Below are 115,343 nucleotides of genomic sequence, written 5' to 3'. Positions count from 1 at the left end.
TCGAGCAGCTCGGTCACGCGGTCGTGGGAGAACTCGTCGTTCGTGGCGAGGCTGACGACGACGGTGCGACCGAGCCGGCCCTGCTCCGCCAGGCGGCGGGCGGCGTCGGCGGCGTCGTTCATCGACCGACCCACGCTCGCGTCGATCACGGCCCCGCGCAGGTCCCGCTCGAGAGCGGCGGTCGAGGCGACCGTGACCGAGTCGCCGATCACCGTGACGTCCCGCCCGGCGCCCGCGGACCGTCCGACCGTCCCCGTCGGCTGCGCGTCGAGCACCTTCTGCCCCGACTCGATCTGCCGCTGCGCCTGCGTCGTGTTGGGTGCGTCGGTGACGCCGGCGACGGCGACGCTGCCGCTGCCGAGCACGGCGGCGACCGCGACGAGGGCCACCGGGAGCGCCTTCCGGCCCCGTCCCAGGGAGCGCCGGCCGAGGGCGCGCAGCGCGCCGCGCCAACCGAGCGTGAGGACGGGTCGCTCGACCCACCGGTAGCTCGCCTCGGCGGCGGCCACGGTCAGGACCACGACGATCACGGCCTGCGTGAGCATGGGCAGCGTCGGGTCGGCGTAGTGCAGCAGCACGAACACCGGCCAGTGCCACAGGTACAGCCCGTAGGAGCGGCGGCCGATCCACCGCAGCGGCGACACGGACAGCAGCCGGGAGAGGATGCCGGGACGCCGGGTCAGCAGGCCCTGCACGACACCGACGGTCAGCAGGGTCGCCAGCGCCAGGCCTCCCTGATAGGTGAGGTCGCTGCGCTCGGTGAGCGCGACGCCGCACGCCACGAGTCCGGCGAGGCTGAGCAGGCCGATGACGTGCCGCACGCGGGCCACGACCGGGGTGGCGGCGGCCGCGCGGGCCGCGTCGAGCGCGTGGGGGACCGCGAAGGCGAGCGTTGCCCCGGCCATCAGCCCGAAACTGTGGGTGTCGGTGCCGAAGTAGACGCGGGTGGCCTCCGAGCCGGGCACGTGCAGCGCTGCCATGCCGGCTGCTGACGCCACGGCCGCGAGGGCCGCCGCGGCGACGAGCACCCGGCGTCGCACCTTGAGCAGCAGCAGGGCGACGACGATCAACGGCCACGCCACGTAGAACTGCTCCTCGACGCTGAGGGACCAGAAGTGGGTGAGCAGCTGCGGGGAGGTCTGGGCGAAGTACGCCGAGTGGGACGTGATGCCGAGCCAGTTGCTCGTGTACGTCAACGCGCCGGTCAGCTGCCGCCCGAGCCCGACGAGAACGTCACCGCCGAGCAGGGCCGCGGCGGTCGTGGAGACGAAGAGGACCAGGAGCATGGCCGGCAGCAGGCGGCGGGCCCGGCGGAGCCAGAACGCCCCGAGGGCAATCCGCCCGGTGCCGCCGAACTCGACCAGCAGCAGCGAGGTGATGAGGAACCCGCTGAGCACGAAGAAGACGTCGACGCCGACCATGCCGCCGGGCATCCACTGCGGCAGCAAATGGTAGAGCATCACCAGGACGACGGCGAGAGCACGCAGGCCGTCGAGCCCGGGCAGGCTCGCGTGACGGGGCCGTGCCGACGCGGTCGGGGCGGCCGTGGGCGAGGGGACAGGCGACGTCGTTACCAAAACGAGATCGAGTCTATCGGTTCGCGCCCACGGCCGTTCGGCTCTGAGAGAAGAGCCACAGACCGGTCAGTCGGCCACGGCCTCTGCCTCCCGCACGTGGATCTCCTCGACCAGTTCCCGGTGCCGGGTGTCGGTCAGGGGGTAGAGGAACCACAGCACGAGCCCGGCGATGGCGAAGGCGATGGCCGGGTAGAGCGCCTGGATGCCCTTGATGCCGAGGGCGGCGCCCGCGGACTGCGCGACGTTGGGCACGTAGCCCACCAGGGTCAGGCCGAACCCGGCGAGACCGCCGGCGATCGACTGGGCGATCTTGCGGGAGAAGTTGAACATCGAGTAGGTGATGCCCTCCTGCCGCTGACCGTTCTTCCAGTGCCCGTAGTCGATCGAGTCGGAGATCATCGCCCAGGTCATGCCGTTCGGGATGGCGACGCCGATGAACGAGATGGCCAGCAGGATGGTGAAGGACCACGTCGTCGTGCCCGGCAGGAAGAAGTTCAGGCCGTCCGCCACGGCGGCGATGCCGAAGCCGAGGATCGCGGTGTTGCGCTTGCCGAAGCGCCGGGCGAGGGCCGGCATCGCCAGGATGCCGACGACCGAGGCGCCGATGGAGATGAAGTTGACGTAGGGCAGCACGCTCTTGTCGTTCAGGTAGTACTGCGTGAAGTACACGACCATGGCCGTCTTGACGTTGTACGCGCTGATCGAGAACACCGTCATGAGGATCATCACCAGCAGCGGCCGGTTGGTGCCGATCGCGCGGGCGAACTCGCGGGCGTTGAAGCGGCGTTCGGTGCGGATGACCGGCACGCGCTCGGACGTGTTGCGGAACGTCAGCCAGAAGGCGCCGACGCCGACGGCGGCGAGGATGCCGGCCGCGACGGGGTAGCCGATGCGCGGATCGCCGAAGGCGTCCGCGATCGGGACGAAGACGACGCCCGTGATCAGCAGCGCGCCGACGGACCCGGCCTGCCGCCACGACGCGAGCTGGCTGCGCTCCTGGGCGTCCTGGGTCAGCACCGACCCGAGGGAGCCGTAGGGCACGTTGGTGAAGGAGTAGAGCACGCCCCACAGCATGTAGGAGACGTACGCGAACGCCAGGTTCGCAGCCTGGGCGGCGCCGGGGGTGAGGAAGGTGAAGATCGTCAGCAGGGCCAGGACGATGCTCGAGTAGAACATGACGGGCCGGAAGCGCCCGTTGCGCCCGATCCGGCGGCGGTTGTCGATGAAGGATCCCGCGATGGGATCCATGAAGGCGTCGAAGATCTTCGTGAAGACGAAGACGCCTGCGGCGACCGAGCCGGGCAGGCCCGCGACGTCGGTGTAGAACTTCAGCAGGTAGGCCTGGCCGAGATCGAACATGAAGCCGTTGCCGAAGTCGCCGAGGCCGTAGGAGAACTTCTCCTTCAGCGTCAGGCGGATCCGGCCCACGGAGGCAGCGGCGATGCTGGACATGGTGCTCCTAGACAGGGGTGCGAGTGATCACGCGGAAAGCCGCCGGTAGGACTCCCGGGGCAGGGTGTAGGCGAGGTCGACCGCGGTCTGCGCGGCCTCGTCCTCCTCGAGGCGGTGCTCGGCGACGAGCCGCGCCAGATGACCCGCATCGATCCGCCGCGCCAGGTCGTGGCGGGCGGGGATCGAGGCGAACGCCCGGGTGTCGTCGACGAACCCGGACGTGTTGTAGAACCCGGTGGTCTCCATCGCGCTCTCCCGGAACCGGCGCATGCCCTCCGGGGAGTCGAGGAACCACCACGGAGCGCCGAGACGCACCGACGGGTAGGCGCCCGCGATGGGCGCGAGCTCCCGGCTGTAGGTCGTCTCGTCGATCGTGAAGAGGATGCAGCGGAACCGCGGCGAGAAGCCGAAGCACTGCAGCATCGGGCGCAGCGAGCGCGTCCACTCGACGTGCTCGGGGATGTCGAAGCCCCGGTCGTATCCGTGGGCGGCGAACACGTCGTCGTGGTGGTTGCGCAGCACGCCGGGGTGGATCTGCATGACGAGCCCGTCCTCGCTGGACATGCGGGCCATCTCGAAGAGCATCCCCGCGGCGAAGCGGCGCTCGTCCTCGGCGGTCGCCTCCCCCCGGAGGGCGGCCGCGTAGATCCGTTCGCCGTCCGCCGGCTCGAGCGGCGTGGTGTCGGCGTCGTCGTGCCCGTGGTCGGTGGCCAGGGCCCCGGCGGCGATGAACGCCTGCCGCCGGGACCGCAGCGCCTCGAGGTAGCCGGCCCAGGTGTCGGTGTCGACGCCGGCCAGGTCGCCCAGGGCCTGCGCGTCGGCGCGCCACGTGGGCCGGCGCAGGTAGACGACCGCGTCGGGGCGGAACGTCGGGATGATCCGCTCGCCGTAGCCCCGTTCGGCGAGGGCGGCGTGGTGGGCGAGGTCCGACGTCGCGGGGTCGGTCGTGCTGAGCACCTCGATGGCGAAGCGGTCGAGCAGGGCCAGCCGACGGAAGCCCGGCTCGGCGATGCGCGCGGAGATCCGGTCGAAGATCGCGTCGGCCGTCTCGGCGGCCGGAGCGACGTCGACGCCGAACACCTCGACGAGTTCGTACTCGAGCCAGTACCGCGACGGCGTGCCCCGGTACAGGTGCCAGTTCTCGCACAGCCGCCGGAAGATGGCGCGCGAGTCCGTCTCGACGGCCCCGCCGTCCTGGCGCGGGACGCCGAGCTCGGCGAGGGAGGCGCCCTGGGAGGCGAGCATCCGCGTGACGTAGTGGTCCGGCACCACGAGCAGCTGCGCGGGATCGGCGAACGGCTCGTCCGCGTCCAGCTCGGCGGCCTCGACGTGCCCGTGCATGCTCACGAGTGGCAGGTCGGCGGTGTGCTCGTGCAGGCGACGGGCGATGGCGCGCACCCCGGGGTCGGCTGGCAGGGCACGGTCGGGGTGCAGGGACAGGGGTCTGGTCATGCGGGGCAGCCTCGAAGCGCTCATCAGCCGGCTCGTGTCCTACGGCGTCTCGGTGCCCGGCGAGATGAGCGTCGTCGGCTTCGACGACATCTCGGTCGCCGGGATGCTGCACCCCGCCCTGACCACGGTGCACATGCCGATGGAGGAGGCCGGCCGGCAGGCCGTCAAGCGCCTCGTCCGTCTCATCACCGACGAGCCGGACGATCCCCACGTGCTGCCGACCCACCTCGTCGTGCGCTCGACCACGGGGCGCCCGGTCGCCTCATGATCGGCGCCACCCCGCTCACCCCCACCGTCCCTGGAGTTCCCGTGCCCCCGCACCACGACATCCCCGACGTCCTCGTGCTCGGCGAGATCCTCGTCGAGCTGACCTCCGCCGAGCCGCTCGCGCCCGGCGCCGGCCTGACGCTCGGCATCAGCGGTGACGCCCTCAACGTGGCCGCCGCCGCGGCGGCCGCCGCGGCGCGCACCCTGCTGGTGGCTCGCGTGCCGGACGACGAGCTCGGTGACGCCATCGTCCGGCGGTGCACCGAGCTCGGCATCGACACCTCCGCGCTCGTGCGCGGACCCGGCCAGCACGGCCTCTACCTCTCCCACAGCGACCCCGACGGCGAGCGCGAGTTCCTCTACGCGCGCCGCGCCAGCTTCGGCTCGACCGTCGCCCCGGAGGACCTGCCGGCGGAGGCGCTCGCGGGCGCCGGCGTCGTGACCGCCTCGGGCATCGCCTCCGCCGTCTCGGCGACCGCCGCCGCCACGGTCCGCGCCGCCGCCGAGGGCGCCCGTCGCTTCGTCTACGACCCGAACCTGCGGCCGCGGCTGACGACGGTCGAGCAGGCCCGCGCCCAGCTGCAGGCCCTCGCGCCGCACTGCGAGGTGGTCAAGCCGTCGTGGCCGACCGAGGTCACGCGCCTGCTGGGGTTGCCCGCCGGCGCCACGGAGGAGGACGCCCTGGCCGGGCTGCGCGCCCTCGGCGTCGCCGACGTCGTGCTCACCCGGGGCGCCCGCGGCGCCGTCGTCGCCGACGCGTCCGGGGTCACCGCGGTGCCGATCGTGCCCGCCCCCGTCGTGAAGGACCAGACCGGCGCGGGGGACAGCTTCACCGGCACCCTGTGCGCCCGGCTGGCCCTCGGCGACACCCTGCTCGAGGCCGTGCGCCTCGCCTCCGCCGCCGCGTCCCTGTCGGTCGGCGGCATCGGCGGCACCGGCCTCGTCCCCACCCTCACCCAGACCCGCGAGCACCTGAACCGGGCCGCTCGCATCGAGACCACACTCACGGAGGAAGCATCATGACCGGTCGGGTCCTCAGCCTCGGACGCGACGACGACGTCGTCATCGCCCTCGACGGTGCCGGCGCGGGGGAGACCGTCGACGTCGACGGTGCCGCACTGCCCGCGAACGGCGACATCCCGCGCGGGCACAAGATCGCGCTGCGCGACATCCCCGCCGGCGGTCTCGTGCACAAGTACGGGCACGTCATCGGGGAGGCGACCGCGGACATCCACCGCGGCGACCACGTGCACACCCACAACCTGGGGATGCCGGCCGACCCCACGGCGCTGGCCTCCAGCGACACCACGCACGCGGCGGCCGCCGTCCTGCCGCCGGACCTGCCCCGCACCTTCGCGGGAATCAGGCGCTCGGACGGCCGGATCGCCACGCGCAACTTCATCGCGGTGCTCTCGACGGTCAACTGCTCGGCCACGGTCGCCCAGCAGATCGCGCGGCGGTCCGAGATCCCGCTGGAGTCGTGGCGGGAGCGCGGCATCGACGGTGTCATCGCCCTGACCCACGGCACCGGCTGCGGCATGGCCGCGTCGGGCGAGGGCTGGGACGTACTGCGCCGGACGATGCGCGGCTACGCCGAGCACCCGAACATCGGCGGCGTCGTGGTCGTCGGGCTGGGCTGCGAGGTCAACGCCATCGCCGGGCTCATCGACCCCGCCGAGCTGCGCACCGACGTGCCCATCTCCTCGTACACGATCCAGGGCGTCGGCGGCACCCGCGCCGCGATCGACAACGGGGTCGAGGCGGTGCTCGCGATGGCCGAGCAGATCGCCGACGTCGAGCGCACCGAGGTGGGCGTCGAGAACCTCGTCCTCGGGATGCAGTGCGGCGGCAGCGACGCCCTCTCCGCGATCACCGCCAACCCGGCGCTCGGCGTCGTGAGCGACTGGCTCGTGGCTCAGGGGGCGATCAGCGTGCTGGGGGAGACCCCCGAGATCTACGGTGCCGAGCAGATGCTCGCCGACCGGGCCGTCTCCCCGGAGGTCGCCGCCCGCCTGCTCGAGCGCATCGCCTGGTGGGAGAAGTACGCCGAGCGGGAGGGCGCCACCCTGGACGGCAACCCGTCGCCCGGCAACAAGGAGGGCGGCATCTCGACCATCCTCGAGAAGTCGCTCGGCTCCGTGGCCAAGGGCGGCCACGCTCCGCTGACCGCCGTGCACGCGTACGCCGAGCGCACCGACGTGCCCGGCTTCGTGTTCATGGACTCCCCGGGATACGACCCGGTCTCCGCGACCGGCATGGTGGCCGGCGGCGCCAACCTGATCTGCTTCACGACCGGCCGCGGCTCCGCCTTCGGCTCGCGCCCCGCGCCGACCGTCAAGCTCGCCACCAACCGGGAGCTCGCGATCCGGATGGCCGGCGACATGGACGTCGACTGCTCCGGCGTCGTCGAGGAGGGCCGTCCGCTCGAGGACGTGGCCCGGGAGATCTACGCCGAGCTGCTCGCGGTCGCCTCCGGGAAGCAGAGCAAGAGCGAGGAGCTCGGGATGGGCGGCGAGGAGTTCGTGCCGTGGCAGATCGGGGCCGTGCTGTGACCGGTGAACGACCGACCGGTGCTCGCCTGAACGCTGCCGCGCTCGCGGGCCTGGCGCCGGGCGACGGCCTCGTCCTCCCGGACCCGGCGGCCCTGAACGCGTCCGTCGGCCTGGTGCACCTGGGCATCGGGGCGTTCCACCGGGCGCACCAGGCGCTCTACACCGAGGACGCCGCGACCGCGGCGGGCGATTCGACGTGGGGCATCTGCGGAGTGACGCAGCGCTCGGCCGGGGTCCGGGACCAGCTCGCCCCGCAGGACGGCCTGTACGGGGCGCTCGTGCGGGCGCCCGGCACCACCCGGCTGCGGATCACGGGCGCGGTGCGCGAGGTGCTCTTGCCGACCGACCAGGCCGCCGACGTCACCGCCCGCTTCGCCGACCCCGCCGTCCGCGTCGTCTCCCTGACCGTCACCGAGAAGGGCTACCGGCGTGCTCCGGACGGGTCGCTCGACCTCACCCACGCGGACGTCGCGGCCGACCTCGCCGGCGCCGGGGCGCCCCGATCCTCCGTCGGGCGGCTCGTGCGCGGACTGCAGGCGCGGATGCGCGCCGACGCCGGCCCCGTCACCGTGCTGTGCTGCGACAACCTGCCCGCCAACGGCCGCGTCCTGTCCCGACTCGTCGACGACTTCTGCGCGGCGCTGCCGACGCGGGAGGGCGACGAACTCGCGGCCTGGCTGGCGACCAGTGTGACGTTCCCGAGCTCGATGGTCGACCGCATCGTGCCCGCGACAACGCCCGAGGACGTGGCGGACGCGCGCGCGATCACCGGGCTCGAGGACCACGGGCTCGTCGTCACCGAGGACTTCGGCCAGTGGGTGATCGAGGACCGGTTCGCCGCCGCCCGCCCCGCCTGGGAGCGCGCCGGTGCCGAGTTCACCGCCGACGTCGAACCGTACGAGGCCATGAAGCTGCGGATCCTCAACGGATCGCACTCGACGCTCGCCTACCTCGGCGCGCTCGCCGGCCACGAGACGATCGCGCAGACCGTCGCCGACGACCGGCTGCGCGAGATCGCCGAGCACCTCGTCACCGAGGACGTCATCCCGACGCTGGCGCCCGCCGGGGACACCGACCTGCCCGCCTACGGGCGGCAGATCCTGCAGCGCTACACCAATCCCGGCCTGCGCCACCGGACCGTGCAGATCGCCATGGACGGATCGCAGAAGCTGCCGCAGCGGCTGCTCGGCACCGTGCGGGACCGGCTCGCCGCGCACGAGCACGCTCCATGGGCCACCCTCGGCGTCGCCGCCTGGATGGCGTACGTCGCCAGCGAACGGGACGCCGAAGGCCGGGAACTGCCGCTCGACGACCCGCTGGCCGACCGGCTCGGCGCCGTGCGGGGGAACACCGACCCCGCTGCCGTCGTCGACGACCTGCTCACCGTGCGCGAGGTCTTCGGCACCGACCTGCCCGACCACACCGTATGGCGCGACGACCTCGTCGCCGCCGTCGGCGACCTCCTGGCGGCCCCCGTCGCCGCCGGGGGAAGGACCACGCGATGACCGACATGCACACCCACTCCCACGCCGCGGACGACACCGCCGCGGACACTGTCGCCGACATCCGCGCCGTCGCGGCGCGCCTGGGCATCGTGCCCGTCATCGTGCTCGACTCCGTCGACGACGCGGTCCCGCTCGGCGAGGCGCTCGTGCGCGGCGGCCTGCCCGTGGCCGAGGTGACCTTCCGCACGGCCGCGGCGGAGGAGTCGCTGGCGCGGATGGCGCAGATCGACGGCCTGCTCGTCGGTGCGGGCACGTTGCGCACCCCCGAGCAGGTCGCGGCCGCGGCCCGCGCCGGTGCCCGGTTCGCCGTCACCCCGGGCCTCTCGCCCCGCATCGTCGACGCCTGCCGTAAGCACGGCCTGCCCCTGCTGCCCGGCGTCTCCAGCGCCACCGACATCCACGCCGCCACCGAGCTCGGCCTGAGCGTGCTCAAGTTCTTCCCCGCCCAGGCCTCCGGCGGGGCGCCGGCCATCGCGGCGCTGTCCGCCCCCTTCGGCGACGTCCGGTTCATGCCGACCGGCGGGGTGAGCCCCGACAACCTCGCCGACTACCTGCGCCTGCCCAGCGTCCTCGCCGCGGGCGGGTCCTGGATGGTCGCCCCCGACCTGATCCGAGCCGGCCGATGGGAGGAGATCGAGCGCCGCTGCCGGGACGCAGTCCGGCAGGCGGCGGACCTCCGCGCGCACTGACGCCGCGGACACCGTCCGGCTCTCTTGCCGGGCACCCTTTCCTGTCACGAGACGGAGACACGATGTCCACCATGTACTCCCCGCACCGTCCCCTCCGCCGGGTCCTCGCCGGCCTCGCGGGCGCCGCCCTGACGGCCGCGCTCGCGCCCGTCGCCGCGCTCCCCGCAAGCGCTGCCCCCGGCACCACACCGTCGCCGACGACGTCGACCACCACCTGCCTGCCCAGCTCCTGGGGCGCCCTCGGCGACGGGACCCACGACGACACCGTGCCGATCCAGCGGGCGATCGACGACTGCGCCGCTCGCGGCGGCGGCACCGTCCGGCTGACCGGACCCGACCGCACCTGGGTGACCGGGCCGATCCAGCTGCGCAGCCACATCACCCTGCAGATCGACACCGGCGCCACCCTCCGTGCCGTCGACGACCGATCCCGGTTCACCTGGGGATTCGTCGGGTACACCTTCAACCAGTCCGCGGCGGGCAACGCCGGCGTCTCCGAGGCGCTGATCTCCGGTCACGGCGTCACCGACGTCGCCATCACCGGCGGCGGCACCATCGACGGGCAGGGCAGCCAGCTGTGGTGGACCGAGGCCCAGCAGGCCAAGACGGACATCTCCCGCTACAAGTCGGCCCTGACGTTCGGGGCGCTCGCCGTCGCGATCCAGGCCGACCCCGGCCACCCCTCGGCGCTGCCGGCCTCGCGGTACGCCGCACTCGGCGCCATCCCGACGAGCAACGGGCTGCCCCGGCCCTGGGTCGTCGAGTTCTACGACGCCCAGCGGGTCTCCGTCTCGGACGCCACCGTGACCAACTGCTCGATGTGGTGCCTCGGCCTGCGCTACACGACCGACGCCGCCGTCACCGGGTACACGGTCCGCAACCCGTCGGACGCTCCCAACACCGACGGCGTCGACGTCGTCTCCTCCGACCGGGTGCGCCTGAGCCGGCTCGACATCGCCACCGGGGACGACGACGTCGCCATCAAGTCCGGATTCCCGGGCTTCCCGACCCCTGCCGTGCCGGCCACCGACATCAGCGTCACCGACTCGACGTTCGGCACCGGGCACGGGCTGAGCATCGGCAGCGAGGCCGACAACGGGGTGCTCGGCGTGCACGGTTCCCACCTGTCGTTCACCGGCACGGACAACGGGGTGCGCATCAAGTCCGGACGCGACCGCGGCAGCGACATCGGCGACATCGCCTTCGAGCACGTGCGGATGACCGACGTCGCGAGCCCCATCACCTTCACCGACTACTACACGGGCCTGCCGAAGCCCGGGGTGGACTCCGGCCAGCCGGTGACGGCGACGACGCCGCACATCCACGACGTCACCATGCGGGACCTGCAGGCGACCGGCGCACAGAAGTCGCAGCTGATCGGCCTGCCGGAGGCGCCACTGCAGCGCATCGACCTCTCCGGCGTCCTGCTGCAGGGCACGTCCCTGGAGCTGCGCAACGTCACCGGCGCCTTCCACGGCGTCCGGGTGCAGCCGGTCACGGGCAGTCCGTACGTCGTCGAGGAGGGGGTCGACGTCACCGGCCTGGGCGCTCCGTCCTGATCCCGGGCTGATGCGCAGCACGGCACGACGGGCCGGGCGGGATCGCCGATCCTGCCCGGCCCGTCGTCGTCCGGCGGCCGCCACCCCCGGCGCCATTCCCGGGCGTCGCCGTCGGAGGTCACCGAAGGACGCCCGTCGGGGCGCCGTCCAGCACGCTGGCCTAGGGTGGAGACCATGCCCGATTTCTCCGTTCCCACCCCGGACACCGCCGGTTCGGACACCGCCGGTTCGGACACCGCCGGTTCGAGCCCGCTCCGCGTGGCGGTGACCGGTGCGGGTGGGCGTATGGGCGCCGCCGCGGTCGACGCGATCGACGGCGCCCCCGACCTGGAGCTGGTGGCGGCCCTGGGCCGCGGCGACGCCCTCGAGGAGATCGTCCGCGCCCGTGCCGACGTGCTCGTCGACCTGACGGTGCCGGACAGCACCGAGGAGATCGTCCACTTCGCCGTCCGCAACGGCATCCATGCCGTCGTGGGCACCACGGGGTGGGACGAGTCGCGCCTGGCCGCGCTGCGCGACGCGCTGGCCGGCGCCCCCGGGATCGGCGTGCTCATCGCCCCCAACTTCGCGGTCGGCTCCGTGCTCGCCACCGCCTTCGCCGCGAAGGCGGCCCGGTTCTTCGAGTCGGTCGAGATCATCGAACTGCACCACCCGGACAAGGTCGACGCGCCGTCCGGCACGGCCGCCCGCACCGCGGCCCTCGTCGCCGAGGCCCGCCGTGCCGCGGGGACCGCGCCGAGCCCCGATGCGACCCATACCGGCGCTCCCGGTGCTCGCGGGGCCGACGTCGACGGGGTGCGCGTGCACAGCGTGCGCCTGCGCGGTCTCGTCGCCCACCAGGAGGTGCTGTTCGGCTCGGCGGGGGAGACCCTGACGATCCGGCACGACTCCCTGGACCGTGCCTCCTTCATGCCGGGGGTGCTGCTCGGCATCCGCTCCGTTCCCGCGGCGCCCGGCCTCACCCACGGCCTGGACGCCTTCCTCGGCCTGGACAAGGCGTGACGGGCCGCGAGCAGCTCGACCAGAAGGCTGCAGCGAAGGCCACGGCGCAGGCCACGCACGAGAAGGACACGGAAGGACCAGCGATGAGCGAGACGACCGGTCACGGCGCCCACGCCGAGGGCCCGGGCGCCGACACGGACGGGCGACGGCGGAGCCGGCGAGCGCTGAGCACCCGACACCTGATCGGTCTGGTGCTGCTCGTCATCGGCGCGCTGGTCTCGCCGTTCGACTTCTGGCTGGCGCTGATCTTCATCGCGCCGGCGTTCTTCTTCCTCGCCACCCGGGTGTGGGTCGCGGTCGTCGTGGCCCTGCTGGCCCTCTATCTCGTGCTCACCGCGCAACGCGGCTGGCTGCTGCTCGCCTCCGACGGGCTGCTCGCCAAGGGCCTCGGCGTCGCGCTGCTCCTGCTGCCGATCGTCGGCGCGTGGGTCCTGGCCCGTGAGATCGCGTTCGGCACGCGGGTCGAACGGATGGCCCGGATCCTCGAGCGGGAGGGCGGCCTGCCCGACGACGACCTGCCGCGCCGGCCGTCCGGCCGGGTCGTGCGTGCCGCCGCCGACGAGGCGTTCGAGCGGTACCGCGTCGAGGTGCAGGACGACCCGGACGACTGGCGTCGCTGGTTCCGGCTCGCCTGGGCCTACGACGCCGCGGGCGACCGCACCCGCGCCCGCCGCGCGATGCGGGACGCCATCCGCCGTCACGCCGAGGACCCGGACCACGAGGCCCGGACGACGCCTGCTCGGCCGGAGACCCCTGCTCGGCCGGCGGACACGGCACGCACCGAGGACACCGGCCCCGCGACGGAAGGACCCCTGCCGTGAGCGACCCCGACGCCGTCGATCCGACAGCCGGCGACACCACCGCCGCGGCCGACGCGACGGCCGACCCGCTCGGCCTGCTGCAGACCTGGTGGGACGAGGCCCGCGAGCGCGGGGACGGCATGCCCGACGCCATCAGCCTGGCCACCGTCACCCCCGAAGGCTCCCCGGCCAACCGCATCGTCATCGCCAAGCGCGTGGACGAGACCGGCGTCGTCTTCGTCACGTCCGGCACGAGCGACAAGGGTCGCGAGCTCGCGGCCCGCCCCGAGGCCGCCGCCGTCTTCCTCTGGCCGCAACCATTGCGGCAGGTGCGGGTCAGCGGGCCCGTCGAGGTGCTCGACGACGCCGACTCGGACGAACTCTTCGCGGTCCACGCCCCGCTGTCCCGGGCCGGCTTCGTCGCCTCCCGGCAGAGCGAGCCGATGGACCCGGCGGCCCTGGACCGGCTCTGGGAACGGATCCGGGACCTCGCCGAGGACCCGGACGCGCTCGAACGGCCCGCCCGGTGGCACGGCTACCGGATCGTGCCGACGGCGATCGAGTTCTGGTCCCAGGACGAGGAACGCACCCAGACGCGCGTGCAGGTCTACCGCGCCACCCCGGCCGACCCCTGGCAGCAGCGTCAGGTCCAGCCGTGACGGCGGCAGCGATCGCGCTGCCCCTGGCGAATCGTTCTCTGGCGACACGGCCCCTGACGAGCCTGCCGCTGACGAGCGAGGACGCCGTCGCCGGCGCCACGGGAGGCGTCTTCGGCGCGGTCTCCCGCTGGGTCATCGACGTGATGGGCCTGATCGGCGCGCCCGGTGCCGGCCTGGCGGTCTTCCTCGAGAACGTGTTCCCGCCCGTCCCGTCCGAGGTCGTCCTGCCGCTCGCCGGACTCGCGGCGGCCCAGGGCCGGTTCGGCGTCGTCGACGCCGTTCTCTGGACGACGGCCGGCTCGGTGCTCGGCGCCTACCTGCTCTACGCGATCGGCCGGGCGCTCGGCCACGACCGGATCACCCGGCTCGCGCGGAGGATCCCGCTGCTCGACGTCGAGGACGTGGACAGGGCGGTGAGCTGGTTCGACCGGCACGAGGACGCCGCCGTCCTCCTCGGCCGTCTCGTGCCCGGCGTCCGCAGCCTCATCTCCGTCCCCGCCGGGGTCGAGAGGATGCCGCCGCTGCGTTTCGGGGTGCTCACCCTGGCCGGCTCCGGTCTCTGGAACACGGTGTTCATCCTCGCCGGCTATCTGCTCGGGGACCACTGGGACGCGGTGCTGATCTGGGTCGATGCGGCGAAGTACGCGATCGTCGCCGGCGCCGCGGTGCTGCTGGTGGGATACCTCGTCGCCCGGGTGCGTCGACGCCGCTCCCGGGCCTGAGCCAGGACGCCCCTCCTGACCCGTGGGACGGCCGGTCCGGCAACGAGTCGGAAAGCGCCCGGAACCCGCCCGGCGACCGGCCCGTCGGGTGCGCGGGGGACCCCCGCAGCCGGTAACGTGGAGGCCATGCCCGACGCCTCCATCCCCTTCGGCCGCCTGCTGACCGCCATGGTCACGCCCTTCACCCCGGACGGGGAGGTGGACCTCGATGCCGCCGCGGCGCTGGCCGACAAGCTCGTGACCGACGGGTGCGACGGGCTCGTCGTCACCGGCACGACGGGGGAGACGTCGACGCTGACCGACGAGGAGAACCTCGCCATGTTCCGCGCCGTCAAGGACGCGGTGGGGGACCGAGCCAGCATCGTCGCCGGCACCGGCACCAACGACACGGCCCACTCGATCAATCTGTCCCGCCGCGCTGAGGAGGTCGGCGTCGACGGCCTGCTCATCGTCACGCCGTACTACAACAAGCCGAGCCAGACCGGCGTGCAGGCGCACTTCACGGCGATCGCCGACGCGGTCGGCCTGCCGATCATCGCCTACGACATCCCGGGCCGCTCGTCGATCCCGATCGCCCCGGAGACCATGCTCCGCCTCGCCGAGCACCCGCGCATCGTCGGCGTCAAGGACGCCAAGGCGGACTTCTCCGCCGCGACCCGCGTGCTGGCCGGGTCGGACCTGACCTTCTGGTCCGGTGACGACGGGCTAACCCTGCCGTGGATGGCGGTCGGCGCCGTCGGTGTCATCGGCGTCACCACCCACGTCGCGACCGCCCGCTTCCGGGCCCTGATCGACGCCGTCGTCGCCGGCGACCTGCCCGCCGCGCAGAAGATCGCCTACGAGCTCGAGCCCGTCATCCGGGCCACCATGACCCGCGTCCAGGGCGCCGTCGCCGCCAAGCAGATCCTCGCCTGGCAGGGCGTGCTCGCCCACGCCGGCGTGCGCCTGCCGCTGGTCGCCCCCACCGAGGGCGAGACCGCCCTCATCCGCGCCGATCTGGCCGAGGCCGGTTGGGAGTTGTCCGCATGAGCGATCCGACATTGGAACTGAAGGCGCCGCCCGCGCTGAAGCCGGGCACGATGCGGATCATCCCGCTCGGCGGCATCGGCGAGGTCGGCCGGAACATGACCGTCTTCGAACTCGACGGCAAGCTGCTCATCGTCGACTGCGGCGTGCTCTTCCCCGAGGAGCACCAGCCCGGCGTCGACCTGATCCTCCCGGACATCACGAGCATCCGGGACCGGCTCGACGACGTCGTCGCCGTCGTGCTCACGCACGGCCACGAGGACCACATCGGCGCCGTCCCCTACCTGCTGCGGCTGCGCAAGGACATCCCCCTGGTCGGCTCGCAGCTCACGCTGGCACTGATCGAGGCCAAGCTCGCCGAGCACCGGATCAAGCCCTACACGCTCGCCGTGACGGAGGGGCAGATCGAACAGCTGGGCCCGTTCGCCTGCGAGTTCGTCGCCGTCAACCACTCGATCCCCGACGCGCTCGCCGTGTTCATGCGCACCCGCGCCGGCAATGTGCTGCACACGGGCGACTTCAAGATGGACCAGTTGCCCCTCGACGGGCGGATCACCGACCTGCGCGCCTTCGCCCGGCTGGGCGAGGAGGGCGTCGACCTGTTCATGGTCGACTCCACGAACGCGGACGTGCCCGGCTTCATGTCCTCCGAGCGGGAGATCGGCCCCACCCTGGATCGGGTGATCGGGCAGGCCCGCAAGCGCGTCATCGTCGCCTCGTTCTCCTCGCACGTGCACCGCGTCCAGCAGGTGCTCGACGCCGCCCACGCGAACGGCCGGAAGGTCGCCTTCGTCGGCCGCTCGATGGTGCGGAACATGTCGATCGCCTCGCAGCTGGGCTACCTGCACATCCCCGAGGGCATCCTCGTGGACATGAAGCGGGTGGACGACTACCCGCAGGAAAAGATCGTCCTCATGTCCACCGGTTCGCAGGGTGAGCCGATGGCCGCCCTGTCCCGGATGGCCAACGGAGACCACCGGGTGCAGGTGGGCCGCGGCGACACCGTCATCCTCGCCTCCTCCCTCATCCCGGGCAACGAGAACGCCGTCTACCGGGTGATCAACGGGCTGATGAAGCTCGGTGCCGACGTCGTGCACAAGGGCAACGCGAAGGTGCACGTCTCCGGCCACGCCGCCGCGGGCGAACTGCTCTACTGCTACAACATCGTCCGGCCCCGCCAGGTGATGCCGGTGCACGGCGAGGTCCGGCACCTGATCGCCAACGGCAAGCTCGCCCAGGCCACCGGTCTGGCCGAGGAGGACGTGCTGCTCACGGACGACGGCTCGGTCATCGACATGACCGACGGCGTCGCCCGCGTGGTCGGCGGCATCGAGTGCGGCTTCATCTACGTGGACGGGACGACGGTCGGCGAGATCACCGACGACGACCTGAAGGACCGCCGCATCCTCGGCGACGAGGGCTTCATCTCGATCATCACCGTGGTCAACCGGCACAACGGCACCATCGTCTCCGGTCCGGAGATCCACGCCCGCGGGTTCGCCGAGGACGAGAAGGTGTTCGCCGAGATCATCCCGAAGATCAGCGAGGCGCTGCACGAGGCGGTGCAGTCCGGTCCGGGCAGCGCGCACAGCACGTACCAGCTGCAGCAGATCGTCCGCCGCGTCGTCGGCACGTGGGTGAACCGCCGGTACAAGCGGCGCCCGATGATCATCCCCGTCGTCCTCGAGGCCTGAGACTCCCGCCGGGTCCATGTCCGGCTCGGCCCGTCCGGGCTCGGCCGGATGTGGACGGCCAGGGTCTGATCCCGCCGGACGGGGCCACGTCGGTCCCGGCCTGACGGGGCCTCGGACGGTACCGTGGAAACATGGCGACCCGTACTTCCCCCGCCCCCGCCCGCCAGGGCAAGGGCAGCGCGTCGCGAGCATCCACCCGCTCCGGCGGCGGGACCGGCAGGTCCTCCGCCCGCTCGAGCGGTTCCTCGCGCGCCCCGCAGCCCGACGACCGGCCCTCCCTGCCGGTCCGCGCCGTCCGCGGCGCCTGGCTCGGACTCGCCCACGGCGTCGGCAACGCCGTCCGTGCCGTCGGTCACCGCGTCGAGGGCCTCGAGCCCGAGGACCGCCGTGACGGCCGCGCCCTGTTCTTCGTCCTCCTCGCCGGCCTCGTCGCGGCCGTCGAGTGGTGGTCCCTGTCCGGGTGGTTCGCGCGCGGCGTGCACGCCGTCGCCGCCGGCACCTTCGGCTCCATCGCCCTGATCCTGCCGTTCGTGCTCGTCATCCTCGGCCTGCGGCTGATGCGGGCCCCCACGGCCACGAGCGCCAACAACCGCGTGACCATCGGCCTGGCCGTGCTCACCGTCGCCTCCTGCGGCGTTGCCCACCTCGCCCTCGGCGCTCCCACCATCTCCGCCGGAGTCGACCAGCTCTGGGCCGCCGGCGGCATGATCGGCTTCCTGGCCGCCAGCCCGCTCAGCCAGATCATCACCCCGGCCGGGACCCTCGTCCTGCTGCTCGCCCTGGCCTTCGTGAGCCTGCTCATCATCACGGCCACCCCGTTCGGGAGGATCCCCGCCCGGCTGCGCGAGCTCTACGAACACCTGACCGGCCAGCAGCCGCGGGCCGCGGCCGACGAGCACGACCGCTCCTACCTGGACGAGCACTACCGCGGGGACGCTCCCGCGCCCCGGCGCGGGAAGAAGAAGCGGTTCGGCCGCAAGGACCGCGAGGACCAGCACACCGACCTGGACGGCTACGACGGCGACGAGGCCTTCGAGCGCGCTCTGCTCGACGACGAGGCGGACCCCGCCACCGCGGACATCCCGGCCGTGCCCGCCACGCCGCCGCAGCCGGCGGTGCAGTCCTCTCCGGCGGTACCGCCGGGGGTCCGCCGGCCCACCCGCGCCGAGCAGGCCGCCGCGAAGCTGCGCGCCGAGCAGGGGCTCGACTCCGACAGCCGGCCGACCGAGGCGCTGACCACCGTCCGGTCCACCCCGGTGGCCCCCCAGATGCCGCCCACCCCGATCCCGCAGCGCTCCGAGCAGCTGCAGCTCTCCGGCGACGTCACGTACACCCTCCCGGCCTCGGACGTCCTCACGCCGGGCACGCCGCCCAAGGAGCGGTCCGCCGCGAACGAGGCCGTCGTCGCCGCCCTGACCAAGGTGCTCACCGACTTCGGCGTCGACGCGGAGGTCACCGGGTTCTCCCGCGGCCCGACCGTCACCCGGTACGAGATCGAGCTCGGCTCCGGCACCAAGGTCGAGCGGGTCACCGCCCTGAGCAAGAACATCGCCTACGCGGTGGCCTCGGCGGACGTGCGCATCCTCTCACCCATCCCCGGCAAGTCCGCCATCGGCATCGAGATCCCGAACACCGACCGCGAGACCGTGTCGCTGGGCGACGTGCTCCGCTCGAACAACGCCCGCAAGACCGACCACCCGATGGTCATGGGCGTCGGCAAGGACGTCGAGGGCGGCTTCGTCGTCGCCAACCTCGCCCGCATGCCGCACCTGCTGGTCGCAGGCGCCACCGGCGCGGGCAAGTCCTCGTTCGTCAACTCGATGATCACGTCGATCCTCATGCGGGCCACGCCGGACGAGGTGCGGATGGTCATGGTCGACCCCAAGCGCGTCGAACTGACCGCCTACGAGGGCGTGCCGCACCTGATCACCCCGATCATCACCAACCCGAAGAAGGCGGCCGAGGCGCTGCAGTGGGTCGTCCGCGAGATGGACGCCCGCTACGACGACCTGTCCACCTACGGGTACAAGCACATCGACGACTTCAACAAGGCCGTCCGCAACGGCAAGGTGACCCCGCCGCCCGACTCCAAGCGGGTCATCAAGCCGTACCCGTACCTGCTGGTCATCGTCGACGAGCTCGCCGACCTCATGATGGTCGCCCCGCGCGACGTCGAGGACTCGATCGTGCGCATCACCCAGCTGGCCCGCGCCGCCGGCATCCACCTCGTGCTCGCCACCCAGCGGCCGTCGGTGGACGTCGTCACGGGCCTGATCAAGGCGAACGTGCCCTCCCGGATGGCGTTCGCCACCTCGTCCGTCACCGACTCCCGCGTCGTGCTGGACCAGGCCGGCGCGGAGAAGCTGATCGGTCAGGGCGACGCCCTGTTCCTGCCGATGGGCGCCTCCAAGCCGATGCGTGTCCAGGGCGCCTGGGTCACCGAGTCCGAGATCCACCAGGTCGTCGAGCACGTCAAGAGCCAGCTGCAGGCCGTCTACCGCGACGACGTCACCGTCCAGGCGGAGAAGAAGCAGATCGACGAGGAGATCGGCGACGACCTCGACCTGCTGCTCTCGGCCGCCGAGCTGGTCATCAACACCCAGTTCGGGTCGACGTCGATGCTCCAGCGCAAGCTCCGGGTCGGTTTCGCCAAGGCCGGGCGCCTGATGGACCTGCTCGAGTCCCGCGGGGTCGTCGGACCCTCCGACGGGCCGAAGTCGCGCGAGGTGCTGGTCAAGCCCGACGACCTCGGGGCGACCCTCGCCGCCATCCGCGGCGACGAGCCGCCGGCTCCGGCGGCCGCCGCCGGATCGTCTGCCGACCACGGCGGTGAATGGGGGAGCGACCTGGTCGAGGCCGACCTCGACGGGCGGACGCAGGCGATCGACTACCACGACGACGCCGACGGGGACGACTCCGAGGACGCCTGGAACCTGACCGGGCGCTGACGGCAGCACCGCCGGGTCCGGCCGACGGTAGCCTTGACGGATGAGCACCCCGGCACCGCACACCTCCCCGGTCTCCTCCTGGAACCTGCCGAACGTGCTGACCGGCATCCGCATCGTGCTGGTGCCCGTGTTCATCGTGCTGCTGGCCGCCGACGGGGGAGCCCACGGCCTGCTGCGCTGGCTCGCGGCCGCGCTGTTCGTCGTCGCGATCTACACGGACAAGCTCGACGGTGACATCGCGCGGTCACGCGGGCTCGTGACGAACTTCGGCAAGATCGCCGACCCCATCGCCGACAAGCTGCTCACCGGCTCCGCACTGGTGATGCTCTCGGTCCTCGGCGAGCTGTGGTGGTGGGTCACCATCGTCATCCTGGTCCGCGAGTGGGGGATCACGGCCCTGCGTTTCTGGGTCATCCGCTACGGCGTCATGGCGGCGTCTGCGGGCGGCAAGCTCAAGACGGTGCTGCAGGCCGCCGCGATCATCCTGCTGCTCATGCCGCTCGGCACCGTCCTCGGCTCCTGGGCCCTGTGGTTCGGCTGGATCGTGATGGCCGCGGCCCTCGTCGTCACCGTCGTCACGGGCGTCGCCTACGTGCGGGACGCCCTCCGGCTGCGCCGCGAGGGCACGCGTGCCTGAGGCCGCCGGGTCGCGGGTCGAGCCCGGCCGGGTGATCGCGGCCGCGGTCGAACGCGGCCTGACCGTCGCCACCGCCGAGTCCTTGACCGGCGGTGCCGTGTGCGCGGCCCTCGTCGACGTGCCCGGCGCCTCCGCCGCCGTGCGCGGCGGCGTCGTGTCCTACCACCGGGACGTCAAGGTCGCCCTGCTCGGCGTCGACCCCGGCCGGTTGGCCTCTCACGGCGCCGTCGACCCGGAGGTGGCGGCACAGATGGCCGCCGGCGCCCGCACGGCGACCGGCGCCGACGTCGCCGTCGCGACCACCGGCGTCGCGGGCCCCGAGCCGCACGACGGCCAACCGGTCGGCACCGTCTGGATCGGGGTGGCCACCCACGCCGGGGCGAGCGCCGCCCTCCACCAGTTCGCGGGGGACCGGGACGCGGTCCGGGTCGCCGCGCGCGACGCCGCGCTGGCCGCCCTCCTCGAGGCCGTCGAGACCGTCTGATCGGCGTCGTCCTCCTGCTGCGGTGACGGGCGTCCCGCGGTCGCTCAGTCGACCCCCAGCTTCGCGCCAGTGGGCCCACAGCCCGCGCCCCTACGCTGGGGAGAACCCGGTGACGACCGGAGACGGATGACGTGGCCCCGGCCGAGCCGGAACAAAACATGACGTCAGACGGTTGTGATCAGTGAACCGGCGTCGAAAGCCCCGGTAGCATGGGATCACCGCGAGGCTGCGGCAGCGCGGGGTCCACCCCGAACAGGAGTTGACGCACAGATGGTGAAGGAACCCGTAACCGTGAACGGCGTCGTCCGTTGGCGCGACGTGGGTCTGGCCGACGACACGAAACACGACCAGAAGGAGCGCACGATGGTGCTGTTGCGCCACGAGATCGGCGATGTGCTGCGCGATGTCCGTCAACGCCAGGGCCGGACGCTCCGCGAGGTCAGCCATGACGCCCGGGTGTCGCTCGGCTACCTCAGCGAGGTGGAGCGAGGCCAGAAGGAAGCCTCCTCGGAACTGCTGTCCTCCATCTGCTCGGCGCTCGACGTCCCGCTGTCCCTCCTCCTGCGCGAGGTCAGCGACCGGCTCGCCGTCGCCGACGGGGTGACGGTCCCGGACACGGTGCCGACGGATCTGTCCCGCGAGTTCGTCACGGAGATCCCCGACGAGGTGCCCGAACAGTTCCGTACGATGTACTCCGGGCGCGTCTGAGCCCGACCACCAGGGACGACGCACGCCGTCCACCACGTACCCCGATGGGGCTCGCCGGCCGTCCGGCGGGCCCCATCGTCGCGCCGGGACCCTCCCGGCGAGCTCTCGACAGGAACGACGATGCGCACCAGCCACTTCTGGCGACTGATGGACGACGAGTTCGGCGTCGCCTACTCCCGCGTGCTCGCCCGGGACCTCGTGCTGTCGCGCCTCGGCGGCCGCAGCGTCGTGGACGCCATCGACACAGGCGCCGACCCGCGCGAGGTGTGGCTCGCCGTGTGCGACGCGCAGGACGTGCCCGAGTCCCGCCGTCTCGGCCGGGACATCCCGCCGCGCCGCTGAGGCCGCGTCTGATGCGCCCGGCCCCGGCCCATCGATCGAGGGGCAACACGCCGCGCCGAACCTTCGAATATCTGTTCGGATCGCAGTAGGCTCGACGTCAGAACGAGCAACCCGGCGGCAGGGCCCCACGCAGTCCGCGCCGGTCGTGCGGTGGGCGCCGTCGAGTCGTTGTCCACAGGCAGAACGGCTCCGCTGCTTTTGTCGGTGCCGCCGCCTAGCGTTGCAGACGTCGGATCCGCACCGGGTCCGCACCAGTCCGAAACACCTGGCCTCCGCGGCCACGACCGAAGAGGTGGAACATGCCGGCACCAGCCGACCGCCAGAAGGCCCTCGAGACCGCCCTCGCCCAGATCGACAAGCAGTTCGGCAAGGGCTCGGTGATGCGCCTCGGTGACGAGACGCGCGCCCCCATCGAGACCATCTCGACCAGCTCCATCGCCATGGACGTGGCCCTCGGCATCGGCGGCCTGCCCCGTGGCCGCGTGGTCGAGATCTACGGCCCCGAGTCCTCCGGTAAGACGACCGTGGCCCTGCACGCGGTGGCCAACGCCCAGCGCAACGGCGGCATCGCGGCGTTCATCGACGCCGAGCACGCCCTGGACCCCGACTACGCCCAGAAGCTCGGCGTCGACACCGACGCCCTGCTCGTCTCCCAGCCGGACACCGGTGAGCAGGCGCTCGAGATCATGGACATGCTGGTGGGCTCCGGCTCGCTCGACATCGTCGTCATCGACTCCGTCGCCGCCCTCGTGCCCCGTGCGGAGATCGAGGGCGAGATGGGTGACAGCCACGTCGGTCTGCAGGCCCGTCTGATGAGCCAGGCGCTGCGGAAGATCACCGGTCGCCTCAACCAGACGAAGACCACCGCCATCTTCATCAACCAGCTGCGTGAGAAGATCGGTGTGTTCTTCGGCAGCCCGGAGACCACCACCGGCGGCAAGGCGCTGAAGTTCTACGCGTCCGTCCGCATCGACGTGCGCCGCATCGAGACGCTCAAGGACGGCGCCAACCCGGTCGGCAACCGCACCCGGGCGAAGATCGTCAAGAACAAGATGGCGCCGCCCTTCAAGCAGGCCGAGTTCGACATCCTCTACGGCCACGGCATCTCCCGCGAGGGCGGCCTGATCGACATGGGCGTCGAGCACGGCCTGGTCAAGAAGTCCGGCGCCTGGTTCACCTACGACGGGGACCAGCTCGGGCAGGGCAAGGAGAACGCCCGGCAGTTCCTCAAGGACAACCCCGAGCTGGCCGACGAGCTGGAGCGGCGCATCCGCGAGAAGCTCGGCATCGGGGTCCGTGCCGAGGCGGAGCAGGACGCCCCGCAGCTGAAGGCGGTCGGGGACGACGACGGCTTCTGATCGACGGGGCGGCCGCCGGCGGCGCTCCCGCGAAGCGGGAGCGGGGGAGGACCCCGAGGCCCGCACCGCCCGCCGACCGGACACGCCGGACGCCGAGGCCGACCCGGAGGAGGTGGCACGCAGCATCGTGCTGCGGCAGCTCACCGGGTCGGCGAAGAGCCGGGCGCAACTCGCTCAGAAGCTCGCCGACCGCAACGTGCCCGACGATGCCGCCACCACGGTGCTCGACCGGTACGAGGAGCTCGGCCTGGTCGACGACGCGGAGTTCGCCCGCATGTGGGTCCGCAGCCGCGTCGAGTACCGGCACCTCGGCCGGTCCGCTCTGCGGCGCGAGCTGACGCTCAAGGGAGTGGACCGGGACACCGTCGCCGACGCCCTCGCCGACGTCAGCGACGAGCAGGAGTACGAGGGCGCACTCGCGCTCGTCCGCCGCAAGGTCACCGCCGCTGATCGGAGCCTGCTCGCCTCCGCTGACGGAGACCGCCACCGTGTGGTGCGGCGGCTCGTCAGCATGCTCGCCCGCAAGGGCTACCCGCCCGGGACCGCCTTCCGCGCCGTGAGCGAGGTGCTCGGCGCCGACGACGACGCGAGCGGGTTCGCCCCCGAGGACTGAGCAGCTGGAGGAGTCAGCAGTACCGGATCTTCGAGGACTGAGGCTCCGGATACGGCGCCCCGGGGTCCCGAGCACCGCTTTCGGCGTGTCTTCTCGGCGTGTCCCGCCCCGTTCGCGCGGTCGGGCGCGTGCGGCGACCTAGCCTGTGTGATCATGGTCACCGCCGATCGCCGGCGCGCGCGGCCGGGCCGACGGCCCGTCACCTGCGTCGTCGTCCTCTCCCTCGCCCTGGGCCTCGGGGTGCTCACTCCCGTGCCCGCCGCGCAGGCCGGTCCGGGCGCCTACCCGAGCTGGGACCAGGTGCGCCGGGCTCGGAAGAGCGAGGCCGACAAGGCACGAGAGATCGGCGTCGTGACCGCGCTGCTGGGCCGCCAGGAGGACGACGCCGCGCGGGCCGCCGACCTCGCCGTGCAGCGGCTCGCCGACCAGGCGGAGGCCCAGCAGGCCGCCGACGCCGCGCAGTACACGGCGGACGTCCTCCGGCAGCGACGTGACGACGCCGCCCGCCGACTGGCGTCCTCGTCCCGCGTCGTCGGGCTCCTCGCCGCCGCCGCCTGGCGCAACGCCGGGACGGCGACGATGCTCGTGGTGCCGCAGACCCTCGACCAGGCCCGCGAGCTCGGGGTCCTCCACGCCGTGCTCTCCCGAACGGGCCGCACCGTCGAGGACTACCGCTCCCGACTCAACGCCCTCGCCGCGCTCGAGGCGCAGGCCGGCGCGGCGCAGCAGGTGCGGGACCGTGCGGCGGACGCCGCGCGTCAGGCCCTGGCGGCCGCGGTCGCCGCCCAGCAGGAAGCCGCACGCATCGTCGCCGCCCAGCAGGCGCACCGAACCGAGCTCTACGCCCAGCTCGCCCTGCTGAAGGGCACCACGGCACGCGCCGAGATCTCCTACCGCGACGGGGTCCGCCGCGCGGAGGCCTACCGGGCGGCCCAGGCCGCCGCACGCGAGGCGGCCGCACGTCGTGCCCGCGAGGAAGCGGCCCAGCGGGCGGCCGCGGCACTGGCCGCACAACGGGCCGCCGCGCAGGCAGCCGCTCAGGCCGCCCAGCAGGCGCAGCAACAGGCGGCCCAACAGGCCCAGCAGGCCGCTCAGCAAGCAGCGCAGCAGGCGGCGCAACGTGCCGCCCAGCAAGCCGCCCAGCAGCAGGCAGCGCAACGAGCCGCTCAGCAGGCTGCTGCCCAGGAGGCCGCGCAGCAGCAGGCGCCGGCACCTGCCGCCCCCGCGCCTGCCGCCCCGCCCGCGCCGTCGGATACCGCCGTCGACCCGGCCCTGCTGACCACCGCGCCCACCGGGGCCGTCAACGACCCGGCCGCAGCGCAGGCCTGGGCCGCCTCCCTGCTCGGTGCCCACGGGTGGGGCCAGGACCAGATGGCCTGCCTCGTCCCGCTGTGGGACCGGGAATCCGGGTGGCAGACCACCGCCACCAACCCGTCGAGCCTCGCCTACGGCATCCCGCAGTCCCTCCCCGCCTCGAAACTGGCCAGCGCCGGTGCCGACTGGCTCACCAACTACCGCACCCAGGTGCAGTGGGGCCTCGGGTACATCGCCGACCGGTACGGCTCACCGTGCGGGGCCTGGGGCCACGAGCAGTCCGCCGGCTGGTACTGACACGCCCGGGGTCCGTCGAACCCGGTGTGCGGCCAGGGCACGTTCGGGCCGTCCCCGCCCGCTCGGTACGCTGGTGCGGTGAGTTCGACCGTGTCCACCGCCGCACCCGTCACGACCGAGGCCGAGGCGCCCCGCACCTACCAGGTCCGCACCTTCGGGTGTCAGATGAACGTCCACGACTCCGAGCGGATCAGCGGACTGCTCGACGCCGCCGGATACGTGCCCGTGCCCGAGACGGCCGGCGAGGGCGACGCGGACATCGTCGTCTTCAACACGTGCGCCGTGCGGGAGAACGCGGACAACAAGCTCTACGGCCACCTCGGCCAGCTCGTGGGCGCCAAGCGGTCCAACCCGCGCATGCAGGTGGCCGTCGGCGGCTGCCTCGCCCAGAAGGACCGCGACACCATCCTCGCGAAGTCGCCCGTCGTCGACGTCGTCTTCGGCACCCACAACATCGGCTCGCTGCCCACCCTGCTGGACCGGGCGCGCCACAACCAGCAGGCCGAGCTGGAGATCCTCGAGTCGCTCGACGTGTTCCCCTCGACGCTGCCCACGCGGCGCGAGTCCGTGCACTCGGGCTGGGTGTCGATCTCGGTCGGCTGCAACAACACGTGCACGTTCTGCATCGTGCCGTCGCTGCGCGGCAAGGAGCGGGACCGCCGGCCCGGTGACATCCTCGCCGAGGTGCGGGCCCTGGTCGACGACGGCGCCGTCGAGGTCACCCTGCTCGGCCAGAACGTCAACTCCTACGGCGTCGAGTTCGGTGAGCGCGGCGCGTTCGCGGACCTGCTGCGCGCCTGCGGCACCGTCGACGGGCTGGAACGGGTGCGCTTCACGAGCCCGCACCCGGCGGCCTTCACGGACGACGTCATCGACGCGATGGCCGAGACCCCCAACGTCATGCCGCAGCTGCACATGCCGCTGCAGTCCGGCAGCGACGCCGTCCTGAAGGCGATGCGCCGGTCCTACCGCTCCACCCGGTTCCTCGGCATCCTCGACAAGGTGCGCGACCGGCTTCCGCACGCGGCCATCACGACGGACATCATCGTCGGCTTCCCCGGCGAGACGGAGGAGGACTTCCAGGCCACGCTCGACGTCGTCGAGGCCTCCCGCTTCTCGTCCGCGTTCACGTTCCAGTACTCGATCCGCCCCGGCACCCCGGCGGCCACGATGGACCACCAGGTGCCCAAGGCCGTCGTCCAGGAGCGGTACGAGCGGCTCATCGCGCTGCAGGAACGCATCAGCGGCGAGGAGAACCGGGCCCTGGTCGGCAGCACCGCCGAGGTCATGATCACCGCGGCGACCGGCGCGAAGGCCGACGCCACCGGCCGGGTGTCGGGCCGGGCCCGGGACAACCGGCTCGTGCACGTCGCGGTCCCCGCCGGCGCCGGAGTGCCGCGACCGGGGGACATGGTCACCGTCCCGATCACCGCGGCCGCGCCGTACCACCTCATCGCCGACCCCGTGGCCGACCAGTACGCCCTGCGCCGCACCCGCGCCGGCGCCGCGTGGGACCGCGCCCAGGCCGAGTCGTGCGGTGTGCCCGTCCCGGCGTCGGCCGGCGCGGCGAACGGCCGGGCCGGCGCCGTTGCGCTGGGCATGCCCGGGCTGCCCGGCCGGGCCTGAGCGTCGTGCCCGCCGGCCGTGACCACGCCGCTGGGCGTGCCCGTCGTGAACAGCCCGTCCTGAGCTGCCGGCCGTGAGCGGGCGATGACGGAGCGGCCGCCGGTCATCGCCGTCGTCGGGCCGACCGGCACCGGCAAGTCCGACCTCGCCGTGGACCTGGCCCTCGCGCTGGACGGCGAGATCGTCAACGCCGACGCGCTGCAGTTCTACCGCGGTATGGACGTCGGCACCGCGAAGCTGCCGGTCGGCGAGCGGCGAGGCGTCCCGCACCACCTGCTCGACGTGCTCGACGTGACCGACGAGGCCTCCGTCGCGACCTATCAGCAGCAGGCCCGCGCCGCGATCGACGAGATCACCGAGCGCGGTCACCGCGTCGTCCTCGTCGGTGGCTCGGGGCTATACGTGCGGGCGGCCCTGGACCGGCTGGAGCTGCCCGGTACCGATCCCGCGATCCGGGCGCGCCTCGAGGCGGAGGCCGAGGCCTCCGGGCTGGACGCGCTGCGCACCCGCCTGGCCGCCGTCGACCCGGTCGCCGCGGGACGCCTGCACGATGCGCGCCGCGTGATCCGGGCCCTCGAGGTGCACGAATTCACGGGCCGGACGTTCAGCTCCTTCATGCCCGACCGCCAGTACGTGCGTCCCACCGTCCAGCTCGGGCTGCGACTGCCGACCCCGGCGCTGCGGGACCGGCTCGACGCCCGCGTGCACGCGATGGTCGAGCAGGGTCTGGCCGAGGAGGTCGCGCGGCTCGACGCCGCCGGCCTGCGGCACGGCCGCACCGCCTCCCGCGCCATCGGCTACGCCCAGTTCCTCGCCGTCGCCGACGGCACGATGACCGAAGCGGATGCGATCGCCGATACCGTCACCGCCACCCAGCGGTTCGCCAAGCGGCAGCGCACGTGGTTCGGCGCCGACCCGCGCCTCCACTGGCTCGACGTCGACCGCACCGATCGGGCCGGCCTCCTCGACGCCGCCCTCGCGCACCTGCGCTGACCCCGTCCGCGACTGCTCCCCCCGAGAAGTCCGATGCGGACGTCCCTCCACGAGCCGGCGGGAAGGCCCGGGCGCTACGCTGGAACCATGCCCTCCGCCACGCCGGCCTCTGCCACGCCCGACGCCGATTCCGCGGCGGCACCGTCGCCGAACGCGGTGCACGACGACGTCCTGGCCCGCGCCGCGGAGCGCTGGGCCGGCGTCACCCTGACCAAGGGTCACGGCACCGGCAACGACTTCGTCCTCCTTGCGGATCCCGACGGCACCCGCCCCGTGGACGAGCCCACCGCGGCCGCCCTGTGCGACCGCCACCGCGGTATCGGCGCCGACGGGATGATCCGCGCCGTCCCGTCCCGCCTGCTGCCCGAGGGCCGTGCGCTGCTCGAGGCCGAGCCGGCCGCCGAGTGGTTCATGGACTACCGCAACGCGGACGGTTCCCTGTCGGAGATGTGCGGCAACGGGGTCCGGGTATTCGCCGAGTTCGTGCGCCGCGAGGGCCTGGCCACCGTCGAGCCCGGCCAGGTGCTGCCCGTCGGCACCCGCGCCGGCGTCAAGTACGTCCGGGTCGTCGACGGCGGGTACGCCGTGGACATGGGACCGTGGACCCTCATCGACGCGGCCACCGCGCAGGAGCGGGGCACCGACGCGCTGGTGCGCACGAACGGCGTCGACGTCGACCGGCCCGCCGTCTCCATCAGCATGGGCAACCCGCACACCGTCGTCGCGCTCGCCTCGACCGACGAGCTGGACGCGCTCGCACTCGTGCGCGCGCCGAGCGTCGACCCGCTGCCGCCCGCCGGCACCAACGTCGAGTTCGTCGTGCCGGCCGACCCGCTCGTGGCTGCCGACGGCGTCGCCGCCCTGGCGATGCGGGTGCACGAGCGCGGCGTGGGGGAGACCCAGTCGTGCGGCACCGGAGCCTGTGCCGCGGCCGCGGCCATCCGCTTCTGGGCCGGCACGGGCGCGCCCGACCGGTACACCGTCGCCGTCCCGGGTGGCGTCGTCGGCGTGGCGTTCACCCCCGCGGCGGACGGCACCGAGCACGTCGAACTGAGCGGTCCGGCGGTGCTGGTGGGACGCGTCGACCTGCTCTGATCGGTCTCCGACGCTCTGATCGGTCTCCGACGCGACAGCCCGAAGCAGCTCTCAGTCGGCGCGGACGACCTCGATGAGCCGGAAGCCCTTGTCGGTGGTGGCGCGGTCCACCGTGAACGCGTCGCCGTGTCGCTCGGACAGGGTGTCGCTGAGCCAGCGCTGCAGCGAGTCCGCGCCGAGGTTCTTCTGCACGACGAGCAGCGCCGTCCCGCCCGGCGCCAGCCGCGGCACCCAGGTGGTCAGCAGGTCGTGCAGCACGGCCTTGCCCACCCGGATCGGAGGGTTGGACCAGATCAGGTCGAACTCCTCGCCGGCGGGCACCTCGTCCGGCTCGGCGGCACGGATCCGGTCCAGCCCGAGCGTCGCGGCGTTGCGCCGCACGAGCTCGAGCGCCCGCGTGTTGACATCGACGGCGACGACGTCGGCCTCGGGGGAGCGCAGCGCGAGCGTGAGCGCCATCGGCCCCCATCCGCAGCCGAGGTCGAGGAAGCGCCCGGTGGCCGGCGGCTCGGGGGCGTGCTTGAGCAGCACGGCGGTGCCCTTGTCGACGGCGTCGGGGCTGAAGACACCGCCGGCCGTGCTGACGGTGACCGTGCGATCGGCCAGGGTGACGGTCACGGGGCGGACCGTCAGGGGGCCGGAGGGCTGCGCGGAGAAGTAGTGCTCGGACATCGGTCCCAGCGTAGCGATCCACCCGGGCGACGCCGGACGCGGCCGGGCGGCGCGATCCGCCCGACGGCGTGGAAGGACCGGGAAGAGACCCGCCGGCGTCGACGTTGACGCCTGTGGAGAATCCGTCCCGTCCGACGGGGTGGCGACTACCATGGAGATACCCGGCTGCACCGCCACGAACCTCATCACGACGAATCGCGGATGCGCCGGACGGCAGAGCATCAAGGAGACCATGACCCACCCCCGACAGCCCACCACGTCCACTCCGGCCCGCGAACTGGGTCCCGAGGACATGCAGGGCGTCATCGATCGCATCCTGGCCCGGGAGGACGCCGTCACCGACGCCGGTGGCCGCACCCACCGCAACGGCAACCCCGGCGCAGCCGGCAACAACACCGCCGGGAACCACGCGGCCGGCAACAACACGGCCGACCGCATCCTCGACCGCCGTGCCCTGGCCCTCGCCGAGGGTCAGGAGGACCGCACCGACTACGACGGCGACCAGGACGACCGCGCCGATCGGCGCGCACTCCGCCGCGTCGCGGGGCTGTCCACCGAACTCGAGGACGTCACCGAGGTCGAGTACCGGCAGTTGCGCCTCGAGCGCGTCGTGCTCGCCGGCCTGTGGACCGCCGGCACCGCCGCGGACGCCGAGAACTCCCTGCGCGAACTCGCCGCGCTCGCCGAGACCGCCGGCTCCGAGGTGCTCGACGGCATCGTCCAGCGCCGCCTGACGCCGGATCCCGGCACCTTCCTCGGCTCCGGCAAGGCGGAGGAACTGCGCGCCATCGTCGCATCGTCCGGCGCCGACACCGTCGTCGTCGACTCCGAGCTCTCCCCGTCCCAGCGGCGTGGGCTCGAGGACATCGTCAAGGTCAAGGTCATCGACCGGACGGCCCTGATCCTCGACATCTTCGCCCAGCACGCCAAGTCGCGCGAGGGCAAGGCGCAGGTCGAGCTCGCGCAGCTGGAGTACCTGTTGCCGCGCCTGCGTGGCTGGGGCGAGTCGATGTCCCGGCAGGCCGGTGGGCGCGTGGGCGTCGCCGGTGGCGGTATCGGCTCCCGTGGTCCCGGTGAGACGAAGATCGAGCTGGACCGGCGCCGCATCCGCACGCGCATGGCCAAGCTGCGCCGCCAGATCGCGGCGATGGAACCGGCCCGGGTGACCAAGCGCGGCAATCGGCGCCGCAACGAGGTGCCCTCGGTCGCCATCGCCGGGTACACCAACGCCGGCAAGTCCTCGCTGCTGAACCGGCTCACCGACGCCGGTGTGCTCGTCGAGAACGCCCTGTTCGCGACCCTGGACCCGACCGTGCGCAAGGCCGAGACCGACGACGGCATCGGCTACACGCTCGCCGACACCGTCGGTTTCGTCCGGTCCCTGCCCACCCAGCTCGTCGAGGCGTTCCGGTCCACGCTCGAGGAGGTCGCCGACGCGGACGTCATCCTGCACGTCGTCGACGCCTCGCACCCCGACCCGGAGGGGCAGATCGCCGCGGTCCGCGAGGTCCTCGCCGAGGTCGACGCGCGGGACATCCCGGAGATCATCGTCCTGAACAAGGCGGACGCCGCCGACGAGTTCACCCTCGAGCGGCTGCGCCGGCGCGAGCCGTCGAGCATCGTCGTCTCCGCCCGCACCGGGAAGGGCATTGCCGAGCTGAAGGAACGGATCGCCGCCACGATCCCGCGGCCGGACCAGGCGCTCGACCTGCTCGTCCCGTACGAGCGGGGCGACGTCCTCTCGCGACTGCACGGGCCGGACGCGCAGATCGTCACCCTGCACCACGATCCCGACGGGACGCGCTTGACCGTGCGGGTGCGGGCCGGGCTGCGGCCCCTGCTCGACCCGTTCGTCGTGACCGCGTGAGCGCCGACGCCGCCCCGCGCACCGGGAAGGCCCAACGCGGTACCGACCAGCGCGGCAAGGGGCGGGCCGATGCGGGCGCCGCCGACGCCGGCCCGACCGCCTCGGCGACCGCGCTGCTCGACGCCGCGGTCGCCGGTCTGGGCGGTGAGCGCCGCGACGGGCAGCGCGCGATGCTCGAGCACGTCGAGTCGGCGATCGCCGACGGTCGGCACCTGCTCGTGCAGGCGGGCACCGGCACCGGCAAGTCCCTGGCGTACCTGGTCCCGCTGATCCGGCACGCCCTCGACGCGGACCGGCCCGTGCTCGTGGCCACCGCGACGCTCGCCCTGCAGTCCCAGATCGTCGGCCGTGACCTGCCCCGGCTGCTCGACGCCCTCGCACCCGAACTGGACCGGCCGATCGACGTCGCCCTCGTCAAAGGGCGCGGCAACTACGTGTGCCGGCACAAGCTCGACGGCGGCTTCCCCGCCGAGGAGGACCCGGCCGACACCCTCTTCAGCCTCGCAGCGGACACGGCCGCCCCGCACCCGGGGGCCTCCCGCAACGACACCGGGCGCGCCGACGGCCCGATCAGCGCGCTCGGCAGGGAGATCACCCGCCTGCGGGAGTGGGCCGAGAAGACCGACACCGGGGACCGCGACGAGCTGCGCCCTGGCGTGTCCGAACGCGCGTGGCGCCAGGTGTCGGTCAGCGCCATGGAGTGCATCGGCGCGCAGCGGTGCCCCGTGGCCGCCGAGTGCTTCAGCGAGCGGGCCCGGCAGCGCGGCGCCGAGGCCGACGTCGTCGTCACCAATCACGCGATGCTCGCGATCGACGCCTTCGAGGGCCTGGCCGTGCTGCCGGACTACGACGTCGCCGTCATCGACGAGGCCCACGAACTGGCCGACCGGGTGACCGGCGCTGTGACCGGTCAGCTCTCCTCCACGATGGTGCACACCGCCGCGACCGCCGCGCGCCGCCACACTGCGATCGACGTCACCGCCCTGCACGAGGCCGCCGACGGCTTCGACGCCGCCCTGGCGACCGCCCCGACCGGGCTGCTCGCGCGCGGACTCGACGAGGAGGCGGCGACCGCCGTCAACCGGATGCTGGCCGCGACCCGCGCCGCGCTCTCCGATTCGAAGCCCACGCAGGGCGCGGCGGCCGACGGCGGCCGGCAGATGGCCCGCTCCCGCCTCACCCAGGTGCACGACGTGGCCGAGCGCCTGCTCGCCGCCGCGCCCGCCAGCGACGCGGTGTGGGTCTCCCGCCCGGGGCACTGGTCGCCGCAGACCGGCTACGCCGAGGCGGACCCGACCGATCCCGCGACCCTGACGATCGCGCCGCTCTCGGTGGCCGGGCGCCTGCGCGACGGCCTGTTCGCCGACCGGACCGTCGTGCTCACGTCCGCGACCCTGGCCATCGGCGCCGCGTTCGAGCCCGTCGCCGGCGCGCTCGGGCTGCAGGGCGCCGGCGCTCCGGCCTGGACCGGCGTCGACGTCGGCTCCCCGTTCGACTATCCGCGCCAGGGCGTGCTCTACGTGGCCAAGCACCTGCCGCGGCCCTCGCAGGGCATCTCCCCGGCCGCCCTCGAGGAGCTGGAGGCTTTGATCCGGGCGTCCGGCGGTGGCGCCCTGGGACTGTTCTCGGCCCGCCGCGCCGCCGAGCAGGCGGCCGACGTGCTGCGCGAGAAGCTCGACGTGCCGATCCTGTGCCAGGGGGAGGGCAGCACGGCGGCGCTCATCGAGCAGTTCGCCGCGGATCCCGACACCTGCCTGTTCGGCACCATGTCGCTGTGGCAGGGCGTCGACGTGCCCGGGCCCGCGTGCCGGCTCGTCGTCATCGACAAGATCCCGTTCCCCCGGCCGGACGACCCGCTCTCGACGGCGCGCACCCGTGCGGTCGCCGGGGCCGGCGGCAACGGCTTCATGGCCGTCGCGGCCTCCCATGCCGCCGTGCGCCTCGCTCAGGGGGCGGGTCGGTTGATCCGCAGCCGCGGGGATCGCGGTGTCGTCGCCGTCCTGGACTCGCGGCTCGCGACGGCGGGCTACGGCGGTTTCCTGAGGGCGTCGCTGCCGCCGTTCTGGACCACGACGGACCGCGACGTGGCCCTGGCCGCACTGGAGCGGCTCGCGGCGGCCGATGCCGGTGCCGCGACGAACACGTCGGGAGCTGAGGCGGCGAGCTGAGCTCGCGGAACTTCGCGCGAGGGGCCGAGCGCCTCGCGCCCGAGTGACTAGAGCGCGCGCACCACGGAGACGACCTTGCCCATCACGGTGGCGTGGTCGCCGAGAATCGGCTCGTACTGGGTGTTCTGGGGGAGCAGCCAGGTGTGGCCGTCGCGCTGCCGGAAGGTCTTGACCGTCGCCTCGTCGTCGAGCAGCGCGGCCACGATGTCGCCGTTCTCCGCGGCGTTCTGCCGCCGCACCACGACCCAGTCGCCGTCGCAGATGGCCGCGTCGATCATCGAGTCACCGGCGACCTGCAGCATGAACAGTTCCCCATGCCCGACGAGGCGGCGCGGCAGCGGCATGACGTCCTCGACCTGCTGGTCGGCCAGGATCGGGCCACCGGCGGCGATCCGCCCCACGAGCGGGACCATCGCGGTGTCGGTGGCCGACGGGGCCAGCGGCGTGGGAGCGAGTACGGCCGCGTCGGCGTCGCCGGCGGGAACGGGCTCCTCGGCCAGCGTCAGGGGGATGAGCACCTCCATGGCGCGCGGTCGCTTGGGGTCGCGGCGCAGGTAGCCGAGGCGCTCGAGCTGGCCCAGCTGGTGCGTGACGCTCGAGAGGCTGGCCAGCCCGACGGTGTCGCCGATCTCCCGCATGGACGGCGGATAGCCCTTGGCCGTGACGGAGCGCTGGATGGTCTCGAGGATCTTCTGCTGACGGGCGGTCAGGCCCCGGGTCCCTGCGCTTCGCTGCACGTCGGTCTGTCCTCTCACGGTCCCGATGTCACGGCCCACGAGCGGTGGCGGAATCGGCTCTCGGCAGTTCTGTCGGTGGCGGTTGGTGCACTGGGAACCAAACCGGCTCCCTGCGCCTCACGGTAGGGGAGCAGGGGAGCGTTTTCAAACACATGTTCTAGCGAGTCTCGACATCGTTCGATGATCAGTGCTAGAAATGGACCAGAACAGATTCGAAGATGTGTTCGAACGCGGTGAACGGCCGCGGCGGATGCATCCCGGGTCCCCGACCGAGGAGGCTGGCATGTCGACCCACGTCCTGCACGCACCGAGCTTCACCCTGTCTCTCCACCGCAGCCCGCGCGCGGCTGCCACCGCAGCGCGGCCCGCGGTCCGCAGCGTCCGGCGTCCGGCACCCGCTCCTCTGCGGGCCGTCCGTCCGCGCGTCGCACAGGCGGCGGCTGCGCGGACCGCCCCGGCCCGTGTCGCCGCTGCGCGTCCGGCTGGTGCGGCGCATCCGACCGCGGCGCGTCCGGCCGTGGTCCCTGCTGCCGCCGCGTCCCGCCGCGTGTCGCGGTCGCCGCTGCATCTGACGCGGCGGGGCCGGCTCGTCTTCGTCGGCCTGCCGGTGCTGCTCGCCGTGGCCGTCCTGCTGACGGTGGTCGGGGTGTTCACGACGGCGCCGGCGGCGGCCGAACAAGGAGTCCGGCAGGTGCCGTCGACGCCCGCCGTGCAGGTGACGGTCCAGCCGGGTCAGTCCCTGTGGCAGGTGGCGGCCGAGAACGCGCACGGGCGTGACACCCGGGACGTCGTCGCGAAGATCGTCAGCCTCAACGGGTTGAGCGGGGACCACATCGACGCCGGCCGCAAGCTCTACATTCCGCTCGGCTCCTGACGGGCGTCTCGCGCCGTGAGTGGGGGCGCTGCCCGTGGCCGGCGCGCTGTGAGTCTCCCGCGCGCAGCCCGCGTGCGGGATCACGACAACGGCGATTCGCGGGCGCCCGGGCGGCTTTCCTAGACTGGGACGGTGAATCCCACGAGCGCCGAGGAACGACTGGAGCGCCTGAACGCGCTGCCGCTGCGCGAGAATCTGCGGGGTACCGTCCCCTACGGGGCACCGCAGATCGACGTGCCGATCCAACTGAACGTCAACGAGAACACGCATCCGTTGCCGACGGCCGTGCGGGAGGCGATCGTCACGGGCGTCGAGGGCACCCTCGAGACCCTCAACCGGTACCCCGACCGGGAGTTCACCACGATGCGCGAGAGTCTGGCCCGCTACCTCGGGCACGGGCTGACCGCGGATCGGCTGTGGGCGGCGAACGGGTCCAACGAGGTGCTGCAGCAGATCCTCCAGGCGTTCGCCGGGCCCGGCCGGACGCTGATGAGCTTCCCGCCCACGTACTCCATGTATCCGCTCCTGGCCGCGGGGACCGACACCGGCTACATCGCCGGGACCCGGGAGGCGGACTTCACGCTCACCGCCGAGTCCGCCGCGGCCCAGGTGCGGGAGCACGCTCCGGACGTCGTCATCGTCTGCAGCCCGAACAACCCCACGGGCACGTCCACCGGCCTCGATGTCATCGAGGCGGTCTACGCGGCGACGGAGGCCACCCGATCCATGGTGATCGTCGACGAGGCCTACGCTGAGTTCGCCCACACCGGCACGCCCAGCGCCCTCGAGCTGCTGCCGGGCCGGGAACGCCTGATCATCTCGCGCACCATGAGCAAGGCCTTCGGCATGGCCGGCACGCGCCTGGGCTACATGGCCGCCGCCCCCGAGGTCACGGACGCGCTGCGCCTCGTCCGGCTGCCGTACCACCTCTCGGCCGTCACCCAGGCGGTGGCCCTGGCGGCCCTCGCCCACGCCGACGCGCTGCTCGCCACCGTCGAGGACATCAAGGCCCAGCGGGACCGCATCGTCGACGGTCTGGACCGGCTCGGGCTGACGCCCACTCCGTCGGACTCGAACTTCGTCCTCTTCGGCCCGCTGCAGGATCCGGAGGCGGTGTGGCACGGCCTGCTCGACGCCGGCGTCATCATCCGCGACATCGGCCTGCACGGCCGGCTGCGGGTCAGTGCCGGCACCGAGGCCGAGACCAGCGCCTTCCTCGACCGGATGCAGGAGCTGGCCGACGCCGGCATCGCCGTCCCCGCGCCCTGACCACGGGAGCCCGGCCAGCCCGGCCACCCGCACCGGCACGGTGCGAGGGCGTCGCCCGATATCGACCGACACTGCCGGCCCAGGCTCCACGGAGTGTCCGCGGGACCGCTCGCTAGACTCGACCCGTCCCCTCCGACCCCGTCACCATCTGCGTGACCACGAAGGACTGCCATGAGCACCCCATCCCGGACCGCCCGCCGCGAACGCACGACGAGCGAGTCGTCCGTGACGGTCGAGGTCAACCTCGACGGCACGGGTGAGGCCCGGATCGACACGACCGTGCCGTTCTACGACCACATGCTGACCGCGCTGGCCAAGCACTCCTTGATCGACCTGACGGTCCAGGCGAGCGGCGACACCCACATCGACGTGCACCACACGGTCGAGGACGTCGCCATCACGCTCGGCGAGGTGCTGCGCGAGGCACTCGGCGACAAGGCCGGCATCCGCCGCTTCGGCGAGGCCACCGTGCCGCTGGACGAAGCCCTCGCCCGGGCCGTCGTCGACATCTCCGGCCGCCCCTACCTCGTGCACACCGGCGAGCCCGCCGGCCAGGAGTACCACCTCATCGGCGGCCACTTCACCGGCTCCCTGACCCGGCACGTGTTGGAGGCCATCGCGCTGCACGCGCACATCTGCCTGCACATGACGGTGCTCGGCGGCCGCGACCCGCACCACATCGTCGAGGCCCAGTTCAAGGCGCTCGCCCGCGCGCTGCGTGTCGCCGTCGAGCCCGACCCGCGGGTGAGCGGCATTCCCTCGACCAAGGGCGCCCTGTGAGCGGCAGACCCAGCGTCACCGTCCTGGACTACGGATCCGGGAACATCCGCTCGGCCGTGCGTGCCCTGGAACGCGTCGGCGCCGACGTCACCCTCAGCCGCGACCCGGCGGACGTGACCGAGGCCGCGGGCCTCGTCGTCCCGGGCGTCGGCGCGTTCGAGGCCGTCATGACCGGCCTGCGGGCGGTCGACGCGCCCCGCCTGATCGGGCGGCGGATCGCGGGCAACCGGCCGGTCCTCGGCATCTGCGTCGGCATGCAGGTGATGTTCGACCGCGGCGTCGAGCACGGCGTGCCGACCGCCGGCCTGGGGGAGTGGCCCGGCACCGTCGAGCGGCTCGCCGCCGACGTCGTCCCGCACATGGGCTGGAACACCGTCGAACCCCCCGCCGACAGCACCCTCTTCGCGGGCCTGGCCGACGAGCGCTTCTACTTCGTGCACTCCTACGGGGTCCAGGAGTGGGCGTTCGACGTGACCATCCCCGCCATGGCGCCGCCGCGCGTCACGTGGAGCCGGCACGGCGGCCCGTTCATCGCCGCGGTGGAGAACGGCCCGCTCTCGGCCACCCAGTTCCACCCCGAGAAGTCCGCCGACGCCGGCGCGCAGCTGCTGAGCAACTGGCTCGGCACGCTGTAGGGGGCGCGGGACTCGGGAGCCGCCCCGCCCGCTGTGGCACCCCGACCTCCACGAGCACCACGAGCGCGCCGAGCACCACGAGCACGACGAGCACCACGACCGGCATCCGCCGGAGAAGACGAGGACACGCATGAGCACCACCCCCGAGGGCCCTGCCGCCGAGGCCCCCGCCGAGACGGCCGGCACGAGCGAGCACCGGCTGGTCCTGCTGCCGGCGGTCGACGTCGCCGACGGGCAGGCCGTGCGGCTCGTCCAGGGCGAGGCCGGAAGCGAGACCGCGTACGGGGACCCGGTCGACGCCGCCCGGCAGTGGCAGGACGCCGGCGCCGAGTGGGTGCACCTCGTCGACCTCGACGCCGCCTTCGGCCGCGGCTCCAACCGGGACCTGCTGGCCCGGGTCGTCGAGAACCTCGACGTGAAGATCGAGCTGTCCGGCGGCATCCGCGACGACGCCTCCCTCGACCAGGCCCTCGAGCTCGGCGCCACCCGGGTCAACCTCGGCACCGCCGCCCTCGAGAACCCGGAATGGACCGCGGCCGCGATCGAGAAGTACGGCGACGCGATCGCCGTCGGCCTCGACGTGCGCGGCACCACGCTGGCCGCCCGCGGCTGGACCCGCGAGGGTGGCGACCTGTGGGAGGTGCTGGCCCGGCTCGAGGACGCCGGCTGCGCCCGCTACGTCGTCACGGACGTCACCAAGGACGGCACCATGCGCGGACCCAACCTCGACCTGCTCGGCGAGGTCATCACCCGCACCGGCAAGCCCGTCGTCGCCTCCGGCGGCATCTCCTCCCTCGCCGACCTGACGGCGCTGCGCACCCTCGTCCCGCGGGGCCTCGAGGGCGCCATCGTGGGCAAGGCGCTGTACGCGGGCGCCTTCACGCTGCCCGAGGCGCTGGACGTCGCCGGCCGCCCGTGAGCCGTGAGCTGCCCGGGCACATCCGGGCGCTGCTGGACGCCGCCGGTGGGCCCGCCGACTCGGCCGGTGTGCCCTGGGCCGGGCGCGACCTCGCCGGATCCGTCCCCGCGACCGCGGAACACGCCGGTGACGACGGCCTCGCCGACGCCCGCGTGGCCGCGGCCCTGGACGCCCTCCGTGCCGGCCGCGCCGGGGAGGCCGCCGTCGTCGACGCGCTGCGGGACGCCCGGATCTTCGTGCCGCTGATCGCCAGCGTCGCCGGGGACGCGAACGATCCGGTCCCGGTCTCCGACAAGGAGGCCGACCTGTCGCTGGTGACCATTGCCGCGCCCGACGGCCGCACCGCGCTGCCGGTCTTCACGTCCGTCGACGCGTTGCGCGCCTGGCACCCCGACGCGAGGCCGATCCCCACCTGGGCACCGCGCGCCGCCCTGTCCGCGGCCGCCGAGGACGCCCAGCTGATGGTGCTCGACCCCGGCGGCGCCGTCAGCTTCGTGGTCCGGCGGCCCGCACTGTGGGCCCTCGCGCAGCAGAAGCCCTGGACGCCGTCGTACGCCGACCCCGCCGTCGCCGCCGCCGCACGCGGTGTTACAGTGAGCGAGCCCGCCGTCCTGCAGGTCGACTGCGCGGCGGGCCGGGGCGTGGTCAGCGCCGACCGGAACGGGGCCCGGATCGCCGGAGGCGGTCCCGGCCCGGAGCTGCGCATCGGTCTCACCCTGCGCTCCGGTCTCGACCGACACGAACTCGACGCCGTCGTGCGTCGCATCCAGGAGCGCCTGGCCGCCGACCCCGTGTTCGCCGACGGCGTCGATTCCATCGAGATGCGGATCGTGGCCGCTCCCGCCTGACCCGCGCCGTCGAGCCCGGGATGAGAGGACAGGACGACGTTCGCGATGAGGACGACGACGTTCGCCCGGTACGGTACCCTGCTGTCGCAGCCCCCGATCCGCCGGCTGCTGCTCGTGGGCATGCTCGCTCGCGTCCCGCACGCCGCCGCCGGCGTGCTGCTGACCCTGCACGTGGTCGACGCGCTGTCCCGCGGCTACACCGCCGCCGGCATCGTCGCCACCGCGATCACCCTCGGCCTGGCCGTCGGCGCCCCCTGGCGCGGGCACCGCGTCGACACCGTCGGCCTGCGTCGCGCCCTGCTGCCGTCCGTCGTGGCCGAGGCCGTGATCTGGTCGATCGCCCCGTTCCTGCCGTACGAGCTGCTGATCCCGGCGGCCGTCCTCGGCGGGCTGTTCGCGCTGCCCGTGTTCTCCGTCGTCCGCCAGTCCCTCGCCGTGCTCGTGGCCGAGGACCAGCGCCGTACCGCCTTCGCCGTCGACTCGATGGCGACCGAGCTGGTGTTCATCGTCGGGCCCGCGACCGGCGTCCTGCTCGCGACGACGCTGCACACCCAGACGGGCCTCGTCCTCGTCGGCGTGTGCTCGGCGCTGGCCGGGGTGCTGCTCATGTGGTTCGACCCGCCCACCCGGTCCAGTCAGCTCGGCACCCGCGACGATGCGGCGGCCGGCGAGCGGAACCGGCGACAGGACGCCGAGGCGGTCGAGACGCTCGCGCCCGCCGAGATCGCCTCCGCCACCGACGCCGTCACCTCGTCCCTGCCGCTCGTGACGTCGTCGCTGCCGGTCCTGGGACGTCCCGGGCGGCGGATGGCCTGGATCACGCCGGCGGTGGGCGCCGTCCTCGGGGCCGCCGCCGCGGTCGGGCTGCTGCTCTCGGGCAGCGACGTCAGCTTCGTCGCGGTGCTCCGCGGCTCCGATCAGGTCGACTCGCTCGGACTGGTCTTCCTCTTCTGGTGCCTCGCGTCGGTGGCCGGTGGACTCGTCTACGGCGTCCTGGACCGGCCCGTCCCGCCACTGCTCCTGCTCGCCGGGATGAGTCTGCTGACGATCCCGATGGTGCTGGCCACCGATCCGCTGACCCTCGGCCTGCTGGCCATCCCGCCGGGGCTGCTGTGCGCTCCGACCCTGACGGCGTGCAGCGAGCGGGTCGCGGACCTGGTGGGGGAGGCCCGGCGGGGTCAGGCGATGGGGTGGTACGGCTCGGCCCTGACTGCCGGTAGCGCCATCGGGTCGCCGACGATCGGCATCGCGATCGACGTCTTCGGTCCCGGAGCCGGGTTCGTCGGTGCCGGCGGGGTGGCGCTGCTGCTCGCGCTGGTCGGCCTCGGCCTCGTGGGCGGCCGCGCCCGGGCACGTCGCCGGGCCTGAGCCCTCTCCGCGCCGAGAGCTCGCGCCCGGAGCGGCCTCGTGTGGTCGCGCCCCGGGCGGTCGAGCCGGGCCCTCGTCAGTTGACGGGGCCGGTGTACTTCTCGCCGGGGCCCTGACCGGGCTTGTCGGGGATGGCGGACGCCTCACGGAAGGCCAGCTGCAGCGACCGCAGGCCGTCGCGCAACGGTCCGGCGTGCTGGCTGCCGATCTCCGGGGCCGCCGCCGTCACGAATCCGGCCAGCGCCGTGATCAGCTTCCGCGCCTCGTCCAGGTCGGTCAGCTCCGCGGCGTCCGGTCCCTCCGCCAGACCGCACTTGACGGCGGCGGCACTCATCAGGTGCACGGCCGCGGTCGTGATCACCTCGACGGCGGGCACCTCGGCGATGTCGCGCATCTGCTGCTGCACCTGGGCGGTCTGGTCGCCGCCGGCAGCGTCCTGCGTGCTGGCGTCGGGGGAGAAGACGTAGCTGTCGCCGTGATCGTGTGCGGGGGGCGTGGAGGGATTCGGGTCGGGAAAGCTCATGATGGTAAGCTTGGCACAGACCACCGGCTCGCCATGCGCGGGTCGATTGCAAGCGGAGGCTTCTCCCACCCGCGACGGCTCGTCTTCATGACTGCGGCCGCCGGGTCTCGGTCGGGTACCACACCCAGGATCCTGAGGATCTCGGCAGGGTGCGACGTCGTCGTTCGGCGTGTGCGCCGGCGTGCCGGTTCGTCGTTCCCTCGCGTGGTTCCGCCGTCGTTCGAAGAAGCCTCCGTGTGCACATGCAGACGGAGGCTTTTCGTGTGTGTGCGGTCCTCACGCCCTCGTGGCGTGAATCGACAACCGACCACAGGAGCAACACATTAGCGATCCCCGAATCAATGATCGTATCCGCGTCCCCGAGGTGCGGCTCGTCGGGCCTGCCGGTGAGCAGGTGGGCATCGTCCGTATCGAGGACGCCCTTCGACTGGCCGCAGAGTCCGACCTCGATCTGGTCGAGGTGGCGCCGCAGGCCAAACCGCCTGTGTGCAAACTGATGGACTTCGGCAAGTACAAGTACGAGGCGGCGGTGAAGGCGCGCGAGGCGCGCAAGAACCAGACCAACACCGTGCTCAAGGAGATCCGGTTCCGGCTCAAGATCGACAAGCACGACTACGAGACCAAGGTCGGCCACGCCCTCCGCTTCCTCGGCGCCGGTGACAAGGTCAAGGCCATGATCCAGTTCCGCGGCCGTGAGCAGCAGCGCCCCGAGATGGGCATCCGGCTGCTGGACCGGCTCGCGACGGACGTCGCCGAGGTCGGCACCGTCGAGTCGACGCCCCGCATCGACGGACGCAACATGGTCATGGTCATCGGCCCGCTCAAGAACAAGGCCGACCAGCGCCGCGCCGCGCAGCGTGAGGAGCGTCGCGAGTCGAAGCGGCGTCCGGACGAGCGCGTCGACACGAGCGAGCAGGCCCCGATGACGCAGAGCATCGGTGACGCGCTGCGGACCGCCGGTGCGGTCCCGGCCGCCGAGAGCGACACGGTCGAGGCGACCGCTGCGGCTCCGGTCGAGACGCCTGCTGTCGAGACCGCTCCGGTCGAGGCGACGGCTGCGGAGTCGGCTCCGGTCGAGACGGCGGCGCCGGCTCAGCCGCGGGAGACCGCTGTCGAGCGCAAGCCGGCTGCGGCCTCGTCCCGACCGGCCTCGAGTTCGCGCCCCGCCGCGGCACCGAAGCAGGCTGCGCCGAAGCCGGCGACGTCGAGGCCCGTCGCCGCACCGAAGCCAGCGGCCGCTCCGGCTGCGGCCCCGCGGCCTGCCGCCACGCCGCGACCAGTCGCACCGGCCGGCACCGCGACGCCCAAGCCTGCCGCGCCGAAGCCGGGAGCCCCCCGGCCGTCGGCCCCGAAGCCCGGCCCCAAGCCGGGCGGGCGGAAGTAGCCACCACCCCGCCCGGCGACACCGCCGGGCCACGCACGAACGGGTCCTGACCGGACCCGACGAACACGTCGCGACCGCGTCGCGGCCCAGGAAGAACGGAGACGGCAGATGCCGAAGCAGAAGACCCACAGCGGGGCCAAGAAGCGATTCAAGGTCACCGGCAGCGGCAAGCTGCGCCGCCAGCAGTCCAGCATGCGCCACAACTTCGAGCGCAAGCCCAGCACCCTGACCCGCCGCCTGTCCATGGACAAGGACGTGTCGGCTGCGGATCGCAAGACCATCAAGCGGATGCTGGGTCTCTGAGTTCAGAGACCCGCTCGACAGACGAATTCCGACGGGCTTCGCCCCGTCACCTGAATGAAGGAGTAGACACGTGGCACGTGTGAAGCGGGCGGTCAACGCCCACAAGAAGCGCCGGGAGACCCTGGACCGGGCGAGCGGCTACCGCGGTCAGCGGTCGCGCCTGTACCGCAAGGCCAAGGAGCAGGTCACCAAGTCGTTCACCTACAGCTACCGGGACCGTCGTGCCCGGAAGGGTGACTTCCGCCGGCTGTGGATCCAGCGCATCAACGCTGCGGCCCGCGCGAACGGCATCACCTACAACCGGTTCATCCAGGGCCTGCGCCTGGCCGAGATCGAGGTCGACCGCCGCATGCTCGCCGAGCTCGCCGTGAACGACGAGGCCGCTTTCACCGCGCTCGTCGTGCTCGCCAAGGACGCCCTCCCGGCCGACACCTCGGCGCCCGCCACCGCGGCCTGAGGATCACCATCTCGCGGGCGGAACGGGAGCCCGGCACCATGCCGGGTCGTCCCTCGTCCCCGCTGACGGAGCACCCGCTGACGGAGCGCCCGGACAGCGCCGTCATGTCCCACCCCGGAGCAGACCGGGTCAAGGACGTGGCGCGCCTGGCCGGGCGCTCCGCGCGTTCGAAGCGTGGTGCGTTCCTCGCCGAGGGCCCGCAGGCGGTCCGGGAAGCCCTGCGCCGGCACCGGGCCGGGACGCCGACCGTGGACCAGGTCTTCGCCACCGACGAGGCCCTGACTCGCCACCCCGAGCTGGCCGAGCCCGCCGACGGCGTGATCCTGCGCCGGGTGACGCCGGACGTGCTGGCCGCCATGAGCGACACGGTCACGCCGCAGGGTGTCGTGGCCGTGTGCCGGATGGTCGACGTCACCCTCGACGACGTCCTCGCCGCCTCGCCGCGCCTCGTCGCCGTCCTGTGCCAGGTGCGGGACCCCGGCAACGCCGGCACCATCCTGCGCGCCGCCGACTCGGCCGGAGCGGACGCGGTGATCCTCACCCACGGCAGCGTCGACCTGTACAACCCGAAGGCGGTCCGCTCGACCGTCGGTTCCCTCTTCCACCTGCCCGTCGTGCTCGGCGTCCCGTTCACCGACCTCGCCGGCCGGCTCCGGGACGCGGGGGTCGCCGTGCTCGCCGCCGACGGGTACGGCACCGCGGACCTGGACGCGCTGCAGGACGCATCAGCCGCCCGCCGGTTGGGGCGTGCCGTGTCGTCCATGGAGCCGGCGGCGGGGGAGGACCCCGGTCCCCGGCTCGAGAATCCCACCGCGTGGCTCTTCGGCAACGAGGCGCATGGTCTGGCCGAGGACGAACGGGCGGCCGCGGACGCCCGCGTGCGTGTGCCCGTCTACGGGGCCGCAGAGAGCCTGAACGTCGGGACGGCGGCCACGGTGTGCCTCTACGCCTCGGCCCGCGCACAGCGCCGCTGAGGCACAGCGCCGCTGAGGTCCAGCGCCGACCATTCCATCGGTAGACACAGAACGACCCGGGCGAGATTCGCCCGGGCCGTTCTGTGTGTGGGGATGTCGTGCGGTCAGCTGCGCGTGCGGCTGCCCATGCGACCCTGGATCCACTGCCAGATCGCGGCGACGATGACGCCGCCGATGATGGCGAAGACCCAGGTCCAGATGTTGGTGAGGCCGTTGTTGACGTTGAGGCCGAAGATGGCGCTCGCGATCCAGCCGCCCAACAGTGCGCCGATCACACCGAGAATCAGGGTGGCGATCCAGCCGCCGCCCTGTCGTCCCGGCAGGATCGCCTTGGCGATCGCCCCGGCGATGAGACCAAGGACGATCCACGCGATGATGCCCATGTCGTTACTCTCTTTCCTCAGGGTGCTGACGAGGCAAGTATGGCACTGACGAGGCCATCCGCGTGTGACCTGCCCCTTGCGAACCCGGCGAGCCGTCTGCTAGGGCCGGTGGCCGGCCCACGATCGGATACGCTCCAGGACGACGGCACCGCACACGTACCGGCCGGGTCCCGTCCTGGTCGTCCAGGAGGAGTACCCATGTCCACCAAGGGTGGCAACACGGCGATCATCGCGGCGCTGGCCGCCAACCTGACCATCGCGGCGCTCAAGCTGGTGGCCTGGCTGCTCACCCGCTCGTCGTCGATGCTGGCCGAGGCCATCCACTCGGTGGCCGACTCGGGCAACCAGGTGCTGCTGTTGGTCGGCGGCAAGCGCGCCGCCCGCCAGGCGAGCCCGCAGCACCCGTTCGGGTACGGCCGCGAGCGGTACCTGTACGCCTTCATCGTCTCGATCGTGCTCTTCAGCCTCGGCGGCCTGTTCGCCCTGTTCGAGGCGTACGAGAAGGCGCACGACCCGCACCCGATCGAGGGTCCGTGGTGGTGGGTGCCGCTCGCCGTCCTGCTCGGTTCGATCATCGCCGAGGGCCGCTCCTTCTCCGTGGCGATCCGCGAGTCCAACCCCACGCGCGGGAAGCGGTCCTGGTGGCAGTTCATCCGCACGGCCAAGGCACCCGAACTGCCCGTGATCCTGCTCGAGGACACCGCCGCGCTGCTCGGCCTGCTGTTCGCGCTCGCCGGGGTGAGCCTGACCCTGCTGACCGGCAACGGGCTCTGGGACGCGGCCGGCACCGCATTGATCGGCCTGCTGCTCGTGGCGGTCGCCGCTGTGCTCGCCGTCGAGACGCGGTCCCTGCTGCTCGGTGAGTCGGCCAGCCGGGAGGACGTCGCCGCGATCGAACGGGCCATCGAAGCGGACTCCGCCACGCGGATCATCCACCTGAGGACGATGCACCTGGGCCCCGAGGAGCTGCTCGTGGCCGCCAAGATCGCCGTCGCTGCGTCGGCCACGGGGCTCGAGGTGGCCCGCGAGATCGACGCCGCCGAGGCGCGGATCCGTGCGGCGGTGCCGATCGCCCGGGTCATCTACCTGGAGCCGGACATCGCGCGGCCCGCGGGCGCGGGGGATGCGGGCGCCACGCGCGTCGGGGTCGAGGACGCCCCGGGCGCGGACGACTGACGGGAGCACCGAACGGCAGGTCGACCGGATCGGACACCCATGCACGACAGAGGGCGCGTCACCCTCGGGTGACGCGCCCTCGTCGTCTGCGACCGGAGCTCGACCGGTCGCGGTGCTCAGCGCTCGGGCCGGCGGTTCCGGTCCGCGGCGGGCCGGTTGGCCAGCACCGGGTGCAGACCGGTGATGCCCTCGCGCTCGGCGGCCGCCGCGTAGATGCCCTCCCGGGCGCGGAACCAGCCGAGGATCAGCAGCGGGATCAGCACGATGAGCGACGCGAGCACCCACCGGCCGGTCTCGGAGAAGCCCATCGTGACGAGCACGAACAGCAGGAACGCCAGCGTCAGGTAGGCGGTGAACGGGGCGCCGAAGAGGCGGAACGACGGCCGCTCGAGCTGGCCCGCTTTCGCCAGGCGCTGCAGCTTGATCTGGCACAGCATGATGGTGGCCCACCCGCCGATGATGCCGAGCGCGGAGATCTCCAGCACGATCTCGAACGCCTGCGACGGGACGACGGCGTTGAGGACGACGCCGAGGAGGGTCACCGCGGCGGTCAGGAGGATGCCGCCGTAGGGCACCCCGTGGGAGCTCATCCGGCCCGTGAACTTCGGGGCCGACCCGTTGACCGACATCGACCGCAGGATGCGCCCCGTGGAGTACAGGCCCGCGTTGAGGCTGGACAGGGCGGCGGTCATCACGACGAGGTTCATGATCGACGCGGAGACGAGACCGGCGTCCGGGTTGCCGATGTGCGAGAAGAAGGTGACGAAGGGGGAGACGCCTGCCTGGTAGCTGGTGAAGGGCAGGAGCAGGGAGAGCAGCAGGACGGAGCCGACGTAGAAGATCGCGATCCGGAAGATCACCGTGTTGACCGCCTTCGGCATCACCTCGCGCGGCTTCTCGGTCTCACCGGCCGCGATGCCGACGAGCTCGATGGCCGCGTACGCGAAGACCACGCCGCTGACCGCGAGCATCGGGGCGATCCCGCCGGCGGGGAGGAACCCGTTGTTCTGTGACCACACGGAGAACCCGGTGGCGCCGGCGTCGGTGTGGGCGCCGGAGACGAGGAAGATGATGCCGACGATGAGGAAGATGACGAGCGCGGCGACCTTGATCAGCGCGAACCAGAACTCCATCTCGCCGAACAGTCGCACGGACACGAGGTTCAGGGAGAGGACGACGACCAGCGCGATCAGCGCGACCGCCCACTGCGGGACCGCCGCGATCGGCGCCCAGTAGTGGGACCAGAACTTCACGTAGAGCGCCACCGCGGTGGTGTCCACGACCGACGTCATGGCCCAGTTCAACCAGTACATCCAGCCGGCGGCATACGCCATCTTCTCGCCGTAGAACTCGCGGGCGTAGGAGACGAACGAGCCCGACGAGGGACGGTGGAGCACGAGCTCGCCGAGCGCGCGGAGGATGAGGAACGCGAAGAACCCGCACACGAGGTAGACGAGCGCCAGGGCGGGGCCGGAGTTGGCCAGCCGGCCGCCGGCGCCCATGAACAGGCCGGTGCCGATCGCACCGCCGATGGCGATCATCTGGATCTGCCGGGAACTGAGGGTCTTGTGGTAGCCCTCTTCCTCACTGCTGAAGTCGCGGACCGCGGTCAACGCGTCGCCGGTCAGTTCCCGGCCGTTCTCCAGGGAGTCGTCGTAGTCGTGGAACCGGTCGGTCCCAGGTCGGTCGATCATGGTGCCCTCCTCGTGCGGGTCCGGCCGGTGGCCGGATGATGATCGCGTCCACGGTAGTCCCCGATCGGGCCCGACCCCAAGCCCGCCCGGCCCGTCGTCGGTCAGCCCGTCGTCAGGCGATCGCGCTTCCCCGGCGTCGTTGCCGCGCCACGCTCAGCCCGACGATCGGCAGGCCGGCCGCGGCGAGAACGGATCCCAACACGATCGGCGCCACGAGGCCGAGGTTCATCGAGATGACGAGACCGCCGAGGAAGGCGCCGAGGGCGTTGGCGATGTTCAGCGCCGAGTGGTTCAGAGCGGCGGCGAGCGTCTGCGCGTCCGCGGCGACGTCCATCAGCCGGGCCTGCAGCCCGGGCACGAGCACGGATCCGCTCGCCCCGATGAGCAGGACCATGACCATCGCGGGGATCGCCCAGTGCACCACGATCGCGAAGACGGCGAGCAGCACGCACGTGATGACGAGGCCGATGACGATGCCGCCGATGACGGACCGGTCCGCCAGGCGCCCGCCGACCAGGTTGCCGAGCACCATCCCCAGTCCGTAGAGGCCGACGACGAGCGGCAGCCACGCGGCGTCGAGCCCGGCGACGCCCGTCATGATCGGCCCGATGTAGGAGTACATGGCGAAGAAGCCGCCGAACCCGACGATGCCGGTGAGCAACGCGTACCAGACCTGCGGGCGACGCAGCGCGCCGAGCTCCCGCAGCGGGCTCGCGTCCGGGTCGGCCGGGACGAACGGGACGACGCGGCTGATGAGGACCACGGCGAGGGCGCCGATCGCGGCGACGAACACGAACATCCACCGCCAGCCCACGGTCTGGCCGAGCCAGGTGGCCACGGGCACGCCGATCACATTGGCCACCGACAGACCCATCATGACCATGGCGATCGCGTGCGCGCGCCGGGTGGCCGGGGCCAGGGACGCGCCGATGAGGGCGGCGACCCCGAAATAGGCGCCGTGGGGCAGCCCGGCGATGAACCGGGTGACGACGAGCCACGGGTAGCTGGGCGCGAAGAACGCACTGAGGTTGCCGACGGTGAACAGCACCATCAGCAGGACGGCGAGGTGCTTGCGGGGGATGCGGGTGCCGAGCGTCGCGAGGACGGGGGCGCCGACGACGACGCCGAGGGCGTACGCGGAGATGACGTGGCCGGCCTCGGAGATGCTCACGGCCATGTCGTCGGCCACGTTCTGCAGCAGCCCCATCATCGAGAACTCGGTGACGCCGATGCCGAAGCCGCCGACGGCCAGGACGATGATCGCGTTGCGCAGCACCCGCGCGTCGACGGCGCGCACCAGGGGGTGCGAACCGGTGCGGGGGCGGGCGGAAGCGGTGATCGCGGAGGCCTGGGCGGCGTCCTGCTGAGCTGGCGGGGTCACCGGAACAATTTTAGGGCGACCTACACTGGCGGCATGACCGAAACGGGCCCGGATACCGCCGATCGTGAGGGACCTCACCGGGTCCGGGTGGTCGGGGCGGCCCTGGTCGACGACGTCCGGCGTCCACGGCGGCTGCTGGCGGCCCGGCGCAGTGCTCCCGCGGCGCTCGCGGGGCAGTGGGAGTTCCCCGGCGGCAAGGTCGAACCGGGGGAGAGCGGGCCGGACGCCCTCGTCCGCGAACTCGACGAGGAGCTCGGCGTCGCTGCCGTCCTGCACGAGGAGCTGCCCGGGCCCTCGCCCGAGGGGTGGCCGCTGTCCGGCACCGCCGTGATGCGGGTCTGGATCGCCACGACGTCGGACGAGCCGGCCGCCCTTCAGGACCACGACGAGCTGCGCTGGGTGGACCTGGACGACCCCGCCGCCGTCACCGCCCTGCCCTGGATCCCCGCGGACCTGCCGATCGTCGAGTCGCTGCTCGAACGGCTGGCCGCCCTGCGTACCGCCCGGTAGTGGAGTTGCCGCACTTCGGCTCTGCCGGCCGTCCGTGTCTCCACCCGTGAGTCAGCGACTCACGCCCGAAAGCGGTGCTCAAAGAGCCCCGCTTTCGGGCGGTGACCGCTAACTCAGCGAAGACGGGGTCGGTGGTGCCGCGGCGTCGCGGCGAGCGCGGCTCCGCTGGGCGGTCCATCCGTGAGTTAGCGGCTCACGCCCGAATGGGGTGCTCATTGAGCCCTGCCTTCGGGCGGTAACCGCTAATTCAGCGATGGAGGAGCGTGCTTTCGAGCAGTGACCGCTAACTCAGCGATGGAAGGCCGCACTGTCGGGCGGAACCGGCTGACTCAGCGAAGACGGGGTCGGTGGTGCCGCGGCGTAGCGGCGAGCGCGGCTCTGCTGGGCGGTCCATCCGTGAGTTAGCGGCTCACGCCCGAAAGGGGTGCTCATTGAGCCCTGCTTTCGGGCGGTGACCGCTAACTCAGCGATGGAGGGGCGTGTCATCGGGCGGGAACCGGCTGACTCAGCGATGGAAGGCCGCGCTTCCGGGCGGGAACCGCGGGCTCACCGATCGGGAGCCGCCGTTCCCGGGGAACCGCCGATTGACGCCAAGGCGGAGACAGCGCTTCCCGTTGTCCGGCGAGACACGGAAGCCGAGGACGCTAGAACAGTGCCGGCTGCTCGGGCTCCGCTGCCGAGGATGTCGTCGGCATCGAGGGCGGGACAGCGTCGTGCCGAGCCAGCTCGTGGGGTCCGTAGTCGAGGAGTCGGCGGTCGTCGCGGGCACCGGCGATGGCCGCCGACTCGGGCTCGTCCCGGAAGAACCGGGCCGACGAGCCCAGGCCGTGCCGGCGCCGGAAGTAGCGGAGCCGGCCGGCCAGCCAGGTGGTGTACTCCTTGGTCGCGTACGTGCCGCCCCCGTAGAGCCGGCGGTACCGGCCGACCAGCTGCGGGTGTTCGGCGGCGAGCCAGGTGAACCACCACTCGCGGGCACCCGGCCGCAGGTGCAGTGCCCCGGCGGTCACCCCGCTCGCCCCCGCCGCGGCGAGCGCGCCGAACAGGCCGTCGAGCGCCTCATCGGTGTCGGTCAACCACGGCAGGATCGGCATCGCCATCACCCCGCACGGCATCCCGGCGTCCGCCAGCCGCCGGATCAGGTCGAGCCGGGCCGCCGGGGTCGGGGTGCCCGGTTCGACGCGCCGTTGCAGCTGCGGGTCGACCATCGCCAGCGAGATGCCGACCCCGACCGGCACGTCCTTCGCCGCCGCGGTCAGCAACGGCAGGTCCCGCGCCAGCAGGGTGCCCTTGGTCAGGATCGAGAACGGGGTGCCGGAGCCGGCGAGCTCGCCGATGATCCCGGGCATCAGCCGGTACCGTCCCTCGGCCCGCTGGTACGGGTCCGTGTTGGTCCCGAGGGCGACGTGGGGGCGCGCCCAGGACCGGCGTCGCACCTCCGCGTGCAGCACCTCGACGGCATTGACCTTCACGACGAGCTGGCTGTCGAAGTCCGGGCCCGCGTCGAGGTCGAGATAGGTGTGCGTCTTGCGGGCGAAGCAGTACACGCAGGCGTGCGAGCAGCCGCGGTACGGGTTGATGGTCCAGGCGAAGGGCATGGCCGACGTCGCCGGGACGTGGTTGAGCAGGCTCTTCGCGTGCACCTCGTGGAAGGTGATGCCGGCGAACTCGGGCGTGCGGACCGATCGTTGCAGGCCGGCGAGCGGAAGCAGGGCCGGCGTGGGGCGCACTCCGGGAATCTGCCCCTCGATCTCGGGGGACGCGGCGGCCGTCTCCGCCGCGATCGTCTGACCTTCCCAACGCATGGGCTCATTCGAACACACGTTCGAACGATTGATCAAGCAGTCCACGCGCATGCCCGGCGGTCACAGCCTGTGGCTTGTGCCCGCCGCCCTTCACACGCCGTCACAGCAGTTCCGCGCGCCGCCCGCGGTCCGCCACGATGGGGGAGCGAGATCACGAGTCCCGACGCGAAGCTCTGGCTGGTCGGGCGGCAACCCTCTCCCGTGGTGGGGTGCCCCAGATGAGGATCCGGTCGTGCACCCTGCGCGGCAAGCACGGCCCCGGCGGTGGGTGCGACCCGCGTACGCCGCTCCCGGGCGCCCCGACGAGGGAGACCCGCATGACCGAAACGTCCATCACCGAGAGCACCGAGACGGCCTCCGGCACCGGCACCACCGGCAGCGCCTTCGCCACGGCTGCTGCCCGCTACCGGCCGATCTTCGCTCGCATCGCCGCCGGGGCGCTCGACCGCGAACGGAACCGCACACTGCCCACCGAGCAGATCGGCTGGCTCAAGGACGCCGGCTTCGGCGCCGTCCGGATTCCCGTCGAGCTCGGCGGCGACGGGCTGACCTGGCCCGAGCTCACGACGCTGCTGATCGAGCTCGCCGCCGCGGACAGCAACCTCCCGCAGGCGCTGCGTGCCCACATCGCCCTCGTCGAGGAGAACCTGGTCCGGCGCCGCCGCGGGGAGGACCGCGGCGTCTGGCTCGAGCGGTTCGCCGCCGGGCAGCTCGCGGGCAATGCCTGGACCGAGCCCGGCGCCGGCGGCACGGCCACGATCCTCGAGGACACTCCCAGCGGACCGACGCTGACAGGCCGGAAGTACTACACGACCGGCACGATTTTCGCCGACTGGATCGACGTTACCGCCAGGCGCCCGGACGGCACCGACGTCTCGGTCGTGATCGCGACGACGACGCCGGGCGTGCGCACCGACGACGACTGGGACGGCTTCGGGCAGCGGCTCACCGGCAGCGGCACCACCGAGTTCACCGCCGCCGCCGTCGACCCCGCGAATGTCTCCCCGTTCGCCGACCGCTTCCCTTATCAGACGGCTCTCTACCAGCACCTGCTGCTCGTCGCCCTGGCCGGGATCGGCCGGGCCGTCGTCGTCGACGCCGCCGAGCAGGTGCGCCGCCGCACCCGGGTCTTCGGCCACGGCAACGCCGACCTCGTCCGGGACGACGCCCAGATCCTCGCCGTCGTCGGCGAGATCAGCGCCCAGGCGTATGCCGCCGAGGCGACGACACTGCGGGCGGCCCACAGCCTCCAGGCCGCGTTCGCGGCGACCGGGGGAGCGCGGGAGCGGGAGGCGGTGGTCGCCACCGAACTGGAGACGGGTCAGGCGCAGATCGTGCTCAGCCGGCTCGTGCCCGAGGCCGCCGGAGCCCTGTTCGACGCGCTCGGCGCGTCCTCGACCAGCCAGTCCCGTGCGCTGGACCGGCACTGGCGCAACGCCCGCACCGTCGCCACCCACAACCCGTTCATCTACAAGGCGCGGATCGTCGGCGACCGGGAGGTCAACGGGACCGAGCCGCCCCTGATCTGGACCATCGGCGAGGCCGACGCCGATCGCCGGGCCGCCCGTGACCGGCAGCCCACCGTCGTCGGCTGAACCCGTGCCCGCCCCGACCGCCCGCCAGACCGCCTGCCGACCCCAGGAGAACGCATGAGCCCCGAACCCCGCCGCCACGTCCGCTTCAACGCCTTCGACATGAACTGCGTCGGACACCAGTCACCCGGCCTGTGGCGCCACCCGCAGGACCGCTCCACCGACTACGCGTCCCTGCGCTACTGGACGCACTTGGCCCAGGTCCTGGAGAAGGGCCTCTTCGACGGCCTCTTCATCGCCGACGTGCTCGGCACCTACGACGTCTACGGCGGCTCGAACGAGGCGACCCTGCGGGCAGGCACGCAGGTCCCGGTCAACGACCCGTTCCTGCTCGTCTCCGCCATGGCCGCCGTGACCGAGCACCTCGGCTTCGGCGTCACCGCCGGCACCGCGTACGAGCACCCGTACCCGTTCTCCCGCCGGCTGGCGACGCTCGACCACCTCACGGAGGGCCGGGTCGGCTGGAACGTCGTCACCGGCTACCTGCCCTCGGCCGCCCGCAACATGGGCCAGACGGACCAGCGCGAGCACGACGAGCGCTACGAGCACGCCGACGAGTACCTCGAGGTGATCTACAAGCTGCTCGAGGGCTCGTGGGAGGACGACGCCGTCGTCCGCGACACCGAGCGGGGCGTCTTCACCGACCCGGCGAAGGTGCACGAGATCGGCCACGAGGGCAGGTACTTCTCGGTGCCCGGCATCGCCCTGACCGAGCCGAGTCCGCAGCGCACGCCGGTGATCTTCCAGGCCGGCGCGTCGCCCCGCGGCACCCGGTTCGCGGCGGAGCACGCCGAGGCCGTGTTCGTCGCCGCCCCCACCCGGGAGCAGCTCACCGCGACCATCGCCCGGATCCGCGATGCGGTGGAGGCCGCCGGGCGGGACCGGAGCGACGTGCGGATCTACGCCATGCTCACCGTGGTCACCGGCCCGGACGACGCGACGGCACGGGCCAAGTACGCGGAGTACCGGTCGTACACCGACGTCGAGGGCGCGCTCGCGCTCATCTCCGGGTGGATGGGCGTGGACCTGTCCGCCTACGACCCCGACGACGTGATCGGCACCGACGTGCAGTCCAACGCCATCCAGTCCGCGGTCGCCACGTTCCAGCAGGCCTCCGGCGACACGGGCGCGCCCTGGACCGTCCGGCAGCTCGCGGAGTGGGTGGGCGTCGGCGGCTTCGGCCCGGTGGTCGTCGGCTCGGGCGAGGACGTCGCCGCGGAGCTGATCGACTGGGTGGACGAGACCGACGTCGACGGCTTCAACCTCGCCTATGCGATCACGCCGGGCACGTTCGAGGACGTCGTCGAGTTCGTCGTCCCGCAGCTGCAGGCCCTCGGTGCCTACCCGACGGAGTACGAGCCCGGCACCCTCCGGCACAAGCTGTTCGGCCGCGGCGACCGGCTGCCGGACGCGCACCGCGGCAGCCGCTACCGGGTCGGCGCGGCGCTGGGCGCCACGCGCTGACGAGGCGGGGCGCCGGTGGGCGCAGCGCGCTGGTGAGGCCGGCCGGTCCACGGCTCGTGGACGACGGCGGGGCACCTCCGGGGGCCCCGCCGTTCCCGTGTGCCCGGTGGCCCACCCCCGGCATCGACGAACGAAACTTTGTCAGGACATATACTTGCCGTCCCTGGCGGTCGCGGGATACGGTTCTCTTTGTTCTGACAAATGAGTCGAGGAGTTCCGGATGCCACTCGTGCGCATCGACGTCAACACCGGTCGCAGTCCCGAGCACCTGGCCGCCCTCAGTCGTGCCGTCCACGACGCGATCGTCGACGGCTACGGCATTCCGCCGCGCGACTACTTCCACGTCCTCACCGAGCACGCCCCGGGGCAGATCGTCGCGCAGGACGCCGGCCTCGGCTTCGACCGGTCGGCGGACGTCGTGATGATCCAGATCTTCACGCAGGCGGGCCGGACCGAGCGGGCGCGGCACGACCTCTTCGCCGGCATCGCCGCCCGGCTCGCCGACGTGGGCGTGGCGGGCGAGGACGTCTTCATCGGCTACGTCGAGAACGGGCCGTCGGACTGGTCCTTCGGCTTCGGGCGTGCCCAGTACGCGACGGGGGAGCTCCGGGTCCCCGGCGTCACACCCGAACCGACAGTTTGACAGGACATACAAACGACGGCAGAGTGGGACTGTGGCGCATGCCACACCCGGCCGTCGTGCTGATCGATGAGGAAAGGCGCACCACCGTGACCCTCGACGTACTGACCATGGGACGCATCAGCGTCGACATCTACCCCGACGACATCGGCGTCGGCCTGGCCGACGTGACCCGCTTCGGCAAGTACCTCGGGGGCTCGCCGGCCAACGTCGCCGTGGCCGCCGCCCGGCACGGCCGCTCGACCGCCCTCATCACCCGCACGGGCGCCGACCCCTTCGGTGAGTACCTGCACCGGGAGCTGGTCCGCTACGGCGTCGACGACCGCTTCGTCACCCCGGTCGAGGGGTTGCAGACGCCGGCCACCTTCTGCTCCATCACCCCGCCGGACGACTTCCCGCTCTACTTCTACGGCCGGTTCCCGACCGCGCCGGACCTGCAGCTCGACGCGGCGGACCTGGACCTGGATTCGGTGCGCGACGCGCGGATCTTCTGGTCGACCGTCACCGGGCTGTGCCAGGAGCCCAGCCGCAGCGCGCACGTCGCCGCCCACGAGGCCCGGCCGCGGGACGGACTTCCCGCCGGCGCCTTCACCGTCCTCGACCTGGACTACCGGCCGATGTTCTGGGACTCGGAGGAGGACGCACGCGCCCAGGTGGCGACCATCCTGCCGCACGTCACCGTCGCGATCGGCAACGAGCAGGAGTGCGCCGTCGCCGTCGGTCACGGCACGCCGGACGAGCAGGCGGACCGGCTGCTCGAGGCCGGCGTCGAGATCGCCGTCGTCAAGCTCGGCCCCGAGGGGGTGATGGCAAAGACCCGGAACGAACGCGTCGTCTCGGCCCCCGTACCCGTCCAGACGCTCAACGGTCTCGGCGCCGGGGACGCCTTCGGCGGGGCCTTCTGCCACGGCCTGCTCGCCGGCTGGCCGCTCGCGCAGGTGCTCGACTTCGCCAACGCCGCAGGGGCGATCGTCGCCTCCCGCCTCTCCTGCTCGGACGCGATGCCGACGCCCGACGAGGTCACCGTCCTGCTGGCCGAGCGTGGCCGCCTCGTCCCGGATGCGGTGGCCCGATGAGCGCCGCGGTCCCGGCCATCGGCGTCGACGACGACCCCCGCCGCTACGAGCACCTCACCCGGATCCGCCTCGAGGACCCCGGTGCGATCACGCGTGCCGCCCGGGAGCGGCGGCCCCACGCGGGGCCGCGCCTGGGCGAGCAGAACTTCATCGTGGCCGCGGACCACCCTGCCCGCGGCGCCCTCGCCGCTCAGGGCCGGATGGACGCGATGGCCGACCGGCGCGAGCTGCTCGACCGCCTGCAGCTCGCCCTCGCCAACCCCGCCGTCGACGGCGTGCTCGCGACCGCCGACATCATGGACGACCTGCTCCTGCTCGGCGCCCTCGACGGCAAGCTGCTCTTCGGCTCGATGAACCGCGGCGGCCTCGCCGGACTGGTCAACGAGTTCGACGACCGGTTCACCGGCCACACCGCCGCGGCGCTGCAGGCACTCGGCGCCGACGGCGGGAAGATGCTGACCCGCATCTGCCTGGAGGACCCGGCCACGCCGGCCGTCCTCGAGAACACCGCACGGGTGATCGACGCCCTCGCCGAGCGCGGCCTGATCGCCATGGTCGAGCCGTTCCTGTCCCGCTGGGTGGACGGGCGCGTGCGCAATGACCTGTCCGCCGACGCCGTCATCAAGTCCGTCGCGATCGCCGAGGGCCTCGGCTCCACGAGCGCCTGGACGTGGATGAAGCTGCCCGTCGTCGACGAGATGGACCGCGTCATGGCGGCGACGACGATGCCGACCGTGCTGCTCGGCGGCGACCCCGCCGGCCATCAGGACGAGGTGTTCGCCTCGTGGGGACGCGCCCTGGCACTGCCCGGCGTCCAGGGGCTGACCGTCGGCCGCACCCTGCTCTACCCGGCCGACGGCGATGTCGCCGGTTCCGTGGCCGCCGCCGCGTCACTGCTGCGCGGCGCGCACGACGGCGCTCGTGACGGTGCCCACGACAGCACGCACGACAGCGAGAACCATGCCGATCCCACGTCCCGCACCCCCCAGGAGGCCACGCCGTGAACACCCGCAGGATGACCGTCGCGCAGGCGCTGGTCGCGTTCCTCGGCCACCAGTACACCGTCGACCGCATCGGCGACACGACGTACCGGGAGCGGCTGATCCCGGGCATGTTCGGCATCTTCGGGCACGGCAACGTCGCCGGTGTCGGACAGGCCCTCAAGCAGGCCCAGGTGCTCGAGCCGGAGCTGATGCCCTACCACCAGGGCCGCAACGAGCAGGCGCAGGCCCACCAGGCGGTCGGCTACGCGCGGCACACCCGGCGCCGCCAGACGTGGGCGGTCACGACGTCGATCGGGCCCGGCTCGACCAACCTCCTCACCGGCGCCGCGCTCGCGACCGCCAACCGGCTGCCCGTGCTGCTGCTGCCCAGCGACACGTTCGCCACCCGCGCCGCGGACCCGGTGCTGCAGCAGATCGAGCAGCCGTACGGCTACGACATCACCGTCAACGACGCGTTCCGGCCCGTCTCGAAGTACTTCGACCGGGTCAGCCGCCCCGAGCAGCTCGCCTCGGCACTGCTGAGCGGCCTGCGGGTGCTCACCGACCCGGCCGAGACCGGCGCCGTGACCATCGCCCTGCCGCAGGACGTGCAGGCCGAGGCGATCGACGTGCCCGAGGAGTTCCTCGCCGAGCGCGAGTGGCGGATCCGCCGCCCCGAGCCCGAGGCCGAGGACATCGCCCGCGCCGCCGAGCTGATCCGCGGCGCCCGCCGGCCGCTCATCGTGGCCGGCGGGGGAGTCCTCTACGCCTTCGCGCAGGACGCGCTCGCGGGCCTCGCCGCCACCACCGGCATCCCCGTGGCCTGGACGCAGGCCGGCGTCGGCGTCCTGCCGTGGGACGCGCCGCAGGCCGTCGGCGCGATCGGCTCGACGGGCACGACGGCCGCGAACGCCCTCGCCGCCGAGGCGGACCTGATCATCGGCATCGGCACCCGCTACGAGGACTTCACGACGGCGTCCCGCACCGCCTTCGCCAACCCGGACGTGCGGTTCGTCAACATCAACGTCGCGGCGCTGGACGCCTACAAGCACGGCACGTCGCTGCCGATCGTCGCCGACGCCCGCAAGGCGCTGATCGCGCTGACCGAGGCGCTCGGCCGGCACCGGGTCGACGCCGACCTGGACCGGGCGGTCACCGCGGAGAAGCAGCGCTGGGACGGCATCGTCGACGACGCGTTCGCGGAGCGGTACGAGCCGCTGCCCAGCCAGAACGCCATCATCGGGGCGACCAACCGGGCCATGGACCCCCGCGACGTCGTGATCTGCGCCGCCGGTTCCCTGCCCGGGGACCTGCACAAGATGTGGCGCGTGTCCGACCCGTGGGGCTACCACGTGGAGTACGCGTTCTCGTGCATGGGCTACGAGATCGCCGGGGGCCTGGGCGTCAAGCGGGCCGTGCTCGCCGCGTCGGCCCGCGGCGAGGCGGACCGTGACGTCGTCGTCATGGTCGGCGACGGCTCCTACCTGATGATGCACACCGAACTGGTCACCGCCGTCGCCGAGGGCATCAAGCTCATCGTCGTGCTCATCCAGAACCACGGGTACGCCTCGATCGGTGCACTCTCCGAGTCCCTCGGCTCGCAGCGGTTCGGCACCCGCTACCGGGTCCTCGACCCGCAGGCGCACAGCTTCGACGACGGCGAGACGCTGCCGATCGACCTGGCGACCAACGCGGAGAGCCTCGGCGCGACCGTCCACCGGATCGCACCGGGCCCCGACGCGATCGCCGACCTCGAGGCCGCGATCGGCAAGGCGCGCGCCGAGCCGGAGGGCTCCGGCCCGATCGTCATCCACATCGAGTCCGACCCGCTGATCGACGCCCCGAGCTCGGAGTCGTGGTGGGACGTGCCCGTCTCCGCCGTGGCCGAGTTGGACTCCACCCAGGAAGCCCGCCGCACGTACGACCAGCACAAGGCCCACCAGCGGCCCCTGCTGGGCTGACCAGATCCTTCGAAACCACACCCTGATCGAACAGGAGCGACCGACCCATGAGCACCACCGCCACCGGCGTCACCACCATCCCGCACTTCCTCGGCGGCGCCGAGACCCCCGGCTCCGGCACCCGCACGCAGCCCGTCTTCAACCCGGCCACCGGCGAGCAGACCGGCGAGCTGCGCCTGGCCGACGCCACCGACCTGCAGACCGCCGTCGCCAACGCGAAGGAGGCCGCCCGCACCTGGGGCGACACGTCCCTGGCCAAGCGCACCGCCGTCCTCTTCGCCTTCCGTGAGCTCGTCGCCTCCCACATCGACGAGCTGGCCGCCCTCATCACCGCCGAGCACGGCAAGGTCCTCGGCGACGCGAAGGGCGAGATCAGCCGTGGCCTCGAGGTCGTCGAGTTCGCCTGCGGCATCCCGCAGCTGCTCAAGGGCGCCTACTCGGACCAGGCGTCCACCGGCGTCGACGTCTTCTCCTATCGGCAGCCCCTCGGTGTCGTCGCCGGCATCACCCCGTTCAACTTCCCCGTCATGGTGCCGCTGTGGATGGCACCCGTCGCGATCGCGACCGGCAACACGTTCATCCTCAAGCCCAGCGAGCGGGACCCCTCGCCGTCGCTGCTGCTGGCGAAGCTCTGGAAGCAGGCCGGCCTGCCCGACGGCGTCTTCCAGGTCCTCCACGGGGACAAGGAGACCGTCGACGGCCTCCTCACCCACCCCGACATCGACGGCATCTCCTTCGTCGGCTCCACCCCGATCGCCCGGCACGTCCACGACACCGCGACCGCGCACGGCAAGCGCGTGCAGGCCCTCGGCGGCGCGAAGAACCACGCCATCGTGCTGCCCGACGCCGACCTCGACCACGCCGCGGACCACCTGACCGCCGCCGCCTTCGGCTCGGCGGGGGAGCGGTGCATGGCGATCTCCGTCGCCGTCGCCGTCGGCCCCGTGGCCGACGACCTCGTGGGCAAGGTCGCCGAGCGCGCCGAGGCCGTCAAGGTCGCCGAGGGCACCGAGCCCGACGCCGAGATGGGCCCCGTGATCACCGACGCCGCCCGGCAGCGGATGGCCGGCATCGTCGGCAGCGCCGCGGACGCCGGCGCCGACGTCGTCGTCGACGGGCGCGGCTTCACCGTCCCGGGCAAGGAGAACGGCTTCTGGTTCGGCCCGACCGTCGTCGACAAGGTCCTCACCGACATGGACGCCTACACCGAGGAGATCTTCGGACCCGTGCTCTCCGTGGTCCGGGTCGAGACCGTCGAGGAGGCGATCGAGCTCATCAACGCCAACCCCTACGGCAACGGCACCGCGATCTTCACCTCCTCCGGCGCCAACGCCCGCGCGTTCCACCGCGGCGTGAACGTCGGCATGATCGGCGTCAACGTGCCGATCCCTGTGCCGGTCGCCTACCACTCCTTCGGCGGGTGGAAGAACTCGCTGTTCGGCGACAAGCACATCTACGGCGAGGAGGGCGTGTCCTTCTACACCCGCGGCAAGGTCGTCACCCAGCGCTGGCCGCAGCCGACCCACGCCTCGGACGCGTCGTTCCACTTCCCGTCCAACTGAGCCCGTCCCTCCTCCTCGACCGAGCACCGTCGCTCGACGCGAAAGGCCTCCGATGACCGACACCGGCAACTCCCTCCTGACGATCGGCACCGCCCCCAACTCGTGGGGCGTGTGGTTCCCCGACGACCCGCAGCAGACCCCCTGGCAGCGCTTCCTCGACGAGGCGGCCGAGGCCGGCTACCGGTGGATCGAGCTCGGGCCGTACGGCTATCTGCCGACCGACCCTGCCCGGCTCGCCGACGAGCTCGCCGCCCGCGACCTGCAGGTGTCCGCGGGCACCGTGTTCACGGCGTTCCACCGGGGTGGGCGTCCGGGGGACGCAGCATTCGAGGAGGCGTGGGAGCCGGCCCGCCGGGTCGCGGAGCTGACCGCGGCGGTGGGTGGCGAGCACATCGTCGTCATCCCCGCCATGTGGCGCGACGACGTGACCGGGGAAGCCGTCGAGAACGAGGTGCTCACGCCCGAGCAGCTCGACTCCCTCTACCGGGGTCACGACGAGTTGGGCCGCCGGCTGGCCGAGCAGTTCGGCCTGCGGCAGCAGTTCCACTCCCACGCCGACTCCCACGTGCTCACCCAGGACGACATCGTGCGCCTGCTCGGCAACACCGACCCGGCGCTGCTGAGCCTGTGCCTGGACACCGGCCACGCCGAGTACGGGGGTGCGAGCAGCGTCGAGCTGATCCGCTCGCATCCGGACCGGATCGGCTACCTGCACCTGAAGCAGGTGAATCCGGACGTCCTCGCCCGGGTGCGCGAGCAGAACCTCACGTGGGCCGCCGCGAACACCGCGGGTGTCATGGCGGAGCCGCCCAGCGGCCTGCCGGACCTGCGCGAGGTGATCGAGGCCGTCGAGGCCCTCGACCGGCCGATCTTCGGCATCGTCGAACAGGACATGTACCCGGTCGCCTTCGACGTCCCCCTGCCCATCGCCACCCGCACCCGCCAGTACCTGCTCTCGTGCGGCTCCCGCACCCGCGTCTGACCGGAAGGACACGCCATGACCGACACGCGTACCCCTGACAGCACGACCCGCGACCTCCGCGTCGCCGTGATCGGCGCCGGCCGGATGGGCGCCGACCACATCCACCGCCTCCACACCCGCACCCACGGAGCCGAGGTCGCCGCCGTCGTCGACGTCGACCTCGACCGTGCCACCGCCGCCGTCGCCGACATCCCCGGCGCCCGCGCCTTCGCCACCCCGGCCGAGGCCTACGCGGCCGGCGTCGACGCCGTCCTGCTGGCCACCCCGGGCTTCCTCCACGAGGAGGCGCTGCTGGAGGCCCTGGGCCAGGACCTGCCCATCCTGTGCGAGAAGCCGCTCACGCCCGACGTCGCGTCCGCGTGGCGGGTCGTCGAGGCGGAGGTGGCGCTCGGCCGGCAGCGCATCCAGGTCGGCTTCATGCGCCGGTACGACGCCGAGTACGCGGCGCTCGGGCAGACCATCCGCTCCGGCGACCTCGGCGAGCTGCTGATGCTGCACTGCCGGCACCGCAACCCGGACACCCCGCCCGGCTTCACCAACGAGATGCTGATCAACGACTCCGTGGTGCACGAGTTCGACGTCGTCCGGTACCTCACCGGCGAGGAGATCACCTCCGTCGCCGTGCGGCTCGGGAAGGCCTCGGCGAAGGCGCCGAGCGGGCAGCACGACCCGCAGCACGTGCTGATCGAGACCGCCTCGGGGGTGCTCGCCGACGTCGAGATCTTCGTCAACGCCCAGTTCGGCTACGAGGTGGCGACCGAGGCCGCGTTCGAGGACGGCATCGTCGACATCGGCCGGGACACCGGACCCTACGTGCGCCGCGCGGGCCGCTGGGGCGGCAGCATCACGCCCAGCTTCGTCGAGCGCTTCGGCGCGGCCTACGACCTCGAGGTCCAGGCCTGGGTCGACGCCGCGCGTCGCGGTGAGATCGGCGGTCCGTCCGCGTGGGACGGCTACGCGACCGCCGCCTGCTGCGAGGCCGGCGTCGCCGCCCAGGGCAGCGGGGAGAAGGTCACGGTGACGCTGAACGAGAAGCCGGCCCTGTACGCGGGCTCCGGTCACGACCGGGTGGGTGCGGCGTGAAGATCGCCCTGGACCCCACCCCGTTCCACAGCACGCACGATCTGCTCGAGTTCCCCGCGCTCGCGGCGGACCTCGGGTTCGCGTACCTGCAGCTGACCCCGCACCGGGACCTGATCCCGTTCTTCAGCCACCCGCGCGCCGATGACGACCTGGTGCGCCGGCTGAAGGCGGCGTGCGACGACGCCGGCGTCGGGGTCGCCTCCGTGCTGCCGGTGCTGCGCTGGTCCGGGCCCGACGAGCGGCTGCGCGAGGCCGCCGTCCGCTCCTGGAAGCGGGCCATCCAGATCACCGTGGACCTCGGGGCGACGCAGATGAACACGGAGTTCTCGGGCCGGCCCGAGCTGCCCGAGGAGTCCGAGGCCTGCTTCTTCCGGTCGATGGAGGAGCTGCTGCCGATCCTCGAACGGGAGGGCGTGCACGTGGCGATCGACCCGCACCCCGACGACTTCGTCGAGGAGGGTCTGGCTGCCCTGCGTCTGATCCGGGGCCTGAACTCCCCGAACGTCGGCATGGTCTACGTCGCCTCCCACACGTTCCACATGCGGGACGAGCCGCTCGACATCATGCGCTCGGCGGGGGAGCGGCTGCGCGTCGTGCACGTCTCGGACACGATGGACCACCACGCCTCCCATGGCCTGCGCTACATCACCAACCCGCCGGGCAACTCGGTGCGCGTCCACCAGCACCTCAAGGTCGGCGACGGCGACGTGGACTGGGACGAGTTCTTCGGCGGCCTGGCCGAGATCGGCTTCCTCGACCGGGAGGACACCGTGATGGCCTCCTCCGTCTTCGCCGAGAACGAGATCGCCCACGAGGTGTCCCGCTACCAGCTGGCCACGATCCGGGAGCGGGTCGAGGCGGCGGCCTCCCGGGCCGGCCGGGCGCCCGGCCGACCCAACGCCACCACGATGACCGGGTCCTGATCGGATCCTGATCCGGGACGACGACGAGGGCGGCTCACCGATCGGTGAGCCGCCCTTGTCATGTTCCCGCGTCCCCGCGCGGCCCTCAGCCCGTGAACGGCAGGCGCGCGTCGACGTCCTCGTGCTCCCACACGGACCGGATCCAGCCGTGGTGGGGGTCGTCGCTGATCAGCCACTCGCGCACCCGGCCGGGGCCGGCCATGACGTTGAGGTAGTACAGGTCGTAGCCGGGGGCGGCCATCGCGGGTCCGTGCCAGCCGTAGGGGACCAGCACGACGTCCCCCGTGCGGACCTCGGTGGCGACGTCGATGGGCCGATCGTCGGAGGCGTAGACGCGGGCGTAGCCGAGCGGGTCACTGCCGGCGTCGGCATCCCGCGGTGCGGGCGAGTCGAGGGCGAGGCGGGTCTCGAAGTAGTAGATCTCCTCGAGCGCGGTCTCACCCTCCTTCTCCTCGTCGTGCTTGTGCGGCGGCCACGAGGACCAGTTGCCCGCCGGGGTGATCACCTCGCACACGATGAACCGGTCCGCCTCCAGGGCGGCCGGCGTGCCGAAGTTGTGCACCTGACGCGAGCACGTCCCGGCGCCGCGCAGCTCGACCGGGGTCTCCTCGGCGCGGACCAGACGGGTGGGGTAGGCGTCCTTCGCGGGGGCGAGCGCGACGGCGACGCGGCCGCCACCAACGCTGCCGATCGTCACGGCGGTTCCGGTACCGGTGTAGAGCACGTCGCTCGGGCCGGCGAAGACGGACTCCCGGCCGCGCAGCGGGTACGCCTGCCCGTCGACGGTCGCCTCGAATGCGCCGGCCAGGGGGACGACGATGCGTTCCTCGGCCACGGCCGGCAGCGTGACGCTTCCCCCGGGAGCGACGGTGGCGACCTTGAGGCCGGTGTACTGCCAGCCCTCGACGGTGACGGCGCTGTCGTGCGCCCCGAGGGACACCTCCCAGTCGCCGTCGACCGCGGTCCCGTGCGGGTGGACCCACTCCGTCATGGATTCGGTTTCCTCTCTGTCGACCGCTGCCGTGCGGGCGGGAAGCGGACTCAGCGTTGGACGAGTGTCATCTCGAAGCTGTAGGAGTCCGCCCGGTACAGGTGTCGGCCGGTCTCGACGTTGCGTCCCGTGTCGTCGACCGCGGTGCGTTCCATGGTGACGACGGCCGAGCCCACCGTGGCGTGCAACAGCTCGGCCTGACGCTCGTCCGCCACGGCCGCCCCGATCCGCTGGTTCGCGAGCCGGATGTTCACGCCCGCGTCGCGGAGGACCTGGTAGAGACCGCGCTGGCGCAGCCCCTCCTCGGTGATGTCGGCGACGTCGTCCCGCACCCAGTTCTCCATCAGGGCCAGGGGCTTGTCCCCGACGCTGCGCAGGCGGGTGAAGTGGTAGACGCCGACGCCGGCGGGCAGCCCGAGGCTCTCGGCGGCCTCGTCCTCGGCGGGCCCGTGCCGGAACGAGAGCACCCGCGTCGAGGGCTTCTGGCCGCTCTGGGTGAGGTCGTCGTAGAGGCTGGACAGCTCCAGGTGCCGACGCACCTGACTGGAGACGACCTGCGTGCCGACGCCGCGCTTGCGCACGAGCAGACCGGCGCGGACGAGCTCGTCCATGGCCTTGCGCATGGTCGGGCGGGAGAGGTTGAGCTGGGCGGCGAGATCGATCTCGTTCTCCAGCTTCGAACCCGATTCCAGGGCGCCGCTGTGGATCATCGCCTCGATGCCCTGCACCACCTGGTGGTAGAGCGGCACGGGGGAGGAACGATCGATGGGGATGTTGAGGCTGGTGGCCATGAACCCCTCCTGGGAGCGGGCGATCGGGCTGGACCCGATGCGCGTGTTGCCTTGACAGGACAAAGAATCCTGACGCGATCGTAGCATCAGGACGCGCAATGACGCCGATCCTGCCGGATGCGTCGGCCTGCCGCGTCGCAACGACGCCGGCAACCGATCGGACGCTGGGTTATCGCGACGACCAAAAGTGCTTATGTGTGGACAAACTATTGACAGGGTGATCTGGATCACTCAGGATGCTGCCACGGGCCGCATCGGCGAATCCTTCCGTACCGGCCGCCCCCAGCATCGAAGGAGACCTCCCGTGACCAGATTCTCGTGGCGCCGCGCCGCCGTCGTCGCGCTCGCCGTACCGGTGCTCGCCCTCTCGGCCTGCTCCTCGGGCGGGCGCCAGCAGACCGACAGCAACGCGAGCGGGGGGCAGGCCGCGACGACCCCGCGCATCAAGGTCGCGCTCGTCACCCACGCGGCTGCCGGCGACACCTTCTGGGACATCGTCCGGAAGGGAGCCGAGGAGGCCGCCGCGAAGGACAACGTCGACCTGCAGTACCTCAACGACCCCGAGGCCGGCCGCCAGGCCCAGCTCGTCCAGCAGGCCATCGACCAGAAGGTCGACGGCATCGCCGTGACCCTCGCGACGCCGGACGCCCTCAAGGACGTCGTCAAGAAGGCCGGCGACGCGGGCATCCCCGTCGTCAGCCTCAACGCCGGGGAGGACGTGTCCGCCAAGCTCGGCGCCTTCACCCACTTCGGCTCGAACGAGAAGCTCGCCGGTGAGGCCGTCGGCACGAAGCTGGCGCAGGAGGGCTTCAAGCACCCGGTGTGCGTCATCCAGCAGCAGGGTCACGTGGGTCTGGAGAACCGGTGCGCCGGCGTCAAGTCCAAGGTGCCGGCCACCGAGATCCTCTACGTCAACGGCCAGGACATGACGTCCGTCCAGTCGACCGCGACGGCGAAGCTGCAGGCCACGAAGGACGCCGACGTCATCATCGGCCTCGGGGCGCCCATCACCATCACCCTGCTCAAGTCGGTCGCCGACGCGGGCAGCTCCGCGAAGGTCGCCAGCTTCGACCTGAACGCCGAACTCGCGAAGGACATCGTGGACGGCAAGGTCATCTTCACCGTCGACCAGCAGCCGTGGCTGCAGGGCTACATGTCCGTCGACGCGATCTGGCAGAACAAGCGCGGCGGCTTCAAGATCGGCGGTGGACAGCCGGTGCTGACCGGCCCCACCATCGTCGACAAGGCCAACGCCGAGACCGTCCTCAAGTACGCCCAGGAAGGCGTCCGCTAGGACCCGGTGACGGTCGCGCGGCGCTCGTCGCGCGGCCGCACCGGTCCCTGCGGACCGACAAGGAGTTCTCCATGGCAACCGCAACGCTGCCGTCGACGCCCACTCCGGCTCCGTCGTCGGACGAGCGGGTCGGCCGGCGCAACCCGTTCCAGAAGCTCCTCGGCCGCCCCGAGGTGGGCGCGCTCGTGGGCGCCGTCGTCCTGTTCATCTTCTTCTCCATCGTCTCGAGCACGTTCCTGCAGCCGAACGCGTTCGCGACGGTGCTCTACGGCTCCTCGACGATCGGCATCATGGCCGTCGGGGTGTCCCTGCTGATGATCGGGGGAGAGTTCGACCTCTCCGCCGGCGTCGCCGTCATCTCCTCCGCGCTGACCGCGTCCCTGTTCTCCTGGAACTTCGGGGTCAACGTGTGGATCGGCGTCGTGCTCGCGCTCGTCGTCTCGCTCGGCATCGGCTTCGTCAACGGCTTCATCCTCGTGCGCACGAAGCTGCCGAGCTTCATCGTCACCCTGGCCACGTTCCTCATGCTCACCGGCCTGAACCTCGCCCTGACCCGGGCGATCGGCGGCGCGGTCTCCTCCCCGTCGATCGCGTCGATGGACGGCTTCGACGGTGCCAAGGCGATCTTCGCGTCCTCGGTGACCATCGCCGGCGTCGACGTGAAGATCACCGTCTTCTACTGGATCGTGCTCGTGCTGATCGCGTCCTGGATCCTGCTGCGCACCCGGGTGGGCAACTGGATCTTCGCCGCCGGCGGGGACGCCAGCGCCGCCCGCGCCGTCGGCGTCCCCGTCACCCGGACGAAGATCGGCCTCTTCATGGCCGTCGGGTTCTGCGGGTGGCTGCTCGGCATGCACAACCTGTTCGCCTTCGACGCCGTGCAGTCCGGCGAGGGCGTGGGCAACGAGTTCCTCTACATCATCGCGGCCGTGATCGGCGGGTGCCTGCTCACCGGCGGCTACGGTTCGGCGGTGGGCGGCGCGATCGGCGCCTTCATCTTCGGCATGGCCAACAAGGGCATCGTGTACGCGCAGTGGAACCCGGACTGGTTCAAGTTCTTCCTCGGCCTGATGCTGCTGCTCGCCACCATCGTCAACCTCATCGTCAAGAACCGGGCGGAGCGAGCATGAGCACCAGCGCACGGCACCCCGAGCGTGAAGACGCCGGGCGCCACATCACCAACGAGGTCCTCCTGCAGAACGAGAGCGACCCGCTCACCGACCGGCCCGTGCACCTGCTCAGCCTCGAGCAGGTGGGCAAGCACTACGGCAACATCATCGCCCTGCGGGACGTGACGATGGCGGTCGACAACGGCCGGGTCACGTGCGTGCTCGGGGACAACGGTGCCGGCAAGTCCACGCTGATCAAGATCATCGCGGGCCTGCACCAGCACGACGAGGGCACGTTCTCGATCATGGGAGAGCCGCGGAAGCTGACCAGCCCCCGCGCGGCGCTCGACGCCGGTATCGCCGCCGTCTACCAGGACCTCGCCGTCGTCTCCCTGATGCCGATCTGGCGCAACTTCTTCCTCGGCTCCGAGCTGACGACCGGCGTCGGGCCCTTCCGCCGCATGGACGTCCAGCGGATGAAGCAGATCACGAAGAAGGAACTGGCGGACATGGGCATCGACCTGCGCGACGTCGAGCAGCCCATCGGCCAGCTCTCCGGCGGCGAACGCCAGTGTGTCGCCATCGCCCGGGCCGTGTACTTCGGGGCGAAGGTGCTGATCCTCGACGAGCCGACGGCGGCGCTCGGCGTCAAGCAGTCCGGCGTCGTGCTCCGGTACATCCTGCAGGCGAGGGACCGGGGCCTGGGCGTCATCTTCATCACCCACAACCCCCACCACGCGTTCCCGGTGGGGGACCGGTTCCTCCTGCTCAAGCGGGGCCGGTCCATCGGCTACTACGACAAGAAGGACATCACCCTCGACGAGCTGACCGCCCAGATGGCCGGCGGCGCCGAGCTCGCGGAGCTGGCGCACGAGCTCGAACAGCTCGGCGGTCATGGCGACACCCTCGAGGCGGTCAAGGCCGAGGCGGTCGCGGTCGAGGCCGACGCTCCCCGGGCCTGACGTCTTCTCCGTCGACGCCCCGGCGTCCCGCGCGTGGCGGGACCCCGGGGCGTCGACGTGTCCGGGGGTGGGTCGGCTCCGGTCGGGAGGTGTGTTGCCCGGCGCCGGCCGGACCCTGTCCCGTGACACGCGGGGTGTTCTCGGGATGGGGCGTCATGCTCTTAGCGGCTGCCACCGGGTCCCGGGACACACGTGGTGGATCCGGGATATGGCGTCATATCCCCAACGGCGTCGGCGTGTCTCGGGATGGAGTGCGACGGCGGGGGTGGGCTTGCCGGTCTCGCCGTGCCTGCCGCCGTCACCACCATCCGTCTCGTCTGGAGGCTGCGCTCGGTCCCGCGACACGCCGGGTGAACCCGGGACAGGGCGTCGTGCTCTGGCCCGGCCGCACCCGGCCCCGCGAAACGCTGGGCGCATCCGGGATACAGCGTCATGTCCCCGACGGCGTCGGCGTGTCGCAGGACCGAGTGCGGACCCGCGTGCGGACCCGAGAATTACCCGACACGACGAAGGGGGCCGGACGGTGTCGTCCGGCCCCCACGGGTGCCGATGAGGTGAGCCGGTGCCCGCCGCAACGGCCACCAGCTCCGGTCAGCGCGCCGTCGTCGGCGTCTTGTGCACCGTGTAGATGGCGCCGGTGGTGACGTCCTCCTCGAGGGCCTCCAGCGTCCGCCCGCGGGTCTCCGGTACCTGCGTGTACACGAAGATCAGGGCGACGATGCCGACGATGCCGAACAGGAAGAACGTGCCGGTGATCCCGACCGCCGCCACCAGGGACGGGAAGAACAGGCCGAGCAGGGCGTTGGCGATCCACAGGCAGAACACCGAGACGCCGATCGCGAAACCGCGCACGTGCAGCGGGAAGATCTCCGAGAGCATGACCCAGACGGCGATGTTGAGGAACGTCTGCATCGAGCCGACGAAGGCGACCACGAGCAGGAGGATCACGAACGGCCGGGCGGGGTTGCCCACCGGCAGGGCAATCGAGGCGATGCCGACGAGGAAGTGGCAGATCGTGGTCAGCGAGAAGCCCAGCAGCAGCGTGGTGCGGCGGTTGATCTTCTGCATCAGCCAGAGCCCGATGACGCCGCCGACGACGGCGATGACGCCCGGGGCGATGTTGGCGATCAGCGCGGCGCTGGACTGGAACCCGGCCTCGATCAGCACGGTCTGGCCGTAGTACATGATCGAGTTGATGCCGGTCAGCTGCTGCGCGATGCCGAGGCCGACCCCGACCAGCAGGATCCGCACGATCCACTTGTCCGACAGCGCGCTCCAGCGGGTCTGATGAGCTGCTTCCTCCTCCTCGGCCAGGTGCTTGACGTCGTCCATCTCGGCCTGCGCGCGCTCCGGGGAGCGGACGAGGGAGAGCACCTCGAGCGCGTCGGCGGCACGGCCCTTCGAGATCAGCCAGCGCGGGGACTCCGGCATCCGCAGCATGCCCACGAAGAGCGCGATGGCGGGCAGGGCGGCCACCGAGAGCATGATGCGCCAGACGCCGTTCACCTCGCCCCACACGTTGCCGATGATCGCGTTGACCACGAACGCGGCGAGCTGGCCGATGACGATCATCAGTTCGTTCCGGCCGGCGATGGAGCCGCGGATCTCGTAGGGAGCGAGCTCGGCGAGGAAGACGGGCACGACCGTCGAGGCGCCGCCGACGGCGAGGCCGAGGAGGGAACGGCCGACCACCATGACGCCGAACGTGGGAGCGAAGACGCAGACCAGGGTGCCGGCGAAGAAGGTGACCGCCAGCAGCAGGATGGTCTTCCGGCGGCCCCACCCGTCCGAGAGCCGCCCGCCGGCGAGGGCGCCGACCGCGGCACCGAAGAGCAGGGAACTGGTGACGACGCCCTCGGTGAGGGGCGTCAGGCCCAGGTCGGCGCTCATCGGGTTCAGGGCACCGTTGATGACGCCGGTGTCGTAGCCGAAGAGCAGGCCGCCGAAGGTGGCGACCAGGGCGATCAGGCCGAGGCGGCGTCGATGCGGCCCGTCGGTCAGCGGGGGCAGCTGGATCTGCTGCGCCGTTCCCCCGTGCGGGTTGGTCGTGGCCATGAGGACTCCTTCGTCGGGACACGGTCGTGACGTGATCCGTGTCACGAACGAGCGTAGCGCAGCTCATCAACTTTGTCAGGTCAAACTTCAGTCACGACGCACTGTTTCCTGCGTCGAAGCCACCGCTTTCCCGTGATTTTGGCGGATCCAACCGAAATGAGGTCTCACTGCCGAACACCTATTGACAGGACATTTGACGCCTCTCTACTGTCGGTCGCATCAGCATCCCGGCCGGCGGAGCGCGTGACGCGCATCCACGCCGGGACCACCGTCTCGAAGGAGAGGCCCATGGTCGAGTCCCTCGGCGTCGCCGTCATCGGCGCAGGCATGGCCGGCAAGGCGCACGCCGCCGCCTATCGCGCGGCCAGCGCCGTCTACGATCCCACCCTGCCGCCCGTGCGGCTCGTCTCCATCGGAGACGTCAATCCCACGTTCGGCCAGCTCGCCGCGCGCCGCTTCGGCTACGAGCGCCACGATGCCACCTGGCAGGCGATCGCCGAGGCGGACGACATCGACGTCGTCAGCGTCGTGATCGCGAACTCGCTGCACCGGGAGGTGGTCGAGGGACTGCTCGCCGCCGGCAAGCACGTCCTGTGCGAGAAGCCGCTCTCGGACAGTCTCGAGGACGCGCGGGCCATGGCCGATGCCGCCGGGCGCGCTCGCGGCCTCGCCCGCATCGGGCTCACCTTCCGCCGCACTCCCGCCATCGCCGCGATCCGTGAGCTGATCAACGACGGGACGCTGGGCCGGCCCCTGCACTTCAGCGGCCGCTACTGGACCGACTACGCGTGCAGCCCGCAGGCGCCCATGAGCTGGCGGTACCAGGGCGGCCCGGGATCGGGCGCGCTCGCCGACGTCGGCAGCCACCTCGCCTACGTCGCCGAGTTCCTCTGCGGGCCCACCCTCTCCGTCTCGGGCGGGCAGTTCTCGACGGCGATCACCGAGCGGCACCTGCCGCTCGGCGCCGTGCTCGGCCACGACCACGGGGCGGTCAGCGACGAGGTCGTCCCGGTCGCGAACGACGACGTCGCCGTCTTCGCCGCCGAGTACGCGCAGGGCACCGGCAGCCTGCAGGTCTCCCGCATCGCGTCCGGGCACCCGAACACCCTGACGTTCGAGGTGTTCTGCGAGCACGGCTCCGCGACGTTCGACCAGCGCCGCCCCGCCGAGTTCGGTCTCTACCTGAACGGGGACGCCCCGCACGACGGGACGACGAACGGGTTCCGGCAGGTGCTGCTGGCCCCGGGCCACCCGTACTACGCGGGCGGCCTGGCGATGGATGCCCCGAGCGTGGGCATCGGCCAGAACGACGCCTTCGTCTACCAGGCGCGGGCCTTCCTCGAGGAGGTCGCCGGCCAGCCGGAGGACACGTCGCTGCCGCGCTGCGCGACGTTCGACGAGGGCGTCCACAACATGGAGATCCTCGCCGCCGTCACCGCCTCCGCCGCGAACGACGGCGGCCGCGTCGCCGTCGCCTCGACGACCCCGGCCCCGGCCGCCCCCTGATCCGGCCGGCCCCCGCCTGCCCCCGACCATCCAGAAGGACCACCATGAAGCTCGGCGTCTACAACGCGATCCTGCACGACCGCCCCTTGCCCGACGCGCTCGAGGTCATCGCCGGCCTCGGCCTGACCGGCATCGAGATCAACACCGGCGGCTTCCTGCCCGCCGTCCACGTGCCGGGGATGGACGACATCCTCACCAGCGACGCCGCCCGGGACGACTACCTCGGGCAGTTCGAGGGCACCGGCGTCTCGATCGCGGGCCTGAACTGCAACGGCAACCCGCTGCACCCGAAGCCGGAGATCGGGCAGAAGCACGCCGAGGACGTCCGTCGCTCCATCCGGCTGGCCGAACGGCTCGGCCAGACCCGGGTCGTGACGATGTCGGGTCTGCCCGGAGGGGAGCCCGGCGCCACCGTGACCAACTGGATCGTCAACGCTTGGAACTCCGCGGCCCTCGACGTGCTGGACCACCAGTGGGAGATCGCGGTCGCCTTCTGGCGGGAGATGGACCGGTTCGCCGCCGACCACGGGGTCAAGGCCGCCCTCGAGCTGCACCCGCAGAACCTCGTGTTCAACACCGCCGACGTGCACCGGCTCATCGAGGAGACCGGCGCGACGCACGTGGGCGTGGAGCTGGATGCCTCCCACCTGTTCTGGCAGCAGATGGACCCCGTCGCGGTGGTCCGCGAGCTCGGCCCGCTGGTGTTCCACGCGGCCGCCAAGGACGTGCGAGTGAATCCGGACGCTGCTCGGCTGTACGGGGTGCTGGACAACCGGTTCCGCCGGCTCCGCCCGGACGAGGAGCGCACCAACCTCGGCGGCGACGAGTGGGCGAACGCGTGGCCGGCCGACGCCGCGTGGGACTTCGTCGTGCTGGGCCGCGGCCACGACACCGCCTACTGGGCGGAATACCTCCGGGCGCTGCACGACGTCGACCCGGACATGATCGTCAACATCGAGCACGAGGACGTGTCCCTGGGCCGGGTCGAGGGGCTCGAGGTCGCCGCGGGCGTCCTGCTCGACGCCGCCCGTTCCATCGGGGTGCTCAGCGGCACGCCCTGACCCACCGCTCTCGACGACAGAGGAGAACCATGACCTACCGCTCCGTCACCTCCACCCGTCCCGCTCCCGTCCGCGTCGGCCTCATCGGGGCCGGCTGGATGGGCGCGTTCCACGCCCACAGCCTCGCCCTGCGCATCCCCGGCACCGACCTGACCGCGATCGCTGACCCCGCGGCCGACCCCGCCGAGGCGTTGGCCGCCGAGCTCGGGGTCGCCCGCGTCACCGCCGATCCGGCGGACCTCGCCGCCGATCCGGACATCGACGCCGTCGTCATTGCCGGGCCGGCGCGGTTCCACGCCGAGCTGGCGATCGCTGCCGCGCGCGCCGGCAAGCACGTGTTCTGCGAGAAGCCCGCGTCGGTCGACCTCGAGGAGTTCGCCCGCGTGGAGGAGGCCGTCGCGGACGCCGGGGTGCACTGGCAGATCGGGTTCAACCGCCGGTACGCCGCGGACTTCCTCGCCGCTCGCCGCGACGTCGCCGCCGGCGTCGTCGGCACGCCGCAGCTGCTGCGCTCGCTCACCCGTGATCCCGGCACCGGTCACCTGCCCAACGCCGAGCGGATCGCGCCGTGGACCATCTTCCTCGAGACCCTGATCCACGACTTCGACGCGCTCAATTGGTTCAACGCCGGCGCCGAGCCGGTCAGCGTGTACGCCGTCGCCGATGCGCTGGTCGAACCCGAGCTGAAGGACGCGGGCCTGCTCGACACCGCAGTCGTGACCGTCCGCTACGACAACGGCGCCATCGCCGTCGCCGAGGCCAGCTTCTCCGCGCTCTACGGGTACGACGTGCGAGGTGAGGTGTTCGGCTCGGCCGGCATGGTGCAGGCGGGGCGTTCCACGGAGACGGCGGCCGTCCGCTCCACCGCGGAGGGCCGTGCCGCCGCGACGCCGCGGCTCAACGTCGACCTCTTCGTCGATGCCTACACCGCCGAGCTGGCCGACTTCGCCGAGCACGTCCGGGCACGCCGTGACGGTGGCCCGGCCCCGGACCACGACGTCGCTCTCACGCCCGGGCCGGCCGACGCCCGCCGGGCGCTCGCCGTCGCCCGGGCATGCATCGCCTCGGTGCAGGCGGGTGGGCCGGTAGCGGTGGAGGGTTCGACCGCCGGCGGAACTTCCGTGCCTGATGGCACGGCCACGGTGACGGGGGCGGGGCGATGAGGCTCGCCGTCTGCGCCGAGATGGTGTTCACGGACCTGCCGTTCACCGAGCGGGTCCGCCGGATCCACGCCGCCGGGTTCGACGTCGAGCTGTGGGACACCCGGACGAAGGACGTCGACGCCCTGGTCGCGACCGGCGCCCGCTTCTCGTCCATGACCGGCTACACCGCTGGCTCCCTGGTCGAGCCGGACACCGCCGACCGTGTCGTCCGGACCGCCGCGGACCTCCTCCCGACGGCCCGCGCCCTCGGGGTGGAGCGGCTCGTCGTCCACCCGGCCGAACTCGTCGACGGCCGGGCGGCGCGCCCGCACCAGCGATCCGACGGCACGATGTGGCTCACCGCCGCGCGCGCCCTGGAGCGGCTCGGTGAGCTCGGCGCGGCCCACGGGGTGACGTTCTGCCTCGAGAACCTCAACACGATCGTCGACCACCCGGGCATCCCGCTCGCTCGCGCCAAGGACACGCTCGCGCTCGTCCGCGCCGTCGACCACCCGCACGTCCGGCTGATGCTCGACCTCTACCACGCGCAGATCGGGGAGGGGAACCTCATCGCCCTGCTGGGCGAGGCCCTGCCCTGGGTCGGCGAGGTCCAGGTGGCGGACGTGCCCGGCCGCTGCGAGCCCGGCACCGGCGAGGTCCACTACCCGGCCGTGCACCGAGCGCTCGTCGACGCCGGGTACGCCGGCACCGTCGGGCTCGAGGCATGGGCCCAGGGGGACCCCGCCGCCGCCCTCACGGCCTTCCGCTCGGCCTTCGGTGGAGACGAGGCGGCCCGGCCGACGGCGACCGAGCCCGCCGGGGCACTCGCGCCGGGAGCACACGCGTGAGCGGGGCGTCGGTCGGCAGGGTCCGCCTCGGCCTGGTCGGCGTCGGCCGGATCGGTGCCATGCACGCCCACGCGATCGCGGATCTGCGGGAGCAGTTCGCGGCGCGTGACGTGGACCTGACGCTCGCCGTCACGGACGTCGCGGAGGAGCACGCCCGCGCCGTGGCCGCCGAGGTGGGCGCCACCGCGGTGCCCGGCGGTGCTGCGGGACTGCTCGCCGCCGGGGTCGACGGCCTCGTCGTCGCGACCGGCACCCCGACGCATCCCGAGCTCATCCGTGCCGGGGTCGAGGCCGGGGTGCCGGTGTTCTGCGAGAAGCCCGTCGCCGGGTCGGTCGCGGACTCGTTGCCCGTCCTCGCGCACGTCGCCGAGCACGGGGGCACCGTGCAGATCGGCCACCAGCGCCGCTTCGACGCCGGATACCTGGAGGCCCGCCGCCGCTTCCAGGCGGGCGAGCTCGGCTGGCTGCACTCCTTCCGGGCGGTCACGGCCGACGTCAGTCCGCCGCCGGTCGCCTTCCTCGCCACGTCGGGCGGCCTGTTCCGCGACTGCTCGGTGCACGACTTCGACATCCTGCGCTGGATCACCGGGCGCGAGATCGTCGAGGTCTACGCGCGCGGCTCGAACCGGGGCGACCCCGCCATCGGCGAGGTCGGCGACGTGGACACGGCGCTCGCCGTCGTCACCCTTGACGACGGCACCGTGGGGACCGTCACGGCCACCCGGTACAACGGCGCCGGCCACGACGTCCGCCTCGAGCTCTCCGGGTCCGACGCCTCGGTGATGGTCGGGCTCGACGAGGCGACCGCACTGCGCTCGACCGAACCGGGCGTCGACTTCCCGGCCGGAACCGCGCACCGGACCTTCGCCGAACGCTTCGCCGGCGCCTACCGGAACGAGCTCGCCGCCTTCGTCGAGGTCGTGCTGGGAGAGCGGGACAACCCGTGCCCGCCGGACGAGGCGGTCGCGGCGTCCCGCGTCGCCGACGCGGCGCAGGCGTCGCTGGCGAGCGGTCGGCCCGAGCGGGTCGAGCTCGGCTGACCGGGCTCACCCGCGGCGGACTCGGCCCCAGGGCTTGACCACGGCCAGCACGACGGCGGTGACCAGCAGGACGGGCCCGACGACGGCCGGGAACACCAGCTGCCTGAGCGCGGCCTCGGTCGCCCGGCCGTCGAGCAGCTCATGGCCGAGGCGCGCCCGGTCCAGCACGGTCGGCGTCAGGCCCACCGGGATCAGCGTGAGGTACACCAGCGTGATCGCGAGCTTGACCACCACCCACCAGTGGCGCAGCACGCCGTACCGGGTGCCCCAGCCCAGCACGAGCCCGGTGGCCAGCGTCAGCAGACCGGCCACGGCCATCGGCCAGAGCAGCAGGGGCAGGACGGCGAGGCAGAGGCCGGCGACACCGCGATCCCCGGTGACGACGGACGTCACCGCGAGCACGACGAGGGCGGCATCGACCCCGATCCACGCACCCATGGTCGTCAGGTGCGCGATGAGGGTGAGGTGACGGGCCCGGCGGCCGAGCAGCCGCCGGGTGCCGGGTGCCCTCTCTCGGTCCGTACTCATCGTCGTCGGCCTCAGAAGCTGGACGAGCTGCCGGAACCGGAGAAGCTGCCGCCGCTGGAACCGTAGCCCGTCGTGCCGCTGCCGGAGGAGGAACGGGAGTGGTCGACCGAGTTCTGCCCGGACGAGAAGCCCGCCATGTAGGTCCAGACGGGGAAGACATTCAGGTCGGGGCGGCTGTACCGGACGATGCTGGAGGTGCGGCGCTGCCGGCCGCCTCCGCCTCGTCGGCTGTTCTCCAGGGCGGTGCGCATCAGGTCCGCCTCCTTCTCGTTCTTCGTCCGGTCGGCGATGACGGCGTCGGCGTGCACGTCCATCCGCGTGCCGAGCTCGCGCTGGGCGTCCGCGATCCGGTCGAGCGCCGCGTCGCCGGTCAGGGACCCGTCGCGCAGCCCCTCGCCCCAGGTCTCGACGTCGGACCGCACCCAGCGGGAGAGGGCGCGGATCGCGCCGCGCGACTCCTCGGAGCCGGCCGTCTCCGGTGCCTCGATCATGGCCTCGGCCTCGTCGAGCTGCTCGAGCAGGTCCCCGCTCTGGCGGCGCCACGCCTCCTCCCAGCCACTGTCGTGGTTGAGCAGGGCGTTGGCGTCGGCGCTGGCGTCGTCGAGCCCGTCCAGGCGGACGGCCCGCCGTTCGAAGTCCTGGGCGTCGGTGATGGCGTCCTTCTTCGCCCGGGCTCGGCGGGAGAGGTCGTCGAGCCGGGCCCGGACCGTCGTGAGGTCGTGGTAGTCGGTGAGGAACGCGCTCCACCGCTGCAGGATGCGCGCGCCGTGACTCGAGGACGAGGGGATGGTGTTCGCGTTCAGCTCGGTGACCTCGATGTCCCGGGTCACCGAGGCGTAGGAGGCATCGCCGGCGGCGAAGGCCTGCGCGAATCGGCGCCGGCCCACGGCCCGCGCCAAGGCACCGAAGGCCAGCGCGCCGAGGACGACGATGACGCCGAAGGCGCCGAACACGAACACGGCCGGGTGGCGGTACCAGGGCCGGGCGATCAGGGCCGCCGCCTCCTTCACCCCGTCGACGGTCCCGTCCGTCCACCTCGCCTCCCGGAAGGCGTCCTTCGTGGCTTTCTGAACCTCGCCGTACTGGTCCAGTGAGAGTTTGCGGTCCTCCCCGCTGTAGGTGCCGACGTGCCGGCCCTGGGGGTCGACGGCGAGGAGGAACAGGCCGTCGGCCCACTTCTGCCCGTCGGCGCTGATCCACTCCGGGTGCTTCTGCCGGGCGAAGGCGAGCACCTGCTCGTTGATGTTGTCCGACGCACGCCCGCGCACCGTGTAGATGGCGACGCGGGTGGGCTGGTAGAAGTCGATCGACCGCAGGTTCTGCTCCAGCTGGGGCCGGTACAGGATGCCGGCGGTGTCCTCGACGACGACGCTGCCGGAGTCCAGCGCGAGGGCGGCCGGCAGATTCAGGGCGACCGGACCGGCGACCAGCGCCAGGGTGAGGACGACGAGCGCCGCGTGGGTGAACCGGCGCAGGAATCCGCGAGAGGTGCGGCGCGGCAACCACCGGGGCAGCGGCACGCGATGGGACGGGCGTCGGAGGGCGGTCGATGCGGGGGCCGGGGCCGTCATGGAGTCAGCGTGCCACGTCCACCGCGTCGGCGGGAGGGGCGCCACGGGCGGACCGGCCGTTCCGTGTAGCCGCCGATCGCCAGGCCCGCGCCGCGTTCGAACACGTTGCGCGATGCCGGGTCCCCGGTGCGCACCAACGACCACACGGCGGCGACGGCATAGGCCGGCAGGAAGGGCAGCCCGAGCAGGGCGGCGTACTGCGTCGCGTGCGCGGCCTCGTGCTCCAGCAGGTCCGGGTTCAGCAGGTCGGCGTTCAGCAGGTCGGGGGACTGGGCGGCGCTCGGCGTCGGGTCGGATCGTCCCGGATCCTCGGGCGGCCGGCCGCGGACGAGCACGACGTTGCCGACCGTGAAGGCGCCGGCCACCGGCAGCGGCGGCCGGTATCCCGTGCCGACGTACAGGCCGCTCGGTCCGCGCCGGACCGGCGTACCGGTGAGCGCGGCGATGCTCAGGCCGAGCGGCGTCGACAGGTTCACCCAGTTCGCCGCCCGCCGCAGCCGCTGCCCGCGCGTCAGGTCGCTCGTCCCGCCTCGCGTCATGGCGGTCATCCTAGATCCGGCGTCCTCGACGCGACGGCACCCCCCGAGAGGACCGCCCTGTTCACTGGTCACCACCTGACGGTTCTCGCCGCCGCAGCCGGCGAGAACCGTCGGCAACTGACCAGTGGACGGTGAGGGCCCGACGACGCCGTGCCCGCCGCCGGCCCGGGAGGTCACGGTCCCGGGGGCTCGACGGCGCTGGCCTAGACTGATCAGGGCCTTCCTCGCGGTGTGACGGGTGCTGTCTCGACGGCGCGCTCACCGCGGCCGGAGGCCGCAGGGCACTGCCGAAGGCCGCAGCGCACTGTTGAAGGCCGAACCGCACTGCCGGGGGCCCGCAGCACTGCCACTGCACGGTCGGCCAGCTCTGCCGAACACCACTGCCGAGGACGCGCGAGGACGATGCCTGATGCCTGAGACGACCGAGACGGACGACGCCGTGCCCGTCGAGCCGGCTGTGCCCGAGGCAGCTGTTCCTGATCCGACTGTCCCGGATCCCACGGATCAGGCGGCGGTCGACGCCGTGGTCGACGCCGCGCTGGCCGCCGTCGCCGGCGCCGCCGATCTGGACGAGCTCAAGGCCGCCCGCATCGCGCACACGGGCGAGCGGTCCCCGCTGGCCCTGGCCAACCGGAGCATCGGGTCCCTGCCGAAGGCCGACAAGGCCGCGGCCGGCAAGATCATCGGCCCGGCCCGGGGCCGCGTGAACCAGGCCATCGCGCAGCGGTCCACCGTGCTCGAGGCCGAGCGGGAGGAGCGGATCCTCGTCGAGGAGGCCGTGGACGTCACCGCCGCCCCGCGCCGCCGCAGCGCCGGTGGCCGGCACCCCATCTCCTCGCAGATCGACCAGGTCAGCGACATCTTCGTCGGCATGGGCTGGGAGATCGCGGAGGGCCCCGAGGTCGAGTCCGCCTGGTTCAACTTCGACGCCCTGAACTTCGCCCCGGACCACCCGGCCCGCGAGATGCAGGACACCTTCTTCGTCGACCCGCCCGAGGCGAACCTCGTGCTGCGCACCCACACCTCCCCGGTGCAGGTCCGCTCGATGCTCGAGCGGGACCTGCCGCTCTACGTGCTGTGCCCCGGCCGCGTCTACCGCACCGACGAGCTCGACGCCACGCACACGCCGGTGTTCCACCAGTTCGAGGGCCTCGCGATCGACAAGGGCCTGTCCATGGCGGACCTCAAGGGCACCCTCGAGCACTTCGCCCGGCAGATGTTCGGCGCGGAGGCGAGGATCCGGCTGCGCCCGGCGTTCTTCCCGTTCACCGAGCCCAGCGCCGAGATGGACGTCTGGCACCCCGGCGCCAAGGGCGGCGCCCGGTGGATCGAGTGGGGCGGATGCGGCGTCGTCAACCCCAACGTGCTGCGCGCGGCGGGGATCGACCCGGACGAGTACTCCGGCTTCGCCTTCGGCATGGGCATCGAGCGTGCCCTCATGTTCCGCAACGGCGTGCCCGACATGCACGACATGATCGAGGGCGACGTCCGGTTCAGCGAGCACTTCGGGATGGAGATCTGATGCGCATTCCCCTGTCATGGCTGCGTGAGTACGCCGCCGTCCCCGCCGGGGCCACCGCCGAGGACGTGATGGCGGACCTCGTCACCGTCGGGCTCGAGGAGGAGGACGTCCACCGTCCCTCCGACGAGCTGCACGGCCCCGTCGTCGTCGGCCAGGTGCTCACCGCCGAGAAGGAGCCGCAGACCAACGGCAAGACCATCAACTGGTGCCAGGTGCGGGTCGCCCCCGAGGGGCAGCAGGCCGCCGACGGCGGCGCGGACGTGCGCGGCATCGTGTGCGGTGCCCACAACTTCGTGCCCGGCGACAAGGTCGTCGTCACCCTGCCCGGCGCGGTGCTGCCCGGAGACTTCCGGATCGCCGCCCGCAAGACCTACGGCCATGTCTCCGACGGCATGATCGCCTCGGTGCGCGAGCTCGGCATCGGGGAAGACCACGACGGCATCCTCGTGCTCTCCTCGCTCGGCCTGGACCCTGAGGTCGGCACCGATGCGCTCACGCTGCTCGGCGTCACCGACGAGGCCGCGGAGATCAACGTGACCCCGGACCGCGGCTACTGCTTCTCCATCCGCGGCGTCGCCCGCGAGTACGCGCACGCCACCGGCACGTCCTTCACCGACCCGGCGACGCTACCGGTCCCGCCGACCCGGGTGGGCGGCGGCATCGGCGTGCACCTGGCCGACGACGCCCCGATCCACGGGGTGCCCGGCGCCCGCCGGTTCCTCACCCGCCGCGTCACCGGCATCGACCCGACACGGCCCACCCCGCCGTGGATGGCCTCCCGGCTGCGGCTGTGCGGCGTGCGGTCCATCTCCCTGACCGTCGACATCGCCAACTACGTGATGTTCGAGCTCGGCCAGCCCATCCACACGTACGACGCCGCGACCGTCACCGGCGACATCACCGTCCGCCGGGCGCGCGCGGGGGAGACCCTGCGCACGCTCGACGACAAGGTGCGCACGCTGGATCCCGAGGACCTGCTGATCACCGACGAGTCCGGGCCCATCGGCCTGGCCGGCGTGATGGGCGGCGCGTCCACCGAGTGCTCCGGCACGACCGTCGACGTGCTGATCGAGTCCGCGACCTTCGACCCGGTGAGCATCGCCCGCACCCGGCGCCGGCACAAGCTGCCCTCCGAGGCGGCCAAGCGGTTCGAGCGCAGCGTCGACCCGGAGGTCGCCGCGGCGGCCGCCCAGCGCGTCGTCGACCTGCTCGTCGACCTCGCCGGGGGCACCGACACGAGCGAGCTGACCGACGAGCGGATCCCCGTCGAGGCCACCGAGATCTTCCTGCCGCGCGGGTTCGTCGACCGGCTGATCGGCCGGGCGTACGACGACGCGACGGTCACCGGCCGGCTCACCGAGCTCGGCGCCATCGTGACCGACGACGATGCGCACGGCGTGGCCGGCTGGCGGGTGCTGCCGCCGACCTGGCGTCCCGACCTGGCCATCCCGGCGGATCTGGCGGAGGAGGTGGCGCGCCTCGACGGGTACGACAACATCCCCTCGCGGCTGCCCGTCGCCCCGCCGGGGCGCGGTTTCACCCGGGTGCAGCAGCAGCGTCGCCGGCTGGCGACCTCGCTCGCCGCGGCCGGGTTGACCGAGGTGCTCAGCTACCCGTTCGTCACCGAGCACGCCAACGCGACCTTCGGGGTCGCCGAGGCCGGGCGCGCGCAGGCGACCGTCAAGCTGGCCAACCCCATCAGCGCCGAGCAGGCGTGGCTGCGCACCTCGATGCTGCCCGGGCTGCTCGACACGGCCCGCCGCAACGTCTCCCGCGGCTTCCGCGACCTCGCCCTGTTCGAGACCGGCAGCGTCTTCCTGCCCGACGGGCAGCACGGCTCCGCGAGTGTGCCTCCGATCGGTGCGCTGCCCGAGCCGGCGGTGCTGGCCGACCTGCAGGCCGGTCTGCCCGCGCAGCCGGAGCACCTCGGCGTCGTGCTCACGGGTCACGAGCCCGGCACCGGCAAGAACGCCCGGCTGATGGACTGGGCCGACGCCCTCGACGCGGCGCTGCTCGCCGCTCAGGTGCTCGGCGTCGACCTGACCGTCGCCGCCGGCCGCCACCAGGCGTTCCACCCCGGCCGGACGGCGACGCTGAGCCTGCCGGACGGCACGCCGGTCGGGTGGGCGGGTGAGCTGCATCCGCAGCTGCTCGCCGCCGCGGACCTGCCGGCGCGCACGGTCGCCGCCGAACTGGACCTCGACGCGGTGTACGCGGCCGCACCGGAGATCGTCACCGCCGGGGCCCTCTCGACGTACCCGATGGCGACGCAGGACGTCGCGCTCGTCGTCGACGACGCCGTCACCGCCGGCCAGCTGCGCGATGCGCTGACCGAGGGCGCCGGGGAGCTGCTCGAGTCGATCGACCTGTTCGACGTCTACACCGGGGAGGCGCTGGGCGCGGGGAAGAAGTCCCTCGCGTTCACCCTGCGGTTCCGCGCCCCGGACCGCACGCTGACGGCGGACGAGGCCTCCGCGGCGCGTGCGTCGGCCGTTGCCGTCGCTGCCGACCGGTACGGCGCCGCCCAGCGCTGACCGGCGGCGTCACGCGACGTCATGCGCGAGAACCCCGGGAGACCGGGGTTCTCGTGTTTCCGGGGGACGCCACGAGGGGCGATCGGGCGGCGCGGAAGAACAGGGATCGATCCAGGGTGGACCGGGGAGACCGACGACCGTCAGGCGGCCTGGCCGTCACCGATCATGGTGCGGTTGCGGCCCTGGTCCTTCGCGGCGTACAGCGCGCGGTCGGCGCGGCCGATGAGGTCGGTCAGCGTCGTGTACCCGGTCGACGTGTCGGCGATGCCGAAGCTGGCGGTGGCCATCCGGCCGGTGCCGCGGAGGGGACCGGTCTCGGCGAGGACGACGTTGATGCGGTCCGCCACGCGCACCGCCTCCGGCGCGGAGGACGAGGGGAGCAGCATGATGAACTCCTCGCCCCCGTACCGGCCGACGAGGTCCGACGTGCGCACGGTCAGCCGGCAGGCGTCGCCGAATGCCTGGAGCACGGCGTCGCCGGTGATGTGGCCGAACTCGTCGTTGATCGCCTTGAAGCGGTCCAGGTCCGCCATCACGACGGAGCACACCGTGCCGTTGTCCCGGGACCGGCGCAGCAGCGACTCGGCCTCCTCGAGGAAACGCACCCGGTTCAGCAGGCCGGTCAGGCCGTCCAGGGTAGCCTGCTCGCGCAGTTGCGCGGTCCGCTGTGCGTTGTTCAACGCGGTCATCGTCGACGTCGCGGACACGAGCAACAGGATCGCCACGAGGAAGGTGACCCCCGTGCCGAACACGGAGAGGAAGACGGGGTTGGTCGGGCCCAGGGTGAGCACGCCGACGGCACGGGCGAGGAAGTAGACGGCCGCGATGGTCGCCATGATCGCGAAGGAGCGCACGTCCCGCCACTGGGACGAGTGCCGGATCCGCAGCTCGACGGCGGCCGCCCCGATCCCGATGCCCATGGCGACCAGCCAGGCGGCCTGGCCGGGGACCGTGTCGCCGACGCTCCGGCCCGCCCAGGACACCGTCGTGGTCCCGACGCCGAGGGCGATCAGGGGCCAGATGACGGCGGGGCGCCCGCGCATGCGCCGAGCGCCGCCCCACATGCAGCCGGCAGCAATGGCCATGATGCCGCTGCCGACCGACATGATCGGGCTGACGTTCTCGACCTGGCCGATCGTGTAGAGGATCGAGGCGGAGGAGAAGAAGGCGACGGACGCGGCCCACCAGCGGGCGACGTCGGTACGGGTGCGTCGGTACGAGTCGATGTAGAAGATGATCAGCTGAACGAAGGACACGGCCGCAAGGACGACCATCATCGTCGTCACATCCAACTTCAGCATGAGACCTCCACCGCGGCCCACCCAGAACCGCCAGATTGTGTGGCCGTCACCATGTCGACCGGTCACAGATTCTGTCAGATGAGTTGCGACACACCAAGCGCGAAACGCCGTCGGCACAGGTGAGACGAAGGGCAACACGATATTCCGGCCTTCTCACGATATGCTCCACGGGAGTGGGCTCAGCCACTCGCGCGCCATGGCGCGCGTGCGTGCAGGACGAAAGCGGGGTGAAGGATGGCGAAGCCATCCGGAGGGGCCGTTCCCGGACCGGGGAGTGGCATCGCCAGCCTGTCCTTCGACGCGGACGGGGTGCTTCACATGGTGATGAACGAGCGCCTCTCGCTCGACGGCGCCACGGCCCAGGGAGCCGTGGACCTCGTCAACGACTGGGGCAACGGGCGCCGCATCCCGGTGCTCGTCGACATGACCGGCATGGTCTCCGTCGACCGGGACGTCCGTCGGGTCCTCACCCAGCGCAGCGCCGCTGCGGCGGTCGCTCTCGTGGGTGCTTCCTCGGTCGAACGGGTCCTCGCGAACTTCGTCATCAGCGTCACCAACGTGCCCTGCCCCATCCAGTACTTCCGCTCCGAGGAGCATGCCCGCGCCTGGCTGCTCCGGGTGACCCGCGACGTGGAGGACGCCGACCGTGGCCAGTGAAGGAGCCAAAGACGACGGGAACTCCAACCGGCTGGACGAGCTGGTCGAGGGGATCGTCCGCATCTCCGCCGGCGACTTCGCCGCCCGGCTGCCCATCTCCGACGCCCGTGACGAGATCGACGCCCTCACGACGGGCATCAACCTGCTCGCCGAGGAACTCGAGTCCATGTACTCCGACCTGGAGAGCAGGGTCGCGGAGCGCACCATCGAACTGCAGCGTGCGCGCATGGAGCTGCAGCGGCTCGTCGACACGGACGACCTGACCGGGCTCGCGAGCCGGCGGCTGCTGCTCGAACGCGCCGGTGAGGCGCTGCACACGTCCGGGCACGGCGACGCCGGGACGGCGCTGGTCGTGCTCGACCTGGACGACTTCCGGCTCATCAACGACAGCCTCGGCCACTCCGTGGGCGACGCCGTCCTGCTGCACGTCGCGAGCCGGCTGCGGTCCATCGTGGAACCGGACCAGCTGGTCGCCCGCCTCGGCGGCGACGAGTTCGCGATCCTCGTGCCCGACGGGGGCATCGACAAGGCCCTCGCCGTCGCGCACCGGGCGCTCGACGTCCTCGGCGAACGCGTCATGATCGGCCCGCTCAACGTCGGCGTCGATGCCACCGCCGGGGTGCGCGCGGGTGAGTACGGCACCCCCGTCGAGGATCTGCTGCGCGACGCGGACACCGCCATGAACCAGGCGAAGGGCGAGGGCAAGGGCCGGGTCGCCATCTTCACGCCGGTGATGCACCGGGCGGCCCGTGAACGGGTGCAGCTGATCTCCGAGCTGCGCCGCGCCCTCGCGACCGACCAGCTCGAGGCGTTCTACCAGCCCATCGTGGACCTGCGCACCGACTCCGTGGCCGGGGCCGAGGCCCTCGTCCGGTGGCGCCACCCCGAGCGGGGTCTGCTGCCGCCGGCCGCCTTCCTGGAGGCCGCCGAGGAGGGCGGGCTCATGGTCGAGCTCGGCCGGTGGATGCTCGGCAGCGTCATCGGCCAGGTCGGCCGGTGGTCGCGCGAGCTGACCCTGCCGGAGTGCTTCCGGGTGCACGTGAACATCTCCCCGTCCGAACTGCGGCACGGCGACCTGGCCGAGTTCGCGGCGGACCTGCTGCAGGGCGAGGGGATCACGGGGCGGTACCTGACCCTGGAGATCACCGAGGCGCTGCTCGTGACCCGCGGCGACGTGGTCGACCGGAACATGGAGGCGCTCCGGGAGATCGGCATCCCGCTGGAGATCGACGACTTCGGCACCGGGTACTCCTCGATCAGCTACCTGCAGTCCCTGCCGGCCGAGAACGCCAAGATCGACCAGTCGCTCACCAGCGGCCTGCTCCTGGAGGACCGGCAGCGCCAGTTCGTCAGCGCGATCCTCGACCTCATCCACACCGCCGGCATGGGCGCCGTGGCCGAGGGCGTGGAGGAGCGCGGCCAGGCGGACCTGCTGCGCAGCCTCAACTGCGAGTACGCGCAGGGCTACTACTTCAGCCGGCCGGTGCCGGCCGAGACGATGCGCGACTACCTCTCCGGCGCCCGGCAGCTGGCCGCCGCCGCCGACGACACCCGCTGGGCCTGATCAGCGTCTGACCATCAGACAGTGCGTGAACAGCAGCGCCCGCCGTCCCCGGAGACGGCGGGCGCTGTCGTTCGTGCACTGATCGGTCGCGCGTCCTCAGGGGACGAGCAGGACCTTGCCCGTCGTGCGCCGGCCCTGCAGATCGGTGTGGGCTTGTCCCGCCTCGGCGAGCGGGTAGCGCGCCCCGATGCGCACGTTCAGCTTGCCGTCCCGGACCATGCCGAACAGGTCGGCCATCCGCGCGCGGCGGTCCTCGGCCGTCGTCGTGTAGTGCATCATCGTCGGCCGGGTGAGGTAGAGCGACCCGCCGGTGTTGAGCCGCTGGGGGTCGACCGGGGGCACCGGCCCGGAGGCGGCGCCGAAGAGCACGAGGAGGCCGCGCACCCGCAGGCTCGCGAGCGAGTCGTCGAAGGTGTCCTTGCCGACGCCGTCGTAGACGACGTCCACGCCTCTTCCGTCGGTGAGTTCGCGGACCCGGTCGCGGAACCCGGCGTACCGCAGCACCTCGTCGGCGCCCGCACCGGCGGCGAGTTCCGCCTTCTCGTCGGTCGAGACCGTGGTGACGACGCGCGCCCCGGCTGCCTTGAGCAGCTGGATCAGCAGCAGCCCGACGCCGCCGGCGCCGGCGTGCACGAGCGCGGTCTCCCCGGGCTGGACGTCCTTGGTCGCGTGGGTGAGCAGGTGCGCGGTCATGCCCTGCAGCGGCAGGGCCGCCGCCGTCTCGTCGTCGATGTCGTCCGGCACCGGCACGAGCGCGTCGACGTCGACCGCGGTGTACTGCGCGTACCCGCGGGCGCCGTGGGCCGTGGCCACCCGGTCGCCGACGGCCACGTCCGTCACGCCGTCCCCGACGGCCATGACCGTGCCGGAGAACTCGCCGCCAGGGGTGAAGGGGTAGGCGACGTCGTAGATGCCGGAGCGCTGGTAGGTCTCGATGAAGTTGACGCCCGTCGCCGCGACCCGCACGAGGGCCTGGCCGGGCCCGGGCTGCGGGACCTCGACGGTCGCCGGGTGCAGCACCTCGGGGCCGCCGGCCCGGTCGGCGACGATCGCGGTCGCGGTGTCGGGAATCTGCTGGTCACTCACGTGGTGCTCCTCTGTGACGGGGACGGGCCAGACGCCATCGTAGGCACACGCCGCGTCGGGCTGGACGGCGGGCTGGACGGCGGGGTACGCAGCGCGGCAGCATGGGGGAGGACGATACTAAGCCACCTGATGAAAAGGAGTGGACCATGGAGTACACGCGACTGGGCAGTTCCGGCCTCTACGTCTCCCGCCTGGCGCTGGGCACGATCCCGTTCGGCACCGGCGGCGGCATGGAGCAGATCGACGGCGTCGACGGCAAGGACGCGGAACGGCAGCTCGACACCGCGCTCGAGCACGGGGTGAACTTCCTCGACACCGCCAACATCTACTCGGGCGGGGACGCGGAGCGCGTGCTCGGCGAGGTGCTCGGCAAGCGCCGCGACCGATTCGTGCTGACCTCGAAGGCGCGCACCGCGACCGGGGACGGACCGAACGACTCCGGCGCCGGCCGCTACCACCTCACCCGCGCGGTCGAGGAGAGCCTCTCCCGGCTCAAGACCGACCACCTCGACCTGCTCTACCTGCACCAGTGGGACGGGCAGACGCCGATCATCGAGACCATCGCCACGGCGAACGAGCTGATCCGGGCCGGCAAGATCCGGTACTGGGGCGTCTCCAACTACAACGGCTGGCAGCTCGCCAAGACCGTGTACGAGGCGCAGCTGGCCGGCCTCGAGGGCCCGATCTCGCACCAGACCTACTACACGCCCGAGGCGCGCGAGGTCGAGTACGAGATCATCCCCGCCGCCCGCGACCTCGGGCTGGCGACGTTCGGGTGGAGCCCACTGGGGGAGGGGCTGCTCAGCGGCCGCGTGCGGCGGGGGCAGCAGACGCCGCCGGACACCCGGCAGGGAACCGACTGGCCCGAGCCGCACGTCGTCGACCAGGAGCGCGCCTTCGACCTGATCGACCTCTTCGACGAGATCGCGCAGGGACTGGGCTGGTCGATCCCGCAGGTGGTGATCTCCTGGATCCTCACGCGGCCGGGCGTCAACGGCACCGTCATCGCGGCGCGACGCCACGAGCACCTCGTCGAGGATCTCGAGGCCGCGGAGCTGACCCTGCCGGACGACGCGCGGGACCGGATCACCGCCGCGTCCCAGCTGCCCGCCTACTACCCGGTGTGGCACCGGCTGCTCAACGGCCAGGACCGACCCGAACCCGCCGAGGCCGAGTTCTATGCCGAGCACCAGCGGGCCCTCGACGCGGACGGATCCTGATCCGCCGCCCCGACCCGGGCGTCGACGACCGGGTCGGGGTCGCGCCGGACGACAATGCATAACTATCCTGCCCAGTGCATAAGTTTCCTGTATGCTGGAGGGCATGAGCTTCTCCGTCGCCGTCTCGGGAGCCACCGGTTACGCCGGTGGTGAGGTCCTCCGCCTGCTTGCGGGACACCCCGAGGCCCGCATCGGCGCGGTCACCGCGCACAGCAGTGCCGGCGTCCGGCTCGGCGCGGTCGCCCCGCACCTGCACGGCCTGGCCGACCGCATCGTGGAGGAGACGACGGTCGAGAACCTGACCGGGCACGACGTCGTCGTCCTCGCGCTGCCGCACGGCGCGAGCGGCCCTGTTGCCGCCCAGCTTCCGGCCGAGACCCTCATCATCGACGCCGGGGCAGACCACCGGCTCATCGATCCGGCCGCCTGGGAGCAGTTCTACGGCAGCGAGCACGCCGGCAGCTGGCCCTACGGCCTGCCCGAGCTGCCCGGCGCGCGGGACCGGCTGCGCGGCGCGAAGCGGATCGCCGTGCCCGGCTGCTATCCGACGAGTTCGCTGCTCGCCCTGACGCCGGGATTCGACGCCGGCCTGCTCGAGCCGGACGACGTCGTCATCGTGGCCGCCTCCGGGACGTCCGGGGCGGGCAAGTCGCCCAAGCCGCACCTGCTCGGCGCCGAGGTGATGGGCTCGATGAGTCCCTACGGCGTCGGGGGCGGGCACCGGCACACGCCCGAGATCGAACAGGGCCTCACGGCCGCCGCCGGGACCCCCGTGCAGATCTCCTTCACACCGACGCTCGCGCCCATGCCGCGCGGCATCCTCACGACCGCCACGGCCCGGCTCGCGGACGGTGTCGACGCCGCCGCCGTGCGGGACGCGTGGGACGCCTACTACGCCGACGAGCCCTTCGTCCACCTGCTGCCCGAGGGGCAGTGGCCCACCACGGGCTCGGTGATCGGTTCCAACCACGCCGTCCTCCAGCTGGCCGTCGACCCCCACGCCGGCCGCGTCGTCGTGTGCTGCGCGATCGACAACCTCACCAAGGGCACCGCCGGCGGCGCCATCCAGTCCATGAACCTCGCCCTCGGCCTCCCCGAGACCCTGGGCCTCGACCTCCAGGGAGTCGCCCCGTGACCAGCGTCGATTCCGACGCCACCGATCTCGGCGTCACCACCCCGGCCGGGTTCCGTGCCGCGGGCGTGACCGCCGGGCTGAAGGCTTCCGGCAAGCCCGACGTCGCGCTCGTCGTCAACGACGGCCCGAGCCACGCGGCCGCCGCGGTGTTCACGTCCAACCGCGTCGCCGCCGCGCCCGTGCTCTGGTCCCGGCAGGTCGCCTCGGACGGTCGCGCCGACGCCGTGCTGGTCAACTCGGGCGGCGCCAACGCGTGCACCGGCCCCGAGGGGTTCGCCAACACCCACACGAGTGCCGAGCAGGTCGCGACCGCGCTGGGCATCGGTGCCGGCGACGTCCTGGTCTGCTCGACCGGGCTGATCGGGGAGCAGCTGCCGATGCCGCAGCTGGCCGCCGGGGTCACCACCGCGGTCGCGGCGCTGAGCGACGACGGCGGAGCCGACGCCGCGGAGGCGATCATGACGACGGACACCGTCGCCAAGCAGGCCGGGCACGTCAGCGCCGACGGCTGGTCGATCGGCGGGATGGCCAAGGGTGCCGGCATGCTCGCCCCCGGGCTGGCCACGATGCTCGTCGTCATCACCACGGACGCCGACCTGCCCGCCGACGCGCTCGACGCCGCGCTGAAGGCCGCCACGCGCGTCACCTTCGACCGGGCCGACTCGGACGGCTGCATGTCGACCAACGATACGGTCGCCCTGCTCGCCTCCGGGGCCAGCGGTGTCACGCCCGAACCGGAGACCTTCACCGCGGCCCTCACCGAGGTGTGCGCGACGCTGGCGCGGGCGCTGATCGCCGACGCCGAGGGCGCCAGCCACGAGATCGCGGTCCGCACGGTGAACGCCGCCACCGAGGACGACGCCGTCGAGGTCAGCCGTGCCGTCGCCCGCTCCAACCTGTTCAAGACGGCGATCTTCGGGCAGGACCCGAACTGGGGCCGCGTGCTCTCCGCCGTGGGCACGACGAGCGCGGCCTTCGAACCGGGTGACCTGAACGTGGCGATCAACGGGGTGCAGGTGTGCCGCAACTGCGGGATCGGTGAGCCGCGGGAGGCCGTCGACCTCTCGGGCCGGCACGTCGACGTCGAGATCGATCTCGGTGCCGGCAGCGCGACGGCGACCATCCTGACGAACGACCTCACCCACGACTACGTGCACGAGAACAGTGCCTACTCCAGCTGAGGACGCCGTGACCGACCCGACCACCCAGGCCCCGACACCCGGCACGCCGGCGCCCGCCGGCGCAGCTCCGGTCGACGCAGCTCCCGCCGGCGCCGTCCCCGACAGCGCGGCGGCCAAGGCGGCCACCCTGATCGAGGCCCTGCCCTGGATCCAGCGGTTCGCCGGGGCCCGCGTCGTGCTCAAGTACGGCGGGAACGCAATGGTCGACGACGAGCTGCGCCGCGCCTTCGCGGCCGACGTCGTGTTCCTCGCGCACGTCGGGCTCAAGCCGGTCGTGGTGCACGGCGGCGGTCCCCAGATCAACGCCATGCTCTCCGCCCTCGGCATCGAGTCCGAGTTCCGCGGCGGCCTGCGCGTGACCACCGAGGAGGCCATGGACGTCGTCCGGATGGTGCTCACCGGCCAGGTCGGCCGCGAACTGGTCGGCCTGATCAACCAGCACGGGCCGTACGCGGTCGGCATGTCCGGGGAGGACGCGGGCACCCTGACCGCCACGCGCACCGGCGCCCTCGTCGACGGGGAGGAGGTCGATCTCGGCCTCGTCGGCGAGGTCTCCACCGTGCACCCGGCGAACATCGAGAGCCTGCTCGCGGCCGGCCGCATCCCGGTCATCTCATCGGTCGCGCCCGAGGTGGACGCCGACGGCAACCCGACCGGCCAGGTGCTCAACGTCAACGCGGACACGGCCGCGGCGGCCGTCGCGGTCGCGCTCGGCGCCGAGAAGCTCGTCATGCTCACCGACGTCGAGGGTCTGTACGCTGACTGGCCGGACCGCTCCTCCCTCATCTCGCAGCTGTCCGCGGACCGCCTGCGCGCCATGCTGCCGGACCTGCAGTCCGGCATGATCCCGAAGATGGCGGCCGCGCTGGCTGCGGTCGACGGCGGCGTCCCGGCCGCGCACGTCGTCGACGGCCGCAACCCGCACAGCATGCTGCTGGAGATCTTCACCGACGAGGGCATCGGCACGCTCGTGACCGCCGCTGAACCCGACCCCGAGAACGCCACCCCGAGCATCCCGACTCAGAAGGGCACGCCGTGACCACGTCATCCACCCCAGCGACGGGTGCGGACCCACGTCGGACCGGCCTGCCCGCCGAGATCGCCGGCGACCTGAGCCCGAGCGCGTCCTCCCCGGCCACCGGTGAGTCGACCGGCGCCGCGTGGCTCGAGCGCTACACCGGGTCCCTGCTCAACGTCTTCGGCACCCCGCAGCGGGTGCTCGTGCGCGGCTCGGGCAGCCGGGTGTGGGACGCCGACGGCGGCGAGTACCTCGACCTGCTCGGCGGCATCGCCGTCAACGTCCTCGGCCACGCCCACCCGCTGCTGACCAGCGTCGTCGCCAGCCAGCAGGCCACGCTCGGGCACATCTCCAACTTCTTCACGAGCCCCACGCAGGTGGCCCTCGCCGAGCGGCTGCTCGCCCTGGCCGGTGCCCCGGAGGGCTCCCGCGTGTTCTTCGCGAACTCCGGCACCGAGGCTGTCGAGGCGGCGCTGAAGCTCGCCCGCCGCGCCGGCAACTCCGCGGATCCGGTCCGGCCCACCGTCGTCGCCCTCGAACAGGGCTTCCACGGACGCACCATGGGCGCGCTCAGCCTCACCCACAAGGCCGCCTACCGCGAGCCGTTCGCCCCGCTGCCCGGCGGCGTCACCCACATCCCCGCCGGGGACCTCGCTGCCCTGCGCGCCGCGATCACCGACGAGACCGCGGCGCTCGTGCTCGAGCCCATCCAGGGCGAGGCCGGGGTGCTGCCGCTGCCGCCCGGCTACCTGCGGGAGGCCCGTCGGCTGACCCTGGAGGCCGGGGCGCTGCTCATCATCGACGAGGTGCAGACCGGCGTCGGGCGCACCGGCCGCTGGTTCGCGTTCCAGCACGAGCCGGACTTCATGCCCGACGCCGTGACGCTGGCCAAGGGCCTCGGTGGCGGGTTCCCGATCGGCGCCCTGATCACCTTCGGCCCGGCCGTCTCGGACCTGCTCGGCCCCGGCCAGCACGGGAGCACCTTCGGCGGCAACCCCGTGGCCACGGCCGCGGGCCTGGCCACGCTGCACGTGATCGAGTCCGACGACCTCCTCGGCAACGCCGCCCGGATGGGGGAGCGCCTGCGCGCGGGCCTCGCCGCCGTCCCCGGCGTCACGGAGGTGCGCGGCCGCGGGCTGCTCATCGGCTTCGACCTGGACGCCGACACGCCGGACGGAACGGGCGCCGGCCTCGCGCCCGCCGTCGTCACCGCCGCCCTCGAGGCCGGCTTCATCATCAACGCCCCGGGCCCGCGCACCATCCGGCTCGCCCCGGCGCTGCTGCTGACCGCCGAGGAGGCCGACAGTTTCGTCGCCGCGCTTCCCGGCCTCCTCGACGCCGCGCGCGCCGCGATCGCCGGCACCGCATCCTCCGCCGGTACCGCTTCCTCCACCGGCACAGGCCGGACCGAACCCGCCCAGGAGTAGACATGACCCGGCACTTCCTCACCGACCTGGACCTCAGCCCCGCCGAGCAGGCCGAGGTGCTCGACCTCGCGGCGGCCATGAAGGCCGACCGGTACGGGTACCGCACCTACGCCGGCCCCGCCGGTGCGGGCACCGCGGCGTCGAAGACGGTCGCCGTCATCTTCGACAAGACGTCGACCCGCACGCGCGTCTCCTTCGCCGCCGGCATCGCGGACCTGGGTGGCAACCCGCTGATCATCAACCCGGGCGAGTCGCAGATCGGGCACAAGGAGTCCGTGGCGGACACCGCGCGGGTGCTCGAACGGATGGTGCACACCATCGTGTGGCGCACGTACGCGCAGGCCGGCCTCGAGGAGATGGCCCGGTACAGCGCGGTGCCCGTGATCAACGCCCTGAGCGACGACTACCACCCGTGCCAGCTGCTCGCCGACCTGCTCACCGTCCGCGAGCACCACGGCCGGACCGCCGGACTGACCCTGGCCTACCTGGGCGACGCCGCGAACAACATGGCGAACTCCTACCTGCTGGCCGGGGTGACGGCCGGGATGCACATGCGCGTCGCCGGCCCGGACGGCTACCTGCCGGGCGAGGCCGTCGTCGCCGCCGCCCGCGAGCGGGCGCAGGCCACCGGCGGCTCCGTGCTCGTGACGACGTCCGCGGCCGAGGCGCTCGACGGCGCCGACGTGCTGGCGACCGACACCTGGGTGTCGATGGGCCAGGAGGACGAGAAGGCCGACCGGGCCGACGTGTTCCGGCCGTACGCGATCGATGAGGCCGCCCTCGCGACGGCGGCGCCGGGCGCCATCGTGCTGCACTGCCTGCCGGCCTACCGCGGGTACGAGATCAGCGCCGGCGTCATCGACGGGCCCCAGTCGGTCGTGTGGGACGAGGCGGAGAACCGGCTGCACGCCCAGAAGGCGATCATGCACTGGCTGATGGTGCAGTCAGGCCTGCTCGAGGCCACGTCACCGGCGGCACCCGCGGCGCCAGCGTCGCGAGCCGACGAGGTGGGCGCGTGAGCGCGGCACCGGACGGGGCCCGATCCCGCCCCACCACGAAGACGGCCCGGCAGGCGCGCATCGCCGCGCTGCTCGAGGGGTCGGCCGTGCGCTCGCAGGCCGAGCTCGCGCAGCGCCTGGCCGACGACGGCCTCGCCGTCACCCAGGCCACCCTGTCGCGGGACCTCGTCGAGCTCGGCGCGGTGCGGGTGCGCGGGGCGGACGGCGGTCTGGTCTATGCGGTGCCGGCCGTCGGCGCGGACCGCACGCCCCGCAGCGACGTCAACCAGGAACTGCTCGACGCGCGGCTGGCGCGCCTGTGCGAGGAACTGCTCGTCACCGCGGAGGCGTCCGCGAACCTCGTCGTGCTGCGCACCCCGCCCGGGGCCGCCCAGTTCCTCGCCTCGGCGATCGACCACTCGGTGCTGCCGGCGGTGCTCGGCACGATCGCCGGGGACGACACGGTGCTGCTGGTGTGCCGGGAGCCCGACGGCGGTCCGGACCTCGCCGCGCGGTTTCTCGCGCTCGCCTCGGACGGCTGACGCCGCTCGTTCAGTCGGCGGTCTCGGTCGTCCGACCGCCGCCCTGCCCGGTCTGTCCGGTCGTCTGGTCGCCTGCGCCGCGCAGCAGCTCCGCCATCGCGGGTAGCTGGAAGTACTCGGCGACGGAGACGGGTGTCTGCCGGCCCCCGTGCGGGTCCGCGCCGGCGCCGAGCAGCGCCCGCACGATCGTCTCGTTCTGCCGGAACACGGCGGCCGCCAGCGCCGTCTGCCCCATGTCGTTGACCCGCTCCGTCTCGGCGTCGCGCGCCAGCAGGGCCGCCACCGTGTCGGCGTGCTGGTGGTAGGCCGCCAGGATGAGCAATGTGTCGCCCTTGCCGTTGGTCAGGTTGACCGGCAGGCCGGCGTCCAGGAACGCGGCCAGCCGCTCGGTCCCGCCGTCGCGCGCCAGGTCGAACATCGAGTTGAGCAGCTCGAGATCCTGATCCGTCAGCTCGGCACTGGTCTGATCGGCACCGTCCGTGGCCGGGGTCGCGTCGCGTGTCTCGTCCATCCGGCCATTGTCCCATCGACGTCGGCCGTGCCCGGACCCGCCTGCAGCCGGCCGACCCCACCTCCTCCCGCCACCCGCTCCACGCCGTCCGCGGTGCCGGCCGTGCCGTGAGCGCCGTCGTCGGGCATACTGACCGTGTGCTGATATCTCGATTTCCGTGAGATCAGCGCGCGGGCGGCGTCGACGACGCCTGCCGGCCCACGACAGGAGCGTTCATGCAGCTGACCCGACGCCGTTTCCTCCAGGCGGCCGGCGCGGCCGCCGCGTCGCTGACGGCGGCCGGCTGCGGTTTCGTCCCGCAGAGCAGCGGGTCCGCCGCCGACGCCGACACGCTGACCTTCACCACCTGGGGCACCGACGCCGAGCTCGCCGGCTTCCGGTCGGCGATCGCCGGGTTCGAGCAGGCCTATCCCGGTCGGCACGTGGCTCTGAACTCGGTGCCCTACGAGCAGATGTTCACCAACATCGACGCGCAGCTGCAGGCCGGCAATCCGCCGGACCTGTTCCGGGTGCCCTACTACTCCTTCGGTGCCTACGCGGCGCGCGGCCAGTTGCTCGACCTCAGCCGCTCGCTCAACGCCGGGGTGGGGGACCGCTTCACCGCGACGGCGTGGGCGGCGGTGCAGGCGCAGGGCCGCCCGTTCGGCGTCCCGCACCACACCGACACCTCCGCCCTGCTCGTCAACACCGCGATGCTGCGCAGGGCGGGTATCACCTCGATCCCGCGCACCCCCGCCGAGGCGTGGACGTGGGACCAGCTCGCCGACGTCGCCGGCCGGCTGCGCCGCTCGCTGCCCGCCGACCGGTACCCCTTCGCCTACAACTGGCAGGGCAACGGCGTCACGCGCTGGCTCAGCCTGCTCTTCCAGTCCGACGGCGCCTTCCTCGGCCCGGATCAGCGGACACCGGCCATCGACTCCGCCGCCGGCCGGGACGCGGTCGCCTTCGCCCAGCGGTTCTTCACCGAACGGTGGGTGCCGGCCAACGACTCGATCAAGTCGTCGACCTACGCGGTGGACTCCTGGTACGCGGGCACGGTCGCCATGGTCTGGTCCGGCGCGTTCCAGATCCCCGACGCCGCGAAGACCCTCGACTTCGACTGGACGGCCGCCGTCGCCCCACGCCGCGCACGCGGAGGCAGCGACTTCGGCGGCAACGCCCTCGTCGCCACGGCACAGACGACCAAGCCCGACCTGGCGGCCTCGTTCCTCGACTACATCACCCGGAAGGACCAGATGCAGGAGTTCTGCTCCCGGGCCTCGCTGCTGCCCACCCGCCGGGACCTCGTCGACGGCGGCCTGCGCTTCGCCGTCCGGCCCGAGCTCACCCCCACCTTCGTCGGCCAGGCGGGAGTCATCCAGCCGCAGGACGTCGCCCAGGTGGCCAGCCCCGACATGGCGAAGATCATCACCGTCCTCAAGGACGGCCTCGAGGACGCCTTCGTCGGCGGCCGATCACCCGACGAGACGGTCCGCACCCTGGCCCAGGGCATCGCCGCGGCCACGGGAGGGAACGCATGAGTCAGGACCTGACGACCACCCTGCCACCGGTCCGGGCGGACGGACCCGCGCGGAACCGGAAGGCGAAGCGCCACCGTTCCGAGGCGACGGCGGCCTACGCGCTCATCGCGCCCAACATGGTGCTGCTCGCGATCTTCGTGCTCGTCCCCCTCGTCGGGGCATTCGTGTTGAGTTTTCAGCGGACCAACGGCTTCGGCTCCGCCGACTGGGTCGGGCTCGAGAACTACGGCCGGCTCGTCGGGGACCCCCTGTTCTGGCGGGCGCTGGGCAACACCGTCCTGTTCACGGTGATCGTCACTCCGGTGTCCATGGCGCTCGGTCTGCTCGCGGCCGTCCTGCTGAACTCGGTGCTGCCGGCACGCGGGCTGTTCCGGTCCGTCCTCATCACCCCGATGGCGGTCTCCGGAGTGGCGACCGCGCTCATCGGCGTCCTCGTCTTCGACCAGAACTCGGGCATCCTCGACAAGATCCTGCGGGCCCTGGGGCTGCCGGGGGCGCAGTGGCAGTCCAGCCCGACGGCGGCCTTCGCCTCCGTCGTCCTGGTCACCATCTGGTGGCGGGTCGGCTTCAACATGCTCATCTACCTGGCCGGCCTGCAGGGCATCGGGACGGCCCTGCCGGAGGCTGCGACGATCGACGGCGCCAACGCCTGGCAGCGCTTCCGCAACGTCACCGTGCCACTGCTGGGGCCGTCGTCGTTCTTCCTGGTCGTTCTCAACGTCATCTACTCGTTCCAGGTGTTCGACATCGTGTTCGTGCTCACCGGCGGAGGGCCGCGCAACGCGACCTCGGTGCTCGTCACCTACGCCTACGACAACGGGTTCGTCACCCGGGACCAGGGGTACGCCGCGGCCATCGGGATGGTCCTGCTGCTGCTCGCCGTCGTCTTCACCGCCGCACAGTGGCGCGGCAGCCGCACCCGGGAGCTGACCGAATGAGCACCGCCGCCCGCACCACCACGACCGCTCCCGGCGACGCCGTCGTCACCGATCACAGCCGGCAGGACCGCGTGTCCCGTCCCGCCCCCTCCCGCAGCCGACGCCGCCGCGCGGGCACGGCCGCACGGACCGTCGCTGCCGTCGTCGTGTCCCTGCTCGTCATCGCCCCGCTGTACTGGATGCTCGTGGTGGCGCTCTCGCCGCGCTCCGAGCTGCTCGGCAGTGAGCTGCGGCTGTGGCCGCGAGCCTTGACGTGGGACAACGTCGAGCGCGTCTTCTCGTCGTTCCCGGTGATCGAATGGCTCGGCAACTCGGCGGCCATCTCCCTGTCGGTGGCGATCCTGACGACGGCGGTCAACCTGCTCGCCGGCTACGCCTTCGCACATCTGCGCTTCCGCGGCTCGACCGTGCTGTTCTTCGTCGCGCTGGCGACCCTGACGATCCCGGTGCAGGTCATCATGGTGTCCCTGTTCCGCATCGTCACCGGCCTGCACCTGTACGGGACGTACTGGGCGGTGATCCTGCCGAGCGCCGCGTCCGCGTTCGGCCTGTTCCTGGCCCGCCAGTCGCTGCTCGGGGTGCCCCGCGAGCTGGTCGAGGCGGCGCGACTCGACGGGGCGACCCACCTGCAGGTGTTCACCCGCGTCGTGCTGCCGATGTCGCGGCCCCTCGTGGCGGTGCTGTTCTTCATGAGCCTGCTGCAGTCGTGGAACGAGTTCGCGTGGCCGCTCATCGCGCTGCGGGAGAACCGCCTGTTCACGCTGCCCATCGGCCTGCTATACCTGCAGGGGCAGTTCAACGCCGACTACGGCGCCACGATGGCGTTCGCCCTGATCGACGTGGTGCCGATCGTCGTCGTCTTCCTGCTGTTCCAGCGCTTCTTCGTCCAGGGGTTCGCGCGCAGTGGCATCCGCTGACGGTCATCCCGGCTCGCCGACGTCAGCACCGACCGCGGACGCCGACGGGCGGACCGGCCGGAGCCGATCCGCCCGTCGGACGGGGTGATCCGCGTGCACCCGGCACGCGGACGCGCTCAGCCCTGACCGGGCGCGGCGACGATCTCGGAGGCGGCGGGGGCCACGGCCTTGGGCGCGGAGTTCCACTGGTCGAAGCGGACGTCCTCGGTGCTGCGGGTCCCGGTGCTGGCCTTCGTGCCGGCGACGCGCAGCGGGTACGGCTCGCCCTCGGCGGCCACCCACAGGGAGCTCGAGCTCGTGCCGTCGAAGCCGGTGATCTTCCAGGCCTTCGTGCCGTCCAGGTCCGCGGCGGCCACGGTGCCCTTGGCCAGCTGCGCGGACGTCGGGTCGTTCTTGAAGGTGTCGTCCGCGATGTTCTTGATGCCGACCTCACCCAGCGACGACATCCGCGACGCCGGCAGAGCGACCCACTTGCCCACCAGCTTGCTCGCCGTCGCCGTCGGTGCGCCGACGGCCTTCCAGTACGTCGCGTCGCCCTTGAGGTAGCCCTTCGCGCCGATGATGCGCACCTGCGCCTTCCCCTTGGTCGGGGACGTGATGGCGAGGGTGGCGTTGGTGCCGGCCTGGTTGCCGGTGACCTCGTAGGTCTCCTTGGAGCCGCCCGTGTCGGTCGCGGTGACGTGCGCGCTGGTCGCCGACTTCACGGCGGCCTTCATCTTGGGGTACAGCGCGGCGGCGGTCGGCGTCTCCGGCGTGGCCGAGGCGCTCGCCGACGTGGCGTTCGCGGCCTGCGCGGAGGACGCGCCGCCGCTGGCCGCGGCCGAGCTGGTCGAGGTGCTGGACTGGCCTCCACACCCGGCGAGACCCAGGGCGGCGGCGAGCGCCAGCCCCGTGACCGTGATCGAGAACTTCCTGTTCATGACATACCCCCTGCGTGAACGGTGCGATCAGGCCTCCCTGTCGGACGACCCGCATGCGACCCTAACAGCGCGTCTTCACAGCTGACGCACAGTGACGCCGGTGCGTCGGCGGCGCGCGGTGGTCCCTCACGGTTACCGGCCGGTATTGTGACCTGCACTACAGGACAGCGTCGCCGGCTCAGGGCCGACGAGAACGGACGATGATGACCAACCTTGCCTCGATCCTGCTCGACTCGGCGGCCGAGCACGCCGACGCCACCGCGCTCAAGCTCGACGACACCGTGCTGACGTACGCGGCACTCGAGCGGCTCTCCGGGGCCGTCGCCGCGCAGCTGACCGCGGACGGCGTGCAGCCCGGGGATCGGGTGGCCCTGATCAGCCCCAACGTGCCGCAGATGCCCGTCGTCTACTACGGGATCCTGCGCGCCGGCGCCGTCGTCGTCCCCCTCAACCCGCTGCTGACCGCGCGGGAGATCGAGTACCACCTGACCAACTCCGGCGCGGAACGCGTGTGGGTGTGGGAGGGCATGGCCGACGCCGCCCGGGCCGCCGCCGAGGCCACCGGGGCGTCCCTCACCGTGATCGACTCGGGCCCGTTCCTCCAGTCCCTCGCCACGACGGAGCCGACGCCGGGCCTGGTGGAGCGCGACGACCAGGACACCGCTGTCATCCTCTACACGTCCGGCACGACGGGGCGCCCCAAGGGCGCAGAGCTGACGCACGCCAACCTGCGCAGGAACGCGATCATGTCCACGGGCCTCTTCGCGCTCGGCGCCGGCGACGTGCTCTTCGGCGGGCTGCCGTTCTTCCACGTCTTCGGCCAGACCAGCGCGCTGAACGCGGCGATCGCGCAGGGCGGGGCCATCACCCTGCTGCCGCGATTCGATCCGGCCGCCGCGAAGCGGATCATCGAGCGGGACAAGGTCACCATCTTCCTCGGCGTGCCGACCATGTACATCGCGCTGCTGCGCGACCCGAGCCCGGTCGACGCCTCCAGCCTGCGGGTGGCCGTCTCCGGCGGCGCGCCGCTGCCGGTCGAGGTGCTCCACGAGTTCGAGCGCGTCTACAAGGCGACGCTGCTCGAGGGCTACGGGCTCTCCGAGACGTCCCCGGCGGTCTCCTTCAACCAGCTCGACGCCATCCGCAAGCCCGGCTCGATCGGCACCCCGGTGCCGGACGCGCAGCTGCGCGTGGACGACGGCGACGGCGGGGAGGCGGCCGACGACGCCGTCGGCGAGCTGCTCGTCGCCGGGCCGTTCGTGATGAAGGGCTACTGGAAGAATCCGGAGGCGACCGAGGCCGCGATCGTCGACGGCTGGTTCCACACCGGTGACCTGGCCCGGCGCGACGCCGACGGCGTGTACTTCATCGTCGACCGGAAGAAGGACATGATCCTGCGCGGCGGGTACAACGTCTACCCGCGTGAGGTCGAGGAGGTGCTCTACGAGCACCCGGCGGTGGCCGAGGCCGCCGTCATCGGCATCCCGCACGACCTGAACGGGCAGGAGATCGCCGCCGTCGTCGCGCTCAAGGCCGAGCACCAGGACGACGACCGCGAGGCGCTGACCGAGGAGCTGACGGCGTGGGCGAAGGAGCGACTGGCCGCCTACAAGTACCCGCGGCGGATCGCGTTCGTCGACGCACTCCCGAAGGGCCCGACCGGCAAGATCCTCAAGCGGGAGATCAGCATCGACGCGTGAGGCGGTCGTCATGAGGCTCGTGACGGCGCTCGGACTGGTCGCTGCCCGGTCCCGCGACGCGCGGCTGTCGTCCGGGATCGGGCGTGCGGTCCCGTGCGTGCCCGGCGCGTCCCGGGATCGGCTCCGGGCCTGGCGCCTCGGCGTCGCGTCATGACGGCGGCGTCGTGACGCTGGGGGAGCGCAGGTCGCGGTCCGTCCGTGCGGACGCGGCACGGACGTGGTCCGTCGTCGAGGGCGTCGGCGGGCCTGCCGGCTGGTATGCCTTCACGCGGCTGTGGGCCTTCCGCGCGGCGCTGGACCGGCTGGTCGGCGGTCCCGGCATGCGCGGCCGGCCGTCCCGCCCGCTGCGGGTCGGCGACGTCGTCGACTTCTGGGTCGTGGAGGCGGTCGAGCCTTGCCGGTCCCTGACGCTACGCGCGCAGATGCGGATGCCCGGGACCGCCCGGATGACGCTGACGGTGACGCCCGCGGGCTCCGGTCGGTCCTCCGGTTCCGACGCGGGCCCGCGCACGGCGTCGACCGGCTCGGCGTCGACAGACTCCGCTCCGACACCCTCCGCGACGACGGACTCCCCGTCGCCAGGGTCCGTGCTCGAGCAGGTGATCACCTTCGAGCCGCGCGGCGTCGCAGGCCTGGCCTACTGGTACGGGCAGCTGCCCGCGCACCGCGTCGTCTTCGCGGCGATGCACCGGGCCATGGTCCGCGCGGCCGAGCGCGGCTGACGCTCGCCGTCACACGGCCCGAGCGCCGCGGTGGGTCCACCGACGTCCCTGTCCAGCGCACCGAGATGTCATTCCGCGTCGCTGTCGGCGGCGAATGACGACGTCGATCGACATCTCGGTGAGCCTCACCGAGCCTGTCACCCCGCCAGCGGCGTCACCGTGCGGTGCTCGGGATTCCACCGGCGCAGGCCGGCCAGCGTCGGGGCGACGTCGGGCACCGTCCGCAGCACCGCCAGCGCCGTCCCCACCTGACCGGGGTCGAGCCGTCGGCACAGCGTCACATGCGGCACCCAGGCCCGATGCGGATCGGCCGCGACGTCGACGGCGTCCTCGTGCAGGCCGTGCACGACGTCGGTGAGCGCCCGGTCCACCTCGACCAGCCGGGCCAGCACGAGTCGGCGGTTCCCGAACAGCACGAGCCCGCCCCACCGCACCGGGAGGGGGAGCAGCGGCCCCAGCGAGGCGGTGGCCGCGGCCTGCAGGACATCCGGCACGGATGTGGCCGCGAGGACCGTCACGTGCGGCCGGTTGCTCGCCGACCGGTGCGCACCCGCGGACGGCAGCCCGGCGGCCAGCAGGGCGTCCCAGTCGGCCCGGACGGCGTCGTCGGACACATCGTCCAGGGTGAACTCGATCGAGTGCATCGCCACGAATATTCTCAGTCCTCCATCCGCCTCAGTCCTCCATCCGACTCAGTCCGCCAGATAGGGCGCCGCGCGCTCGCGGTGAGCGGCGAGCGTGGCGTCGTCCATCCCCTCCAGGTGCCGCAGCACCATCTGGGAGCGGTGGTTGGACGCGAACGTGTCCCGGTGGTCGGCGACGAACGTCCAGTACAACCCGTCCCAGTCCTTCCGCCAGTCACCGGGCCCGAAGTCGGACATCGTCGTCAGGTAGTGGCTGCCGGAGACGTAGGGCTTCGTGGTGATGGCCCCGCCCGCGGCGTACTGGCTCATGGCGTGCACGTTGGGGACCATCACCCAGTCGTACGCGTCGATGTACAGGGCCATGAACCACTCGTACACGTCGAGGGGGTCCGTGCGCAGCAGGCACATGGCGTTGCCGACCACCATGAGCCGCTCGATGTGGTGCGACCAGGCACGCTCGAGCACGCCGCCGATGACGTGGTCCACCGGGTCCAGCCCGGTCTCGCCCGTCCACCAGCCGTGATCGAGCGAACGGGTGTGCCCGAGGACGTTGGAGGTGCGCATCCGCCGGCCCCAGCGCCGGTACGTCGCGCGCATGTACTCGCGCCACCCGATCAGCTGCCGGACGAAGCCCTCGAGGGAGGCGAGCGGCACGGCGTCGTCGGCACCCGCCTCGAGCACCCGGTCGAGCACGTCCGCCGGGTCGAGCAGGCCGGTGTTCAGCCCCGGGCTCATGGCCGCGTGGTAGAGATAAGGGTGGGCGCGTGCGATGGCGTCCTCGTACGGGCCGAACAGCGCCAGCCGCTCGTCGAGGAACTCGGTCAGCATCGCATCGGCCTCGTCGTGGCTGGTCGGCCAGGCGAAGGCCTCGGCGTCACCGGGCGCGTCGGGGAACTCCTCGGCGACCCACGCGATCGCGGCGGTGACCGCCGGGTGCCGTTCCGGCCAGGTGACGCGCGGGACGACGTGCCCGCGGGGGAGCTTCTTCCGGTTCTCCGGGTCGAAGGACCACTTCCCGCCGACGGGGTCCTCGCCCTGCACGAGGACGTCGAGCCGGCGCCGCTGCCACGTGTAGAACGCCGACATGCGGGCCCGGTGGCCGCCGGCGAACCAGTCGTCGATCTGCTTCCGCGTGGTGAGGAAGTTCGGGGTCTCCAGCACGTCGTCGGGCCCGAGCGTGTACCCGGCATCGGCCAGGGAGGTCACACAGGAGCGGGAGAGGAAGTCGTCGACGACGTCGTACACGCTCACCCGGGACGGCCCGAGCGCGCGGATCCGTTCGGCCAGGCGAGCTTCCGTGGGGGAGTCCGCGTCGGTGCGCAGCGTCTCGACGTCGAACCCCGCGTCCCGCAGCCGATCGGCGAATCGGTCCATGCTGGCGCGGTGCAGCACGAGCTTCTGCGCGTGGAACGGCAGCTGCCGGAAGTAGAGGTCGTCCTCGACGAGGAGCATGATCGTGCCGTGCTCGGCGTCCAGGTGCGCGGTGAACAACTGGTGAGGGTAGATCAGCCGTACGTGCGGTCCGGAGCCCATCGCCTCATCCTAGGAGAGGGCACCGACAGCGGCCCGAAGCCTGGAATGCATAAATCCTCATAGCACTGTATAGTTTTGCAGGAACGTGCATCAGCATCAGGAGGAGAGTTCAGTGAGCGAGCGGATCGTGCTGGCCTATTCGGGCGGCCTCGACACCTCGGTGGCCATCGGCTGGATCGCCGAGGCGACGGGCAGCGAGGTGATCGCCGTGGCGGTCGACGTCGGACAGGGCGGGGAGTCCCTGGAGACCGTCCGCCAGCGTGCGCTGGACTGCGGTGCGGTCGAGGCCTACGTCGCCGACGCGCGCGACGAGTTCGCGCAGGACTACTGCATGCCGGCGCTGAAGGCGAACTCCCTCTACATGGACGCCTACCCGCTGGTCTCGGCGCTGTCCCGGCCCGTCATCGTCAAGCACCTCGTCGCCGCTGCCCGCCAGTTCGGCGCCTCGACGGTGGCGCACGGCTGCACCGGCAAGGGCAACGACCAGGTGCGCTTCGAGGTCGGCATCCAGACCCTCGGCCCGGACCTGACCTGCATCGCGCCCGTCCGTGACCTCGCGCTGACCCGCGACAAGGCCATCGACTTCGCCGAGCGGAACAACCTGCCGATCGAGACGACGAAGAAGAACCCGTTCTCGATCGACCAGAACGTCTGGGGCCGCGCCGTGGAGACCGGCTTCCTCGAGGACATCTGGAACCAGCCCACCAAGGACGTCTACAGCTACACCGACGATCCGGCCTTCCCGCCGGTCGCCGACGTCGTGGAGATCTCCTTCCGGGCCGGCGTGCCCGTGGCGCTCGACGGTGTGGCCGTCACCCCGCTGCAGGCCATCGAGGAGCTCAACCGGCGGGCCGGCGCCCAGGGTGTGGGCCGCATCGACATCGTCGAGGACCGGCTGGTCGGCATCAAGAGCCGCGAGATCTACGAGGCGCCCGGGGCGATGGCGCTGATCGCCGCGCACCGCGAGCTGGAGAACGTCACCATCGAGCGGGAGCAGGCCCGGTTCAAGAAGACCGTGGGCCAGCGGTGGACCGAGCTGGTCTACGACGGCCAGTGGTTCTCCCCGCTCAAGCACTCGCTCGACGCCTTCATCGACGACACCCAGACGTACGTCAACGGCGACATCCGGCTCGAGCTGCACGGCGGCCGGGCGACGGTGCTGGGCCGCCGGTCGGACACCTCGCTGTACGACTTCTCGCTGGCCACCTACGACACCGGCGACGCGTTCGACCAGTCCAGCGCCCGCGGCTTCATCGACATCTACGGCCTGTCCGCGAAGGTCGCCTCGGAGCGCGAGCAGCGCGTCGGCGGCAGCCCGGACCTGTCCGCGGTGCCGACGCTGAACAAGGCGGATGCCGCCGGCATCGCGACGGACACGACCGGCGATGCCTGATCCGGTGACGCCCGGGCCGGCTGGACCCGGGACTCCGGGAAGCGCGCGACACGGCACCAACACGGGCGCGCTGTGGGGCGGCCGGTTCTCCGGCGGCCCCGCGGACGCCCTCGCGGCGCTGAGCAAGTCCACCGACTTCGACTGGCGGCTCGCCCACCACGACATCGCCGGCTCCCGGGCCCACGCCCGCGTGCTGCACACGGCGGGCCTGCTGGACGAGGACGAACTGGCGCGGATGCTGGCGGGCCTGGACCAGCTGGACGCCGACGTCGCCTCCGGGGCCTATGTCGCCGCGGAGTCCGACGAGGACGTGCACGGGTCGCTCGAGCGGGGCCTGATCGAGCGGGTCGGGCCGGAGCTCGGTGGCAAGCTGCGCGCCGGCCGGTCCCGCAACGACCAGATCGCCACCCTCGGCCGGATGTACCTGCGGGAGGCGGCCGCCTCCATCGCGACCGGGGTGCTCGCCACGATCGACGCGCTCGTCGGCCAGGCGCAGGCGCATCCCGACGCGGCGATGCCCGGCCGGACGCACCTGCAGCACGCGCAGCCGGTGCTGCTCGCGCACCACCTGCTCGCCCACGCCTGGGCGCTGCTGCGCGACGTGCAACGGCTGATCGACTGGGACGCGCGGGCCGCCGTCAGCCCCTACGGTTCCGGCGCGCTCGCCGGCTCGTCGCTGGGGCTGGACCCGAACGCCGTCGCCGCCGAGCTGGGCTTCGCTTCCGCGGTGCACAACTCGATCGACGGCACCGCGTCCCGCGACGTGTACGCCGAGTTCGCGTGGGTCACCGCCATGATCGGCGTCGACCTGTCGCGGATCAGCGAGGAGGTCATCCTCTGGGCGACCAAGGAGTTCGGCTTCGTCACGCTCGACGACGCCTACTCGACCGGCTCGTCGATCATGCCGCAGAAGAAGAATCCGGACGTGGCCGAGCTCGCGCGCGGCAAGGCCGGCCGCCTGATCGGGGACCTGACCGGGCTGCTCGCGACGCTCAAGGGGCTGCCGTTGGCGTACAACCGGGACCTGCAGGAGGACAAGGAGCCGGTGTTCGACGCCGTCGACACCCTCGAGCTCCTGTTGCCGGCCGTGTCCGGGATGATCGCCACCCTGACGTTCCACACCGACCGGATGGCCGACCTCGCCCCGCAGGGGTTCGCGCTGGCCACCGACGTCGCCGAGTGGTTGGTGCGCGCGGGTGTTCCCTTCCGGGAGGCGCACGAGCTCTCCGGTGAGGCCGTCAAGCTGGCCGAGTCCCGCGGCGTCGAGCTGTGGGACCTCTCCGACGAGGACTACGCCGGCATCTCGGACCGCTTCACCCCCGACGTGCGCGGCGTCCTCTCGACCGAGGGATCGCTGACCAGCCGGTCCAGCCAGGGTGGCACCGCCCCCGTGGCGGTCGCGGCGCAGCTGGAGGCCCTGACGGCCCAGCTCGACGCGGTCCGCGGCTTCGCCGGCTGACTGCCTCATCCTGCCGTCGGCACCGACGTCGGCCCAGCCTCTGTCGACGAGCTGGCGGTGTTTCGGGGCGCGGTGTTTCCGGGGACGGCGTCAGGAGGCGGACGGTGCGAGGTGCGCCTGCCATGCGTGCAGCACCGCCCACGAGCGCCACGGCGCCCACGCCCGCGCCATCGCGGTGACGGCGGCGGGGCTCAGCCGAGCCGGGGCGCCGGCCAGCCGGGTCAGCCCGGCCCGGACGGCGAGGTCGCCGGGCAGGAACACGTCCGGGTCGCCGAGCCAGCGCAGCGCCACGTAGCCGACCGTCCAGGGCCCGATGCCGGGCAGCGGCAGCAGCATCGCGGCCAGGTCCGCGGTCGTGGCCGCCTGCCGCAGGTCCAGGTCGCCGCCGGCGATCCGTTCGGCGCTGGTGACCACGGAGTCGATCCGCCGTCCTGGTCCGCGCAGCACCGTCCGGCCGTGCTCGGCGACCACGGCCGCGTCGGGGAAGAACCGGTCGATGCCCTCGGCGGGCAGCCGGGTGGCCGGCGCGTGCTCGGCCAGCCGGTGCAGGGCGGTCCGCGCGGCGGCCTCGGAGATCTGCTGGCCGATCATCGCGCGCAGCAGCATCTCGTGCGGTTCGACGCTGCCGCCGACCCGCAGCCCCGGACGCCGGCGGACGGACGGGCCGAGCACCGGGTCGTCGGCGAGCGCCGCGTCTGGCAGCCGGGGGTCGGCGTCGAGGCTGAGCAGGTGCCGGGCCGCGGTGATCACGGTGTCGGCGTCGCGGACGTCCTCCAGCGTCGCCGACATCTGCACCCGGGCACCGTCCCACCACACCCGCATGAGCGCGTGCCCGTGGGAGCAGTCCATCGACCGCTGGTAGCTGCGCTCGTCGGCGACCTCGACGCCGGCGATCCGCCGCTGGGCGAGGAACGCGAACACGGCCGGGTCGAAGGGCCCGGCGACGGGCAGCTCGGTCTCGATCTGCATCGGCTTCGTGGGCACGGGGTCCGAGGGCTCGGGCACGAGGTCGGCGGTCACCGGAACATCCTGCCAGCCTCCGGACGTGACGCCCGGTCCGTCCGAGCCGTCCCGGTAACGTGGCCGGCATGCCCGAGGACCTGCTGAGCTTCCTGACGGCGCACGACGCGCTCGCCGTCGCGCCCGCGCTGCTCGGCGGCACCCTGACCAGTACCACCGACGCGGGCACCGTCACCGTCCGCATCACGGAGACGGAGGCGTACCTGGGCCAGCGCGACTCCGCCGCACCGGACCCCGGTGCCCACTCCTTCCGCGGCCGCACCGCCCGCAACGCCGTCCTCTTCGGCCCCGCCGGTCATCTGTACGTGTACTTCACCTACGGCATGCACCACTGCGCCAACGTCGTGTGCAGCGTCGACGGGGTCGCGACGGGGGTCCTGCTGCGTGGGGGAGAGGTGGTCGAGGGCCTCGACCTCGCCCGGCAGCGTCGCGACGCCCGCACCGGCGGCGGCGACCGTCCGGCGCTGGACCGGGACCTCGCCCGCGGGCCGGCACGACTGGCGCGGGCCCTCGGCCTGCACCTGCGGGACAACGGCGTCCCGCTCGCCGCCGGCGTCGTGGACCCCCGCGAGACGTCCGACGAGGCGCCCGACCCGGTTCGTTCCGTCCGGCTGCAGCTGCCGAAGGTCCCCGCCGACGACGACGCCGTCAGCACGGGCCCGCGCGTCGGCGTCAGCGGCCCCGGCGGCAGCACCGACTATCCCTGGCGTTACTGGCTGACCGGCGATCCCACGGTGTCCCCCTACCGGCCCGCGGTGAAGCGCCGCCGGGCCGCGTCGTGACCGGTCCCGCCGGAGCCCGAGTACGGCCCGGGCCTGCGGCGCCCGTATCGTTGAGGGAGTGAACACACCCCCGAGTACGCCCGCCAGCACGCCTGCCAGGGAATCGGTCGACGAGCTGATCAATCGGCTGCTCGTCACGATCGAGGACTTCCCCGAGCCCGGCGTCCACTTCAAGGATCTGACCCCGGTCTTCGCCGACGGACCGGCCCTGCGCGCGGTCGTCGACGCCCTGGTCGAGCCGTTCGCCGGGACCTTCGACGCCGTCGCCGGCGTCGAGGCGCGCGGGTTCCTGCTGGCCGCGGCCGCCGCGTACGCCACGGGCACCGGCGTCGTCACCGTCCGCAAGGCCGGCAAGCTGCCGCGCGAGACCTACGCGACCGAGAGCCAGAGCGAGTACGGCAGCTCGACCCTCGAGCTGCACACCGACGACCTGCCCGCCGGTTCGCGCGTCCTCGTGCTCGACGACGTGCTCGCCACCGGCGGCACCCTCGCCTCGGCGGCGGAGCTGTTCAGCCGGGCCGGCATCAGCGTCGCCGGCTTCGGCGTCGTACTCGAACTGCCCGAGATGCGCGGCCGTCGCCGGCTCGGCGGACACCGGGTCCGCTCGCTCATCCGCGCCTGACGCCCGGCCCGGTCCTCCCGACCCGGCCACGGCGCGGGGACGACTCCCCGACACCGCTCCGCCGCACCCCGCAGCGGCGCGCCGGGGCCGTCCGTCGTCCCCCGATCGACCGGTTGTAGAATGGACAGTCCGTTGGGGGCGACCGTCACTGGTGCTCCGTTCGCGCCGGGTCGGCGCAGCGGCGCCGAAGTACGGTCCGAATTCGGGAGGATCGACGCGTGACTGATCGCGTGCAAGACCGGCACGACACCCTCGAGCGCGAGCTCGGACACGAGCGTGAGTACGTCGGGCAGCTCTACGCCCGGCTCGACGAGATGCGGGTGGAGAAGACCGAACAGCTCGCCCAGGTGCGGCGCACCGGCGCCGTCGGCTCGGCGCAGAACGTCTCCGAGCGCGACGCGTTCGCCACGCTCTACGAGGACCGCCTCGCGCAGCTCTACGCCGTCGAGGACCGCCTCGTGTTCGGTCGGCTGGACATGGACTCGGGCGAGGCCCGCTACATCGGCCGCATCGGCATGTCGACGGACGACCTGCAGCGGCTCATGGTCGACTGGCGCGCCCCCGAGGCCGGCACCTTCTACCAGGCCACGGCCTTCGACCGGCAGCACGTGCGTCGCCGCCGCCACCTGATGCTGCGCGGCCGCACCGTGCGCGCGCTCGAGGACGACGTGCTCGACCCCGGCATGCTCGGAGACGCCGGAGTCGTTCCCGGGGAGGGCGCCCTCCTCGCGGCCCTGAACGAGCGCCGCACCGGCCGGATGGGCGACATCGTCAGCACCATCCAGGCCGAGCAGGACGCCGTCATCCGCTCGCCGCTGCCCGGCGTGCTCGTCGTCCAGGGTGGTCCCGGCACGGGCAAGACGGCCGTCGCCCTGCACCGCGCCGCCTACCTCCTGTACAGCCACCGCGATCGGCTGGCCAAGTCCGGCGTGCTGCTCGTCGGGCCGTCCGACTCGTTCCTCACCTACATCGAACGGGTGCTGCCCTCCCTCGGCGAGACCGGCGTCATCATGACCAGCCCCGCCTCCCTGATCCCCGACCTGCACGCCGGGCCGGAGACGGACCAGACGGTCGCGCGGATCAAGGGCAGCCTGGTGATGGCCGACGTCGTCGCGGCCGCGGTGCGCAACCGCCAGCGGGTGCCCGCCGAGCCGCGCCGGCTCGACGTCAACGGCTTCACCCTCACCCTCACGCCGCGTCAGGTCGCCCGCGCCCGTGACCGGGCCCAGGCGACCGGCAAGCCCCACAACGAGGCCCGGCTGACGTTCGTCAAGATCATGCTGCGCGAGCTGACGGACCAGCTGACGCAGAAGGTCGAGGCGTCCTCGGGGAAGGAGTACACGGGGGAGCGGTCCTGGCTGGCCGAGGACGTGCGCACCTCCCGGGACGTCCGTGTCGCCCTGAACCTGTCCTGGATGCCGCTGACGGCGAAGAAGCTGGTCGACGAGCTGCTCAGCCGCCCCGAGCAGCTGGCGGCCGCGGCCGCCGGACTGCTGCCGGACGAGGACTGGCGCGCCCTGCTGCGCGAGCCCGGCGCCCCCTTCACCGAGGCGGACGTGCCGCTGCTCGACGAGGCCGCCGAACTGGTGGGCGACCTGGATGCCTCCGCGGGGCGCGACGCCGCCGCCCGGGATGCCGCCCGCACGCGGGACCTGGCCAACGCCGAGAAGGCGCTCGAGAACATGAACCAGACCCTCGCCGACGCCGGGGTGGACGGCATGCTCTCGGCCGAGGACGTCGTCGCGCACAACGCGGCCGCGGAAGCCGCGGTCACCACGTCCGAGCGTGCGCTCGCGGACCGCACGTGGGCGTTCGGCCACGTCATCGTCGACGAGGCGCAGGAACTGTCGCCGATGCAGTGGCGGCTGCTGATGCGCCGCTGCCCGCTGAAGTCCTTCACGATCGTCGGGGACATCGCCCAGACGTCGTCGGCGGCCGGTGCCACCTCGTGGGCGGAGGCGCTCGCCCCGTTCGTGGGCGACCGGTTCACCCTTCAGGAGCTGACCGTCAACTACCGCACGCCTGCGCAGATCGCCGAGGCGGCCGTGGCTGTCGCCCGGGCCACCGGCGCGCCGGTCTCCGAGCCGGAGGCCGTGCGCGTGGGGGACTGGCCCCCGCTGCTGCAGCCGGCCCGGCGGGCCGGGGAACTGCCGGGTGCCGTCGTCGCGGCCGTCGCGGAGGACGTCGACCTCGTGGACGGCGGGCTCGTCGCGGTGATCGCACCGTCCGGCCTCGTCCCGCGCCTGCGCTCCGCGCTGCAGGAGCGGTGGGGGAGCCGGATCGGCGGGGGTGCGGGGTCCGTCGACCAGAGCATCGTCGTGCTCGATCCCGTGGACGCCAAGGGGCTCGAGTTCGACGGCGTCGTCGTCGTCGAGCCGAAGCAGATCATGGCGGACGCCGGCGGGCGTCCCGGTGACCTGTACGTGGCGATGACCCGCCCCACCCAGCGGCTGCGGCTGATCAGCAGCTCCGGGTGGCCGGCCGGGCTCGAGGAGGCGGTGCGCGACGCCGAACGGGCGAACATCGATGAGCGGGATGCCGGCTGATAGCGTGGACGGCGTGTCCGTGACCGCCGCCTCATCTCCCGGCTCATCCGCCGATCCGTCCCCGTCGTCGACCGGACCGTCGCCGACCCCGCAGCGCAACGACGCGAGCTTCGACGGCATCTGGGAGGAACTGCGCTGGCGCGGCCTCGTCCAGGTCAGCACCGATGAGGCCGAGCTGCAGCGCGCGCTCGACGGTGAGCCCCTGACCTACTACTGCGGCTTCGACCCGACGGCTCCGTCACTGCACCTGGGCAACCTCGTCCAACTGCTGACGATGCGCCGGCTCCAGCTGGCCGGGCACCACCCGCTCGCCCTGGTCGGCGGCTCGACCGGACTGGTCGGGGACCCGCGCCCGTCGGCGGAGCGGACGATGAACACCAAGGAGACGGTGGCCGAATGGGTCGGCTACCTGCAGTCCCAGGTGCGGCGGTTCCTCGACTTCGAGGGCGAGAATCCGGCGCGGATGGTCAACAACCTGGACTGGACCGGGCCCATGAGCGTCATCGACTTCCTGCGGGACGTCGGCAAGCACTACCGGGTGGGCACGATGATCAAGAAGGAGATCGTCGCGTCGCGGCTGAACTCCGACGAGGGCATCAGCTACGCCGAGTTCAGCTACCAGATCCTGCAGGGCATGGACTACCTCGAGCTGCACCGGCAGTACGGCTGCTCGCTGCAGACCGGCGGCTCGGACCAGTGGGGGAACCTGACCAGCGGCACGGAGCTCGTCCGCAAGGTCGAGGGGCACGCCGTGCATGCCATCGGGACGCCGCTCATCACCAATGCCGACGGCACCAAGTTCGGCAAGAGCGAGGGCAACGCCATCTGGCTCGACGCCGCTATGTGTAGTCCGTACACCTTCTATCAGTTCTGGCTCAACCGGCTCGACGCCGACGTGGTCACGATGCTCAAGGTGTTCACCTTCCTGGACCGCGCCCGCATCGAGGAACTGGCCGTCGAGGTGACCGAGCGACCGCACCGGCGGGAAGCCCAGAAGGTTCTCGCCTGGGAGGTCACCTCCCTCGTGCACGGGATCGCCGCGACGGAAGCAGCCATCGCCGCGTCCGCCGCCGTGTTCGGCCAGGGGGATCTGGCCGCGATCGATGAACCCACGTGGCAGGCGGCGACGGCGGAGCTCCCGCGCGCCGGCGTCGAGAACGGTCGGCTCGGCATCGTCGACCTGCTGGTCGCGACGAAGCTGGTGGCCTCCAACTCGGAGGCCCGGCGCACCGTCGGCGACGGTGGGGCCTACGTCAACAACGTGAAGATCACCGACGTCGACCACGTCGTCGACCCGGCCGAGTTGCTGCACGGCCGCTACTTGCTGGTCCGTCGCGGCAAGCGGCACCAGGCCGTGGCCGAGGTCACGCGCGAGGACCAGCCGGCGGCACCGTCCGCCGGCTGACCGGCCGGGCGTGAACGAGGCGGCCACAACGGCGTGATCCGCGTGATCCCGGGGCCGATCGCCCGACGACACAACGACACGCCCGGGCGTCACGGCCGATTTGCGCGGCCTGACCGATCCGCGTAGTGTTCTTCGAGTCGCCTGCCGGGCAGCGCGGTCCAGACGGGGTCCAGAATCCCGCTCGGAACGGCTGGAGCAGGCACCACCCACACACGATCAACGGTTGATCGGGCTGCGCCCGCACGGGGATGGCTCGAACGGACCGGACATCGGCATGGGATTCAGGAGTTGATCATCGACTCGGATCCGCGAAAACAGCGGATTTGACAGATGGAAAGCGAATGAATAACTTTGGATGGCTGGGAAAATGCAGCGGAGAACGGTTCGAGAGAAACGAATTCGCAGATTCACCGGCAATCATTCGAAGGAGTCGTTCTTCAGGCTCGGATCCGCGAAAAACGCGGATTTGACAGATGAAGAAGCGATGAACTAGGTTTGAAGAGTTGGAAACGACGAGGAAAGCGATTCGAAAAGAATCGACGGAATCGATACGTGCCTGTTGTTTGAGAACTCAATAGTGTGTTGTTTTGTTTGTTGATGCCAGTTATTTACTGGTTGTGATGTCTGGCTGCCACCCCCGTGGTGGCTGGGTGTCATTGCCGGGATTGTTTTTTCGTTTTTTTGACGGAGAGTTTGATCCTGGCTCAGGACGAACGCTGGCGGCGTGC

101 protein-coding genes and 1 riboswitch (1 of these 102 running past the window's edge) are annotated in these 115,343 nt (G+C 72.4%); of the genes, 78 read left to right on the top strand and 23 right to left on the bottom strand.

Annotation, left to right across the window (positions count from 1 at the left end; translation table 11 throughout):
* From V6N00_RS15830 to uxaC, 3 genes are all read right to left on the bottom strand, one after another.
* Positions 1-1,577 carry the 5' portion of an acyltransferase family protein gene (locus tag V6N00_RS15830; protein WP_334233840.1) on the bottom strand. The gene continues 247 nt to the left of window position 1, outside the view, so only the first 1,577 of its 1,824 coding nucleotides appear in the window; it begins with the start codon at positions 1,575-1,577; its stop codon lies off the left edge, out of view.
* A gap of 66 nt (positions 1,578-1,643) precedes the next feature.
* Entirely contained in the window at positions 1,644-3,029 is a 1,386-nt protein-coding gene (locus V6N00_RS15825; protein WP_334233838.1) for a glycoside-pentoside-hexuronide (GPH):cation symporter, read from the bottom strand.
* Positions 3,030-3,056: 27 nt separating this feature from the next.
* Positions 3,057-4,481, bottom strand: a complete 1,425-nt coding sequence (gene uxaC / locus V6N00_RS15820; protein WP_334233836.1) for a glucuronate isomerase — start codon at positions 4,479-4,481, stop codon at positions 3,057-3,059.
* On the opposite strand from uxaC, the gene V6N00_RS15815 reads away from it, so the two are divergent.
* From V6N00_RS15815 to dapF, 23 genes are all read left to right on the top strand, one after another.
* Positions 4,480-4,749: a substrate-binding domain-containing protein gene (locus V6N00_RS15815; protein ID WP_334233834.1), complete on the top strand. Its 270-nt coding sequence runs from the start codon at positions 4,480-4,482 to the stop codon at positions 4,747-4,749. The two genes, uxaC and V6N00_RS15815, sit on opposite strands and share 2 nt — an antisense overlap.
* Before the next feature lie 41 nt (positions 4,750-4,790).
* On the top strand, positions 4,791-5,771 hold the full coding sequence (locus tag V6N00_RS15810) for a sugar kinase (RefSeq protein ID WP_334233832.1): 981 nt from the start codon (positions 4,791-4,793) through the stop codon (positions 5,769-5,771).
* Positions 5,768-7,300 (top strand): UxaA family hydrolase, encoded by a 1,533-nt coding sequence (locus tag V6N00_RS15805; RefSeq protein WP_334233830.1) that lies wholly within the window; start codon positions 5,768-5,770, stop codon positions 7,298-7,300. Before V6N00_RS15810 ends, V6N00_RS15805 begins: the two co-directional genes overlap by 4 nt.
* A complete protein-coding gene (locus V6N00_RS15800; protein ID WP_334233827.1) occupies positions 7,276-8,805 on the top strand; it encodes a mannitol dehydrogenase family protein in 1,530 nt (509 codons plus the stop codon). Before V6N00_RS15805 ends, V6N00_RS15800 begins: the two co-directional genes overlap by 25 nt.
* Positions 8,802-9,494, top strand: coding sequence for a bifunctional 4-hydroxy-2-oxoglutarate aldolase/2-dehydro-3-deoxy-phosphogluconate aldolase (gene eda, locus V6N00_RS15795; protein WP_334233825.1), 693 nt, complete (start codon positions 8,802-8,804; stop codon positions 9,492-9,494). The genes V6N00_RS15800 and eda overlap by 4 nt, the downstream gene beginning before the upstream one ends.
* 62 nt (positions 9,495-9,556) lie before the next feature.
* Complete coding sequence (locus V6N00_RS15790; protein ID WP_334233823.1) at positions 9,557-11,053, top strand: glycoside hydrolase family 28 protein; 1,497 nt, start codon at positions 9,557-9,559, stop codon at positions 11,051-11,053.
* A gap of 174 nt (positions 11,054-11,227) precedes the next feature.
* The gene (gene dapB / locus V6N00_RS15785; protein WP_334233821.1) at positions 11,228-12,055 is read left to right on the top strand and encodes a 4-hydroxy-tetrahydrodipicolinate reductase; all 828 of its coding nucleotides are present in this window, start codon (positions 11,228-11,230) and stop codon (positions 12,053-12,055) included.
* Entirely contained in the window at positions 12,052-12,876 is an 825-nt protein-coding gene (locus V6N00_RS15780) for a hypothetical protein (RefSeq protein WP_334233819.1), read from the top strand. Before dapB ends, V6N00_RS15780 begins: the two co-directional genes overlap by 4 nt.
* Positions 12,873-13,514, top strand: coding sequence for a pyridoxine/pyridoxamine 5'-phosphate oxidase (locus V6N00_RS15775; RefSeq protein WP_334233817.1), 642 nt, complete (start codon positions 12,873-12,875; stop codon positions 13,512-13,514). The genes V6N00_RS15780 and V6N00_RS15775 overlap by 4 nt, the downstream gene beginning before the upstream one ends.
* Entirely contained in the window at positions 13,511-14,236 is a 726-nt protein-coding gene (locus tag V6N00_RS15770) for a DedA family protein (protein ID WP_334233815.1), read from the top strand. The genes V6N00_RS15775 and V6N00_RS15770 overlap by 4 nt, the downstream gene beginning before the upstream one ends.
* Positions 14,237-14,362: 126 nt before the next feature.
* The gene (dapA, locus tag V6N00_RS15765; protein WP_334233813.1) at positions 14,363-15,265 is read left to right on the top strand and encodes a 4-hydroxy-tetrahydrodipicolinate synthase; all 903 of its coding nucleotides are present in this window, start codon (positions 14,363-14,365) and stop codon (positions 15,263-15,265) included.
* Positions 15,262-16,956 (top strand): ribonuclease J, encoded by a 1,695-nt coding sequence (locus V6N00_RS15760; RefSeq protein ID WP_334233811.1) that lies wholly within the window; start codon positions 15,262-15,264, stop codon positions 16,954-16,956. The genes dapA and V6N00_RS15760 overlap by 4 nt, the downstream gene beginning before the upstream one ends.
* 131 nt (positions 16,957-17,087) lie before the next feature.
* Positions 17,088-19,904 carry an FtsK/SpoIIIE family DNA translocase gene (locus tag V6N00_RS15755; RefSeq protein ID WP_334233809.1) on the top strand — a complete coding sequence of 939 codons (2,817 nt, stop codon included), beginning with the start codon at positions 17,088-17,090 and terminating at the stop codon, positions 19,902-19,904.
* A gap of 40 nt (positions 19,905-19,944) precedes the next feature.
* Entirely contained in the window at positions 19,945-20,541 is a 597-nt protein-coding gene (pgsA, locus tag V6N00_RS15750; protein ID WP_334233807.1) for a CDP-diacylglycerol--glycerol-3-phosphate 3-phosphatidyltransferase, read from the top strand.
* Positions 20,534-21,025 (top strand): CinA family protein, encoded by a 492-nt coding sequence (locus tag V6N00_RS15745; RefSeq protein WP_334233805.1) that lies wholly within the window; start codon positions 20,534-20,536, stop codon positions 21,023-21,025. The genes pgsA and V6N00_RS15745 overlap by 8 nt, the downstream gene beginning before the upstream one ends.
* Before the next feature lie 270 nt (positions 21,026-21,295).
* Positions 21,296-21,733 carry a helix-turn-helix domain-containing protein gene (locus V6N00_RS15740; protein ID WP_334233803.1) on the top strand — a complete coding sequence of 146 codons (438 nt, stop codon included), beginning with the start codon at positions 21,296-21,298 and terminating at the stop codon, positions 21,731-21,733.
* A 120-nt stretch (positions 21,734-21,853) separates the two neighbouring features.
* Complete coding sequence (locus V6N00_RS15735; RefSeq protein ID WP_334233801.1) at positions 21,854-22,075, top strand: DUF3046 domain-containing protein; 222 nt, start codon at positions 21,854-21,856, stop codon at positions 22,073-22,075.
* Between the two features lie 299 nt (positions 22,076-22,374).
* Positions 22,375-23,433 carry a recombinase RecA gene (gene recA, locus V6N00_RS15730; protein WP_334233799.1) on the top strand — a complete coding sequence of 353 codons (1,059 nt, stop codon included), beginning with the start codon at positions 22,375-22,377 and terminating at the stop codon, positions 23,431-23,433.
* A 112-nt stretch (positions 23,434-23,545) separates the two neighbouring features.
* Positions 23,546-24,046, top strand: a complete 501-nt coding sequence (locus V6N00_RS15725) for a regulatory protein RecX (protein ID WP_334233797.1) — start codon at positions 23,546-23,548, stop codon at positions 24,044-24,046.
* A gap of 153 nt (positions 24,047-24,199) precedes the next feature.
* On the top strand, positions 24,200-25,657 hold the full coding sequence (locus tag V6N00_RS15720; protein WP_334233795.1) for an aggregation-promoting factor C-terminal-like domain-containing protein: 1,458 nt from the start codon (positions 24,200-24,202) through the stop codon (positions 25,655-25,657).
* Between the two features lie 78 nt (positions 25,658-25,735).
* Positions 25,736-27,283 (top strand): tRNA (N6-isopentenyl adenosine(37)-C2)-methylthiotransferase MiaB, encoded by a 1,548-nt coding sequence (gene miaB / locus V6N00_RS15715; RefSeq protein ID WP_334233793.1) that lies wholly within the window; start codon positions 25,736-25,738, stop codon positions 27,281-27,283.
* Between the two features lie 84 nt (positions 27,284-27,367).
* On the top strand, positions 27,368-28,276 hold the full coding sequence (gene miaA, locus V6N00_RS15710) for a tRNA (adenosine(37)-N6)-dimethylallyltransferase MiaA (protein ID WP_334233791.1): 909 nt from the start codon (positions 27,368-27,370) through the stop codon (positions 28,274-28,276).
* 87 nt (positions 28,277-28,363) lie between these two features.
* The gene (gene dapF / locus V6N00_RS15705) at positions 28,364-29,371 is read left to right on the top strand and encodes a diaminopimelate epimerase (RefSeq protein WP_334233789.1); all 1,008 of its coding nucleotides are present in this window, start codon (positions 28,364-28,366) and stop codon (positions 29,369-29,371) included.
* Between the two features lie 51 nt (positions 29,372-29,422).
* On the opposite strand, the gene V6N00_RS15700 is transcribed toward dapF, so the two are convergent.
* Positions 29,423-30,043: a class I SAM-dependent methyltransferase gene (locus V6N00_RS15700; RefSeq protein ID WP_334233788.1), complete on the bottom strand. Its 621-nt coding sequence runs from the start codon at positions 30,041-30,043 to the stop codon at positions 29,423-29,425.
* A 232-nt stretch (positions 30,044-30,275) separates the two neighbouring features.
* Between V6N00_RS15700 and hflX the strand changes: the two genes are divergently transcribed.
* The gene (hflX, locus tag V6N00_RS15695) at positions 30,276-31,910 is read left to right on the top strand and encodes a GTPase HflX (protein ID WP_334233785.1); all 1,635 of its coding nucleotides are present in this window, start codon (positions 30,276-30,278) and stop codon (positions 31,908-31,910) included.
* A gap of 113 nt (positions 31,911-32,023) precedes the next feature.
* Entirely contained in the window at positions 32,024-34,078 is a 2,055-nt protein-coding gene (locus tag V6N00_RS15690; RefSeq protein WP_334233894.1) for an ATP-dependent DNA helicase, read from the top strand.
* Positions 34,079-34,125: 47 nt separating this feature from the next.
* Here V6N00_RS15690 and lexA read toward each other — a convergent pair whose 3' ends face one another.
* Entirely contained in the window at positions 34,126-34,842 is a 717-nt protein-coding gene (gene lexA / locus V6N00_RS15685) for a transcriptional repressor LexA (protein WP_416385102.1), read from the bottom strand.
* 520 nt (positions 34,843-35,362) lie between these two features.
* On the opposite strand from lexA, the gene V6N00_RS15680 reads away from it, so the two are divergent.
* From V6N00_RS15680 to V6N00_RS15650, 7 genes are all read left to right on the top strand, one after another.
* Positions 35,363-35,689 (top strand): LysM peptidoglycan-binding domain-containing protein, encoded by a 327-nt coding sequence (locus V6N00_RS15680; RefSeq protein ID WP_334233783.1) that lies wholly within the window; start codon positions 35,363-35,365, stop codon positions 35,687-35,689.
* A 132-nt stretch (positions 35,690-35,821) separates the two neighbouring features.
* Entirely contained in the window at positions 35,822-36,958 is a 1,137-nt protein-coding gene (locus V6N00_RS15675; protein WP_334233781.1) for a histidinol-phosphate transaminase, read from the top strand.
* 171 nt (positions 36,959-37,129) lie between these two features.
* Entirely contained in the window at positions 37,130-37,738 is a 609-nt protein-coding gene (gene hisB / locus V6N00_RS15670) for an imidazoleglycerol-phosphate dehydratase HisB (RefSeq protein WP_334233779.1), read from the top strand.
* Complete coding sequence (gene hisH / locus V6N00_RS15665) at positions 37,735-38,373, top strand: imidazole glycerol phosphate synthase subunit HisH (RefSeq protein WP_334233778.1); 639 nt, start codon at positions 37,735-37,737, stop codon at positions 38,371-38,373. The genes hisB and hisH overlap by 4 nt, the downstream gene beginning before the upstream one ends.
* Before the next feature lie 130 nt (positions 38,374-38,503).
* Positions 38,504-39,292, top strand: coding sequence for a bifunctional 1-(5-phosphoribosyl)-5-((5-phosphoribosylamino)methylideneamino)imidazole-4-carboxamide isomerase/phosphoribosylanthranilate isomerase PriA (gene priA / locus V6N00_RS15660; protein ID WP_334233776.1), 789 nt, complete (start codon positions 38,504-38,506; stop codon positions 39,290-39,292).
* Positions 39,289-40,140: an SseB family protein gene (locus V6N00_RS15655; protein ID WP_334233775.1), complete on the top strand. Its 852-nt coding sequence runs from the start codon at positions 39,289-39,291 to the stop codon at positions 40,138-40,140. The genes priA and V6N00_RS15655 overlap by 4 nt, the downstream gene beginning before the upstream one ends.
* 45 nt (positions 40,141-40,185) lie before the next feature.
* Positions 40,186-41,508: an MFS transporter gene (locus V6N00_RS15650; RefSeq protein WP_334233773.1), complete on the top strand. Its 1,323-nt coding sequence runs from the start codon at positions 40,186-40,188 to the stop codon at positions 41,506-41,508.
* A 76-nt stretch (positions 41,509-41,584) separates the two neighbouring features.
* Here V6N00_RS15650 and V6N00_RS15645 read toward each other — a convergent pair whose 3' ends face one another.
* Positions 41,585-42,031, bottom strand: coding sequence for a DUF1844 domain-containing protein (locus V6N00_RS15645; RefSeq protein ID WP_416385099.1), 447 nt, complete (start codon positions 42,029-42,031; stop codon positions 41,585-41,587).
* Positions 42,032-42,395: 364 nt separating this feature from the next.
* Between V6N00_RS15645 and infC the strand changes: the two genes are divergently transcribed.
* From infC to V6N00_RS15625, 4 genes are all read left to right on the top strand, one after another.
* Positions 42,396-43,415, top strand: coding sequence for a translation initiation factor IF-3 (infC, locus tag V6N00_RS15640; RefSeq protein ID WP_416385098.1), 1,020 nt, complete (start codon positions 42,396-42,398; stop codon positions 43,413-43,415).
* A gap of 108 nt (positions 43,416-43,523) precedes the next feature.
* Entirely contained in the window at positions 43,524-43,718 is a 195-nt protein-coding gene (rpmI, locus tag V6N00_RS15635; RefSeq protein ID WP_076696162.1) for a 50S ribosomal protein L35, read from the top strand.
* Between the two features lie 70 nt (positions 43,719-43,788).
* Positions 43,789-44,175: a 50S ribosomal protein L20 gene (gene rplT / locus V6N00_RS15630; protein ID WP_076696160.1), complete on the top strand. Its 387-nt coding sequence runs from the start codon at positions 43,789-43,791 to the stop codon at positions 44,173-44,175.
* Between the two features lie 38 nt (positions 44,176-44,213).
* Positions 44,214-45,149 carry a TrmH family RNA methyltransferase gene (locus tag V6N00_RS15625; protein WP_416385097.1) on the top strand — a complete coding sequence of 312 codons (936 nt, stop codon included), beginning with the start codon at positions 44,214-44,216 and terminating at the stop codon, positions 45,147-45,149.
* A 104-nt stretch (positions 45,150-45,253) separates the two neighbouring features.
* On the opposite strand, the gene V6N00_RS15620 is transcribed toward V6N00_RS15625, so the two are convergent.
* The gene (locus V6N00_RS15620; RefSeq protein WP_334233770.1) at positions 45,254-45,532 is read right to left on the bottom strand and encodes a GlsB/YeaQ/YmgE family stress response membrane protein; all 279 of its coding nucleotides are present in this window, start codon (positions 45,530-45,532) and stop codon (positions 45,254-45,256) included.
* Positions 45,533-45,730: 198 nt separating this feature from the next.
* Between V6N00_RS15620 and V6N00_RS15615 the strand changes: the two genes are divergently transcribed.
* On the top strand, positions 45,731-46,708 hold the full coding sequence (locus V6N00_RS15615) for a cation diffusion facilitator family transporter (protein WP_334233768.1): 978 nt from the start codon (positions 45,731-45,733) through the stop codon (positions 46,706-46,708).
* 116 nt (positions 46,709-46,824) lie between these two features.
* On the opposite strand, the gene V6N00_RS15610 is transcribed toward V6N00_RS15615, so the two are convergent.
* On the bottom strand, positions 46,825-48,402 hold the full coding sequence (locus tag V6N00_RS15610) for an amino acid permease (RefSeq protein ID WP_334233766.1): 1,578 nt from the start codon (positions 48,400-48,402) through the stop codon (positions 46,825-46,827).
* Between the two features lie 112 nt (positions 48,403-48,514).
* Complete coding sequence (locus V6N00_RS15605; RefSeq protein ID WP_416385096.1) at positions 48,515-49,783, bottom strand: MFS transporter; 1,269 nt, start codon at positions 49,781-49,783, stop codon at positions 48,515-48,517.
* Between the two features lie 33 nt (positions 49,784-49,816).
* On the opposite strand from V6N00_RS15605, the gene V6N00_RS15600 reads away from it, so the two are divergent.
* Positions 49,817-50,293 (top strand): NUDIX domain-containing protein, encoded by a 477-nt coding sequence (locus V6N00_RS15600; protein ID WP_334233763.1) that lies wholly within the window; start codon positions 49,817-49,819, stop codon positions 50,291-50,293.
* Positions 50,294-50,937: 644 nt separating this feature from the next.
* Here the strand turns inward: V6N00_RS15600 and V6N00_RS15595 are convergent.
* Complete coding sequence (locus V6N00_RS15595; RefSeq protein ID WP_334233761.1) at positions 50,938-52,095, bottom strand: Rv2578c family radical SAM protein; 1,158 nt, start codon at positions 52,093-52,095, stop codon at positions 50,938-50,940.
* A 149-nt stretch (positions 52,096-52,244) separates the two neighbouring features.
* Positions 52,245-52,354: riboswitch (SAM riboswitch) on the top strand.
* Positions 52,355-52,412: 58 nt separating this feature from the next.
* On the opposite strand from V6N00_RS15595, the gene V6N00_RS15590 reads away from it, so the two are divergent.
* The 10 genes from V6N00_RS15590 (at position 52,413) to V6N00_RS15545 (ending at position 64,361) form a co-directional block, all read left to right on the top strand.
* On the top strand, positions 52,413-53,690 hold the full coding sequence (locus V6N00_RS15590) for an acyl-CoA dehydrogenase family protein (protein ID WP_334233760.1): 1,278 nt from the start codon (positions 52,413-52,415) through the stop codon (positions 53,688-53,690).
* A gap of 54 nt (positions 53,691-53,744) precedes the next feature.
* Positions 53,745-55,151, top strand: a complete 1,407-nt coding sequence (locus V6N00_RS15585) for an LLM class flavin-dependent oxidoreductase (protein WP_334233759.1) — start codon at positions 53,745-53,747, stop codon at positions 55,149-55,151.
* Between the two features lie 220 nt (positions 55,152-55,371).
* A complete protein-coding gene (locus V6N00_RS15580) occupies positions 55,372-55,794 on the top strand; it encodes a tautomerase family protein (protein ID WP_334233757.1) in 423 nt (140 codons plus the stop codon).
* 86 nt (positions 55,795-55,880) lie between these two features.
* Positions 55,881-56,867 (top strand): 5-dehydro-2-deoxygluconokinase, encoded by a 987-nt coding sequence (gene iolC / locus V6N00_RS15575; RefSeq protein ID WP_334233884.1) that lies wholly within the window; start codon positions 55,881-55,883, stop codon positions 56,865-56,867.
* Positions 56,864-57,871, top strand: a complete 1,008-nt coding sequence (locus V6N00_RS15570) for a Cgl0159 family (beta/alpha)8-fold protein (protein WP_334233755.1) — start codon at positions 56,864-56,866, stop codon at positions 57,869-57,871. The genes iolC and V6N00_RS15570 overlap by 4 nt, the downstream gene beginning before the upstream one ends.
* A gap of 11 nt (positions 57,872-57,882) precedes the next feature.
* Positions 57,883-59,811, top strand: a complete 1,929-nt coding sequence (gene iolD, locus V6N00_RS15565; protein WP_334233882.1) for a 3D-(3,5/4)-trihydroxycyclohexane-1,2-dione acylhydrolase (decyclizing) — start codon at positions 57,883-57,885, stop codon at positions 59,809-59,811.
* 47 nt (positions 59,812-59,858) lie between these two features.
* Positions 59,859-61,373: a CoA-acylating methylmalonate-semialdehyde dehydrogenase gene (locus V6N00_RS15560; protein WP_334233753.1), complete on the top strand. Its 1,515-nt coding sequence runs from the start codon at positions 59,859-59,861 to the stop codon at positions 61,371-61,373.
* 52 nt (positions 61,374-61,425) lie between these two features.
* Complete coding sequence (locus tag V6N00_RS15555) at positions 61,426-62,355, top strand: sugar phosphate isomerase/epimerase family protein (RefSeq protein ID WP_334233751.1); 930 nt, start codon at positions 61,426-61,428, stop codon at positions 62,353-62,355.
* 15 nt (positions 62,356-62,370) lie between these two features.
* Entirely contained in the window at positions 62,371-63,438 is a 1,068-nt protein-coding gene (locus tag V6N00_RS15550; protein ID WP_334233749.1) for a Gfo/Idh/MocA family protein, read from the top strand.
* The gene (locus V6N00_RS15545; RefSeq protein WP_334233747.1) at positions 63,435-64,361 is read left to right on the top strand and encodes a sugar phosphate isomerase/epimerase family protein; all 927 of its coding nucleotides are present in this window, start codon (positions 63,435-63,437) and stop codon (positions 64,359-64,361) included. The genes V6N00_RS15550 and V6N00_RS15545 overlap by 4 nt, the downstream gene beginning before the upstream one ends.
* Before the next feature lie 85 nt (positions 64,362-64,446).
* Here the strand turns inward: V6N00_RS15545 and iolB are convergent, their stop codons facing one another.
* Positions 64,447-65,352, bottom strand: a complete 906-nt coding sequence (iolB, locus tag V6N00_RS15540; protein ID WP_334233746.1) for a 5-deoxy-glucuronate isomerase — start codon at positions 65,350-65,352, stop codon at positions 64,447-64,449.
* 50 nt (positions 65,353-65,402) lie between these two features.
* Positions 65,403-66,143: a GntR family transcriptional regulator gene (locus V6N00_RS15535; RefSeq protein ID WP_334233744.1), complete on the bottom strand. Its 741-nt coding sequence runs from the start codon at positions 66,141-66,143 to the stop codon at positions 65,403-65,405.
* A 304-nt stretch (positions 66,144-66,447) separates the two neighbouring features.
* Here V6N00_RS15535 and V6N00_RS15530 point away from each other — a divergent pair, with 304 nt between their 5' ends.
* From V6N00_RS15530 to V6N00_RS15520, 3 genes are all read left to right on the top strand, one after another.
* Positions 66,448-67,437, top strand: a complete 990-nt coding sequence (locus V6N00_RS15530; protein WP_334233743.1) for a substrate-binding domain-containing protein — start codon at positions 66,448-66,450, stop codon at positions 67,435-67,437.
* Between the two features lie 71 nt (positions 67,438-67,508).
* Positions 67,509-68,567 carry an ABC transporter permease gene (locus V6N00_RS15525; protein WP_334233741.1) on the top strand — a complete coding sequence of 353 codons (1,059 nt, stop codon included), beginning with the start codon at positions 67,509-67,511 and terminating at the stop codon, positions 68,565-68,567.
* The gene (locus V6N00_RS15520; protein WP_334233739.1) at positions 68,564-69,508 is read left to right on the top strand and encodes an ATP-binding cassette domain-containing protein; all 945 of its coding nucleotides are present in this window, start codon (positions 68,564-68,566) and stop codon (positions 69,506-69,508) included. Before V6N00_RS15525 ends, V6N00_RS15520 begins: the two co-directional genes overlap by 4 nt.
* A gap of 591 nt (positions 69,509-70,099) precedes the next feature.
* Here V6N00_RS15520 and V6N00_RS15515 read toward each other — a convergent pair.
* Positions 70,100-71,563, bottom strand: coding sequence for a sugar porter family MFS transporter (locus tag V6N00_RS15515; RefSeq protein WP_334233735.1), 1,464 nt, complete (start codon positions 71,561-71,563; stop codon positions 70,100-70,102).
* 288 nt (positions 71,564-71,851) lie between these two features.
* On the opposite strand from V6N00_RS15515, the gene V6N00_RS15510 reads away from it, so the two are divergent.
* From V6N00_RS15510 to V6N00_RS15490, 5 genes are read left to right on the top strand one after another with little or no spacing between them, the layout of a single operon-like run.
* Positions 71,852-73,069 (top strand): Gfo/Idh/MocA family protein, encoded by a 1,218-nt coding sequence (locus V6N00_RS15510; RefSeq protein ID WP_334233733.1) that lies wholly within the window; start codon positions 71,852-71,854, stop codon positions 73,067-73,069.
* 44 nt (positions 73,070-73,113) lie between these two features.
* A complete protein-coding gene (locus tag V6N00_RS15505) occupies positions 73,114-74,130 on the top strand; it encodes a sugar phosphate isomerase/epimerase family protein (RefSeq protein WP_334233731.1) in 1,017 nt (338 codons plus the stop codon).
* Positions 74,131-74,159: 29 nt separating this feature from the next.
* Positions 74,160-75,293 (top strand): Gfo/Idh/MocA family oxidoreductase, encoded by a 1,134-nt coding sequence (locus V6N00_RS15500; RefSeq protein ID WP_334233728.1) that lies wholly within the window; start codon positions 74,160-74,162, stop codon positions 75,291-75,293.
* Positions 75,290-76,120 carry a TIM barrel protein gene (locus tag V6N00_RS15495; protein ID WP_334233727.1) on the top strand — a complete coding sequence of 277 codons (831 nt, stop codon included), beginning with the start codon at positions 75,290-75,292 and terminating at the stop codon, positions 76,118-76,120. The genes V6N00_RS15500 and V6N00_RS15495 overlap by 4 nt, the downstream gene beginning before the upstream one ends.
* A complete protein-coding gene (locus tag V6N00_RS15490; RefSeq protein WP_334233725.1) occupies positions 76,117-77,160 on the top strand; it encodes a Gfo/Idh/MocA family protein in 1,044 nt (347 codons plus the stop codon). The genes V6N00_RS15495 and V6N00_RS15490 overlap by 4 nt, the downstream gene beginning before the upstream one ends.
* A 6-nt stretch (positions 77,161-77,166) precedes the next feature.
* Here V6N00_RS15490 and V6N00_RS15485 read toward each other — a convergent pair whose 3' ends face one another.
* The 3 genes from V6N00_RS15485 to V6N00_RS15475 are packed head-to-tail and all read right to left on the bottom strand — an operon-like array spanning position 77,167 to position 79,798.
* Positions 77,167-77,688, bottom strand: coding sequence for a hypothetical protein (locus V6N00_RS15485; protein ID WP_334233723.1), 522 nt, complete (start codon positions 77,686-77,688; stop codon positions 77,167-77,169).
* A gap of 11 nt (positions 77,689-77,699) precedes the next feature.
* Positions 77,700-79,259, bottom strand: a complete 1,560-nt coding sequence (locus V6N00_RS15480; RefSeq protein ID WP_334233722.1) for a DUF5129 domain-containing protein — start codon at positions 79,257-79,259, stop codon at positions 77,700-77,702.
* Positions 79,256-79,798, bottom strand: a complete 543-nt coding sequence (locus V6N00_RS15475; RefSeq protein ID WP_334233720.1) for a hypothetical protein — start codon at positions 79,796-79,798, stop codon at positions 79,256-79,258. The genes V6N00_RS15480 and V6N00_RS15475 overlap by 4 nt, the downstream gene beginning before the upstream one ends.
* 409 nt (positions 79,799-80,207) lie before the next feature.
* Between V6N00_RS15475 and pheS the strand changes: the two genes are divergently transcribed.
* Together pheS and pheT are read left to right on the top strand one after the other, a co-directional pair.
* Positions 80,208-81,320, top strand: a complete 1,113-nt coding sequence (pheS, locus tag V6N00_RS15470; RefSeq protein ID WP_334233719.1) for a phenylalanine--tRNA ligase subunit alpha — start codon at positions 80,208-80,210, stop codon at positions 81,318-81,320.
* Entirely contained in the window at positions 81,320-83,854 is a 2,535-nt protein-coding gene (gene pheT, locus V6N00_RS15465) for a phenylalanine--tRNA ligase subunit beta (RefSeq protein WP_334233717.1), read from the top strand. The genes pheS and pheT overlap by 1 nt, the downstream gene beginning before the upstream one ends.
* Positions 83,855-83,994: 140 nt before the next feature.
* On the opposite strand, the gene V6N00_RS15460 is transcribed toward pheT, so the two are convergent.
* On the bottom strand, positions 83,995-85,155 hold the full coding sequence (locus tag V6N00_RS15460; RefSeq protein WP_334233715.1) for a GGDEF domain-containing protein: 1,161 nt from the start codon (positions 85,153-85,155) through the stop codon (positions 83,995-83,997).
* Positions 85,156-85,389: 234 nt separating this feature from the next.
* On the opposite strand from V6N00_RS15460, the gene V6N00_RS15455 reads away from it, so the two are divergent.
* Together V6N00_RS15455 and V6N00_RS15450 are read left to right on the top strand one after the other, a co-directional pair.
* Positions 85,390-85,812 (top strand): DUF7793 family protein, encoded by a 423-nt coding sequence (locus tag V6N00_RS15455; RefSeq protein WP_465193423.1) that lies wholly within the window; start codon positions 85,390-85,392, stop codon positions 85,810-85,812.
* Positions 85,802-87,376 carry a putative bifunctional diguanylate cyclase/phosphodiesterase gene (locus tag V6N00_RS15450; RefSeq protein ID WP_334233711.1) on the top strand — a complete coding sequence of 525 codons (1,575 nt, stop codon included), beginning with the start codon at positions 85,802-85,804 and terminating at the stop codon, positions 87,374-87,376. The genes V6N00_RS15455 and V6N00_RS15450 overlap by 11 nt, the downstream gene beginning before the upstream one ends.
* A 96-nt stretch (positions 87,377-87,472) precedes the next feature.
* Here the strand turns inward: V6N00_RS15450 and V6N00_RS15445 are convergent, their stop codons facing one another.
* On the bottom strand, positions 87,473-88,462 hold the full coding sequence (locus tag V6N00_RS15445) for a quinone oxidoreductase family protein (RefSeq protein WP_334233709.1): 990 nt from the start codon (positions 88,460-88,462) through the stop codon (positions 87,473-87,475).
* A gap of 146 nt (positions 88,463-88,608) precedes the next feature.
* Here V6N00_RS15445 and V6N00_RS15440 point away from each other — a divergent pair, with 146 nt between their 5' ends.
* The 7 genes from V6N00_RS15440 to V6N00_RS15410 all read left to right on the top strand — a co-directional run bounded on the left by V6N00_RS15440 (position 88,609) and on the right by V6N00_RS15410 (position 95,983).
* Positions 88,609-89,682 carry an aldo/keto reductase gene (locus V6N00_RS15440; protein WP_334233707.1) on the top strand — a complete coding sequence of 358 codons (1,074 nt, stop codon included), beginning with the start codon at positions 88,609-88,611 and terminating at the stop codon, positions 89,680-89,682.
* Between the two features lie 103 nt (positions 89,683-89,785).
* A complete protein-coding gene (argC, locus tag V6N00_RS15435; protein WP_334233705.1) occupies positions 89,786-90,817 on the top strand; it encodes an N-acetyl-gamma-glutamyl-phosphate reductase in 1,032 nt (343 codons plus the stop codon).
* Positions 90,814-91,998: a bifunctional glutamate N-acetyltransferase/amino-acid acetyltransferase ArgJ gene (gene argJ / locus V6N00_RS15430; protein WP_334233703.1), complete on the top strand. Its 1,185-nt coding sequence runs from the start codon at positions 90,814-90,816 to the stop codon at positions 91,996-91,998. The genes argC and argJ overlap by 4 nt, the downstream gene beginning before the upstream one ends.
* Positions 91,999-92,125: 127 nt before the next feature.
* Positions 92,126-93,037, top strand: a complete 912-nt coding sequence (gene argB / locus V6N00_RS15425) for an acetylglutamate kinase (RefSeq protein WP_334233879.1) — start codon at positions 92,126-92,128, stop codon at positions 93,035-93,037.
* A 59-nt stretch (positions 93,038-93,096) separates the two neighbouring features.
* Entirely contained in the window at positions 93,097-94,443 is a 1,347-nt protein-coding gene (locus tag V6N00_RS15420) for an acetylornithine transaminase (protein WP_416385101.1), read from the top strand.
* A 2-nt stretch (positions 94,444-94,445) separates the two neighbouring features.
* Complete coding sequence (gene argF / locus V6N00_RS15415; RefSeq protein ID WP_334233701.1) at positions 94,446-95,462, top strand: ornithine carbamoyltransferase; 1,017 nt, start codon at positions 94,446-94,448, stop codon at positions 95,460-95,462.
* A complete protein-coding gene (locus V6N00_RS15410; RefSeq protein WP_334233699.1) occupies positions 95,459-95,983 on the top strand; it encodes an arginine repressor in 525 nt (174 codons plus the stop codon). Before argF ends, V6N00_RS15410 begins: the two co-directional genes overlap by 4 nt.
* Positions 95,984-95,993: 10 nt before the next feature.
* Here the strand turns inward: V6N00_RS15410 and V6N00_RS15405 are convergent, their stop codons facing one another.
* A complete protein-coding gene (locus V6N00_RS15405) occupies positions 95,994-96,494 on the bottom strand; it encodes an ankyrin repeat domain-containing protein (protein ID WP_334233697.1) in 501 nt (166 codons plus the stop codon).
* 215 nt (positions 96,495-96,709) lie between these two features.
* Between V6N00_RS15405 and V6N00_RS15400 the strand changes: the two genes are divergently transcribed.
* The 3 genes from V6N00_RS15400 to V6N00_RS15390 are packed head-to-tail and all read left to right on the top strand — an operon-like array spanning position 96,710 to position 99,869.
* Positions 96,710-98,014 (top strand): ABC transporter substrate-binding protein, encoded by a 1,305-nt coding sequence (locus V6N00_RS15400; RefSeq protein WP_334233695.1) that lies wholly within the window; start codon positions 96,710-96,712, stop codon positions 98,012-98,014.
* The gene (locus V6N00_RS15395) at positions 98,011-98,952 is read left to right on the top strand and encodes a carbohydrate ABC transporter permease (protein WP_334233693.1); all 942 of its coding nucleotides are present in this window, start codon (positions 98,011-98,013) and stop codon (positions 98,950-98,952) included. The genes V6N00_RS15400 and V6N00_RS15395 overlap by 4 nt, the downstream gene beginning before the upstream one ends.
* The gene (locus V6N00_RS15390; protein ID WP_334233691.1) at positions 98,949-99,869 is read left to right on the top strand and encodes a carbohydrate ABC transporter permease; all 921 of its coding nucleotides are present in this window, start codon (positions 98,949-98,951) and stop codon (positions 99,867-99,869) included. Before V6N00_RS15395 ends, V6N00_RS15390 begins: the two co-directional genes overlap by 4 nt.
* 116 nt (positions 99,870-99,985) lie before the next feature.
* Here V6N00_RS15390 and V6N00_RS15385 read toward each other — a convergent pair whose 3' ends face one another.
* Positions 99,986-100,789 (bottom strand): hypothetical protein, encoded by an 804-nt coding sequence (locus V6N00_RS15385; protein WP_334233689.1) that lies wholly within the window; start codon positions 100,787-100,789, stop codon positions 99,986-99,988.
* Positions 100,790-100,989: 200 nt separating this feature from the next.
* Here V6N00_RS15385 and V6N00_RS15380 point away from each other — a divergent pair, with 200 nt between their 5' ends.
* Positions 100,990-102,489: a long-chain-fatty-acid--CoA ligase gene (locus V6N00_RS15380; RefSeq protein ID WP_334233687.1), complete on the top strand. Its 1,500-nt coding sequence runs from the start codon at positions 100,990-100,992 to the stop codon at positions 102,487-102,489.
* Positions 102,490-102,653: 164 nt separating this feature from the next.
* On the top strand, positions 102,654-103,211 hold the full coding sequence (locus tag V6N00_RS15375) for a DUF2867 domain-containing protein (RefSeq protein ID WP_334233685.1): 558 nt from the start codon (positions 102,654-102,656) through the stop codon (positions 103,209-103,211).
* Between the two features lie 137 nt (positions 103,212-103,348).
* On the opposite strand, the gene V6N00_RS15370 is transcribed toward V6N00_RS15375, so the two are convergent.
* On the bottom strand, positions 103,349-103,855 hold the full coding sequence (locus V6N00_RS15370) for a 2'-5' RNA ligase family protein (RefSeq protein ID WP_334233875.1): 507 nt from the start codon (positions 103,853-103,855) through the stop codon (positions 103,349-103,351).
* A gap of 48 nt (positions 103,856-103,903) precedes the next feature.
* The gene (locus V6N00_RS15365; protein WP_334233683.1) at positions 103,904-105,388 is read right to left on the bottom strand and encodes a cryptochrome/photolyase family protein; all 1,485 of its coding nucleotides are present in this window, start codon (positions 105,386-105,388) and stop codon (positions 103,904-103,906) included.
* A 112-nt stretch (positions 105,389-105,500) separates the two neighbouring features.
* On the opposite strand from V6N00_RS15365, the gene V6N00_RS15360 reads away from it, so the two are divergent.
* Both V6N00_RS15360 and argH read left to right on the top strand, forming a co-directional pair.
* Positions 105,501-106,781, top strand: a complete 1,281-nt coding sequence (locus tag V6N00_RS15360; RefSeq protein ID WP_334233681.1) for an argininosuccinate synthase — start codon at positions 105,501-105,503, stop codon at positions 106,779-106,781.
* Complete coding sequence (gene argH, locus V6N00_RS15355; protein ID WP_334233680.1) at positions 106,774-108,240, top strand: argininosuccinate lyase; 1,467 nt, start codon at positions 106,774-106,776, stop codon at positions 108,238-108,240. Before V6N00_RS15360 ends, argH begins: the two co-directional genes overlap by 8 nt.
* Positions 108,241-108,330: 90 nt before the next feature.
* Here argH and V6N00_RS15350 read toward each other — a convergent pair whose 3' ends face one another.
* Entirely contained in the window at positions 108,331-109,260 is a 930-nt protein-coding gene (locus V6N00_RS15350; RefSeq protein ID WP_334233678.1) for a DNA-3-methyladenine glycosylase family protein, read from the bottom strand.
* A gap of 68 nt (positions 109,261-109,328) precedes the next feature.
* Between V6N00_RS15350 and V6N00_RS15345 the strand changes: the two genes are divergently transcribed.
* The 4 genes from V6N00_RS15345 to tyrS all read left to right on the top strand — a co-directional run bounded on the left by V6N00_RS15345 (position 109,329) and on the right by tyrS (position 114,615).
* On the top strand, positions 109,329-110,042 hold the full coding sequence (locus V6N00_RS15345) for a DNA-3-methyladenine glycosylase (protein WP_334233677.1): 714 nt from the start codon (positions 109,329-109,331) through the stop codon (positions 110,040-110,042).
* 58 nt (positions 110,043-110,100) lie between these two features.
* Positions 110,101-110,664 carry an adenine phosphoribosyltransferase gene (locus V6N00_RS15340; protein ID WP_334233676.1) on the top strand — a complete coding sequence of 188 codons (564 nt, stop codon included), beginning with the start codon at positions 110,101-110,103 and terminating at the stop codon, positions 110,662-110,664.
* Between the two features lie 218 nt (positions 110,665-110,882).
* Positions 110,883-113,210 carry a HelD family protein gene (locus V6N00_RS15335; RefSeq protein ID WP_334233674.1) on the top strand — a complete coding sequence of 776 codons (2,328 nt, stop codon included), beginning with the start codon at positions 110,883-110,885 and terminating at the stop codon, positions 113,208-113,210.
* 13 nt (positions 113,211-113,223) lie between these two features.
* On the top strand, positions 113,224-114,615 hold the full coding sequence (tyrS, locus tag V6N00_RS15330; RefSeq protein ID WP_334233672.1) for a tyrosine--tRNA ligase: 1,392 nt from the start codon (positions 113,224-113,226) through the stop codon (positions 114,613-114,615).
* Positions 114,616-115,343: the final 728 nt, after the last annotated feature.

Source organism: Tersicoccus mangrovi, from assembly GCF_036881825.1.
Taxonomy (GTDB): domain Bacteria; phylum Actinomycetota; class Actinomycetes; order Actinomycetales; family Micrococcaceae; genus Tersicoccus; species Tersicoccus mangrovi.
This window is presented reverse-complemented; position numbering and strand designations above follow the sequence as displayed.

Coding starts and splice junctions, on each gene's coding strand:
- V6N00_RS15825 (WP_334233838.1), bottom strand. CDS start 3,029: ATGTCCAGCATCGCCGCTGCCTCCGTGGGCCGGATCCGCCTGACGCTG.
- V6N00_RS15815 (WP_334233834.1), top strand. CDS start 4,480: ATGCGGGGCAGCCTCGAAGCGCTCATCAGCCGGCTCGTGTCCTACGGC.
- uxaC (WP_334233836.1), bottom strand. CDS start 4,481: ATGACCAGACCCCTGTCCCTGCACCCCGACCGTGCCCTGCCAGCCGAC.
- V6N00_RS15805 (WP_334233830.1), top strand. CDS start 5,768: ATGACCGGTCGGGTCCTCAGCCTCGGACGCGACGACGACGTCGTCATC.
- eda (WP_334233825.1), top strand. CDS start 8,802: ATGACCGACATGCACACCCACTCCCACGCCGCGGACGACACCGCCGCG.
- V6N00_RS15790 (WP_334233823.1), top strand. CDS start 9,557: ATGTCCACCATGTACTCCCCGCACCGTCCCCTCCGCCGGGTCCTCGCC.
- dapB (WP_334233821.1), top strand. CDS start 11,228: ATGCCCGATTTCTCCGTTCCCACCCCGGACACCGCCGGTTCGGACACC.
- dapA (WP_334233813.1), top strand. CDS start 14,363: ATGCCCGACGCCTCCATCCCCTTCGGCCGCCTGCTGACCGCCATGGTC.
- V6N00_RS15760 (WP_334233811.1), top strand. CDS start 15,262: ATGAGCGATCCGACATTGGAACTGAAGGCGCCGCCCGCGCTGAAGCCG.
- V6N00_RS15755 (WP_334233809.1), top strand. CDS start 17,088: ATGGCGACCCGTACTTCCCCCGCCCCCGCCCGCCAGGGCAAGGGCAGC.
- pgsA (WP_334233807.1), top strand. CDS start 19,945: ATGAGCACCCCGGCACCGCACACCTCCCCGGTCTCCTCCTGGAACCTG.
- V6N00_RS15740 (WP_334233803.1), top strand. CDS start 21,296: ATGGTGAAGGAACCCGTAACCGTGAACGGCGTCGTCCGTTGGCGCGAC.
- V6N00_RS15735 (WP_334233801.1), top strand. CDS start 21,854: ATGCGCACCAGCCACTTCTGGCGACTGATGGACGACGAGTTCGGCGTC.
- recA (WP_334233799.1), top strand. CDS start 22,375: ATGCCGGCACCAGCCGACCGCCAGAAGGCCCTCGAGACCGCCCTCGCC.
- V6N00_RS15720 (WP_334233795.1), top strand. CDS start 24,200: ATGGTCACCGCCGATCGCCGGCGCGCGCGGCCGGGCCGACGGCCCGTC.
- miaA (WP_334233791.1), top strand. CDS start 27,368: ATGACGGAGCGGCCGCCGGTCATCGCCGTCGTCGGGCCGACCGGCACC.
- dapF (WP_334233789.1), top strand. CDS start 28,364: ATGCCCTCCGCCACGCCGGCCTCTGCCACGCCCGACGCCGATTCCGCG.
- V6N00_RS15700 (WP_334233788.1), bottom strand. CDS start 30,043: ATGTCCGAGCACTACTTCTCCGCGCAGCCCTCCGGCCCCCTGACGGTC.
- hflX (WP_334233785.1), top strand. CDS start 30,276: ATGACCCACCCCCGACAGCCCACCACGTCCACTCCGGCCCGCGAACTG.
- hisB (WP_334233779.1), top strand. CDS start 37,130: ATGAGCACCCCATCCCGGACCGCCCGCCGCGAACGCACGACGAGCGAG.
- priA (WP_334233776.1), top strand. CDS start 38,504: ATGAGCACCACCCCCGAGGGCCCTGCCGCCGAGGCCCCCGCCGAGACG.
- V6N00_RS15650 (WP_334233773.1), top strand. CDS start 40,186: ATGAGGACGACGACGTTCGCCCGGTACGGTACCCTGCTGTCGCAGCCC.
- V6N00_RS15645 (WP_416385099.1), bottom strand. CDS start 42,031: ATGAGCTTTCCCGACCCGAATCCCTCCACGCCCCCCGCACACGATCAC.
- rpmI (WP_076696162.1), top strand. CDS start 43,524: ATGCCGAAGCAGAAGACCCACAGCGGGGCCAAGAAGCGATTCAAGGTC.
- V6N00_RS15625 (WP_416385097.1), top strand. CDS start 44,214: ATGCCGGGTCGTCCCTCGTCCCCGCTGACGGAGCACCCGCTGACGGAG.
- V6N00_RS15620 (WP_334233770.1), bottom strand. CDS start 45,532: ATGGGCATCATCGCGTGGATCGTCCTTGGTCTCATCGCCGGGGCGATC.
- V6N00_RS15615 (WP_334233768.1), top strand. CDS start 45,731: ATGTCCACCAAGGGTGGCAACACGGCGATCATCGCGGCGCTGGCCGCC.
- V6N00_RS15610 (WP_334233766.1), bottom strand. CDS start 48,402: ATGATCGACCGACCTGGGACCGACCGGTTCCACGACTACGACGACTCC.
- V6N00_RS15600 (WP_334233763.1), top strand. CDS start 49,817: ATGACCGAAACGGGCCCGGATACCGCCGATCGTGAGGGACCTCACCGG.
- V6N00_RS15595 (WP_334233761.1), bottom strand. CDS start 52,095: ATGCGTTGGGAAGGTCAGACGATCGCGGCGGAGACGGCCGCCGCGTCC.
- V6N00_RS15590 (WP_334233760.1), top strand. CDS start 52,413: ATGACCGAAACGTCCATCACCGAGAGCACCGAGACGGCCTCCGGCACC.
- V6N00_RS15585 (WP_334233759.1), top strand. CDS start 53,745: ATGAGCCCCGAACCCCGCCGCCACGTCCGCTTCAACGCCTTCGACATG.
- V6N00_RS15580 (WP_334233757.1), top strand. CDS start 55,372: ATGCCACTCGTGCGCATCGACGTCAACACCGGTCGCAGTCCCGAGCAC.
- V6N00_RS15570 (WP_334233755.1), top strand. CDS start 56,864: ATGAGCGCCGCGGTCCCGGCCATCGGCGTCGACGACGACCCCCGCCGC.
- iolD (WP_334233882.1), top strand. CDS start 57,883: ATGACCGTCGCGCAGGCGCTGGTCGCGTTCCTCGGCCACCAGTACACC.
- V6N00_RS15560 (WP_334233753.1), top strand. CDS start 59,859: ATGAGCACCACCGCCACCGGCGTCACCACCATCCCGCACTTCCTCGGC.
- V6N00_RS15555 (WP_334233751.1), top strand. CDS start 61,426: ATGACCGACACCGGCAACTCCCTCCTGACGATCGGCACCGCCCCCAAC.
- V6N00_RS15550 (WP_334233749.1), top strand. CDS start 62,371: ATGACCGACACGCGTACCCCTGACAGCACGACCCGCGACCTCCGCGTC.
- iolB (WP_334233746.1), bottom strand. CDS start 65,352: ATGACGGAGTGGGTCCACCCGCACGGGACCGCGGTCGACGGCGACTGG.
- V6N00_RS15535 (WP_334233744.1), bottom strand. CDS start 66,143: ATGGCCACCAGCCTCAACATCCCCATCGATCGTTCCTCCCCCGTGCCG.
- V6N00_RS15525 (WP_334233741.1), top strand. CDS start 67,509: ATGGCAACCGCAACGCTGCCGTCGACGCCCACTCCGGCTCCGTCGTCG.
- V6N00_RS15520 (WP_334233739.1), top strand. CDS start 68,564: ATGAGCACCAGCGCACGGCACCCCGAGCGTGAAGACGCCGGGCGCCAC.
- V6N00_RS15515 (WP_334233735.1), bottom strand. CDS start 71,563: ATGGCCACGACCAACCCGCACGGGGGAACGGCGCAGCAGATCCAGCTG.
- V6N00_RS15510 (WP_334233733.1), top strand. CDS start 71,852: ATGGTCGAGTCCCTCGGCGTCGCCGTCATCGGCGCAGGCATGGCCGGC.
- V6N00_RS15505 (WP_334233731.1), top strand. CDS start 73,114: ATGAAGCTCGGCGTCTACAACGCGATCCTGCACGACCGCCCCTTGCCC.
- V6N00_RS15500 (WP_334233728.1), top strand. CDS start 74,160: ATGACCTACCGCTCCGTCACCTCCACCCGTCCCGCTCCCGTCCGCGTC.
- V6N00_RS15495 (WP_334233727.1), top strand. CDS start 75,290: ATGAGGCTCGCCGTCTGCGCCGAGATGGTGTTCACGGACCTGCCGTTC.
- V6N00_RS15485 (WP_334233723.1), bottom strand. CDS start 77,688: ATGAGTACGGACCGAGAGAGGGCACCCGGCACCCGGCGGCTGCTCGGC.
- V6N00_RS15480 (WP_334233722.1), bottom strand. CDS start 79,259: ATGACGGCCCCGGCCCCCGCATCGACCGCCCTCCGACGCCCGTCCCAT.
- V6N00_RS15475 (WP_334233720.1), bottom strand. CDS start 79,798: ATGACGCGAGGCGGGACGAGCGACCTGACGCGCGGGCAGCGGCTGCGG.
- pheS (WP_334233719.1), top strand. CDS start 80,208: ATGCCTGAGACGACCGAGACGGACGACGCCGTGCCCGTCGAGCCGGCT.
- pheT (WP_334233717.1), top strand. CDS start 81,320: ATGCGCATTCCCCTGTCATGGCTGCGTGAGTACGCCGCCGTCCCCGCC.
- V6N00_RS15460 (WP_334233715.1), bottom strand. CDS start 85,155: ATGCTGAAGTTGGATGTGACGACGATGATGGTCGTCCTTGCGGCCGTG.
- V6N00_RS15455 (WP_465193423.1), top strand. CDS start 85,390: ATGGCGAAGCCATCCGGAGGGGCCGTTCCCGGACCGGGGAGTGGCATC.
- V6N00_RS15440 (WP_334233707.1), top strand. CDS start 88,609: ATGGAGTACACGCGACTGGGCAGTTCCGGCCTCTACGTCTCCCGCCTG.
- argC (WP_334233705.1), top strand. CDS start 89,786: ATGAGCTTCTCCGTCGCCGTCTCGGGAGCCACCGGTTACGCCGGTGGT.
- argF (WP_334233701.1), top strand. CDS start 94,446: ATGACCCGGCACTTCCTCACCGACCTGGACCTCAGCCCCGCCGAGCAG.
- V6N00_RS15405 (WP_334233697.1), bottom strand. CDS start 96,494: ATGGACGAGACACGCGACGCGACCCCGGCCACGGACGGTGCCGATCAG.
- V6N00_RS15400 (WP_334233695.1), top strand. CDS start 96,710: ATGCAGCTGACCCGACGCCGTTTCCTCCAGGCGGCCGGCGCGGCCGCC.
- V6N00_RS15395 (WP_334233693.1), top strand. CDS start 98,011: ATGAGTCAGGACCTGACGACCACCCTGCCACCGGTCCGGGCGGACGGA.
- V6N00_RS15390 (WP_334233691.1), top strand. CDS start 98,949: ATGAGCACCGCCGCCCGCACCACCACGACCGCTCCCGGCGACGCCGTC.
- V6N00_RS15385 (WP_334233689.1), bottom strand. CDS start 100,789: ATGAACAGGAAGTTCTCGATCACGGTCACGGGGCTGGCGCTCGCCGCC.
- V6N00_RS15380 (WP_334233687.1), top strand. CDS start 100,990: ATGATGACCAACCTTGCCTCGATCCTGCTCGACTCGGCGGCCGAGCAC.
- V6N00_RS15370 (WP_334233875.1), bottom strand. CDS start 103,855: ATGCACTCGATCGAGTTCACCCTGGACGATGTGTCCGACGACGCCGTC.
- V6N00_RS15365 (WP_334233683.1), bottom strand. CDS start 105,388: ATGGGCTCCGGACCGCACGTACGGCTGATCTACCCTCACCAGTTGTTC.
- argH (WP_334233680.1), top strand. CDS start 106,774: ATGCCTGATCCGGTGACGCCCGGGCCGGCTGGACCCGGGACTCCGGGA.
- V6N00_RS15345 (WP_334233677.1), top strand. CDS start 109,329: ATGCCCGAGGACCTGCTGAGCTTCCTGACGGCGCACGACGCGCTCGCC.